Consider the following 115343-nt stretch of genomic DNA (forward strand, 5'->3'; position numbering starts at 1 on the left):
TAACGAGGATTTGCGTCGAACTGTCCCGCATGTGTTTCGAACGATCGTTTAAATTCTTCTAAGCTCGTTCTTCTCGCGCGCAAAGTTCCGCCGCGCGACGCTTACGCTCAGGGTTTGTCCCGGGCAGGAAAAACCCGCTGGAGGCTGACCCGAACGAGGGTTCCGGCGAGTTTCGGGCTTTCCTGATACACGTGATCCTCGATGGCGAGCGCACCGCCATGCATCGTCGCGATCTCCTTGACGATCGCGAGGCCGAGTCCGCTGCCGTCGCCCTCGCGGCCGAGTATGCGATAGAAGCGCTCGACCACGCGCTCGCGCTCCGCAGCCGGAATGCCGAGGCCCGTGTCTTCCACTTCGAGATGCACGAGATCGAGATCGTGGGCGTCGGTCCGCACGCGCACCGTGATGCGCCCGCCGGCCGGCGTGTAGCGGATCGCGTTGTCGATCAGGTTCGACAGCATCTCCCGCAACATCACGACGTTGCCTTCCACTTCGACCGGAAACGGCGGCTCTTCATAGCCGAGGTCCATACGCTTCGCGAGCGCGGCCTGCACCCAGTCGCGCACGGCGAGACGCGCGAGATCCGTAAGCACGATGGGCGTGAATATCTGTCCCGTCGCACGATTCTCGGCGCGCGCGAGCGCGAGCAGTTGTGTCACGAGGCGCGCCGCGTGCTCGGAACTCATCGCGATCTGTTCGAGCGAGCGCTGCACTTCCGTCGACACGTCCTGGCGCATCGCGAGTTCCGCCTGCATGCGCAGGCCCGCGAGCGGCGTCTTCATCTGATGCGCGGCATCGGCAATGAAGCGTTTCTGAAACTCCATGTTCTGTTCGAGGCGCGTGAGCAGATCGTTGAACGACGCGACGAGCGGTGCGATCTCCGGCGGCGCGCTGCCCGCCTGGAGCGGTGAGAGGTCGTCGGGGCGGCGCGCGCGGATGTTCGACTGCAGCGCATGCAGCGGAGCGAGCCCGCGCGAGAGCCCGAACCATACGAGGATGATCGCGAGCGGCAGGATCACGAACTGCGGAAGGATCACGCCCTTGATGATGTCGTTGGCGAGCTGGCTGCGCTTGTCGAGCGTCTCGGCCACTTGCACGAGCACCGGCTGCGTGCTGTCAGGATCGCGTCCGGGCGCGAGGCCGGGCAGATCGACGGTCGTATAGGCGACGCGGATGTCGTTGCCGCGCAGAACATCGTCGCGAAACTCGACGATGCCCGGCTGCGGACGATCGTCGTCGTGCGGCAAGGGCATGTCGCGGTCGCCGCCGACCAGCTCGCCGCGCGTGCCGAGCACCTGGAAAAACACACTGTCGACGTTATCGGCGCGCAGGAAATCGCGCGTCGCGTCGGGCAGGCGCAATTCGGCGACGCCATTGACCGGCTGAATCTGGCGCGCGAGCACGTAGGCGTCGGCTTCGAGCGCGCGGTCGAACGGCCCGTTCGCGATCGATTTCGCGACGAGATACGTCACCGCGATGCTCATCGGCCAGAGCAGCAGAAGCGGCGCGAGCATCCAGTCGAGAATTTCGCCGAAGAGCGAGCGCGGATGCGTCTCGTTGTCGGGCTCGAGCTCGTCGGGCGGCGCGAAGGGATTGGCGTAGCGCGCGTCGCGCAGGGCGTCGGAATCGTCGGCGGACGCCGTGGCGTGGTCTTTCGATTCGGGCGATTCGGTGGAAGCGGACGACGCCATGCAGCTTACTTATAGTGATGACTGGCGGCTTCGCCCGACGATTGCGGGCTCCCGCCGTTCGCGCCGTTTGCGCCGTTTGCGCCGTTCGCGCCATTCGTCGCGCCGCCCGCTTTCTCCAGCGTGTAGCCGAGGCCGCGCACCGTGATGATCTTCGCGCCGCTCGGCTCGATCTTTTTCCGCAACCGATGCACGTAGACCTCGATCGCGTTGTTGCTGACTTCCTCGCCCCATTCGCACAGGTGATTGACGAGCTGTTCCTTCGACACGAGCCGGCCGGTTCTTTGCAATAGCACTTCGAGCACGCCGAGTTCGCGCGCGGAAAGATCGATGACCTGGTCGCCGATCGTCGCAATCCGTCCGACCTGATCGAAGGAAAGCGAGCCGTGCTTGACGACCGTCGGGCCGCCGCCTGCGCCGCGTCGCGTGAGCGCACGCACGCGCGCTTCGAGCTCGTTCAGGGCGAACGGTTTGGCCATGTAGTCGTCCGCGCCGAGATCGAGGCCTTTGACGCGTTCATCGACGCTGTCGGCGGCGGTCAGGATCAGCACCGGCATCTGCGAGTTGCGCGCGCGCAGGCGTCGCAGGACTTCGAGGCCGGGCATGAGCGGCAGGCCGAGATCGAGTATCAGCAGGTCGAACGGCTGCAGGGAAAGGGCGGTGTCCGCCTCGACGCCATGCTTCACATGGTCGACGGCGTATCCCGATTGGCGGAGTGATCGGACGAGGCCGTCCGCGAGTATGCTGTCGTCTTCGGCAATGAGGATTCGCATCGTCGTGTGCGCCTTTTATTGCCGGCACCGTATGTCGCCCGGCGCGGCGGTCTCCAGGTGTTTCGTAGTTTTTGCGGGTCTCGCGCGGCGTGGAAAAAAAGCTGCGCCACGGCGATCCGTGCTTGCAAAAACTACTGTTTTTTTATACAGTGTCTGCGTGAGTGGTAAGCGTGGTTTCGTATGCTCGATCGAGCAGCGGGAAAGCCCGTGAACACTGCCTCAGACGCCGTTCATCATAGCAAAGGACGATTCATGGAAGAAAGCAAGAAAGGCCCGGCTGGGATGACTGCGGAAAAGAGCAAGGCCCTGGCCGCCGCGCTCTCGCAGATCGAAAAGCAATTCGGCAAAGGGTCGATCATGCGGCTCGGCGCAGGTGAGGCGGTCGAAGACATTCAGGTGGTTTCCACCGGTTCGCTCGGACTGGACATCGCGCTCGGCGTGGGCGGCTTGCCGCGCGGCCGCGTCGTGGAAATCTACGGTCCGGAGTCGTCGGGTAAGACCACGCTCACGCTGCAAGTAATCGCGGAGATGCAGAAGCTCGGCGGCACGGCGGCGTTCATCGACGCGGAACACGCGCTCGACGTGCAATACGCGCAAAAGCTCGGCGTGAATGCGCAGGATCTGCTGATCTCGCAGCCGGACACGGGCGAGCAGGCGCTGGAAATCGCGGATGCCCTGGTGCGCTCCGGCTCCATCGACATGATCGTCATCGACTCGGTCGCGGCGCTCGTGCCGAAAGCGGAAATCGAAGGCGAAATGGGCGATTCGCTCCCGGGTCTGCAAGCGCGTCTGATGTCGCAGGCGCTGCGCAAGCTCACCGGCACGATCAAGCGCACGAACTGCCTCGTGATCTTCATCAACCAGATCCGCATGAAGATCGGCGTGATGTTCGGCAATCCGGAAACCACCACGGGCGGTAACGCGCTCAAGTTCTATTCGTCGGTGCGTCTGGATATCCGCCGTATCGGATCGATCAAGAAGAACGACGAAGTCATCGGTAACGAGACGCGCGTGAAGGTCGTGAAGAACAAGGTGTCGCCGCCGTTCCGCGAAGCCATCTTCGACATCCTGTACGGCGAAGGCATTTCGCGTCAGGGCGAAATCATCGATCTCGGCGTGCAGGCGAAGTTGGTCGACAAGGCCGGCGCCTGGTACAGCTACAACGGCGATCGTATCGGTCAGGGCAAGGACAACGCGCGTGAATTCCTGCGCGAGAATCCGGACATCGCACGCGAGATCGAGAACAAGATCCGCGAATCGCTGGGTGTCGCCGCGCTGGGCGAGGCTGTCGTCGCAGGCGCCGCAACGGCCGACGACGAGTAAGCATCGGGCGTGAAGGACGATGCAGAAACGCCGGTTCGGATCGAAGGCTGACACGGCGGATGAGGCAACCGGCAACGGTTCCGAGTCTGCCGATCGCTACGAACGAAGCAGCGAGCGGCGCGGTGCATCGTCGAAGTCCGGCGGCTTCAAACGAAGTGACAAGCAGCGCGCCGACGCGAAGTCATTCGCGTCGGCGCGTCGCGTTTTTGAGCCCGCTAAAAACAATGAAAGTGGCGTAGATGCAAACGATCGCGCCGGGCGTCTGGAGCAAGCGCGCGCTTTACTGAAGCAGGCCGCCGAGCAGCCGAGGACGCGTCCCGCTGATCGCGTGCCACAGCATGCGACGCCTGAAAGCAAGCCTTCCGAACCCGAGCCGATTCCCTTCACGGATTCCTTCGAAGACGCCGATCCTTTCGAGCCCTTCGAACAGTGCGCGCCTTCCGAACAGCCACTCGTCGAATCGGGCGAACCGGTCTACAGCCGCTCCAGTCAGCGCACTCGAAAGACTTCGGCAAGTGAAGTCAACAATCCCAAACGCCCGCAACGCTCGCTGAAAGGGCGCGCGCTCGCGTTTCTCTCGCGGCGCGAATACAGCCGCGCGGAGTTGTTGCGCAAGCTGCGTCCGTACGTCGACGAAGCCGATACGCTCGAATCCTTGCTAGACGACCTCGAGCGCGATGGCTGGCTGTCGAACGAGCGCTTCGTCGAGAGCGTCGTGCATCGGCGGGCGTCGCGCATGGGCGGCAGCAGGATCATCAACGAGTTGAAGCGGCATGCCGTCGGTGAGTCGCTCATCAGCGAAACCGCCGACAAACTCGCGCGGTCCGAAGCCGCGCGCGCCCAGGCCGTGTGGGAGAAGAAGTACGGCGTGGCGCCCGAGACGCCCGCCGAACGGGCGAAGCAGGCGCGCTTTCTCGCCGCGCGCGGTTTTTCGAGCGGCACGATCGGCAAGATCCTGAAGGGCGGCGACGAGGACTGGAGCGAAGAGATCGTCGACGACTGAGCGTCCTCCATTTGCGGCGAACCGCACGCGCGTTTCATTCGCGACCCGTATGCCCGGCTCCAAATACCCAATATGCTAAAATTCCACGGTTTTCCCCGTACCGGCTCACTTCCAGCATGCCTCTCTCGCCTCCCGCTCCCCGACAATTGCGCCACCGTCGCGCGATTCGGCTGGAAGCGTTCGAGCGTGACGATGGCCTGTGGGATATCGAAGCCTGTCTAACCGATGAGAAGCCGCGCGACTTTCGCCTCGCGACGGGCGTCCGGCCACACGGCCTGCCGATCCATGAACTCTGGCTGCGCATCACCATCGACCGCAAGCTCACCATCGTCGACGTCGAAGCATCGTCGGACCGGTCGCCCTATGGCGGTCTGTGCGCCGAGTCCAATCCGGTTTATCGCAAGCTCATCGGGCTCAATCTGCTCCAAAGTTTTCGCCGCGAAGCCAACAAGCTGCTGCGCGGCGCGGCCGGCTGTACGCATCTCACCGAGTTGTGCGGCGTCTTGCCGACCGCGGCCATCCAGGCATTCGCGGGCGACGTCTGGAAGATCGAGGACGGCAACCCGTTCAATCCGTCCGACGCCGCCAATCCCTCCACGACCGCACCGCAAGACGAGCCGCCGTTCCAGCTCGGGCGATGCCACGCGCTGCGTTTCGACGGTCCCGCGGTCAAGGAGTATTACCCGCGCTGGTTCGGCTACGCACCCGCCGGGCAAACGGATGCCGGCGCAACGGCGCAGGACAGGGCGGAGAAAAAGTCCGCCTCGTAGCGCGCAGGCAGCGCTTGCGCGTACGCACGGAAGTCAAACGAGAATCGAAAAAATCAGCGGTTCAACCACATAGAAGTTCACTCCAACTCTCAGACTGAAGGAATCACGCATGAAGATTCACGAGTACCAGGGTAAGGAAATCCTGCGGAAATTCGGCGTCGCGGTCCCGCGCGGCAAACCCGTGTTCTCGGTGGATGATGCGGTCAAGGCCGCGGAAGAGCTGGGCGGCCCGGTTTGGGTCGTCAAGGCGCAGATTCACGCCGGCGGCCGCGGTAAGGGCGGCGGCGTGAAGGTCGCGAAGTCGATCGAGCAGGTCCGCGAATACGCGAACCAGATCCTCGGCATGCAGCTCGTCACGCACCAGACCGGTCCCGAAGGCCAGAAGGTGAATCGCCTGCTGATCGAAGAAGGCGCGGACATCAAGAAGGAACTGTACGTCGGCCTCGTGCTCGATCGCGTTTCGCAGAAGATCGTCGTGATGGCGTCGAGCGAAGGCGGCATGGACATCGAAGAAGTCGCGGAAAAGACGCCCGAGCTGCTGCACAAGTTCGCCGTCGAGCCGTCGACGGGTCTGCAAGACGCAGACGCCGACGACCTCGCACGCAAGATCGGCATCCCCGATGCTTCGATTCCGCAAGCGCGTGCGATCCTGCAAGGTCTGTACAAGGCGTTCTACGAAACCGACGCATCGCTCGCGGAAATCAACCCGCTGATCGTGACCGGCGACGGCAAGGTCATCGCGCTCGACGCCAAGTTCAACTTCGATTCGAACGCGCTCTTCCGTCATCCGGAAATCGTCGCGTACCGCGATCTGGACGAAGAAGATCCGGCTGAAGTCGAAGCGTCGAAGTTCGACCTCGCGTACATCTCGCTCGACGGCAACATCGGCTGTCTCGTGAACGGCGCGGGCCTGGCGATGGCGACGATGGACACCATCAAGCTCTTCGGCGGAGAGCCGGCCAACTTCCTCGACGTCGGCGGCGGCGCGACGACCGAGAAGGTGACCGAAGCGTTCAAGCTGATGCTGAAGAACCCGAACCTCAAGGCCATTCTCGTGAACATCTTCGGCGGCATCATGCGCTGCGACGTGATCGCGGAAGGCGTGATCGCGGCATCGAAGGCAGTGCATCTGCAAGTGCCGCTCGTCGTGCGCATGAAGGGCACGAACGAAGACCTCGGCAAGAAGATGCTGGCTGACTCGGGCTTGCCGATCATCTCGGCGGACAGCATGGAAGAAGCCGCGCAGAAGGTCGTCGCGGCAGCCGAAGGCAAGTAAGCGCGTTTCGCTTACTGAGCCTAAGAGAGCGTTCCACCAGATACGAATGGCGGCGCAGGGCGCGAGCTCGAGCGACGCCAAACGAACAGAGGTCACTACATGTCGATTCTGATCAACAAAGACACGAAGGTCATCACGCAGGGCATCACCGGCAAGACCGGCCAGTTCCACACGCGCGCGTGCCGCGAATACGCGAACGGCCGTGAGGCCTACGTCGCGGGCGTGAACCCGAAGAAAGCCGGCGAAGACTTCGAAGGCATTCCCATCTATGCGTCCGTCAAGGAAGCGAAGGCCGAAACCGGCGCGACCGTTTCGGTGATCTACGTGCCGCCCGCGGGCGCGGCCGCCGCGATCTGGGAAGCCGTCGAGGCCGATCTCGATCTCGCGATCTGCATCACGGAAGGCATTCCGGTTCGCGACATGCTCGAAATCAAGGACCGCATGCGCCGCGAGAACCGCAAGACGCTGCTGCTCGGACCGAACTGCCCCGGCACGATCACGCCGGACGAGCTGAAGATCGGCATCATGCCGGGTCACATCCACAAGAAAGGCCGCATCGGCGTGGTGTCGCGCTCGGGCACGCTGACGTATGAAGCGGTCGGCCAGTTGACGGCGCTGGGCCTCGGCCAGTCGTCGGCGGTGGGCATCGGTGGCGATCCGATCAATGGTCTCAAGCACATCGACGTGATGAAGATGTTCAACGACGATCCGGAAACGGACGCCGTCATCATGATCGGCGAGATCGGTGGTCCGGACGAAGCGAACGCTGCTCACTGGATCAAGGACAACATGAAGAAGCCGGTCGTCGGCTTCATCGCGGGGGTGACGGCGCCTCCGGGCAAGCGCATGGGCCATGCCGGCGCGCTGATCTCGGGCGGCGCGGACACGGCTGACGCGAAGCTGGAAATCATGGACGCGTGCGGCATCAAGGTCACGAAGAATCCGTCCGAGATGGCGCGTCTGCTGAAGTCGGTTCTCTGACATCGCGCGGGCAGAATACGCGAGGGTTTGGTACTCTTACTGATTCCTTTCGTATAAGCAAAAAAGCGAGGGAGCGTTGCTTCCTCGCTTTTTTTATTTTTGCCTCATGTTCGAATTCTTCTCGACGCTTCACTGGGGCGCGGTCGTCCAGATCATCGTGATCGACATCCTGCTCGGCGGCGACAACGCCGTCGTGATCGCGCTCGCGTGCCGCAATTTGCCCGATCAACAGCGCACGCGCGGCATCGTGCTCGGTACGCTCGGCGCGATCATTCTGCGCGTCGTGCTGATCGCGTTCGCGGTGATGTTGCTCGACGTCCCGTTCCTCAAGTTTCTGGGCGGCACGCTGCTCTTGTGGATCGGCGTGAAGCTGATGCAGCCGGATCACGACGAGCATCAGATCACCGCATCTGACCGGCTTTGGGCGGCGGTGAAGACGATCATCATCGCGGATGCCGTGATGAGCCTCGACAACGTGATCGCGATCGCCGGCGCGGCCGAAGCCGCCGATCCGCATCATCGGCTCGCACTGGTCATTTTCGGGCTGATCGTGAGCATTCCGCTCATCGTGTGGGGCAGCACGCTGGTGCTGAAGCTGCTCGACCGTTTCCCGGTCGTCGTGCTGTTGGGCGCGGGGCTGCTCGGATGGATCGCGGGCGGACTGATCATCGACGATCCGTTCATCGACCGGTGGCCCGCGCTCAATACCGAGCTCGCCGGCTATGCGGCACGCGTCGCCGGCGCGCTGTTCGTTCTCGGGCTGGGCTGGCTGCTCAAGCGCCGCGCGCTCGCCGAGGGCAATCGCGCGGCTGGCTGAGCGCGCGTCCGCGAAGTCTCCTAGGCCGTTCGGCCGACTGTTGCCCGTTGCGCTCCTTCAATACGATCGAAGCGTCCTGACCGCATTGCGCGGCAGGGCGCTTTTTTGATTTCTTGGAGCAGCAATGACGACGATGGCTTGTGGTTCAAACGCGCCGTGCGAACGGCGTGCAGGGTGGTTCGGGAAGCGCGCGCACGAAGTTCTGACGCGCGGCTTCACGCTGATCGAATTGATGATCGTGCTTGCGATCGTCGGCGTGGTCGCGGCGTATGCGATCCCCGCCTATCAGGATTATCTGGCGCGAAGCCGCGTGGGCGAGGGCATCACGCTCGCGGCGGCGGCGCGGCTCGCGGTGGCTGAGAACGCGTCGAGCGGGGCGGATCTCGCGGGCGGCTTCGCATCGCCGCCGGGCACGCGCAACGTCGAGTCCATTCGCGTCGACAGCGACACCGGGCAGATCACGATCGCCTACACGACGCGCGTCGCGCCCGCGGGCTCGAACACGCTGGTGCTCGTCCCGTCGACGCCCGATAACGCCGATACCCCGACCGCGCGCGTCGCGCTCAGCCGTGGCGTCGTCCAGGCGGGCTCCGTGACATGGGAATGCTTCGCGGCCGCGAAGACGGATTCGTCACTGCCCGCGCCGGGCGCCGGCCCGTTGCCCGTGCAGGCAGCGACGCTCCGGGCGAACCTTGCTCCGCCGGAGTGCCGCGCGTAAGCGGTGCGAAAGATCGGGACGAGAGGTAGGCGCGGCCGCGGATCCAAGGCGCCGCCGCGTCGTTTTTGCGCGAAAAGCAGCGATTTCGTAGCAATTCCGGCCGTTCGACGGACAGCGCGGGCAAAGTTTTGTATAGTGCGCCGGTTGCCGACGTTCCCTGTCCCTCATGCCTTCCCAATACGCACGCTTTCTCTGCTTCGCCGTCCTGTGTCTTGCGTTGACGATTCCTTTCGCGGTCGTCAACCACACGTATCCGATTCCGACTTTCTACGCCGAATACAGTGCCCTTGCGCTCTACCTGGCGCTCGGGGCGACGGTCGCGCTGCTGGTGCGCGTGTCCGAGCCCAAGGTGCCGTTCGCGTCGCCGGTCGTCGCCCTGATGCCGCTCGCGTTCGGCTTGCTGCTCGTCGCGCAGACGCTGCTGTTGCCGGTCGCGCAGCCATCGATGAACTGGCTCGGCGGCGCGTATCTGCTCGCTTCGTTCGTCGCGGTGCATACGGGCTTCGGACTCGTGCGGGCGGGGCTCGCGGAGAAGACGCTGCGAATCGGCGCGGCGGCGCTGATGGTCGGCGGACTGTTCGCGGTCTTCTGCCAGATCGTGCAGTTGCTGCATCTCGAAGTGAAGTTCACGCCGTTCGTGGTTGCGTACAACGTGATGGTCGAAAGGCGTCCTTTCGGCAATATGGCGCAGGCGAATCACCTCGCGACCGTGATTTCCTTTGCGCTGGCGGCGGCGCTGTATTTCGTGCAGGCGCGGCGGCTGCCGATCGGGTTGTGGCTGATTCTGTCGGCGGTGTATTCGCTCGGGCTCGCGCTCACGGTGTCGCGCGGACCGTGGCTGCAAACGGCGGTGATCGTCGTTGGCGGATTCTGGATGGCGTTCGTTATCGGGCGTCCGGTTGCATCGGAAGGGTTCGACGGGCCGGGCCGCCGCGACGTGCGTGCGTGGATCGTCCCGATTCTGCTTGCAATCGTCTTCTTCGCCGTGAACGCGGCGGTGCGCTGGGCGAATGTGCGCTACGACTTCGGGCTTGCGCAATCGGCCGCGGAGCGCATGCAGGAAGCCAGCCAGATCGCGCCGCGCCTCGCGCTCTGGAAATACGGCTGGACGATGTTCAAGACGCATCCGCTATTGGGCGTCGGCTGGGGCGAGTTTCCGCGTTATCAGTTCGATCTCGTCCGCGATCTCGGCGGCGTGGAGATTGCGAATAATGCGCACGATATCTTCATCGACTTGCTCGCGAAAACGGGTGCGCTCGGCATGGCGATTCTCGTCGCGGGCATCGTGTTCTGGCTGATTCGCGTGGTGCGTGCGCCGCAGACGCCAGCGCGCATTTTCGGGCTGTCGCTGCTCGGCGTGCTCATGATGCACGCGCTCGTCGAGTATCCGCAGCAGTACATGTTCTTTCTGATGCCGGCGATGCTCGTCATCGGGCTGCTGGAGACGCGTCCGCTGCGGCTCGTCGCGCGTCCACTGTCGTATGGCGTGTACGTCGTGCTCGTGCTCGGCGGGCTCGCGGCGCTTTATCCGACGATGCGCGACTACAACCGCGCCGAAGTGCTCTATTACGGATCGCGGCCGGCGGAGCAGTATCGCGACAATCCGTCGTTCCTGTTCACGGCGTGGGGCGAATACGGTGCGGCGACGCTGTTGCCGATCAACGCGCAGAACGTCGAGGAGAAGCTGGCCGCGCATCGGAAGGCGATCGCGTTATTGCCGGGTGAAACGGTTTTGCGCCGATACGCGGTGCTGCAGGCGCTTGCGGGACAACGCGCCGAAGCGCTCGATACGATGGCGCGGCTGAAGATCTTCGCGACGCAGCTGCACGACTGGCCGAAGCAGCTTTCCGCCGTCTACGATCTGATCGATGAGGCGGGCGCGCCGCTGGCTTCCTTCAAGGCGGACCTGGTGAAACTGTATGGGGTGCCGGCGCGGAGTCAGGAGCCGTCGGCGGACGATGACGAGGAGTGAGCGAGATCAGAGTGTCGGCGATGCGTCGTCCGCGACCCAATCCCCGGATTTGCCGCCATGCTTCTCCATCACCCTCACATTCGTGATCGTCATCCCGCGATCCACCGCCTTGCACATGTCATAAACGGTGAGCAACCCCACCTGCACGGCAGTCAGCGCTTCCATCTCCACCCCCGTGCGCCCGACCGTCTCCACGCGCACCTCGCAATGCACGCCGGGCAGCGCTTCATCGATCGTGAAATCCACCGCGACGCGCGTCAGCGCCAGCGGATGACACAGCGGGATCAAATCCGCCGTGCGCTTCGCCCCCTGAATCGCGGCGATGCGCGCGACGCCGAGCACGTCGCCTTTTTTCGCGCGGCCTTCGCGGATCAGCGCGAGCGTGCCGTCGAGCATCGCGATCGAGCCGCGCGCCACGGCAACGCGCCGCGTCTCGTTCTTTGCGCCGACATCGACCATGTGCGCCTCGCCGGCGGCATCGAAATGAGTGAGTCCGGACATAGCGTCTCCTTCGAGTGGGCGCCTATCATACCAGCGTGATTTCGCGCGGTTTTCGCGAAACGTCACGGTCCGGCGCGACGCCCCGCGCGCAACACTTGATACGATAAGCTCGTTTTTGTTTTCGAGCCGACCATCGGCGCTTCGACCGTTTCGCGCCATGCATCCGATACGTCCGAGCCGCGTGCTCATCGCCCAGCTGTGTATCGCTCTCGCCATGCCGCACGCGGCGCTGGCGCAGTCGGGCTCGCCTTCTGCCAGTTCGACCGGCACGCTCGCCGCGTCGCAACTGCGCTCATCGCAAGAAAACAGCGAAGTGCCCGCCAACGTCGCAGAAGGCGTGTTCGGCGTCTACGGCGGCGCCGAAAGCCGTTTCGCGAATCGCCCCGGCACGATGTCCGGCCTGCGCGCGCCGCTCTCGTCGGTGCAGCTTCCGGATCTCGGCGATGGCTCCGGCGGTTCGCTGACCCCGCAAGCCGAGCGCAAGGTCGGCGAACGGATGATGCGCGAAGTGCGCGCCGATCCCGACTATCTCGACGACTGGCTGCTGCGCGATTACCTCGATTCGATTTCGTCGAAGCTCTCCGCCGCCGCGGCCGTGCAGTATCTCGGCGGCTATCGGCCCGATTTCGACCTCTTCGCCGTGCGCGATCCGCAGATCAACGCGTTTTCGATGCCGGGCGGCTTCATCGGCGTGAATACCGGCCTGATCGCCGCGACGCAGACCGAGTCGGAACTGGCGTCGGTGATCGGCCATGAAATGGGGCACGTGCTTCAGCGCCACATCGCGCGCATGCTCGGCACGCAGGAAAAGAGCACCTACGCCGCGCTCGCCGCGATGGTCGCCGGCATGCTCGCGGGGCTGCTCGCGCATAGCGGCGACCTGGGCATGGGCATCGCGATGGGCGGGCAGGCGTTCGCCGTCGACAATCAATTGCGCTTCTCGCGCGCGGCCGAGCACGAAGCGGATCGCGTCGGCTTCCAGATGCTCACCGCCGCCGGCTACGATCCGTACGCGATGGCCGCGTTCTTCGAGCGCCTCGACCGCGCGTCGATGGCCGATAACGGCGTGCCGCCCTACGTCCGCACGCATCCGCTCACGACCGACCGCATCGCCGACATGGAAGGCCGCGCGCGGCGCGTGCCGTACCGGCAGCCGCGTCAATCCGCCGAATATGCGTTCGTGCGCGCCCGCGCGCGCGTGTTGCAGGTGAATTACGCGAGCGACTATCGCGAGGTCGCGAGCCGGCTCAAATCGGAGATCGAGGATCAGACGGCGCTCAATCCGGCGTCGAACTGGTATGGGATCGCGCTTGCGCAATCGTTGATGGGCAATTATGACGCCGCCAACGACGCACTCGCCAAGGCGCGCAAGCTGTTCGAGGGCGAGGAGGCGAGCGCGGCGGCGGCATCGGCGCAGGTCCAGCAGGAGGATCGCGTGCGTGCGTCGCAGGAAACGGCCGTGAATGCACCGCCCGTGACTGCGCGCAAGGGCGGCGAGCCATCGCTGCGCAACGCGGATCCGTCGATGATCGCGACGCCGCTCAACAACGCACGCGCGGCGCTGAATCTCGGCCACGCGCCGCAGCCGCAGCCGGAGTCGACGCCGCCGGCGAAGCCTCCTCGCGCGAGCAGCGACATCGCGCTTGCGCCGGTTCACGTGGAAGCCCGATCGGCTCCCGCGCCGAAACCTCAGAGCGCGCCGCAAGCGCCACGCAGCACGCCGAGCCTCGACGTGCTCGCCGCCGACATCGCGCGGCGCGCGGGCCGCAACGACGACGCGATCCGCCTCGCGGACATCGCGCAGAAACGCTGGCCGGAATCGCACGCGGCCGTCGACGTGCATCTGCAGGCGCTGCTTTCGGCGCGCCGTTTTGCCGACGCGCAGACGCTCGCGCGCCGCGAAACGCGCGCCGAGCCGACGCGCCCCGACTGGTGGTTCTATCTCGCGCAGGCGAGCGCGGGTCTGAACGATCCGCTGCAACAGCATCAGGCGATGGCCGAGAAGTTCGCGCTGGACGGCGCGTGGCCGTCCGCGATCCGGCAACTGAAGGAAGCGCGCGATGTGAAGACCGCGAGCTTCTACGATCTATCGACGATTTCCGCGCGGCTGCGCGATTTCGAAACGCGCTACAAGGAAGAGCGCGAGCTGGAGAAGAACAGCTAGATCAGTCGTCTTTCGCGGCGGCGGCGCGGGCGGCGGGACTCGCGATGAAGCCGAAGCGCGTCGCGACATCGGCGCGGGCGATCGGCTGCACGGGCAGATCGGCGCCATCGCGCCAGTGGAAAACGCCGCCCGTGCCCGCATCGTCGAGCGAAGCGTGATTCGCGAACAGTTCGAGATCGTGATCGTGCACGGCGGCCACGCGCGCGGGCGACGCGTCAGCGGAAAAGAGGATGCCGCCTTCATCGTCGATGAACGCGTGCGCTGGCTCGAACGCCGTGCCGGCCTGATCGGTCAGGCGCAATGCGCCGTCTGCCGCGTGCAGGCGGACGATCCACGGTGTATAGGCCAGCTCCACGTACACGCGCTGCGGTCCGTTCTGGAAGAACCACTGGCCGTCGGCGTCGCTTTCGTAGTTGCGGTTGATGAAGCCCAGCAGCGCCTCATGCCGGATCGGCGTGCCGAGTTCGCCGGCGGCCTGCGCGGCGTCGTCGCGCATGCGCCACTGGCCGCGCCGGTCGAGCAGCAGCCAGCCCGTGCAATGGGGAACGTTGGGCCATTTGGCGAGCGCCTGCTTGACGATTTCATCCATGATCGTTCACGATACGAAATTCTCCAGATAACCGAACACGCGCAGCGACAGCCAGTCGATCCGGCCTGGAAACGGCCCTGTCATGAAGCCGACGTGCCCGCCGTGGTTCGGCTGGTCGAGCGTGACGCGCTCGGATACTTCAGCAAGCGACGGCAGCGCGAACTCGGGCAGAAACGGATCGTTGCGCGCATTCAGAAGCAGCGCGGGCACTTCGATGTGCTTCAGATGCGCGCGGATGGTCGCGGTCGACCAATAGTGATCGGTGTCGCGAAAGCCGTGCAGCGGCGCGGTGACGACGTTGTCGAACTCGTACAGCGTGCGCGCGGCGAGCACGGCGTCGCGATCGTAGAGACCGGGATACTGGCCGAGCTTCGCGAGCGCCTTCTTTTTCAGCGACTTCAGGAAGCTGCGCGTATAGACCATGCCGAAGCCCTGCGAGATCGCGAGGCCGCCCGCGTGGACGTCGAGCGGCGCGGAGATGGCCGCGGCCGCGCTGACGATCGACGCATCCTTGCCGCTCTGACACAGCCAGTGCAAGAGCACGTTGCCGCCGAGCGATACGCCCGCCGCGACGATCGGCCCGGGATGCGATTGTGCAAGCCGGCGCAGAATCCAGTCGACTTCGGCGCTGTCCGCGAGATGGTAAAAGCGCGGCAAGAGGTTGAGCGGGCCGCTGCAACTGCGAAAGTGCGGCACGACGCCGTGCCAGCCGCGCGCGCGGGCGGCGGCCATTATCGTGCGGGCGTAGTGCGAGTCGGAATTGCCTTCGAGGCCGTGAAAGAGCACGAAGAGCGGGGCGTTCGCGGCGGGATGATCGTTCGGATCGGCGCAATCGTGCGTGAGGAAGTCGAGATCGATGAAATCGCCATCGGGCGTGTTCCAGCGCTCGCGCCGATAACGCACATCGGGTTTTCGGCCGAACAGCGCAGGGACGATGGTCTGCGCGTGACTCGTCGGCAGCCAGCGCGGCGCGTTGTACAGCCAGTCCGCGCCCGGCAGCGCCGGCGCGCGCGCGGTTGCCTTCAATGCTACGGCAGGCGCTTTGTCCACGAATGACGAATCGTGTTTCATCAACGGATCGCGCTTCATGGCCCCTCCCCGACATTCAAATCTTTAATGCAGCGGTCCCTGACCATGCCGCAGTTTGGCCGCGAACTGGCCGGCCGTTTCCAGCGGCATCTCGCTCGCGTGAATATGCGCGATGCGCCACTCGCCGCGCTCGTGAACCATCACGTAAGTCGTGTAGATCATGCGCGGTACACTCGCGGGCGCGGCCGGCTGATGCGCCTCGGCGATCGCATACACGACCGTGCCCAGGCTGTCGTACACGCGGATATCGAGCGGCTCGATGGTCACCGCCTGCGTTTCGAATTGCTTGCCGAGACCCGCGCGGATGCTTTCCAGCCCGTGCAGATGCGTGCCGTCCGCGCAGACGCACGTGGCGAACTCCTCGTCGATCCACAACGACATCACACTGTCGATGCTGTTGTCCGCGACTGCCTGATAGTAAGCGTTGAGAGTATCGGCGGCGGCTTCGAAGAGGCGGGCGAAACGTGGCATGGCTCGTGGGTCTCTGGCATTCGGTGCTCGGCGCCGCGTGAAGCCGCTGATGGCGGCAGGCGACAAAACGGCGCGCTGCATCGGTCATTGGTCAAAGCATGCCCCCGTTCGGAGACATTCGCGTGTCCGCACCCGCACACACGGCTGGAAACCGTCGAGTGGACACGCGTTTTCGACGCGTGCCCGCAACATCAACGATGTGCGAGCAGCATGCCGCGCAAATCGCCGAAGACCTGTTCGGCAGAGAGTTCGCGAAGGCAGTTCAGATGGCCGAGCGGACACTCGCGGGCAAAGCACGGACTGCATTCAAGATGCAGCCATTGTACCTTTGCGAGATCGGACAAGGGCGGCGTATGGCGCGGATCGGTCGAGCCGTAGACCGCGACGAGCGGCCGGCGCGACGCGGCCGCGACGTGCATCAGCCCCGAATCGTTGGTGACGACCGCGCTCGCCCGCGAAATGAGCGCGCATGCTTCGCCCAGCGAGGTCTGGCCGCACAGGTTGCGCACCATCGGCGCGCGCTCCGCGATGGCCTGCGCGATCGGCGCATCCTTCTTCGAGCCGAGCGCGATGATGCGCGCATACGGAAACGACTGCGCGATGAAATGCGCAAGCGACGCGAAATGCTCCGGCGGCCAGCGCTTGGCCGGGCCGTACTCCGCGCCGGGACAGAACACGACGAGCGGCGCTCGCGTGTCGAGATTGAAGCGCGTCGAGACGCGCGCGGCTTCGTTCGGATCGAATTCGAGACGCGGCACGGGAAGCGTCTGCGCCTCGGGCTCCGCGGCCGCATCGGGCTGGGCGAATCTGTCGATGAACGGCAGCTTCGCGCCCGGCGCATAGGCGAGCGCGGCGTAATGCGCGGTCATCGGCGGACGCTCGGTCTTCGGCGGGTTCGCGTGCCGCACGTTCAAGAGCCCGTAGCGGCTCTCGCCCGTATAACCGATGCGCAAATTGATGCCCGCCATCCACGGAACCAGCGCGGATTTGACGGAGTTGGGCAGCACGTAGGCGGCGTCGTAGCCGACATCGCGCAAATCGCTCGCGAGCTGCCAGCGGCGCAGCAGTTGCAGCTTGCCGTGGGCGAGATCCGTCGCGTAGACGTCGCGGATCTCGGGCATGCGTTCGAGCACGGGCGCGACCCAGCCCGGCGCGACGGCATCGATCGCGATGCGCGGATGCAGCTTGCGCAAGAGCGTAAAGAGCGGCTGCGCCATCAATGCGTCACCGATCCAGTTCGGTGCTATAACCAGCGCACGGCGCATCTGTCGTTATCCGATCTCAAAATGAACGCGGCCCGCCGCCTTGGGGCGGGTCGTCGATTGTCGTGGGTATGACGTGCGCCTTTTGCTACGGCGCGGAAACAGGGGCGGGGCCCCGGCGGTTCCTAGTGACCGCCCTTGAGCACTTCGCCGTCTTTCAGCTTGTAGCGCGTGCCGCAGTACGGGCAGCGCGCTTCGCCGTGCGTCACGTCGATGAACACGCGCGGATGCGTGCTCCAGCGCTGCATTTTCGGGTTCGGGCAGAAGGCGGGCAGATCTTTCGCCGACAATTCCACCAGCGGCATTTCCTTCAGGTCGCTCATTGCTATCTCTTGTCAGATGTCCAGCGCGCGGCGAGCGTTCGGGCCGCCGCGTCGCATGAGGTCGGTTAAACCTTCGCGAGCCAGCTCGCGTACTTCTCGTTCTTGCCGCCGACGACGTCGAAGAACGCGCTTTGCAGCATCGAAGTGATCGGCCCGCGCTTGCCGGAACCGATGGTGCGGTTGTCGAGTTCGCGGATCGGCGTGACTTCGGCGGCGGTACCGGTGAAGAACGCTTCGTCGCAGGTGTAGACCTCGTCGCGAGTGATGCGCTTTTCGATGACCGGGATGCCGAAGTCGCGCGCGAGCGTAATGACCGTGTCGCGCGTGATGCCGTCGAGGCACGAGGCCAGGTCCGGCGTGTAGATCTTGCCGTTGTTCACGAGGAAGAAGTTCTCGCCGGAGCCTTCGGACACGTAACCGTCCACGTCCAGCAGCAGGGCTTCGTCGTAGCCGTCGGCGACGGCTTCCTGATTCGCGAGAATCGAGTTCACGTACCAGCCGGACGCTTTCGCGCGCACCATCGACACGTTCACGTGATGGCGCGTGAACGACGAGGTCTTCACGCGGATGCCCTTCGCGAGCCCGTCTTCGCCGAGATATGCGCCCCACGGCCACGCGGCGATGGCCACGTGGATCGTGTTGCCCTTGGCCGACACGCCGAGCTTTTCCGAGCCGACCCAGATGATCGGGCGGATATAGCAGCTTTCCAGATTGTTCGCCTTGACCACTTCGAGTTGCGCGGCTTCGAGCGTGGCGGCGTCGAAGGGGACGTCCATCTGGAAGATCTTCGCCGAGTTCAGCAGGCGCTTCGTGTGTTCCTTCAGGCGGAAGATGGCCGTGCCCTGCGCGGTCTTGTACGCGCGCACGCCTTCGAAAACGCCCATGCCGTAATGCAACGTGTGGGTCAGAACGTGGATCTTGGCATCACGCCAGTCGATCAGCTTGCCATCCATCCAGATCTTGCCGTCGCGGTCGGCCATTGACATACGGTTCTCCTAGCTGTCTCGGTTCAAGTGAATTCGGCTGGCCGCCCACTTTCCGAAGGGGCGGCGGCGCCCGGCGCGCTTTCTTGCTCGGGTTCCGTTGGCAAGACGCGCGTCGAGGACGCCAAAGGCGTGAAAGACCGTCATTTTAGCGTCTTTTGGTGACGAAACCGATCTTGGAGCGCCTTTCACGACGCTATAATTTGCCTTTCGCCGTCCGCTGAAAAAAGCGGAATGAAACGGCGAAGCTCACCATTTTCCGATTTTCCCGGTTTTTCCCGATCCGTCGCGCAATCGATCGAGGCCGCGCAATGGCATCACGGGTTGTCTTATTCGCCTCGCATCCGCCTCGCATTCGCTCATGCTCGACCGGCTGTCCGACACGAATCGCCGCGCGTTTTTCGAGGGCGTGCGCACCTTCTCTCCCGCCGTCCTGGCGACGTTCTCCTGGGGTCTCGTCACCGGCGTCGCGATGACGAAGTCCGTGCTCACCGTGCCGCAGGCGCTCGGCATGTCGTTCGCGGTGTACGCGGGCTCGTCGCAGCTTGCGGTGCTGCCGCTCTTCGCCGCGAAGCTGCCGCTCTGGACGATTCTCCTGACCGCCGCGATGGTGAACCTGCGCTTCGTCATCTTCAGCGCGGGGCTCGCGCCGCATTTCTCCTATCTGCCAATGAAGCGCCGCCTGCTGCTCGGCTATTTCAACGGCGACATCATCTACCTGATGTTCTCGAAACGGAATTTTCCGGTCGGCTGGCAACCCGGCAAGGAAGCGTTCTTCTGGGGACTGGCAGTGTCGAGCTGGCTGTCCTGGCAGAGTTCGTCGGTGATCGGGATTCTGCTCGCGAGCCTGATCCCCGATGACTGGGGCCTCGAACTCGCGGGCACGCTCGCGCTGATTCCGCTCATCGTTTCCGCGATCGCCACGCGCTCGACGCTCGCGGCTGTGGCCGTCGCCAGCGTGGTCGCGCTGCTGGCGTTCGATTTGCCGTATCGCTTCGGCTTACCGCTCGCGGTGTTCGCGGCGCTGTGCGCGGGCACGCTCGCCGACGTGATCGCCGAGCGCACCAGTCCCAAGCAGGCCGCCGAAAAGAAAGCAGACAGGCCCGCCGCCACGGGGCCCCTCCGATGAGCGCCCTGCATGTCTGGCTCGCAATTCTCGGCATGGGCCTCGTCACCGCGATCACGCGCGCGCTCTTTCTGATCGGCGGGGAACGCATGGTGCTGCCGCCGCGCGTGCAGCGCGTGCTGCGCTACGCGCCGGCCGCGGCGCTCGCGGGCGTCGTCGTGCCGGACTTGCTGGAGACGTCGGCGGGCTTTTCGCTCGCGTTGTCGAACCATGCGCTGTGGGCGTCGGCGGCCGGGCTCGCGTACTACCTGTGGCGGCGCGGGATGATGGGCACGATCGCCGTCGGCATGATCGTGTTCACGCTGCTGCGGCTTGCGGTCTGAGGGCGCTACGCACGTGCCGCATGCGTCGCCGCCAAATACGCGTCATCAACGATTGCCCGCTAAAAGCGGACAGGGCGATCGGTTAAAATGATGGTCTTTCCCGAGTGAGCGAGGTCGAAAGTGTCTCCGGCAGTCACCGCGCCAGGGTGGTCCAACTCGTTTCCCAATCCGCCGCTCCCGGCTGCGCGCACGCATCTGCGCACGCGCCCGGGCGCGCCCGGCGCGCCGCTCAGGATTCATCTGTCCGATCCCTTTCTCCCGCTTCCTGCACGCGCGTTCGGCTTCACCGCGCGGCCTTCGCCTCCAGCTTGATCCGCGCGCGAGCCGTCCTGCCCGACGGCTTCCGCGCGGCGACTCCACGAACCGGCCGCCCCGACGGCCGTCTCCGCCCGAACCGCTTCCTTATTTACGTTGACTCCCATGACGAAAGTACTGCGTTTCACCGATCTGATCGCCGAAGGCAAAGTCTCCGGCAAGCGTGTGTTCATCCGCGCGGATCTCAACGTGCCGCAAGACGATGACGGCAACATCACCGAAGACACGCGCGTGCGCGCCTCGGTCCCGGCGATCAAGGCCGCCCTCGACGCGGGCGCGGCCGTGATGGTCACGTCCCATCTAGGCCGCCCGACCGAAGGCCAGTTCAAGCCGGAAGACTCGCTCGCGCCGGTCGCGAAGCGTCTGTCGGAACTGCTCGGCCGCGACGTGCCGCTCGTCACCGACTGGGTCGATGGCGTCCAGGTCGAGCCGGGCAACGTCGTGCTGCTGGAAAACTGCCGCTGCAACAAGGGCGAGAAGAAGAACGACGACGGCCTCGCGCAGAAAATGGCGAAGCTCTGCGACGTCTACGTGAACGACGCGTTCGGTACCGCGCACCGCGCCGAAGCCACGACGCACGGCATCGCGAAGTACGCGAGCGTCGCGTGCGCAGGCCCGCTGCTCGCCGCCGAACTCGACGCGCTCGGCAAGGCGCTCGGCAACCCGAAGCGTCCGCTCGTCGCGATCGTCGCGGGCTCGAAGGTATCGACCAAGCTCACCATTCTGAAGTCGCTCGCCGAGAAGGTCGACCAGCTGATCGTCGGCGGCGGCATTGCGAATACGTTCATGCTGGCGTCGGGTCTCAAGATCGGCAAGTCGCTCGCTGAAGCCGATCTCGTCGACGAAGCGAAGGAAATCATCGAGCAGGCGCGCACGCGCGGCGCATCCGTGCCGATTCCGAGCGATGTCGTGACGGCCAAGGAATTCGCGCCGACCGCAAAGGCGGAGATCAAGCCCGTCGCGGATGTCGCCGACGACGACCTGATCCTCGACATCGGCCCGGATACGGCCAAGGCGCTCGCGGCGCAGCTCGAAACGGCCGGCACGATCGTGTGGAACGGTCCGGTCGGCGTGTTCGAATTCGACCAGTTCGGCAACGGCACGAAGACGCTCGCGCAGGCAATCGCCAATTCGTCGGCGTTCTCGATCGCGGGCGGCGGCGACACGCTCGCGGCCATCGCGAAGTACGGCATCCACGACAAGGTGAGCTACATCTCGACCGGCGGCGGCGCGTTCCTGGAGTTTCTGGAAGGCAAGAAGCTGCCCGCGGTTGAAGTGCTCGAGTCGCGGGCTTAAGACGTTGGCGGCCCGAGGCAATCCGGCGAAAGCAGGGAAGAAGGGCGCGCAAGCAGCCGGCGGCGCGCAAGACGAGGAAATCGAAAATGGCGGCCAGCTCGACGCCACGGCTCAAGCCGCTTTGGCAATCGCGGAAGCGGCGCAACCAGATCCGGCAGCACCCGAAGGCGAACCCGCAATGCGGCAAACGCCTCCGGTCATCATCGGCGGCATGCCCGCCCATGCCCTGAAGGACATCGACAAAGCGACGCCGGCACGAACCGGCGCGCGCGCGCAGCCGGTGAGCAACACCTCACCCCAAGCGCAACGTGCTCGCAGCGTAGTTACGGGCGATCCTACTGAGACGAGGAATTCCATGCATCGCGCTACAAAGATTGTTGCCACCATCGGCCCGGCTTCCACGAGCCCGGACATCCTGCTGCAAATGCTGCAGGCGGGCCTCGACGTCGTACGTTTCAACTTCTCGCACGGCACCGCCGACGACCATCGCCAGCGCGCCGAAATAGTCCGCGACGCGGCGCGTCAGGTCGGCCGCGAAGTCGCGATCATGGCGGACCTGCAAGGCCCGAAGATCCGCGTCGGCAAGTTCGAGAACAACAAGACGATGCTCGTCGCGGGCAATCCGTTCATCCTCGACGCCAATTGCACGCTCGGCAACAACGAGCGCGTCGGCCTCGACTACAAGGATCTGCCGCGCGACCTGCGCGCGGGCGACGTGCTGCTTCTCAACGACGGCCTCATCGTGCTCGACGTGACGCGCGTGATCGGCGAGGAAATCCACACGACGGTGAAGGTCGGCGGCGAGCTCTCGAACAACAAGGGCATCAACCGCCAGGGCGGCGGCCTCACCGCCCCCGCACTGACCGAGAAGGACATGGAGGACATCAAGACGGCGATGTCGCTCGGCGCGGATTTCGTCGCCGTGTCGTTCCCGAAAAACGCGACGGACATGGAAATGGCGCGCCAGCTCGCAAACATCGCGGGCGCGCCGTACGGCATCAAGCCGAAGATGATCGCGAAGATCGAGCGCGCCGAAGCGATTCCGGCGTTGCAGGGCATTCTCGACGCATCGGACGGCATCATGGTCGCGCGCGGCGATCTCGCGGTGGAAGTGGGCAACGCGGCGGTGCCGGCGCTGCAAAAGCGCATGATCCGCATGGCGCGCGAGTCGAACAAGCTCGTGATCACCGCCACGCAGATGATGGAATCGATGATTCACGCACCCGTGCCGACGCGCGCCGAAGTGTCGGACGTGGCGAACGCCGTGCTCGACGGCACCGACGCCGTGATGCTCTCCGCCGAAACCGCGGCGGGCAAGTATCCGGTGACGACCATCGAGACGATGGCCGCCATCTGCGTCGAAGCGGAGAAGTCGGAAGAGTCGCAGCTCGATCGCGATTTCCTCGACCGCACGTTCACGCGCATCGACCAGTCCATCGCGATGGGCGCGCTCTTCACCGCGTTTCACCTGGGCGCGAAGGCCGTGGTCGCGTTGACCGAATCCGGCTCGACCGCGCTGTGGATGTCGCGTCACTGGACGCACGTGCCGATCTTCGCGCTGACGCCGCGCGTGTCGAGCGAGCGCACGATGTCGCTGTACCGCAACGTGACGCCGCTGCACCTCGACACGAACATGGATCGCGACACCGCGCTGAATCAGGCGCTCGAAGTGGTCGTGTCGAAGGGCTACGCGGCGCGCGGCGACATGGTCGTGCTGACGGTCGGCGAGCCGATGGGTCAGGCGGGCGGTACGAACACGCTGAAAATCGTGCGTGTGGGCGATCATTTCTAAGCGTTTTTGAGAAAGCTGCGCGGTCAAGCGCCGCGCTATTCGTCGCAAGTCCGGAGCGCCCGCTGTCCAGCAGCGGCGGGCGCTCGATCAAGCGCGCGAGACGACGCGGAAGAATGCGTCAGTCGAAGCAACCATCAAGCCGAAAACCGCCCGAGAGCGGAATCGAGCGCGCAAAGGCCTGTTTGCCTATGGAACGATCATGCGTTGCCCTTTACAGGGCAACCCCGTGGGAACGCCGGAAATCAGCCGCATGGCGGCGTCGTGCGTCGCTTGTTTGGCGCACAAACGGCGCTCCTTACTTCTTGCCCTGCGGCTGATTTCAGACGTTCGCAAGACCGTTCCATAGGCAAACAGGCCTCGCATTCGTTTCACATCAAGGAGTTTCACCACAATGCCTCTCGTATCAATGCGTCAACTGCTGGATCACGCGGCCGAACACGGCTACGGCCTTCCGGCATTCAACGTCAACAATCTGGAACAGGTGCAGGCAATCATGTCGGCCGCGAACGAGGTGAACGCGCCCGTCATCATGCAGGCGTCCGCCGGCGCGCGTAAGTACGCGGGCGAAGCGTTCCTGCGCCATCTGATCGAAGCGGCCGTCGAGTCGTATCCGCATATTCCGGTCGTGATGCATCAGGATCACGGCCAGTCGCCGGCCGTGTGCATGGCCGCGATCCGCTCCGGCTTCACGAGCGTGATGATGGACGGTTCGCTCGAAGCCGACGGCAAGACCGTCGCGTCGTACGACTACAACGTCGCGGTGTCGAAGCAGGTCGTGGAGTTCTCGCATTCGATCGGCGTCACCGTCGAAGCGGAGCTGGGCGTGCTCGGCTCGCTCGAAACCATGAAGGGCGACAAGGAAGACGGCCACGGCGCCGAAGGCACGATGACGCGCGAGCAGCTTCTGACCGACGTCGAGCAGGCGGCCGACTTCGTGAAGCAGACGCAGTGCGATGCCCTGGCGATCGCCATCGGCACGTCGCACGGCGCGTACAAGTTCTCGAAGAAGCCGACGGGCGATATCCTCGCCATCGACCGCATCCGCGAAATCCACCAGCGCATTCCGAATACGCACCTCGTGATGCACGGTTCGTCGTCGGTGCCGCAGGAATTATTGGCCGAGATCCGCGAATTCGGCGGCGACATGAAGGAAACCTACGGCGTGCCGGTCGAAGAGATTCAGGAAGGCATCAAGCACGGCGTGCGCAAGGTGAACATCGATACCGACCTGCGCCTCGCGATCACCGGGGCGATTCGCCGCTATCTGTTCGAAAATCCGTCGAAGTTCGATCCGCGCGACTACCTGAAGCCCGCGCGCGAAGCGGCGAAGGAAATCTGCCGTCAGCGCTATATGCAGTTCGGCTGCGAGGGCATGGCGGGCAAGATCAAGCCGGTTTCGCTCGACAAGATCGCCGAGAAGTACAAGTCGGGCGCACTCGCGCAGATCGTGAAATAAAACGCGGTCGATTTGTAAAGTAAAATCAACGGGTTCCGGGTTCGGAGCCCGTTCGCTTTTTTCTCTCGCCGCGCTGTTTCAAAAGCGCGGCGTTAACCTTTTCAGCACCCTTCCGGTACATGACGATGTTCACGCTATACGAATCCACGATCAAATCGCTGCCGCTGCTCGGCCGCGGCAAGGTCCGCGACAACTACGCAGTCGGTCAGGACAAGCTCCTGATCGTCACGACCGACCGCCTTTCCGCATTCGATGTCGTCATGGGCGAGCCGATTCCGAACAAGGGCCGCGTGCTGAACACGATGGCCGATTTCTGGTTCGAGAAGCTCGGTCATATCGTGCCGAACCACAACACCGGCATCGATCCTTCGACTGTCGTCGCGCCCGACGAAGTCGAGCAGGTGAAGGGCCGTGCGGTCGTCGTGAAGCGCCTGGAGCCGATCCTCGTCGAAGCGGTCGTGCGCGGTTATCTCGCGGGCAGCGGCTGGAAGGACTATCAGGCGACGGGCGCGGTATGCGGCGTCGAACTGCCGCCGGGCCTGCAAAACGCGCAGAAACTGCCGGAGCCGATTTTCACGCCCGCGGCGAAGGCCGAAATGGGTCATCACGACGAAAACATCACCTACGATGAGATGGAGCGCCGCGTCGGCACCGAGCTGTCGGCGACAATCAAGCGCATCTCCATCCAGTTGTACAAGGAAGCGGCGGAGTACGCGGCGACGCGCGGCATCATCATCGCGGATACGAAATTCGAGTTCGGTCTCGACAACAAGGGCGAGCTGTATCTGATGGACGAAGTGCTGACCGCCGATTCGTCGCGCTTCTGGCCCGCCGATGGCTATCAGGTCGGCACGAATCCGCCGTCGTTCGACAAGCAGTTCGTGCGCGACTGGCTCGAAACGCAGCCGTGGAAGAAAGAGCCGCCCGCGCCGAAGCTGCCGGACGACGTGATCGCGAAGACGTCGGAAAAGTATCAGGAAGCGTTGCAGCGTCTCACTGGCAAGACTTTGTCGTAATTCGATACGTGCCGCTTCCGGGAAGCGGTACGCGCATTTCAAGGGAAAAAGGAATGAGCGAAGGACAGACCACGGAGCTGGCGGAAGGGCGCACGCACGAGCACACGCACGAAGCGCCGCTCGTCGGCGTGTTGATGGGCTCCAGCTCCGACTGGGACGTGATGAAGCACGCCGTCGCAATGCTTCAGGAATTCGGCGTGCCGTACGAGGCGAAAGTCGTGTCGGCGCATCGTATGCCGGACGAGATGTTCGCCTACGCCGAAAGCGCGCGTGAGCGCGGCGTGCGCGCGATCATCGCTGGCGCGGGCGGCGCGGCGCATCTGCCGGGCATGCTGGCCGCTAAAACCACCGTGCCGGTGCTCGGCGTGCCGGTGGCGAGCAAGTATCTGAAGGGCGTCGATTCGCTGCATTCGATCGTGCAGATGCCCAAGGGCGTGCCGGTCGCGACGTTCGCCATCGGCGAGGCGGGCGCGGCGAACGCGGCGCTGTTCGCGCTGTCGATGCTGGGCGTCACCGATCCCGACATTGCCGACGCACTGGCCGCTTTCCGTGTGAAGCAGAATCAGGCGGCGCGGGACATGGCGCTGCCGCCGCTTTGATGACCCCGCGCGCGGACCGCGCGTCGCGCAATCGCCGATGTCCACAGCCAGCCACCCAAGCCCCACGATGAACCCACACAACTCCCCGATCTCTCCCATCCTGCCGGGCGCATGGCTCGGCATGGTAGGCGGTGGCCAGCTCGGCCGCATGTTCTGCTTCGCCGCGCAATCGATGGGCTATCGCGTCGCCGTCCTCGATCCGGACGAGACGAGCCCTGCGGGCGCCGTCGCGGATCGCCACATCCGCGCCGCCTACGACGACCGCGCCGCGCTCACCGAGCTCGGCCGCCTGTGCGCGGCGGTATCGACGGAATTCGAGAACGTGCCGTCCGCGAGCCTCGAATTTCTCGCGTCGTGCACGTTCGTCAGTCCGGCGGCGAGCTGCGTGGCGATCGCACAGGACCGCGTCGCGGAGAAGCGTTTCATCGCGGCGGCGGGCGTGCCTGTCGCGCCGCATGTCGTGATCGAATCGCCGCAAGCGCTTGCCGCGCTGCCCGACGAGACGATCGCGGCGGTGCTGCCGGGCATCCTCAAGACCGCGCGTCTCGGCTACGACGGCAAGGGCCAGGTCAGCGTGCGCAACGTCGCGGACGTGCGCAACGCGTATGCGTCGCTGTCGGGCGTGGCGTGCGTGCTCGAAAAGCGCATGCCGCTCAAGTACGAAGTGTCCGTGCTGATCGCGCGCGGCGGCGACGGCAAGTCGGCCGTGTTTCCGCTCGCGCAGAACGTGCACGTGAACGGCATTCTCGCGAAGACGGTCGTGCCCGCGCCCGACGCTGCGGATTCGCTCGTCGCGCAGGCGCAGGACGCCGCGTTGACCATCGCCGCGAAGCTCGGTTATGTCGGCGTGCTGTGCGTCGAATTCTTCGTGCTGGAAGACGGCACGCTCATCGCCAACGAAATGGCGCCGCGTCCGCACAATTCCGGTCACTACACGGTCGATGCCTGCGCGACCAGCCAGTTCGAGCAACAGGTCCGCGCGATGACCGGCATGCCGCTCGGCGACACGCGCCAGCATTCGCCCGCCGCGATGCTGAACCTGCTTGGCGATATCTGGTTCGATGGCGACAAGGCGCGAGCGCCCGCATGGACCGAAGTCGCGGCGATGCCGGCCGCGCGGCTGCATCTGTACGGCAAGGAAGAGGCGCGCCGGGGCCGCAAGATGGGCCATATCAACTTCACGGCGGCGACGCTTGAAGAAGCGCGCACGGCGGCGCGTGACTGCGCGCGCATGCTGCATATCCCGCTCGATTGAGTTTTTTGTCGTAGAAGCAATGACCATCATCTATCCGAGCGTCGCGCAGATCGACGAAGCCGCGGCCTTGCTCGATGCCGGCGAACTCGTCGCGTTTCCGACCGAGACGGTCTACGGGCTCGGCGGCGACGCGGAGAATCCGGACGCCATCGCGCGTATTTATGCGGCGAAGGGCCGTCCGGCGAATCATCCGGTAATCGTACATCTCGCGCCCGAAGCCGATCCGGGCTACTGGGTGCGCGAGCTGCCCGCCGATGCGCAGAAGCTCATCGATACTTTCTGGCCCGGACCCTTGACGTTGATCCTCAAGCGCGCGGCGCATATTCCCGCGGCGGTCAGCGGCGGGCAGGATTCGGTGGGCGTGCGGTGTCCGTCGCATCCGGTGGCGCAGCAGTTGTTGTCGGCGTTTCATGCGCGGCGGGTCGGCACCGGCAAGCAGGGCGGCGTCGCGGGGCCATCGGCTAACCGCTTCGGTCATGTCAGTCCGACGACCGCACAGCACGTGCGCGACGAGTTCGGCAGCGCGGTGCACGTGCTCGATGGCGGGGCGGCGGATGTCGGCATCGAATCGACGATTCTGGATCTGTCGCGCGGGTTTCCGGCGCTGCTGCGGCCGGGGCATGTGAGTCCGCAGCAGATCGCGGATGTGATCGGTACGGCGCCGAAGTTGCCGGATGGGTCGGATGCCACGGCGCCGCGCGCATCGGGGACGTTGAAGGCGCATTACGCGCCGCGTACGCCGCTCGCGTTGCTTCCGTTTTCGTCGATCGAGCCGTTGATCGCGGCGTTCGATCGAGCGAGCGGCGGAAGAGTCGCGTTGGTGGCTCGGCCGTCGAGCGCGGGCGAGTGGGCGCACGCGGGGCATGTGCATTTCGTCGCCGCGCCGGAAGATCCGCAGAGTTATGCGCGCGATTTGTATGGTTTGTTGAGGGCGCTGGATCGGGCGGATGTCGAGCGGATTCTGATCGAGAAACTGCCGGAGACAGTGGAGTGGATCGCGGTAAACGATCGGCTTGGGAGGGCGGCGGCGGCGTTCGAGGACGACGCGTGACGCATCGCTGATCGTTCGCTGAAAGCCCCAAAACAGAACCGCCCGGCGATTCCTCGCCGGGCGGTTTTTCCATTCACGACCGAAAGAACCCGCTTACTTCCCCAGCCCCGACTTCGCAATCGTCTGCTCCGCCGTCTGCGCATAAAGCGCATGCAGATGCGTCGTCGGGTGCACGGTATCCGCGTACATGTACGTCTGGTCCGCGCCCGCGACGGTAAGCGTCTGCGGCGAGCAGAACAGCGAGGTCGCGAAAGCCTGCGGATTCGGTTCGCCGAACTTCTGCGCCGCCGCGGCCATCGCCTGCAGATTGCACCCCGTTCCCGTATTCGACACGGTGAACCCGAACTGCGCGAAATTCGCCGTGATATTGGCGAGCGGCGGAACGATGTCGAGGTAAATCACCTTCGACATCAGCCCGCTTTGCGTCAGCGCAGCCGCAAGCGCCTGATTGAAGCCGAGGGACGCTTGCGTGAGCAGACCGCGCGTCTGCGCGTTGCTCATCATGCCTTGCGGCGTCGCGCCGATATCGGGCACATTCGACACCAGCACGTGCGTCGCGCCGCTCTGCACGACCTTGCCGATCACGCCCGCCAGATCGATCGCCGCCTGGCCGATCGCGGCGGTGGCCGCCGCGGGCGTCATCTGGCCGCTCTGACCCGCCGTGAGGTTGAACAGGATGTCGTTCGCGCCGCCGTTGATGATGACGAGCTGGTTCGAATTGAAGCTGCCATGCGCGGACAGATAGTTCGAAACCTGCGTGACGACCGGAACCGTCAGTGCCTGCGTGTAGTTGGCCGGATCGGTCGTCGCATGTCCGATGCCGATCGGATTGGTCACGCGCGAGCCGCCCTGCGCGTAGCCGAGACCCGCTTGCGTGGCAGGCGGCGTGCCGAAGCCGCCGGTCATCGCCGGGGTCAGCGTGTCGCCGTAATACTGCGCGACGTTCTGCACCCAGACCTGGCCCGGATTCGTCGTGAACCGGCCGCCGCCGAAGTTCGCCGCCGCGACCGGCGCATAGGTGCCGACGTCGGAAAGACTGTCGCCGAACGACACCACTTGCAGTTTCACGCCGCCCGGTGGCGTGGAATTGTTGTCGTCGCCGCCACCGCCGCACGCGGCGAGCAGGGCAAAGGCCGCGCTGGCCGTCGCGACTTGGGCAAAGCGCACCAGTGCGGCGCGCGTCGAGCGTTGCTTCTTCATGGACCTCGTCTCCCTTCTTCGGTGTTTTCTAGTTCGATTGCGGCGGCTGACCCGATGCGATCCGCATGCCGCGTACCTGCGAGTTTAAGCGATGCCGCACGCCCGTCCGATGCGCACCTGCACCGGTCCAGCGGCGTGCCCGACAGCGTACACGGCGCGCGTGCCTTCCCGGGCGTCACTTCGTAGAAGAAATCTTCGGTCCCTTCGGGCGTCCGTGCCTGCCAGCGCCGTTCATTCCGCCGCGCCGGGCCGGCGCGCACCCTCGTAAACCCATTCGAGCAGCGCATCGTGCGCTGCGCGGGCGGCTTCGGCGCGCGGATCGTTGATGAAGCTCACGACGACATAGCTCTCGCCGTTCGCCGCGCCGACATAGCCCGCGATTGCCCGCACGTCGCGCAGCGTGCCGGTCTTTATGTGCGCATTGCCGAGCGCGCCCGCGTTGGTGAGGCGGTTGCGCATCGTGCCGTCGACGCCCGCGACGGGCAGCGATTCGACGAAAACCTGCGCGACCGGACTCGCGTTCGCCGCCATCAGCAGGTCGGCGAGCGAGGACGCGGAGATGTGCTCGTCGCGCGAAAGACCCGAGCCGTTGTCGAGCGTGAGCCCGTTCATCGGCAAGGCGCTGCGCTTGAGGAACGCCTGGATCGCCGCGGCCGATTTCACGGTCGTCGCGGGCGGCTTCGATTGCGCCGCGCCGATTGTGAGGAACAGGTTGCGCGCCATCACGTTGTTGCTGAACTTGTTGATGTCGCGCACGACATCCGACAGCACCGGGCTGCGATGCGTGCCAACGAGCCGCGCATTCGACGGCGTCGGGCCTTCGCGCGTCGTGCCCTGGAATGTGCCGCCGGCCTGCTTCCAGAGCGCGAGGAAGCCGCCTGCGAAGAACGTCGAGTGATCGAGCGCGGCGACGTTGACCGTGCGCGAGCCGCAACGCAGCGGATAGTCGCCGATGAACGATGCCTGCACGAAGCCGCCCTGCGTCTGCGCGACGCTCGGCGACGCTGCCTGGAGCGAGCCGGTGCAGGCGCCGTGCGTGACGCGCAGTTCGTTGTCGATCTGCAACTGCGCGAGTTGCGGCAGCACGTCGATGGAGACTTGTCCGTCCGGGCTCGGCGTCAGCGTGAAGGACAGCGACTTGAATGCGTACAGCAGCGGGTCCGGGCCGACGTTGTAGGGCGCGGAGTCGTCGTTGTCGAAGGCGGGCAGATCGCGCGTGGAGGCGTCGAAGTAGCGCTTGTCGAGCACGAGCGCGCCATCGATGCCCGTGATGCCGTTCTTGCGCACCTGTTCGACGAGATCGATCAATTCTTCCGGCACGAGCTTCGGATCGCCGGTGCCCTGGATGTACAGGTTGCCGTGCAGAACGCCCTGGGCATCGACTTCGCCATCGGCATGCGCGGTCGTCTTCCAGCGATAGTCCGGACCGAGCATCGAGAGACCGGCGTAGGTGGTGACGAGCTTCATCGTCGAGGCGGGCAGCATCGGCTCGTTCGCGTTGACGGAGACGAGCGGCACCGGCGCGCCGACGCGTTGCACGACAACGCTTATCGACGAAACCGGTACGTGTGCGCGCGCGAGCGCCGTCATCACCGACGCGGGCAGCGGTCCGGCGGGCACGCTCACCTTCGCGGCGCGCTCGGCTTTCGTAACGCCGTCGGCCTTCGCGCGCTTCGTTTCGTTTTTCGCGGCGTGCTTCGACCTGCTTGCGCCGATAGCCGCGCGCTCCGGCGATTGCGCCTGCGAATCGGCCTTCGATCCGCCGCGCGCTCGAGCGTCGGACATGTGGCCGAGCGCCGCGCAGGCGAAGGTTGCGGCGAGCGCGATGGACGAGAGACGGCGGGGTATTGAACGAAAAGCAGGCGGCATGGACGAGCGTTTTTTTGGGGCTAACGAAGGGCGGCGACGCGCGGGAAGCGGCTATTGTAGACAAGCTGCCTTGCGGAAATCGTACGGGCGAAAAATCGTCGTCGCCCGCGGCGCGCCGTTGTCTTCCGAAAGCCGACGATCCGCGCGGTTAAGTCCCGCTTAAGCCTGTGGCAAGCCCGCGCGGCTACAATGGGTCGCGGCTTTCGAGCCTGCTCATGTAACCACGAACAGACATGTGCCATGCGAATCCTGCTTGTCGAAGATGACCGGATGATTGCCGAAGGCGTGCGCAAGGCGCTGCGCGCGGACGGCTTCGCAGTCGACTGGGTGCAGGACGGCGAGGCTGCGCTTACCGCGGTCGCGGGCGAGTCCTACGACTTGATGCTGCTCGACCTCGGCCTGCCCAAACGCGACGGGCTCGACGTGCTGAGGACACTGCGCGCGCGCGCCAACGCGTTGCCGGTGCTGATCGTCACGGCGCGCGACGCCATCGCCGATCGCGTGAAAGGGCTCGACGCCGGCGCCGACGATTACCTCGTCAAGCCCTTCGATCTCGACGAACTCGGCGCGCGCATGCGTGCGCTCATCCGCCGGCACGTGGGGCGGGGCGAATCGCTCGTGCGGCACGGCGAACTGACGCTCGATCCGGTCGGGCATCAGGTGACGCTCGCGGGCGCGCCCGTCTCGCTGTCGGCGCGTGAGTTCGCACTGCTCGAAGCGCTGATGGCGCGGCCCGGCGCGGTGTTGTCGAAGAGCCAGCTCGAAGAGAAGATCTACGGCTGGGGCGAGGAAATCGGCAGCAATACCGTCGAGGTGTATATCCATTCGCTGAGAAAGAAGCTCGGCGCCGACCTCATCCGCAATGTGCGTGGTCTCGGCTACATGGTCGCGAAGGACGCCTGATGCGGTCGATCCGCCGGCAATTGCTGATCTGGCTGCTCGCGCTCGTGATCGTCGGCGTGGGCTTTGCAGGATGGCTCATCTATCGGCAGGCGCTCGCGGAAGCCAACGAACTCTTCGATTACCAGTTGCAGCAGATCGCGGCCGCGCTGCCGTCGGAGCCGTTTTCGTCGGTGCTCAGTTCGCGCAGCGAGAGCGACGAGGGCGTCGTCATCCAGATCTGGAATCGCAACGGCGTGCTGATGTACTACTCGCATCCGCGCGTGCCGCTCGCGCCTCACGCGGAGCTGGGTTTTTCCACCGAAATGACGCCGCGCGGCGAATGGCGCGTGTATAGCGCGATCGTCGGCGACAACGTCGTGCAGCTCGCGCAGCCGCTGTCGATCCGCAATCGCGTCGCGGCGGGCGTCGCGTGGCGCACGCTGTGGCCGCTCGTGCTGTTGCTGCCGCTGCTCGGGCTCGCGATCTGGGTGATCGTCGGCCTCGGCCTCGCGCCCTTGCAGCGCGTGACGCGCGCGCTCGATACACGTCATCCCGAAGCGCTCGATCCGCTCTCCGATCAACGTCTGCCGCAGGAAGTGCGGCCGGTCGTGCGCGCATTGAATGCGCTGCTGTCGCGGCTCTCGGCTGCGCTCGATACGCAAAAAGCCTTCGTCGCCGATGCCGCGCATGAACTGCGCACGCCGCTCGCGGCGGTGCAAATTCAGGCGCAGCTCGTCGCGCGCGCGCAGGACGATGAAACGCGCCGCGAGGCGCTCGGGGATCTTCAGGAAGGCATCGCGCGCGCGACGCGGCTCGCGGAGCAATTGCTCGCGCTCGCGCGATCGGAGCCGGACGGCAAGGGCGTCGAGACGCAAGTCGATTTGCGGGAAGTGCTGGAAGGCTGCGTGCGCGGTTATGTGCTGGTCGCGCAGGAGCGCGGCGTCGATCTCGGCATCGAGGCGAGCGAGCCGGCGATCGTGAAAGGCGATGCGGATTCGCTGCGCGTGATGTTCAACAATCTCATCGACAACGCGACGAAGTACACGCCCAAAGGCGGCCGCGTGGACGTCGGCCTGAAGATGCGGGAGGGGCGTCCGGTCGTCGAAATCTGCGATACCGGGCCGGGGATTCCGGAAGAAGAACGGGAGCGCGTGTTCGACCGGTTCTATCGCGTCGGAGAGGGTGTGAATCGCGCGCGCACGGATGTCGCGGGCAGCGGACTCGGGCTCGCGATCGTGCGGCGCATCGCGGTTCAGCATGGCGCGGCGGTCTCGCTCGGAGAATCGGAAGCGGGCGGGCTCAAGGTCACCGTGACGTTCTGATGCCGCGTTCGCGTCGTCTCTCTTCGCGGCGAATCTTTCGGATTTACCTCCGTCGATTGAGAGTTCTGGAAGCAGCAAGCAGTGGTCGTCGTGTACGCAGTAAAGAAGTCGAAGAAGTCGAAGAAGTCGAAGTGGTGAAGTTGCAGTAGCAGCAATGCAGTTCGAAGTAATGCGGTGAGTTCTACGTAGTGCAGCAGTACCGAGGGCGTCGGTTCACAGGAACAGACGCCCTTTTGCGTTTTTTAAGAAAGGTTTAAGCGACGCCCCGTAATCTTCCTTCATCGATATAGCGCGCTCTTTAGGAGCGCATCCCTCGTCAGGAGCACACGATGAAAGCGAAGATCCTCACCCGCAGCGCCGTTGCGGCAGCCGTTGCCATTGCCTTGTCGGCGGGCTACGTGGCCGGACACAACAACGTGCCGGCGCCGCAGGTCATCTCGCCCGCCGCAGCGGCGCTGATGCCCGCCGAAGCCGCGGCAAAAACAGGCATTCCCGATTTCTCCGGTCTCGTCGAGACCTACGGTCCGGCCGTGGTGAACATCAGCGCGAAGCACGTCGTGAAGCAGACGTCCAATCGCCGCGGCCAGAACCAGGTGCCGATGGACCCGGACGATCCCCTCTACCAGTTCTTCAAGCGCTTCGGCGGCATGCCCGGCTTCGGAGGCGGCGACGGCGGCCCCGGCGCGGATCGTCCGAGCGAAGGTCTCGGTTCGGGCTTCATCGTGAGCAGCGACGGCTACATCCTGACGAACGCGCATGTCGTCGACAACGCGAACATCGTCACCGTGAAGCTCACCGACAAGCGCGAATATCGCGCGAAAGTCATCGGCGCTGACAAGCAGTCGGACGTCGCCGTGCTGAAGATCGACGCGAAGAACCTGCCGGTGGTGAAGATCGGCGATCCGAACGGCAGCAAGGTCGGCCAGTGGGTGGTCGCGATCGGCTCGCCGTACGGCTTCGACAACACCGTGACCTCGGGCATCATCAGCGCCAAGTCGCGCGCGTTGCCCAATGAAAACTACACGCCGTTCATCCAGACCGACGTGCCGGTGAACCCGGGCAACTCGGGCGGCCCGCTTTTCAACCTGCAGGGCGAAGTGATCGGCATCAACTCGATGATCTATTCGCAGACGGGCGGCTTCCAGGGCCTTTCGTTCGCCATCCCGATCAATGAGGCGATCAAGGTCAAGGACGCGCTCATCAAGACCGGTCACGTCGATCGCGGCCGTCTCGGCGTGACGGTGCAGGGCATGAACCAGACGCTCGCGAATTCGTTCGGCATGAAGTCGCCGCAAGGCGCGCTCGTGAGCTCGGTCGAGCCGGGCGGACCGGCCGCGAAGGGCGGATTGCAGCCGGGCGACGTGATCACCGCGCTGAACGGCGTGCCGGTGACCGATTCGACTTCGCTGCCGTCGCAGGTCGCGGGCCTCGCGCCGGGCACGTCGGCGAAAGTGACGGTGTGGCGCGACAAGAGCGCGAAGGATCTCTCCGTGACGATCGGCGCGCTGAAGGATGCGAAGACCGCGAGCGCGCACACGGGCGGCGACGATGGCGCATCGGCGCAGGACGCGCGCCTGGGCGTCGCGGTGCGCCCGCTCACGCCGGAAGAGAAGCAGAACGATTCGCTCTCGCGCGGTCTGCTCGTGCAGCAGTCGAACGGCGCGGCGGCAAACGCGGGCATTCAGCCGGGCGACGTGATTCTCGCCGTGAACGGCCAGCCGGTGACGTCGGTGCAGCAGTTGAAGTCGATGGTCCAGCATGCGGGCGACAGCATCGCGCTCCTGATCCAGCGTGACGATGCGCAGATCTTCGTTCCGGTCGATCTCGGCTGACGCGGGCGCGCCGGCACACGCAGCGCGGGCACGAACCATGCTATACGGTTCCCTGGTGCCCCATCGCGTGAGATCGACGCATCGGGCGTGACGCCGCCGGCTCGCGGGCGCGGCGGCATCGGACAAAGGAGCAAAAACATGACGAGCAAGACCACGGGCAAGCTGGCGGCCGCAGTCCTCATCGCGGCGATGAGCGCCGGCACGGCAAGCGTCGCCTGGGCGCAGCAGGCGGGCGGAACGACGGGCGGCACGACGAGCGATACCTCCAGCGCCGGCAACACCAACGGCGGCGGCCTGCCACAGATTCAGCAGCAAGGCGATGTCTCCTATACGTCGGGCGGCGTGGGACTCGACGAATCGCACGCATTGTTGCGCGAACAGGCGCACTGGCCGTTGTCGCTGCGCTTCACGGGGCCGACCGCCGATTACCTTTCGGGCGTGCACGTACGTGTCGTCGACGGCAAGGGCGGCGAGGCGCTGTCCGCCGAATCGATGGGACCGTACATGCTCGTCAAGCTGCCGCCGGGCAGCTATACCGTCTACGCGAAGTACAAGGATCAGGAGAAAAAGCAGGCAGTGACCGTTGCCGGACCCGGCAAGGCCAAGGCCGCATTCCACTGGAACATTCAGTAAGCGGGAGCGTCGAAAGGGGATAGCCCCGAGGCATCGAAAGCGCTCACGCAGCATCGGAAGTTTGTCTCATAATCAAGCCACGGGTGTCTCGATGACTCGTGGCTTTTTCTTTGGGATGTCGGTTCTCACGCGGGAGGGGCAGCACGATGGGCACGGAACTGAACGACGCGCACCAGACGGCGCATCACATCGAGATCACGCTCAATGGCCGGCGTTGCCGCGTGATTCATCAGGGCGTGACCTACGCCGATACACACGCGTCCCTCACGCTCATCGAGCCGGGGACGGAGAAAGTGCATTATTTCCCGCGCGTCGACGTGAACATGGCGCGTCTCGAACGCTCCATCCACACCACGCATTGCCCGATCAAGGGCCAGGCGACGCACTATCACCTGCTGACCGAGGACGGTCCGGTGGAGAACGCCGCGTGGAGCTACGAAGCGCCGCTCGACGCCGCCGTGCAGATCAAGGGCTATCTCGCGTTTTACGGTTCGCGAATCGATCGCATAGACGAAACCTCTTAGGCGCGCATCCGAACAGACACCCCGCGCCCGCTCGGCGATAACGAACGCATGCGATCCTTTCCCCGGAGGCGCGAATGGAAGTCACCGATGCCCTGTGCGTTCCGCTCGACCCGGCGCATGTCCGGGAGGCGCTCTCCGATCTCGCGTTGCTGCGCGCGAGCCTCGACAATTGCGAATCGTTCACGCGCACGCCCGCCGGCGAATATGTCCTCACGCTGATCGTGCCGCTCGGCGCGCTGCGGGCGCGCTACGAGATCCGCGCGCATGCCGCGGGGCGCACCCGTCAGGCGGTGCGCTCAGAAGGCGACATCACCGAATCCGACGATGCCATATACGCCCGCACCTTGAGCTTCAAGGCGCGCGGCGAAGGCGTCGGCTCCTTGCGCGGGCAGATCGCGGTCGCGCTGAATCCGGACGACGACGGCGCTGCGACCTGGATCGAATACACCGTCTGGGCGACGGTATCGGGACCGCTCGCCGGCTTGCCCGCGCGCCAGATCGAGAACGCGCTGCGCGAAGGCGCCGACGATTTCTTCGCCGAGTTCTGCGAAGTCGTGCGCGCGAAACACGCGTTGCCGTCGATGCGCGCGGCGGGCGAGCGCACCGAGCGCCGGCACGTGTTCCTGCGGCCGAGCGCGATGTCGGCGGCGTTCTCGCGTCGCTCGGGCGCGATGCGCGCGCCGTCCGCCGATGCTTCCGCGAGCGGCGTGCTGCGGCATCGGCTGCACGGGCATGGCTTTGCGCATCACGAACGCGATCATTCCCACGATCCGCATCCGCTCGGCTTGCCGATATGGGCGTGGGCGGCGATGCTCGTGTGCGTCGCGCTCTTCGCGTATTTCGCGCAGCACATCGGGCTGCAATGACGGTTACGCGCCGCGAAACGCCCGTCGATACGCCGACGGCGACGTCTTCAGCGTCCCTGCGAACTGCTGGCGCAGCGTCGCGCCGGTGCGAAAGCCGCTCTGTTCCGCAATGCGATCGATCGGCAGATCCGTGTCTTCGAGCAAGCGCTGCGCGAGCGCGACGCGTTGCCCGACGAGCCACGCGTCCACCGTCGCGCCCGTCGTTTCCCGAAAGCGCCGCGTAAAGTTTCGGCGGCTCATCGCCATGCGTGCGGCGAGCGTATCGAGCGAATGATCCGTTTGCAGATTGGCGCGCAACCAGTCGAGCAGTGCTGCGAGCTTTTCGCTTTTCGGACGTTCGGGAACCGGCTCGTCGATGAACTGCGCCTGCGAGCCCTGCCGATGCGGCGGCACGACGAGCCGACGCGCGACCTGATTCGCCGCCTGCGAGCCCGCCAGCTTGCGCAGCACGTGCAGGCAGCAATCGAGTCCGGCCGCGGTGCCGGCGGACGTCGTGATGTTTTCATCTTCGATATAGAGCACGTTCGGATCGAGTCGCACGCGCGGATAGCGGCGCGCGAAATCGTCGGCCCACGCCCAGTGCGTCGTGGCCGCGCGGCCGTCGAGCAGGCCCGCCGCCGCGAGCACGTATGAGCCGAGGCACAGTCCGACGACCTGCGCGCCGCGTGCATGCGCGGCGCGAAGCGCGTCGAGGAGCGCTTCGGATGGCGTCTCGTCCGGATCGCGCCATGACGGCACGACGATCACGTCGGCGCTGGCGAGGGCGTCGAACGAATGCTGTGCCGCGATCGTGAACCCGGCGGACGTCGCGAGCGCGTGCGGTTCGGCGGCGCAGACGCGAAAGTCGAACGACGGCACGCCGATCCCGCCGCGCTCTTCGCCGAACACGATGCACGGCACGGCAAGATGAAACGGGCTGATGCGGTCGAACGCGACGACGGCGATCGAATGGCGGGTCATGGCGCGGCTCCGGTAAAACGTTAAACGCGTGCATTTTGGCCCGAATACGACGAAAGTTGGCAATCGGGCCACTTCTGGCTATCGCGCGGGCGCGGCGACAATGCTTCGACCATCCACAAAGGAGCTGACCATGCCGCGCCGCGCCTTGATCGTCATCGATGTGCAGAACGAGTACGTCGAAGGCAACCTGTTGATCGAATATCCCGATGTGGAGGTGTCGCTCGCGAATATCGCGCGCGCGATGGACGCCGCCGAAAAGCACGGCGTGCCGGTCGTCGTGGTGCAGAATTTCGCGCCGGCGAGCGCGCCGATCTTCGCGCGCGGCTCCGCGATGGCCGAGCTGCACGAAACGGTCGCGTCGCGGCCGCGCGCGCATTACGTGGAGAAATCGCTGCCGAGCGCGTTCGCCGGCACCGATCTCGCCGACTGGCTGACGGCGCACGACATCGACACGATCGTGATTGCGGGCTACATGACGCACAACTGCGACGATTCGACCGCCAAGCACGCGGTGCACGCCGGCCTCGCGGTGGAATTTCTCGCGGATGCGACGGGCGCCGTGCCCTACGAAAACAGCGCGGGCCGTGCGAGTGCGGAAGAGATTCACCGCGTGTTCACGGTGGTGATGCAGTCGCGCTTCGCCGCCGTACTCGCCACGGACGACTGGATCCGTGCGCTGGAAAGCGGCGAGACGCCCGCGCGCGACAACATCTACGCGTCGAACCAGCGGGCGCGCGCCGCGACTTCAGGCGCTGGCCGGTAAGAGCAGGGCAGGGCTGCAACGCAAGGCGTCGAAGCACGCGTCGATAAGGGCTTCGGCGTCGCGCGCCGGATGCACGATGTCCGGCAGCATCAGCGAATCGTGCAGGATGCCGGTGAAGAGACTGTGGAGCATGGTCGTCGCGCGGTTCGTGTCGAGCGTCGCGGGGAGCTGCTTCTTTTCGACGGCGTTGCGCAGCGCGCGCTCGATGCGCTCCATGCCGTCGCGCATGTTGTTCTGATGGCGCTCGCGCACCGGTCCCATTTCCTCGACGAACTCGCATTTCATGAAGAGGATGTCGAAGACGCGCCGGCGCTGCTCGTCGGCCGTGATGTTGCGCATGCACCAGACGAACAGCTCGCGAAGGCGCGTGAGCGGGTCTTCTTCCTTGCCGTCGAGCGTGCTTTCCACGAGTTCGTCGAGCGGCAACAGGCTGCGCTCGAACATCGCGTTGAAGAGATCGCCCTTGTTGGCGAAGTGCCAGTAAATCGCGCCGCGCGTTACGCCCGCCGCCTGCGCAATGTCCGCCAGCGTCGTGCGCGACACGCCTTTTTCATAGAAGACGCGCTCGGCCGCGTCGAGCACCCGGTTTCGCGTCGCCTGTGCTTCTTCCTTGGTTCGTCTGACCATATCGTGCGGCCTTTCGGGCCGTCTGCTCCTGCTCTTGCTGCCGTTGAACGGCGCCTTCATGCGCCCTTGTCGAAGATCCGTCGACCGTAATCGATTCCCCCGAGCGATTCTTTCTCGCCGCCAATGGGGATAAACACGTACCGTTTTATACATTCATCCACGAATGTATATACAATACCACCCGTTCGCCAATATTCACAAATTGCAGCCGACGAGCAGTTTCCGATTAAGCTTTCGTTTCCATTGCCCGTTCGGCCGTCCTTGGGCCACTGGCGGCGCTTCGAGCGTCGCGCACGGGCATGAAACGCCGGCGCTGGCCGGCGGCACCGCTCAATCGTCGGACAAGTTTTGTTTATTGGCAGCGTCCTGAAGGACGCTCGTGCGCGGCATTGCCCGGGGAAGGCCGCCGCGCACCTACTTCACTCTCAGTCTTAGACAGAGGTCGCTCCATGCGCGTCGAACGGGTTCCACTCCGCTTATTCACCGCCGCGACGGCTGCCGTGTTCCTGGCAGCGTGCGGACAAAAACAATCAGCGCCGCCGCCGCAAACGCCCGAAGTGGGCGTCGTCACCGTGCAGCCGACTAGCGTGCCGGTCGTCGTCGATTTGCCGGGCCGCACCAACGCCTATCTCGTCGCGCAAGTGCGCGCCCGGGTAGATGGCATCGTGCTGCGCCGTGAATTCACGGAAGGCTCCGAGGTCAAGGCCGGTCAGCGGCTCTACAAGATCGATCCGGCGCCGTACATCGCCGCGTTGAACAACGCGAAGGCGTCATTGGCGAAGGCGCAGGCGAACGTCGCATCGCAGAACGCGCTCGTGTCGCGCTACAAGATCCTCGTCGCGGCCAATGCCGTGTCGAAGCAGGACTACGACAACGCCGTGGCCGCGCAAGGCCAGGCCGTCGCGGATGTCGCGGCGGGCAAGGCATCGGTCGATACCGCGCAGATCAACCTCGGCTACACCGACGTCGTCTCGCCGATCACCGGCCGCACCGGCTTGTCGCAGGTCACGCCGGGCGCGTATGTGCAGGCGAGCGCCGCGACGCTGCTCACGACCGTGCAGCAGCTCGATCCGATCTACGTCGATCTGACGCAATCGAGCGTCGAGGGCCTCCAGTTGCGCAGGCAGATTCAGGAAGGCCGCCTGCAGACCGAAGGCATCCACGCCGCGAAGGTCACGCTCGTGCTCGAAGACGGCCGCACCTATACCGAGCAGGGCAAGCTGCAGTTCTCCGACGTGAGCGTCGACCAGAGCACCGGTTCGGTGACCGTGCGCGCGATCTTCCAGAACAAGGACCGCGTGCTGCTGCCGGGCATGTTCGTGCGGGCGCGCATCCAGGAAGGGATGAACGACCACGCGCTCGTGGTGCCGCAGATCGGTGTCACGCATGACCAGAAGGGCACGCCGACCGCGCTCGTCGTCAACAAGGACGACAAGGTCGAACTGCGTCAGCTCGTCACGAGCGCGACGTTCGGCAACAACTGGGTGGTCGACAGCGGCCTGAACGCGGGCGATCGGGTGATCGTGAACGGCGTGGAGAAGGCGAAGCCCGGCATGCAAGTGAAGCCGGTCGACGCGAAATTCCCCTACCCGGTAGCCGCCTCGGACGGGCAAGCGGCATCCGCGCCGGGCGCCGCCGCTCCTGCGAACGCAAGCGGCGCGAGCGGTGCGCAGGCCGCATCGGCCGCTTCGGGCGCGTAACAACAGGGAGCCTGTTACATGGCAAAGTTTTTTATCGATCGACCGATCTTCGCGTGGGTGATCGCGATCATCCTGATGCTGGCGGGGATGGCGTCGATCTTCACGCTACCGGTCGCCCAGTATCCGACGATCGCGCCGCCTGCGATCCAGATCAGCGCGACGTATCCGGGCGCATCCGCGAGCACCGTCGAAAACACGGTGACGCAGGTGATCGAGCAGCAGATGACCGGTCTCGACCACTTGCTGTATCTGTCGTCCACATCCGATGACTCGGGCACGGCCACCGTCACGCTGACGTTCGCGGCGGGCACGAACCCGGACATCGCGCAGGTGCAGGTGCAGAACAAGCTGCAGCTCGCCACGCCGCTCCTGCCGCAGGTCGTGCAGCAGCTCGGCACGAAGGTCACGAAGTCGAGTTCGAGCTTCCTGCTCGTGCTCGCGTTCGTGTCCGAAGACGGCAGCATGAGCAAGTACGACCTCGCGAACTACGTGGCGTCGAACGTGGCGGATCCGCTCTCGCGTATCGACGGCGTGGGTACAACGACGCTGTTCGGCTCGCAGTACGCAATGCGCGTCTGGCTCGATGCGACCAAGCTCACGAACTACTCGCTCACGCCTGTCGACGTGAAGAACGCCATCACCAATCAGAACGTGCAGGTGGCGGCGGGCGGTCTCGGCGGCACGCCGGCGGTTGCGGGGCAGATGCTCCAGGCGACGATCACGGAAGCGACGCTGCTGCGCACGCCCGAGCAGTTCGGCAACATCCTGCTGAAGGTCAATCAGGACGGCTCGCAAGTGCGCCTGAAGGATGTCTCGAAGATCGAGCTCGGCGGCGAAAACTACAACTTCGACACGAAGTACAACGGGCAGCCGACAGCCGGCTTCGGTATCCAGCTCGCGACGGGCGCGAACGCGCTGCAGACCGCGAAGCTCGTGCGCCAGAAGATCGACGATCTGTCGAAGTACTTCCCGCACGGGCTGGTCGTGAAGTATCCGTACGACACGACGCCGTTCGTGCGCCTGTCGATCGAGGAAGTGGTCAAGACGCTGATCGAAGGTATCGTGCTCGTGTTCCTCGTGATGTATCTGTTCCTGCAGAACCTGCGGGCGACGATCATCCCGACGATCGCGGTGCCGGTCGTTCTGCTCGGCACGTTCGCGATCATGTCGGCGGTTGGCTTCTCGATCAACGTGCTGTCGATGTTCGGCCTCGTGCTGGCAATCGGCCTGCTGGTCGACGATGCGATCGTGGTCGTGGAAAACGTCGAGCGGGTGATGTCCGAGGAGCACTTGTCGCCACGCGACGCGACCCGCAAGGCGATGGGCCAGATCACCGGCGCGCTGATCGGCGTGGCGCTCGTGCTGTCGGCTGTGTTCGTGCCGGTGGCGTTCTCGGGCGGCTCGGTCGGCGCGATCTACCGGCAGTTCTCGCTGACGATCGTCGCGGCGATGGTGCTGTCCGTGATGGTCGCGCTGATTCTCACGCCGGCGCTGTGCGCGACGATCCTGAAGCCGCATCCGGAAGGGCATCAGCCCGAGAAGAAGGGCTTCTTCGGCTGGTTCAACCGCACCTTCAACAAGAGCCAGGAGAAGTACCACAGCGGCGTGCAGCATGTGATCCGGCGCTCGGGGCGCTGGCTTATCATCTATATCGTCGTGATCGTCGCGGTGGGCATGCTGTTCCTGCGTCTGCCAAAGTCGTTCCTGCCCGATGAAGACCAGGGAACGATGTTCGTGCTCGTGCAGGCGCCGGCCGGCTCCACGCAGGAATACACGGCGCATGTGCTGAAGGACGTGCAGGACTATCTGCTGAAGGACGAGAAGCCGATCGTCGAATCGGTGTTCACGGTGAACGGCTTCTCGTTCGCGGGACGCGGCCAGAATTCCGGTCTCGTGTTCGTGCGGATGAAGGAATACGCGGACCGCCAGCACAGCGACCAGAAGGTGCAGGCGCTCGTCGGGCGAATGTTCATGCACTTCGCGCCCTACAAGGACGCGATGATCTTCCCGGTCAATCCGCCTTCGATTCCCGAACTCGGCACGGCGGCGGGCTTCGACTTCGAGCTGCAGGACCGCGGAGGCCTCGGTCACGCAAAGCTGATGGAAGCGCGCAACATGCTGCTCGGCATGGCGTCGAAGGACGCGACGCTCGCGCAGGTGCGCCCGAACGGCCTGAACGACACGCCGCAGTTCAAGGTGAACATCGACCGCGAGAAAGCCAACGCGCTCGGCGTCGCGATCTCGGACATCGACCAGACGTTCTCGATCGCGTGGGCGTCGCAATACATCAACAACTTCCTCGACGTCGATAACCGGATCAAGAAGGTCTACGTGCAGGGCGACGGTCCGTTCCGCATGAATCCGGACGACATGAACAAGTGGTACGTGCGCAATGGCTCCGGGACGATGGTGCCGTTCGGCGCGTTCGCGACCGGCAACTGGACCTACGGTTCGCCGAAACTCGAGCGCTACAACGGTATCTCGGCGGTGGAAATCCAGGGCGCGGCCGCGCCGGGCAAGTCGACCGGTCAGGCAATGACGGCAATGGAAGCGATCGCCGCGAAGCTGCCGGCGGGTATCGGCTACGAGTGGACGGGGCTGTCGTATCAGGAACGTCAGTCGGGTTCGCAGGCGCCGATCCTGTACGGCATCTCGATCCTCGTCGTGTTCCTCTGTCTCGCGGCGCTGTACGAAAGCTGGTCGATTCCGTTCTCGGTCATCATGGTCGTGCCGCTCGGCGTGCTCGGCGCGCTGCTCGCCGCGACGCTGCGTGGTCTGGAAAACGACGTGTTCTTTCAGGTCGGCCTATTGACGACGGTGGGTCTGTCGGCGAAGAACGCGATTCTGATCGTGGAGTTCGCGCGCGAACTGCGCATGCAGGGCATGTCGACGGTGGAAGCTGCGATGGAAGCGGCGCGCTTGCGGTTGCGCCCGATTCTGATGACGTCGCTCGCGTTCATTCTCGGCGTGATGCCGCTCGCGATCAGTAACGGCGCGGGTTCGGCGAGCCAGCACGCAATCGGCACCGGCGTGATCGGCGGCATGTTGACCGCGACCTTCCTCGCGATTTTCATGATCCCGATGTTCTTCGTCGTGATCTCGAAATTCAGCAAGAGCAAGGACGTGCCGTCGCCGGGTACATCGGGTGATTTCGAAGGTCCGCATGGCTCGCAGAATGGCTCCGATAAGGAAGGACATTGAAATGCTTAAACATTCCTTGATCGCGGCCGCCGTGGCGGTATTCGCCGCGGGCTGCACGCTCCAGCCGAAATACGAGCAGCCCGCCGCGCCCGTCGCGCAGACGTTTCCCGAAGGCGGCGTGTACGCGAACCAGCCGGACGCGTCGTCGTCGGCGAGCAACGGCCGCACCGCGAACGGGCAGAGCGCGCCCGAGATCGGCTGGCGCGATTTCTTCGCCGATGCACGTTTGCAGCGGATCGTCGAGCTCGCGCTGAAGAACAATCGCGACTTGCGCGTCTCGGTGCTCAACGTCGAGGCGGCGCGCGCGCAGTATCAGATCACGCGCGCCGGCCTCTTTCCGACGCTCGAAGGCGCCGCGTCGCAGAGCAAGCAGCGCACGCCGCGGAATCTGTCGTTCTTCGACCGGACGATTTCCAACACGTATTCGGTCGGCCTGAACGCGTCGTGGGAAATCGACTTCTTCGGGCGCATCCGGAGCCTGAAGGACCAGGCGCTCGCGCAATATCTGTCGACTGCGGAATCCCGCAAGGCGGCGGAGATCGCGCTGGTGTCGTCGGTGGCGGATCAGTATCTGACGATGCTCGCCTACGACGATCAGCTCACCGTCACGCAGAACACGCTGAAGACGGCGCAGGAGTCGTTCCGCATCACGAAGCTGCAGTACGACAACGGCACGGGCACCGAGCTGGACTTGCGTCAGTCGGAAGGCGTCGTCGAAGAGGCGCAGGCGAATCTGCAGACGCAATCGCGTTTGCGCGCGCAGGCGGAAAACGCGCTGGTGCTGCTCGTGGGCGAACCCTTGCCCGCGGATCTGCCGGCCGGCATGCCGCTCGACACGCAGAACCTGCTCTCGGACATTCCGGCGGGCCTGCCGTCCGATCTTCTGACGCGCCGTCCCGACATCGCGGCGGCGGAGCAGTCGCTGCTCGCGGCCAACGCGAACATCGGCGCGGCGCGCGCAGCGTTCTTCCCGCGCGTGTCGCTGACGGGCAGCTTCGGCACGCTGTCGCCGACGCTCGGCGGGCTCTTCAAGCCCGGTTCGGCTGCATGGTCGTTCGCGCCGCAGATCACGGTGCCGATCTTCGAGGGCGGTCAGAACAGGGCCAACCTCGATCTGGCGAACGTGCAGAAGCGCATCGAGATCGCCAACTACGAGAAGGCGATCCAGACCGCGTTCCGCGAAGTCGCGGACGGGCTCGCCGCGCGCGGCACGTTCGACGAGCAGATCAAGTCGCTCGAGCGTTTCGTGAACTCTCAGAGCCGGCGTCTGGAGTTGTCGGATCTGCGCTATCGCAACGGCGTGGACAGCTATCTTTCCGTGCTGACCGCGCAGACGGCGCTATACGACGCGCAGCAGTTGCTGATCACGGCGCGGCTGAATCGCCTGACCAACCTCGTCGACCTGTATCAGTTCATGGGCGGCGGATGGATCGAGCGTTCCGGCGAAGCGCCGCGCCCGGCGGATGCGCCCGTCGATTACGGCTCCGAGAGCGCGCCGCCGCAACCGGCCTCGGCCCCCGCGGCGAGCTGAACTGCCCCGACGTGATGCACACGAAGCCCGGCCGAGCGCCGGGCTTTTTCTTGTGTCCTTTCGGCGATCGTGACTAATTAGTTAACCAAAAAAAACGCCGCAGCTTTCACCACGGCGCCCAACGCAAACACCCAACAAGCACTTCCAGGATTACGACATCTTCAGTGCGCATCCCCTGCATGGGCCGCGCCTTCGAACTCATGCGCAGCTTCACGCGCATCCCGCCGCGCATCGCGTTCCTTGCGCACGCCGTTGAACACGATGTTCAACACGACCGCCGACACCGACGCCAGCAAAATCCCGCTATGGAGAATCGGCTCCAGTGCGTGCGGCAGTTGCGTGAAGAACTTCGGCGCGACGACCGGCACCATGCCCATCCCGACGCTCACCGCGACGATGAACAGGTTGTGCTGGTTCTTCGAGAAGTCCACGCGCGCCAGCGTCTTGATGCCGTTCGCCGCGACCATGCCGAACATCACGATGCCCGCGCCGCCGAGCACGAACGGCGGCACCGACGCCACGACCTGCGCCATCTTCGGAAAGAGACCGAGGACGACGAGAATCACGCCGCCCGTCGCGCAGACGAAGCGGCTCTTCACGCCCGTCACGCCGATCAGGCCGACGTTCTGCGAAAACGACGTATGCGGGAACGAGTTGAAGATGCCGCCGATCAGCGTGCCGAGTCCATCGACACGCAGGCCGCGCACGAGCGCCTTCTGATCGACCGGACGCTCGACGAGATCGCCGACCGCGAGGAACATGCCCGTCGATTCGATGAAGGTGACGAACATGACGATGACCATCGTCGCGACGGAGAGCGCATCGAAATGCGGCATGCCGAAGTGGAACGGCAGCACGATGCCGACCCACGGTGCGTGCGCGACGCCATCCATGTTCACACGGCCGAGCAGCGCGGCGATGACGAAGCCCGCGACGATCCCGAGCAGCACCGAAATATTCGCGATGAAGCCGCGCGCGAACTTGTTGATGAGCAGGATCAGCGAGAGCACGACGAGCGACAGCAGCAGAAACACCGGATTGCCGTATTCGGGATTGCCGACGCCGCCCGCCGCCCAGTTGATGCCGACGCCCATCAGCGAGAGACCGATCACCGCGATCACGGTGCCGACCACGACCGGCGGAAAGAAGCGCAACAGCTTGCCGATCATCGGCGCGAGGAAGATGCCGATCACGCCCGCCGCGATGGTCGCGCCGAACACGTCGAGAATGCCGAGCGAGGGATCGGTGCCGATCGCGACCATTGGGCCGACCGCCGCGAACGTGCAGCCCATGATGACCGGCAGGCGAATGCCGAAGATCCACAGCCCGAGCGTCTGAATCAAGGTGGCGACGCCGCACGAGAACAAATCGGCGCTGATGAGGAACGCGACCTGGTCTTTCGGCAGTCCCATCGCCGCGCCGAGAATGAGGGGCACCGCGACCGCGCCCGCGTACATCACGAGAACGTGCTGTATGCCGAGGGTCAGCAACTGACCGGCGGGCAGCCGTTCGTCGCACGGGTGCACGGACGGATTCACCGAACTTGAAGCCATGTCTCTCTCCTATGTACCTTCCATTTGAATGGCCTCCAAGGTAAGTGCATCGGAACGCGCGAACAAGACCACCCGGCGCTATACATCGCGTTTGCGCGTCGATATGGGTTTCGCGCGCCACCGATGGCGCGAACATGCGCAAGCCCTTGTCGCAAGGGGTTTGGCGCACATCGCGGGAAATTCGTCGCGTGACGAAAGGTCGCTTTCTTCGACCGCTCGTTATGATGTTCATCAGACGGCGCGTATAGTCCGTTTTTCGTGTTCATCGCGTGATCGCGGGGTATACCCGCGTTTTGCGCGTTTTCCCTGACGTGTTTTCAGACTCGGAATCCCATGCGTTTCTTAGGCATCGATCTCGGTACGGGCTCCTTGAAACTCGCCATCGTCGACGAAGACGGGCGCGAAACCGCAACGTCGAGCGCGGCCTATCCGGTGACGAGCGCGCAGCCCGGCTGGGCCGAAACCACCGTCGATGCGTGGTACTCCGCGCTCGTCGGCGCTGCTTCACGCCTACCCGCGAACGAGCGTGAAGCGGTGAGCGCAATCGGCTTTTCCGGGCAGATGCACGGCGTCGTGCCGACCGCCGCCGATGGCCACGCGCTGCGCGCCGCGATGCTCTGGCCCGACACGCGCGCCCGCGATCTGCTCGACGCATGGCGCGAGCCGCAGCCGAATCCGGTCGCGCCCGGCATGGCGGGGCCGCTGCTGCGTTGGTTGGCATCTCACGAACCGAAGATTGCGGACGCCACGCGCTGGGCGCTGCAGCCGAAGGACTGGTTGCGCGTGAAGCTCGGCGGAACCGCTCCTGCCCACTTCGTCACCGATGCATCCGATGCCTGCGCGACCGCGCTCGCGGCGCCATCGGGCGAATGGGACGATGCGCTCATCGACGCGCTCGGTTTGCCGCGCCGATGGTTCGCGCCGCTGGCGGCATCGCATGAAACGAGCGGCGTGTTGTCGGCGCAAGCGGCGGACGCGCTCGGCTTGCGCGCGGGCATTCCGATGGCCGTCGGCGCGGGCGATACGCCGTGCGCCGCGCTCGGCAGCGGGCTGTCGGCCGACGGCGACGCGCTGCTCACCACCGGCACCGGCGGCCAGATTGTCGTGATGTGCGCCGATGCGCCCGCGCCCGTGCACGGCCTGCACACGTATCGCGCGGCCACGGGCGCGTGGTATCGCATGGCGGCGATGCAGAATGTCGGCGTCGCGCTGGAAGCGGTGCGCGGCTGGCTCGGCTACGCGTCGTGGCCACAGGCCTACAACGATGCCTTCGCCGCGAACGCCAGCGCATCCGTGAGCTTCCTGCCGTACTTGAGCGGTGAGCGTTCTCCGTGGATGAACCCCGACGCGCGCGGCGGCTGGCTCGGACTCGGCCTCGACGACACACGCGGCACGATGATGCGCGCCGCGTTCGAAGGCGTGGCATTCGCATTGCGTGCCGGACTGGACGCGATTCGCGCGAACGGCGCGCCGCTCGATTCGATGCTGCTAGCGGGCGGCGGCTCCGTCGATGCGCGCTGGCGGCAGTTGCTCGCCGACGCGTTGCGCGTCGAGCTGCACGCCGTCGATTGCCCGAACGCGGCGACGCGAGGCGCGGCGATTCTCGGCGGCATCGCGGCGGGCCATTGGCGCATCGGCGATCTCGCATCGCTCGCACCCACGGCGACGCTCGTCGCGACGCCGCGTGCGAACGCATCGCTCGACGCACGGCTCGCGCGTTTCATCGATCTGTACAAGCGCGCCGAAGACTGGTTCACGATCGGGCGCGAGTCCGCTTAAACTTTCGTAGCTTCGACCCCGATGTCATTCGCGTCGGGGATCATGAAGCGTCGCTTCATATGAGCGGTAACCGAAGCGCGCTTCGTCAAGACAACGTCAAACTCAGCCATGTCCGCACCTTCGCCGTCACATCCCGATTTCCGCGCGCGCGCGTTTCTGCTCGATCACGCGTTGCGCACGATGACCTTCTATCACCCGCACTGCATGGACCCGGCGGGCGGCTTCTTCCACTACTACAAGAACGACGGCACGATCTACGACCGCGCCTCGCGACATCTCGTGTCGAGCACGCGCTTCGTCTTCAACTACGCGATGGCGTACAAGCACTTCGGTCTCGATGAATATCGAGGCGGCGTCGCGCATGGCATCGAATACTTGCGCGAGTTCCATCGCAATCCGCAGACGGGCGGCTATGCGTGGACGCTCAACGGACGCGACGTCACCGATGCGACCAACCATTGCTACGGCCTCGCGTTCGTCGTGCTCGCGTATGCGAAGGCGGTCGAAGCGGGATTCGACGAGGCGCGCGCGTGGCTCGACGAAACCTGGAATCTGATGGAGACGCGCTTCTGGGATGCAGAGCACGGTCTCTACAAGGACGAAGCGACCGCCGACTGGCAGGTGTCGGACTATCGCGGCCAGAACGCGAACATGCACGCCTGCGAGGCGCTGCTCGCCGCGTTCGAAGCGACGGGCGAAGCGCGCTATCTCGACCGCGCGGCCTTGCTCGCCGATAACATGGTGAACCGTCAGGCCGCGCTCGCGGGCGGCCTCGTCTGGGAACACTACAAGCCGGACTGGTCGATCGACTGGGATTACAACAAGGGCGACCGCAGCAACATCTTCAGGCCGTGGGGCTTTCAGCCGGGGCATCAGACCGAATGGGCGAAGCTGCTGCTGATCCTCGACCGTCATCGCCCTGAAACGTGGCACGTCACGCGTGCGCGCGAGTTGTTCGACCGCGCGCTGGAACTCTCGTGGGACCACGAGCACGGCGGGATGGTGTACGGCTTCGATCCCGACGGCAAGTTCTACGACGAGGACAAATATTTCTGGGTTCAGGCGGAATCGCTCGCGGCTGCCGCGCTGCTCGCGGACCACGCACAACGCGACGGCGACGCCGCGCTCGCCGCGCGTTACTGGAGCGATTACGACCGCCTGTGGACTTATAGCTGGGAGCATTTCGTCGATCACAAGTGGGGCGCGTGGTATCGCATCCTCACGCGCGACAACCGCCAGTACAGCGACGAAAAGAGCCCGGCCGGAAAGGTCGACTATCACACGATGGGCGCATGCTACGAAGTCCTGAACGTCGTGCGCTGAACGAGAATCCGCATCATTGAGACCCAAGGAGCCGAACGATGAAAACGAAAGCAGCAATCGCATGGGAAGCCGGCAAGCCGTTGACGATCGAGGAAGTCGATCTCGAAGGCCCGCGCGCGGGTGAAGTCCTGATCGAAGTCAAGGCGACGGGCATCTGTCACACCGATTACTACACGCTCTCGGGCGCGGATCCGGAAGGCATCTTTCCGGCGATTCTCGGCCATGAAGGCGCGGGCGTGATCGTCGATGTCGGGCCGGGCGTCGGCACGTTGAGAAAGGGCGATCACGTCATTCCGCTGTATACGCCGGAATGCCGCCAGTGCAAGTTCTGCCTGTCGCGCAAGACGAATCTCTGTCAGGCGATTCGCGCGACGCAAGGCAAAGGTCTGATGCCCGATGCGACTTCGCGTTTCTCGCTCGATGGCAAGCCGTTGTTCCATTACATGGGCACGTCGACGTTTTCGAATTACATCGTCGTGCCTGAGATCGCGGTCGCGAAAGTGCGTGAAGACGCGCCGTTCGACAAGATCTGCTACATCGGCTGCGGTGTGACGACAGGCGTCGGTGCGGTCGTGTATTCGGCGAAAGTCGAGGCGGGCGCGAATGTCGTCGTGTTCGGTCTCGGCGGCATCGGGCTGAACGTGATTCAGGGCGCGAAGATGGTGGGCGCGGACAAGATCATCGGCGTCGATATCAATCCGGGCCGCGTCGAACTCGCGAAGAAGTTCGGCATGACCCACTTCATCAACCCGAAGGAAGTCGAGAACGTCGTCGACCATATCGTGCAGCTCACCGATGGCGGCGCGGATTATTCCTTCGAGTGCGTCGGCAATGTGAAGCTCATGCGTCAGGCGCTCGAATGCACGCACAAGGGCTGGGGGCAGTCGTTCATCATCGGCGTGGCGGCGGCGGGCGAGGAGATCAGCACGCGCCCGTTCCAGCTCGTCACTGGCCGCGAATGGAAAGGCTCGGCGTTCGGCGGCGCGCGCGGGCGCACGGACGTGCCGAAGATCGTCGACTGGTATATGGAAGGCAAGATCAATATCGACGATCTGATCACGCATCATCTCAAGCTGGAGCAGATCAACGACGGCTTCGACCTGATGAAGAAAGGCGAGTCGATTCGTTCCGTCGTTATCTATTGAGCGAGGAAAACGCCATGCTGGAACTCGTGGAAGAACATCGTTGCTTCGACGGCGTGCAGCGCATCTATCGGCACGAATCGCAGACGATCGGCTTGCCGATGCGGTTCTCCGTGTTTCTACCTGCGCGGGCGTCGTCCGGCAAGGTGCCTGCGCTGTTTTATCTCGCCGGCCTCACCTGCACCGAAGAGACGTTCCCGATCAAGGCGGGCGCGCAGCGTTACGCGGCGGAACACGGCATTGCGCTGATCGCGCCGGATACGAGTCCGCGCGGCGCGGATATTCCCGGCGAGACGGACGCATGGGATTTCGGCGTCGGCGCGGGTTTTTATGTCGATGCGACGCGCGAGCCCTGGGCGGTGCGTTATCGCATGTATTCGTATGTGACGCAGGAATTACGTGAAACGGTGGTTTCGGCGTTGCCGGTGCGGGAGGATCGTATCGGCATCTTCGGGCATTCTATGGGCGGTCATGGGGCGCTCGTGCTTGCGTTGCGCAATCCTGAGTTGTACAGGTCGGTGTCGGCGTTCGCGCCGATCGCGGTGCCGTCGCAATGTCCCTGGGGCGTGAAGGCGTTTTCGGGCTATCTCGGGGATGATCGCGACACGTGGAAGCAGTACGATGCGAGCGAACTCATCAAGGGGGATGCCGCCAGGCGGTTCGAAGGCGGCATTCTCGTCGATCAAGGGTTGGCGGATCAGTTTCTTGCCGAGCAGTTGCATCCCGATGTGTTTGAGCGCAACGCGCGGGAGGCGGGGCATGAGGTGACTGTGCGTCGGCATGAAGGGTATGACCATGGCTATTTCTTCATTTCGACGTTCGTCGGGGAGCATGTGGCGCATCATGCGCGGGTTTTGTGCCTTTGACTGTTTTGCTGGATCCAGGTTTGTTTTTGATTTATTAGCACTGCCCCGCACAGGGGCAGTGCTAATAAACGGACACGAAAACGGGATCCGGCGACCTCAGAACCACGAACCCTTCAATGCCCGCGCCGCCCAAGCAAACTAACGCCATAGACGATTGCGGCGAGCATGGTAATCCAGAAGCTCGTCGGCCAATCGGTATAGAACGCGAGAGCAAGCCCAACCCACGCTTGCCCGAGCGCAAACAAGGCCGCTAAAACCAATCCCGACGATAACCGCGTCGTCACATTCTGCGCCGCGGCCGCAGGCCCGACCATCAACGCAAACACCAAAAGCACCCCAACGATCTGCGTACACGCAGCAACCGCGAGCGCAGTGATCGCGAGAAACAGCACAGAAACGAGCCGCAACGACACACCTTTGGCTTCCGCAAGCTCCGGCTGCAACGACGCGAACAGCAAAGGCCGCATGATGAAGCCGAGGGCCCCTAAACTCACGACGGCAAGCCCCGCCAGCACGACGAGCGTCTCATGACTCACACCGAGCACGTTACCGAAGAGCAGCGCCGTAGCCTGCGTCGCATACGCGGTGAAGAAATGCAGAAACAACAAGCCGAAGCCGAGCGATAGCGAAAGGATCACGCCGATCGCCACATCGCGGCCCGACAGGCGTTCGCCGAGCGCGCCCATCCCGACTCCGGCCGCGAGCGTGAAGCCCACCATTCCCCATAGCGGCGACATGCCGAGCAGCACCGCACCCGTCGCGCCGGTGAAGCCGACGTGCGACAGCGCGTGACCCGCGAAAGTCTGCCCGCGCAGCACGAGAAAATACCCGACGATCCCCGATAGCACCGCGACGATCCCCGACGCCGCGAACGCATTCACCATGAAGTCATATTCGAACATTGTGCTTTCTATTTGGCGTGGCTATGGCTATGGCTGTGACCGTGCGCATGGTCATGCTCGTGTTCATGCTCATGCTCCTCGCCTTCTTCGTGCGCGTGATCGAGCTTGTCGATCTCGACATCGCCAGACATCACGAAGATGCGGCCGTTCACGCGCATCACGTCGATAGGCGATCCGTACAGCCGCGACAGCACCGGCCTGGAGATGACTTCATCGACAGTGCCGAGCGCGGCGCGCCCGCTGCCGAGATAGAGCACGCGGTCGAGCGAATTCAACAGCGGATTGAGTTCGTGCGCTGAAAACAGCACGGTGATGTTCAGTTCGCGCTGCACCCGCCGCACGAGTTCGACGACGCCCGTCTGATGACGCGGATCGAGACTGATGAGCGGTTCGTCGAGCAAGAGGAGGCGAGGATTGCCGAGCAGACATTGCGCGAGCAACAGACGCTGGCGCTCGCCGCCCGACAGTTCCGACAACGGACGCGAAGCCAGCTGATGCGCGCCGACGAGTTCGAGCACGCGCTCGACATCGGCGCGGATGCGCGCGTTGCGATGCGGCAGGCCCCAATGATGCCCGTCGGCGGCCATCGCGACGAAATCGCGGCCCAGCACGCGCCGGTTGGCGAGTCCGGTGCGAATCTGCGGCATATAACCGATCGACGCATTGCCGCGCACGACCGCTTCGCCGTTCACGCGGATCGTCCCGCTTTTGAGCGGCACGAGGCCGAGCAGCGCGCGCATCAGCGTGGTCTTGCCCGCGCCGTTCGGACCGAGCACGCCGATGAACTCGCCGTTGCGCACCGTGAAGCTCGTGTCGTTGAGTATCTCGCGCCCGCCGAGCGCGAGCGTCACGCGATCGACTTCGAGCGCCGCTTGCGTCGTTGCGGCAGCAGTCATCGTTGCCATCCTTGCAGCGCGCCCGACAGCGTGTCGAGTTGCGACTGCATCCATTGCTGATACGTCTGTTTCGCGGGCAGCGTCTCCGTCACGCTGATGCTCGGCACATGCCCGTCCTTCGCGATGTTGAGCAGGCGCTTCGTCAGCGCGCCCGTCGCCTGGCTGTTGTAGATGAGCACGTGCACGCGACGCTCGCGTAAATCTTTTTCGAACGCGGCGATATCGGCGGGGCTCGGCTCGGTCTCGTTCATCGATGCCATCTGGAAGCGCAGGTTGCGCATCTCGAAGCCGATGGCATCGGCCATGTAGCCGAACACCGGCTCGGTCGCCGTGACGGGCACGCCCTTGTAGCGCGACTTCAGTTGCGCGACGGTCGCGTCGATCGGCTTCATCGAATCGAGGAAGGCAGCGAGGCGCGCGTCGTAATCGCTCTTGTGCGACGGGTCGGCGCTCGAGAGATACGCACTCACCGCCTTTGCGACGACGGGCATCGTCGCCGGGTCGTACCAGAGATGCGGATTGTCGCCCGCCTTCTTGCCGACGAGCTTCGCCACGACGATCACGGTGCGCTTGTCGTTGTTCTTCGATGCGGCGAGCAGCTTGTCCATCCACGGATCGTAATCCGCGCCGTTATAGACGACGAGCGCCGCGTGCTGCAACGCGCGCGCGGTTTTCGGGCTCGCTTCGAAGAGATGCGGGTCTTCGTCCGGATTGCTGAGGATGCTCGTCACCTGCACGTGATCGCCGCCGAGCTGGCGGATGACGTCGCCGTAGAAGTTTTCCGCCGCGACGACCGGCACGCGCGCGGTCTGTGCCGATGCCGTGTTGCACAAGCCGAGCGCGATGGCGAAGCAGGTCAGGACGTGCGCGAATTTCATCGGTTTCCTTTGTGGATGAGTTGTTCTCGACGTGAAGCGATTCAGACGCCGCGATGTTTTCGCTGGCAATCGGCGCATAAGCCGCTCAGCTCGACGACCTGGTGATGCACCTTAAAGCCGTGCGCCGGCGGACTCGCGGACAGCGACGAAGCGAGCTCGCGGCCCTGGATTTCGAGCGTTTCGCCGCAATCGTCGCAGATGAGGAACTGGCTCTCGTGCGGCTTGCCGGCGTCGCAACACGCGATGAACGCGTTCTTCGATTCGATGCGATGCACGAAGCCGTTCTCGACGAGAAAATCCAGCGCGCGATACACGGTGGTCGGCGGCACGCGCGCGCCGCGCTGCGGCTCCATCGCGTCGATGAGGTCGTAGGCGCCGATCGGCTTGTGCGCCTTTAGCACGAGTTCGTAGACCTGGCGGCGCAGCGGTGTGAGCGCGACGCCGCGCTCGACGGCGAGCGCTTCGGCGCGGGCAAGCATGGTTTCGACTGATGCGGTCATGGTTGTGTCGGGCGCCGGAGCGCGGCGTGTCTGAGGGCAGGTGTGCCCGAGATACGCACGATGGCGAAATTGGCAGAATTGGGACCGATACAATATATCATATCAAGCATCCTGCCGCTCGTCGAGTTCGACCCCCGATCGAAATTAGAGGTAAGGTCGATAGCTTTAGCGTTAGCTGATATTGTTTTCGCCAGTCACCGAACTATGGTGAAGAGTGACCGCGAGATTTGGTAGAGTTTCGGTGAGCCGCGCGAGGGACGTACACCGCCAAGCCGCGACGAAAGTGGCGGAAATCGCAGGGTAAAGCGAGACGAAACTCTCTGTAGGAGACGCGGCTATGCGCTTACCGTCGATCCGCTTCCAAACTCCGGACCAGGATTAGCGAAAGCCCGAAGCCTGCGCTGTGAAAATCGACAGAGCCGTCAGTGAAATTGAAGTAATAGAAAGTGCCGGGAATGGCTGCTGTCGAGGTCCAGAAATTTGCGCCTTCGCCGAAGTCGGACAGTGCGATATCGGGAAACGCTCTGGTATCGATCTTGGGACCCTCGCATGTATGCATGCGAATTGTGTCCAATTCACGGCCTGTAGGAACACGCCATCCGGGACCTGCCCGTTGCGCCGCCTGCCGTGCTTCGCTCTGACTCAATCCTGTTGGCCGGCCGGTGCATCGTTGTCCTTGTTTGCTCCATACCCTGCCCACGGCACATCGTTTCCAAATCAGGCCGACTTTTCGGTTGATAGCGAGATCGCCTTGCAGCGCGAGGTCTTTATCGAAGCCGTGAATGCAAGCAGCCATGCTCGCGGAGCACGGCACAAATGACAAAAGGAATGCCAAGGACAACGACGATCTCAATCTCGCGGTTTTCATCGTGCTCGTTTCATTTCGAATGTGGGAGCAGCCGGCCGGCGAGCGCGTCACGCATGATCGCGTAGATAAGCGGGTCGTTCGTGACGCGAATGCGGCCAGTGTGTATGAGCTTATGTCCGATCAAGGTCTCGCCACGAACGAATTGGCAGTTGTCGAAACAACTCAACGTTCCGCTGCTCGCGCCATCCTGAAATCGGACGATCGGTTCCCTGTCCTTGTTCGTGCCCACGTACCAGACCAACACCAAGTCTTGCACTTCGACGTCATCCCCTGGCACTTTCGCATACTCGAACGCATCGCCCTTCCGGCCGACGTAATAATGATCGGATGTCGACGATGTCGACGCGCGCTCGGCAGACGGTCCTTCGATTGCCGGGTTCCCAAGTGCCGGATGCGCAACGAAAAGCGCTGGAAGCAGCACCAGCCGTAGCGTTAGAACGCGAAGAAGCAGGCTCATGCCATGACACATCATATGCGAGCTTGCTGTTGACGTGGATTGCCCGCGAGGCTCCTGGCCTCGAGGTCGATATGCTGAGCCCGGACAAATTCCTCCATGGTTCGCCATTTCACGACCTCGTTCGGTAGTCCGTAGGCGAGTTCGTTGTCTTTCGGCTCATCATAGGTATCGGGCGTGCTCGAGAAGTGTGTCTTTCGCCATGCCAATGCGACGAGTTGTTTTCCTCCGCCCGGCTGCACTTTGAATACGCGCATCCATACGGGATGCTCGTCGAGCGCGGACACTTCGGAGTTGCCGTCATCGTGCATGGCGGAGGCTCGCGTCCAGCCGACGACGATAATCTTCACCGTCCTCCCGGTTCGATCAAGCTGCTCCTGCCGGCGGACCTGTTTGCCCAGCAGTTCGAAGCGGGACACGGGTACATGCGAGCCGGCCAGAAAGTATTCCGCGACGACCCAGTCCCCGCCCGAGGAAACGATAGGCACGTCCCGGCGCCGGTCATAAGCGTAAATTTCGGTCAGGTGCGACAGAAGCGTCTGCGGAACGTGAGAGCCGGGGAAAGAGTAGCGGGCCGGTTTGAAGTCGCCAGTTTCAGAAGCAATCGAGTTGGCGGCGTTCATATCGAGCTTCAACTCCTGCGGCTGCAAACTGATTGAGACCAGCCGCCCATTTGTGACACGCGCGACGTAGGACGGATGCGACGATTGAACCGTCTTGGTCGATTGCGTAGTCGACGTCGAAGGTGCAGCGCCAGCATGTTTCGATAGGGCGACGAACGCAACGGCGAGCAACAGTGTCCTGAGCCAGAATTTCATTGTTCGGAATCCTCAGCCGGTGGAAGGTGATCGAAATCTCGTTTGGTGGCGGAAGAGCAGCGATTTCCCATCGCGTACTTGACTTCCTCGATGCCGCTGTTGCCTGCTTGACACAACCATTTGATGGCCTCGCGGCAATTCACGGGAGTGCCGCTTCCGTTCGCATACAGGTAAGCGACGATCATTGAGGCTTCCACGTCGCCATGTTCGGCGGCGCTCAGGAACCAGGCGAACGCTTTCGTCGAATCTTTCTCGGTGCGCTTGCCGGTCAGGTAGGCCGCCCCGTTATCGAATCGCACTTCGTTCAACATCGCCTGGTTGTCGTGCGAAGCAGCGTGGCCGTCGCTGGGAGGATTTTTCGGCATTCTCTCGCTGGAGCGAAAAGCGATCACGTTTTCGATGTCCGCCCAGGTCACGATGCTTCGCGGCACCCGACTTTCGGACGTGCACGACGCCGATCGAGACAAGGCTTCCTGGCGCACGTTCAGAAGCATCAAGCAGAGCGCGGCTTGCCGCAACGTGCGCAAGGTTGACGTCAGGCCTGACGTGGATGAGCGGATCATTTCAAGCCCGCGGCAAACAACTCCCGATACATTTGCCGGGCCGCTGGGAGACATGACTTCAGTTCTTCGATCATGTTGCGCGCGACGATGCTCTTCGTGTGTGCAAACGCCTGCGGCGAATAGCCGGCGAGCCGCTGCGCCCAGTGCAGCGCGGTGGACGTCAGATCTTGGTCACGCACTGCCGAAGTGATCAGGTTGTACTGCATGGCGGAAATCGCGCCGATCTCCCGGCAACCGTAGATCATCTCCGTGGCCACGCCGTACGAGACGAAGTGTCGAAGGATAGTCGCGCCTACCGCGCACCCCACGCCCTGTGTGAGTTCCGGCTCGCCGAATTGCGCGCCGTATGCGGCGACTCGAACGTCGCAGAGCAACGCAAGTTGCAGGCCTTGTCCTTTGACGTCGCCTTGAGTGGCGGCGACGATAGGTTTTGGACAATTCAGCAGCGCAAGGTAAAGCGCGATGACGCTGTCCAGCCAGGCGTCGACATCGGCTTCGCAGCGGATTCTGCAAACATCGCGGATGTCTCCGCCTCCGCAGAACGATGCGCCGGGAGGACCCGATAGGATCAGTGACGCAATAGCGGGGTCGCGGCTCGCTGCCTCGATTGCGCGGACGGTTTTGAGACGTGCATTCATATCCAGATAGTTGGCCGGGGTCGAGCCATCGAGCGTCAATTGAACGACCTTCGAGGAAGGATGTTCGACGTGAACGAGATTCTCCGTGAAGCTGATTGTTTCCACAGTCTCCTCCAGACTGACGAGCCTCCGCGCGGACGTAGCCTATCAGGCAACATACACTGGATTGTCGAATGCAAGCTAAAAATATACTTCGGGTGACAAAATAATGCAGCGTTGCATCCGGACTGGATGAAACGCTGCTGGGGGATTAAATGCTGAATGCGTCGGACCGGTCTAACCCTTAACCGAGAGCGACGTCGCGAACCGGACCGCCTGTGGCCGTCTCCGCCGTTTGTCCGCGCCACAGGACGCGTTCAATGGCAGGATCGTTGAACTCCTCGCGTTCGTGAATGCTTCGGCGGTTGTCGGCGATCAGCAGATCACCTTCTTTCCAGTAGTGCGTGTAGGTATAACGCGGATTCTTGAAGAACTTCGACAAGTCGCTAAAGAACTTGTGCGTTTCATACGCCGAGAAGCCGACGATGCGTGGTTCCCAGCTCGCCGGTTGGCCCTCGTCGAAGGGGAAGTAAAGCAGCATCTTCCTCACCCATCCAAGGTCGGTAAAGACGGGTACCTTGAACCACCCATCCGGCGAAACGTCTACGTAGTAACCCCGCTCGGTGACGCGCACTTCGAACGTCTCGTTTTCGAGTACGTCGCGCAGGTGAGTCGGCATCTCCTCGACGGCGAGAACGTGATCCGTCACGAGTGTCGCGCCGCGGAATTTCATATTCTTGATGCGCGCGCCATAGAGAAAAACAAGATCGACCTGACTCAGCAGAAGGCCGCCGTCGGCATGGTAAGGCAACTGACCGCGTCCGGTGACGATCTTCTTCTTGTCGCCATCGAGCTCGAGGGTATCCCGATAGCCGTAGCCGACCTTTTCGCGCTCGTTTACGTACGCGACGATATTGCCGTAAGCCGAATACAGCTTCAGGAAATCTTGTTTTTGAAGGTCGAGCCCCCTGACCAGCGCAAATCCCTTTTCTTTAAGGATCTCCTTGATGTTCTCGGGATCTGCAGCCAGAAAGGCGTCCCGGTTCATCAAGGCACCGAATCCCGAAGGCAACAGGGACTCTTTTTCGTAAAGACGTACACGTGTATCCATTTGCTTCTCCTTCTTGAGGTGAAAAAGTATTTGCGAAAGATTTCCGTACACCACGGCGCTGTGCCGCCGCGGTCGCGGATGGCCAACCGCAACTACGTGGTGTAGTGGCTGTTCAACTCGACATATGCGGGCGACAGATCGCATCCCAGCACCTCGGCCCGACTGCTACCGACCGCGAGGTCCACATGGATGTCCAGGTGGCGCGAGGCCTGCATCGCGGCGCGTACCGCCTGAACGCTCTCTTCGCCCGACGACGGGTAGACACTGATGCCGCAGATCGAAATGCGCGTGCGCTCGGAATCGATGAGATACGTGCGATCGCATTTGCCGATGGCCATCGCGACTCTGCCCCAGTTGGGATCGTTGCCATGAATGGCTGTTTTGACCAGCGGAGAGTTAGCGATCGACTTAGCCACCGCCTTGGCGACGGTATCCGATTCCCCATGCTCGACGATGACTTTGAAGATCTTTGTCACGCCCTCACCGTCGCCCATTACCATCATCGCGAGATGCGATGCCGCATCGAGCAGCGCGTCAGCGAAAGCATCTGGGTCGACCGGACCAGCCAGTCCGTTCGCAAAGATCGCGCAACTGTCGCTCGTCGACGTATCCGAATCGACCGTGATGCAGTTGAACGTCTTGTCCATGACCGAGACAAGAGTCGACTGCAACGCGGGTTGAGCAATTTCGGCGTCGGTAAAGAAGTACACGAGCAGGGTCGCCATGTCCGGCTCGATCATGCCGACGCCCTTAGCAACTCCGATGAGCACGCTGTTCCCGACCAGAATGCAGACCGTCTTTGCGGTCGTGTCGGTGGTCATGATCGTTTCGGCAAAGGCGCGAAAGTCCGCCGGCTCTGTCATCTGATCCCGATCGGACGGCAGCACCTGGGCAATCCTGTCGACAGGCAATCGCCTTCCGATGACGCCGGTCGCCGCGCATTGCACTTCGTCGGGCGCAACACCGAGTTGTTCGGATAATCGCCCAATGAGCGCGTCCAGGTCTGCCGCGCCCTGTGGGCCAGTCGCGACGTTGGCGTTCTTGGAAACGACGAGCAACGCGCGCGCCGAGCCATGAATCAGTTGCTTGCGCGACGCTCGCACCGCCGGACTCGCAAAGTGATTCCTTGTATAGACGCCGGCCACGGTGCACGGGACGTCGCAGAACATGACGGCGACGTCGCGCGACGCATCCTTGATACCGGCGGAGGCGACGAACGTTCTGAAACCGCGCGGCATCCGCGAGGCACCGCTCAACGGCAGCGAAACGAAATCACGATCTTTCATCGGGCACCCACGCTCACGTCGCTTTCACCGAGCACGCGCGCGAAATGCGCATGAGGGCTACGGGCCGAGAAGGCGGCCTTATGAACGCGCTTTGAGGCGGCGGCGGACTGCAGCAGCACGTCGCGCATGCTTTGTACGATGGTCTGTTTGGTCGCTCGGTAGGGCACTTGCGGGTAGGCTGCCAACTCTTCTGCCCGGGCGATGGCGTCGCGCAGCAAGTGCTCCGGTGTCGATAGCCGGTTGACGATGCCAAACGTCATGGCTTTTTCCGCATCGATTGGTTCGCAGGCGAAGACGATTTCCTGCATACCCACGTAGCCGATGGCGTGTCGCAGGATCGCCGCGCCCACCGAGCAGCCGATACCGTGCCGCAACTCCGGCATGCGGAACTCCGCCGAGGTGGCGGCTTGCCGCCAGTCGAACATCAACGCGAACTGAAATCCCATGCCGATGGCGTAACCATCGATTGCCGCGACGGTGGGCTTATCGACGAGCAGCACACTTGAATACAAGTCGGTGATCCTGTCGATCCAGCGATCGACCTCCTCGCCGCCCTTCATGAGTTTGACTTCGTTGAAATCACCGCCCGCACTAAAGGACCGGTCCGGACCGCCTGTCACGACGACGGCGCTGACTGACGGGTCCGCGTTCGCTGGCGCGAGCGCGCTCTTGATGCTGTTTTCGAGCTCCGCGCTGAAGGGATTCATTCGGCTTGCGTGATTCAGCGTCACGACGCGGACTGCTCGAACGTCGGTTTCTACGACCAGCGACATCGACCTTCTCCTGTTGAAATGCCGTTAATGCGTGTGCGAATCTGCGTTGGGCAGCGATTCTTCGCCGGACAGATAAGCTCGGTACTTTCGATACGTGTATTTCGTCTTGGCGGCGTAGTCGGTGGTGTCGACGCCAATGTGGGCCGCGAAGATGCTGTTTACGGAAGAGCCTTCATGAATCCCGATCTTGCGCCGCCAGACGATCTCGTCAGGGAGCAACGCGTTCTCGGCGGCGCATTCGCGCAGCATGACCTTGACTTCGTCGTCCGAGACCTTCATTTCGGGCGCGAGATTGAGCGCGAATGTCATGAGACGCGTCGTCCAGAATGGGTGATGCACCTCGAGCCCGTATCGATTGGCGCCGAATTGGGAAAATTCACCCGTCCAGCGCGTTCGATAGATCTGCCGCCATAGTTCGGCATTTGCGTCATTGGGCGCGCTTCCGGTCTTAAGTACGCCGCCGAACAGCAGATCCGAGCCGTAGCCCGTGACGACCCGCCCGCCCGTGCTTTCCAGCGACCGGTACAGGCACAGGAGACTGGCCTGGATCTCGGCCGACAAGCCGTCGAATATCTCGTTGTAGTAGATCGCTTCGTGAGCGCCCCGGAGAATCGCATCGTCTGCGAAGGTCAACTCACGATGGGTGGTGCCGACATGACGCGCGACCGTCTGCGCAAACGGAAATTCGTTGCTCGTCCCGCTTCCGATCGCGAACGTGCTGATTCCTGGTCGATGGCGTGCAGCGATGGCCGTCACCATGCTCGAGTCCAGGCCGCCCGAAAGGGGAATCGAAACCGGACCGCTGGCACTCGTCACGCGCCTTACCGAACCGGAAAGCAGTGAATAGGTCAGTTGTCGCGCGTGCTCGCGTCTAATGCGCTGGGGTGTAGCGAGCCTTAGCGTCAGATACTGACGTGCGTTGATCATCGAATGACCACGTCCGTCGAAACCGAATGAGCAGACGGACCCTGGCCGGATACGCTCCGCGTTTCGAATCGGCAGAAACGTATCTGCCCGGTCGTCGTGCGCGATGACTTCGTTCTCGGAGAGGAAGTCGAATTCGCCAGGCCCGCACAGACCGACATTCTTGAGTTCGGATGTCACCCACAATGCGCGGCCGCGCACGACGTGAACAGGTTGCAGGCCGAGTGCGTCCGTGGCGACCGTCAGCTTGCCCCGTGGCCCGAAGGTCAGAAGGGTGAAGGGTCCCTCGACCAGCGAAAGAATTGCGTCACCATAGGCTTCGAGAAGGATTACAAGCACCTGAACGACGTTCGCCGATAGCGCTTCTGCGGTCACTAGGTTCGCAAGCGAGCGCAGCTCATCCGAGTTGGTCGGGCGTCCGATCAGTACGTGAGTCTGATTATTTTCGACATACATAATCTCCGATTGGTGAGTGCCGCTCCATTGCTTTAGCCAGAATTGCCAGCCTGAAATCTCGAGCAGATCTCCTTGGCGACGTAAATCCGCGAGGGATGCGGTTAGGGGTCGGGCCGCATTTGGAGTGGCGACGAATGAGAATGTCATGGGTGATATTCGTTGGTTGAGCGCTTGCGCGCAGATTAATTACGGCGAAGCACGGTGAATGACTATAAATGTGTGAACTAATTCGAACATTAATCGGATTGAATCATCTGTCGAACAGAATACGCCGCAAGTTCGACAGTAAAAACCTGCCAGCGAGCCTACTCGCGGGCAAAGAACGCCGTAAAGAGCACGATGGGAATGACGTAGAGCTGGTATACGCTCCAAATCCAGGCGTTGCCGATTCCTCTATTGACCGAGCAGCCTCGGAGCGGATATATCGGGAAACGTTTCTTTGCTGCGGTGCGAACTCCTGTGCGCCCTATGGGGACGGCTGACGTGAATCAGCATTTACTGTCTCATTTTGTCTCTCTAGCGCTCCAATAAGGCCATTCTTTAATGGCATAACGATGAAGGGTGTCACATCGCTATGCATTCGACGCAGTTTATTAAAGCACAACTCTTTGCGTCGTAAAATAGATCTGATTTGCAAAATTTTGTATTTAAGCAGGTGCCGACGCGATTTTTGCAGAATTGATTAATTCTGAGATGATACCGTTGCTAATAGGCTTATTTCCAAAGTACTTTTTAAGCGCATCTGATAGATATTTAGCTCGGACGATAATGTGAGAGCAAATCGGCGGATGATAAATGTCCAATTAAAAACGTTAGTCGCTCCGCCGAAAGCGGTATGCCACTTGCTCCGGCATTCCCCACCAGCCGGGTTTTCCCGACGTTTCGCGGGTTTGCGCGTCGCAACATCGAAACCTGTGCCGATGCCTTGACACGATCACGCGCAACGCCGATCATTCGATCAAAGAGAGAGCAATTGTTCATTCGAAGAGCGTTCGCTCACGCGAAGGGCGATGCGAAGAATCGGAGACACCGGTGAGACTGAAAGACAAGGTCGCGATCATCACAGGCGCCGCGAGCGGCATCGGCGAGGCGGTCGCGCGGCGCTATCTGGAGGAAGGGGCGCAGGTCGTCGTCGTCGACTTGAAAGACGAGCGCGACATGGCGCAGCGCTTCGCGGACGTCTCCGCGCGCGTGCTCGCGCTCAAGGCGGACGTCACAAAGCGCGAAGACATCCAACGCATCGTGGCGCGCACCGTCGAGCGTTTCGGCGGTATCGACATTCTCTTCAACAACGCGGCGCTCTTCGACATGCGCCCGATCCTCGACGAATCCTGGGACGTGTACGACCGCCTCTACGCAGTCAACGTCAAAGGCATGTTCTTTCTGATGCAGGCGGCCGCGAAACGCATGGTCGAGCAGGGCCGCGGCGGCAAGATCATCAATATGTCATCGCAAGCCGGCCGGCGCGGCGAAGCGCTCGTGTCGCATTACTGCGCGACCAAGGCGGCGGTGATCAGCTATACGCAGTCGGCGGCGCTCGCGCTCGCGAAGGAGCGCATCAACGTGAACGGCATCGCGCCGGGCGTCGTCGATACCCCGATGTGGAAGGAAGTCGACGCTCTCTTCGCGCGCTACGAGAATCGTCCGCTCGGCGAGAAGAAGCGGCTCGTCGGCGAGGAAGTGCCGCTCGGGCGCATGGGCGTGCCCGCGGACCTCACGGGCGCGGCGCTCTTTCTGGCGTCATCGGACTCGGATTACATCACCGCGCAGACGATCAACGTCGACGGCGGCAACTGGATGAGTTGACGCTTGCCCCCGCGCAGCATGCGGCTTGAAGCGCGGGAAGCACCGTCTATAGTGAAACGGCGTCGAGTCGAAGGCGCCAGGGCAACGAAGGCAGGCGCGGCAAAGCATAACCCGGCAACACGCGATCCCCGATCGCGCACCCTCAAAAGCAGGCAGCGGCATACACGGCGCTTGCGGTCACGCATCGACTATCCGCGGTGCCCGTGCCAACAAAAAGGAGACGAACCCATATGAAACGCACTCAACGCATCGTTCGAGCACAACCGCGCGCGCGTCGCGCCCCGTTCGCGAGCGGGGCGCTGTCGGTCGCGCTGGCCGCAGCCGCGCTCGTGCCGCTGTCGGCGCATGCCGCGACGACCATTACCATCGCGACGTTGAACAACCCGGACATGATCGAGCTGAAGAAGCTCGCGCCGGCCTTCGAGAAGGCCAATCCGGACATTCAGCTAAAATGGGTGATTCTCGAAGAGAACGTGCTGCGCCAGCGCGCGACCACCGACATCACCACCAACAGCGGCCAGTTCGACGTGATCACCATCGGCACGTATGAGGCGCCGCAATGGGGCAAGCGCGGCTGGCTCTCGCCGATGACCGGCCTGCCCGCCAACTACGATCTCGACGATGTCGTGAAGACCGCGCGCGACGGGCTCTCGTCCGGCGGCGTGCTCTATGCGCTGCCGTTCTACGTCGAAAGTTCGATGACGTACTACCGCAAGGACCTGTTCCAGGCGGCCGGCCTCAAGATGCCAGACCAGCCGACCTACGACCAGATCAAGCAGTTCGCCGACAAGCTCACCGACAAGTCCAAAGGCCAGTATGGCATCTGTCTGCGCGGCAAGGCGGGCTGGGGCGAGAACATGGCGTTCGTGTCGACGGTCGTGAACACCTTCGGCGGCGAGTGGTTCAACGAGAAGTGGCAGGCGCAGCTCGATACGCCCGAGTGGAAGAAGGCGGTCGGCTTCTATGCGGACCTTTTGAAGAGCGACGGCCCCCCGGGAGCGAGCTCGAACGGCTTCAACGAGAACCTCACGCTGATGTCCTCCGGCAAGTGCGCGATGTGGATCGACGCGACGGTCGCCGCCGGCATGCTCTACAACAAGTCGCAGTCGCAGGTGTCGGACAAGATCGGCTTCGCGGCCGCGCCGGTTGCCGTCACGCCGAAGGGCTCGCACTGGCTGTGGTCGTGGTCGCTCGCGATCCCGAAGACGTCGAAGCAGCAGGACGCTGCGAAGAAGTTCGCCGCGTGGGCGACGTCGAAGGAATACATCGAGATGGTCGGCAAGGACGAAGGCTGGGCGTCGGTGCCGCCGGGGACGCGCAAGTCGACCTACGCGCGCCCCGAGTACAAGCAGGCCGCGCCGTTCGGCGACTTCGTGCTGAAGGCGATCGAAACCGCGGATCCGAACGACGCGACGCTGCACAAGGTGCCGTATAGCGGCATCCAGTTCGTCGGCATTCCGGAGTTCCAGTCGTTCGGCACGGTGGTCGGCCAGTCGATCGCGGGCGTCGTCGCGGGTCAGACGAGCGTCGACAACGCGCTGAAGGCGGCCAACGCCGCCGCGGATCGCGCCGTGAAGCAGGCGGGCTATCAGAAGTAAATCTTGCGCAGCACACGGGCCGCGTCGCCTGATGCGGCCCGCCAGCATCATCATCGAGAGGTGACACGATGAGTCAACTGAATCCCCCCATCACCGATCATCATCTGGAGGAGTCCGCCGCCGAACGCGACAAGCGCCGCGCGAAGTCGGTGCGGTGGCTGATCGCGCCATCGACCGGACTGCTCTTCCTGTGGATGGCCATTCCGCTCGCGATGACGATCTGGTTTTCGTTCTCGCGGTATAACCTGCTGAATCCCGATGTCAAAGGCTTCGCGGGCTTCGACAACTTCGAGTTCCTCGTCACCGATCCGGCGTTCGGCCCGTCCATCGGCCATACGCTGACGCTGATCATTTCGGTGCTCGTCATCACGGTCGTGGGCGGCGTGCTGCTCGCCGTGCTGTTCGACCGCAAGTTCTTCGGGCAGGGTATTGCGCGTTTGCTCGTGATCGCGCCGTTCTTCGTGATGCCGACGGTCTCCGCGCTCATCTGGAAGAACATGATCCTGCATCCGGTGTACGGCCTCATCGCCAGCCTGATGCGCTCGATGGGCATGCAGCCGATCGACTGGTTCGCCGACTATCCGCTGTTCGCGGTGATCGTGATCGTCGCGTGGCAATGGCTGCCGTTCGCGTTCCTGATTCTCTTCACGGCGATCCAGTCGCTCGATCAGGAACAGAAGGAAGCGGCGCGCATCGACGGGGCGGGTCCGTTCGCGATGTTCTTCTTCATCACGCTGCCGCATTTGAAGCGCGCGGTCGCCGTGGTGGTGATGATGGAAACCATCTTTCTGCTGTCGATCTTCGCGGAAATCTACACGACGACGGGCGGCGGCCCGGGCACCGCGACGACCAACCTGTCGTACCTGATCTACGCGCTGGGTCTCCAGCAGTTCGACGTCGGTCTCGCATCGGCGGGCGGCATTCTCGCGGTCATTCTCGCCAACATCGTCGCGTTCTTCCTCGTGAGAATGCTCGCGAAGAATCTCAAAGGGGAGTACGAGTCATGAGCACTCAAACGGTTACAGGCGCGCCGCGGACCACGGCGCTCGGCCACGCGAAGAACATCGTGCCCGGCATCGTCGCGTGGATCGTATCCATCCTGCTGTTCTTCCCGATCTTCTGGATGACGATCACCGCGTTCAAGACCGAGCAGCAGGCGTATTCGTCGTCGCTGTTCTTCACGCCGACGCTGGATAGCTTCCGTGAAGTGTTCGCGCGCAGCAATTACTTCGGCTTCGCGTGGAATTCGGTGCTGATTTCGGTGGGCGTCACGGTGCTCTGCCTGATCCTCGCCGTGCCGTGCGCTTACGCGATGGCCTTCTTCCCGACCCGGAAAACGCAATCGGTGCTGCTGTGGATGCTGTCCACGAAGATGATGCCGTCGGTCGGCGTGCTCGTGCCCATCTACCTCTTGTGGAAGAACACGGGCCTGCTCGATACCGTGTCCGGGCTCGTCGTCGTGTACACGCTGATCAACTTGCCGATCGCCGTGTGGATGGCGTACACGTACTTCAACGAAGTGCCGAAGGACATTCTTGAAGCCGGCCGCATCGACGGCGCGACGACGTGGCAGGAAATCGTCTATCTGCTGATGCCGATGGCGCTGCCCGGTCTCGCATCGACGGGTCTCTTGCTCATCATCCTGTCGTGGAACGAGGCGTTCTGGAGCATCAACCTGTCGAGCTCGAACGCGGCGCCGCTGACGGTGTTCATCGCGTCATACTCGAGTCCGGAGGGTTTGTTCTGGGCGAAGCTTTCGGCCGCTTCGCTGCTCGCGGTCGCGCCGATCCTGATCGTCGGCTGGGTCTCGCAGAAGCAGCTCGTGCGCGGTCTCACCTTCGGCGCGGTGAAGTGAGGATGCAAGCGTGAATCTCACTCCATCCCACGAGGCCAACCTCGAAGACCGCTTGCTGATCTGCGATTGCGACGGCGTGCTGATCGACAGCGAAGCGGTGGCGGCGCGCATGCTCGTCAGCGAATTGCAGGCGCTGTGGCCGGGCGTCGATGTCGAGCCGGTCGTCATGCCCTTGCTCGGCCTGCGCATCGAGGCGGTGCTCGCGAGCGCCGCCGACACGGTGAACCGGACGCTCACGCACGATCAGGTCGTGGCGATCCGGCGCGCCGTAGAAGTGGCCGCGATCGAGGCGCCGACAGTGCCGGGCATCGCCGAAGCGCTCGCGGCCGTGCCGTTCACGAAGGCGTGCGCGAGCAACAGCTTTTCCACCTACGTCGATGCCGTGCTGAAACGCACGGGCCTCCTGCGCTTCTTCGGCGAGCGGCGTTTTTGCGCGGACATGGTCGCTAATCCGAAGCCCGCGCCCGACGTCTATCTCGCGGCGGCGCGCGCAATGCGCATCGATCCGCTGCGCTGCCTCGTCGTCGAAGACAGCGTGACCGGCGTGACGGCGGCGAAGGCGGCGGGCATGCCGGTGCTCGGCTTCATCGGCGGCGGACACGCGACCGAAGGACAGGTCGGCGCGCTCGAAAGAGCGGGCGCGCACAAGGTATTCGACGACATGACGCGCTTGCCTGCGCTCGTCGAGCAATGGCTGCAGAACGCGACGTTCGAAATCAGATAGCGACAAACGCGCGACGCATCGCTAATGAAGACTGGAGACACATCATGGCTAGCCTGACACTGCGCAACATCAGCAAGCGTTACGAAGAAACCGAGGTGATGCGCAACATCAACCTCGATATCAACGACGGCGAGTTCGTCGTGTTCGTCGGCCCGTCGGGCTGCGGCAAGTCGACGTTGATGCGCATGATCGCGGGTCTGGAGGACATCAGCGGCGGCGACCTGATGATCGACAACGCGCGCGTGAACGAGCTCGCGCCCGCGAAACGCGGCATCGCGATGGTGTTTCAGTCGTATGCGCTTTATCCGCACATGACGCTGTACGACAACATGGCGTTCGGCCTCAAGCTCGCGGGTGAGAAGAAGCCCGCGATCGACGCCGCCGTGAAGAACGCCGCGAAGATCCTGCATATCGACCATCTGCTCGATCGCAAGCCGAAGCAGTTGTCGGGCGGCCAGCGTCAGCGCGTGGCGATCGGGCGCGCGATCACGCGCAAACCGAAGGTGTTTCTCTTCGATGAGCCGCTCTCGAATCTCGACGCCGCGCTGCGCGTGAAGATGCGGCTCGAGTTCGCGCGCCTGCACGACGACCTCAAGACGACGATGATCTACGTGACGCACGATCAGGTCGAGGCGATGACGCTCGCGGACAAGATCGTCGTGCTGTCGGCGGGGAACATCGAGCAGGTCGGCACGCCGAACACGCTGTATCACGCGCCGGCGAATCGCTTCGTCGCGGGATTCATCGGCTCGCCGAAGATGAACTTCTTGTCGGGCACGGTCGCGCAGATTCAGAACGACGGCGTGCTCGTGAAATACGCGACGGGCGAAACGCAACTCGTCGGGGTGCTGCCGGGCAATGCGAAGCCGGGCGACGCGGTGACGGTCGGTGTTCGTCCCGAGCACTTGCAGCCGAACGCGCCCGACTCGGGCGACTACGGCGTCTCCGCGTCGGCGATGACGGTCGAAACGCTCGGCGACGCGGCGTATCTCTATGCCGAAACGGACGTCGCGCCAGACGGACTGATCTCGCGGATTCCGCCGCTCGAAAAGCACGCGCGCGGCGAGAAGCTGAAGCTAGGCACGGCGCCGGAACACTGCCATCTGTTCAACGCGGAAGGGCAGGCGTTCACGCGCATGGTCGTGGATGCGTGGCTGCGCGAGCACGCGACGGCGGCCTGAGCTTAGGTCGATATTCGGCCGGTCTGATCGCATGAGCGGCGCCGTTTGGAAGAGCGGCGCCGTTGTTTTTTTCAAGACCCGCACACGCGCGATAATCTCCATATCGACCAGCCACGCCCGATGGCCGGCGCCGATCCCACGATACCGCCATGCCCATCCTGAACGAACTCTTCGTCTATCCGATCAAGTCCTGCGCCGGCATTTCGCTGCGCCGCGCGACGCTCCTCGACACGGGCCTCGAATACGACCGTCACTGGATGGTGACCGATCCGGCGGGCGCGATGTTCACGCAACGTTCGCATCCGCGCATGGCGCTGATCAAGACCGCGTTCGATGGCGACGATCTCGTCATCGATGCGCCCGGCATGCCGCCGCTTCGCACCCCGCTGCATGCCGATGCGCTCGCCGATGCGCAACCGTTACGCGCGACCGTCTGGCGCCATACCGTCGATGCACTCGATACCGGTGAGCACGCCGCGCAGTGGTTCAGCGAAGTCATGGGCACGCCCGCGCGTCTCGTGCGTTTCGCGCCGTCCGCGCGCCGCGACGTAAGCGACGAATGGACCGCGCCGCACAGCGTTCAAACGCATTTCGCGGATGGGTTTCCGTTGCTGGTGGTGAGCCAGGCATCGCTCGACGATCTCAACGCGCGTCTGTCGGCGAAGGGCGCGCCGGGCATCGCGGCCAATCGCTTCCGGCCGAATCTCGTGATCGGCGGGCTCGATGCGTACGAAGAGGATTTCGTCGGCGACATGCAGATTCGCGTGCCGGGGCGCGACGTGCAACTGCGGCTCGTGAAGCTCTGCACGCGCTGCCCGATGCCATCGATCGATCAGGAAACCGGGGCGCACGACCCGTCGTGGCCGCACGAGCCGCTCGACACGATGAGCGCGTATCGCGGCAGCGATCAGTTCGACGGCGCGCTCACCTTCGGCAAGAACGCGATCATCGTGGAAGGCGAGGGCGTCGCGCTGGAAGTCGGGCAGGATGTGGAAGCGGAAATCGACTTCTGACGATTCACGCGTCGAGCGCGGCTTTCGCGCACAACTCGTCCGTCACGAGCCCCGACAGCCATTTTCCCTTCAACGCGGCAACGAGCGCGTCGCGCTTGCGCTCGCCGCCTGCGAAGCCGATCGTCGGGCGTTTGGGCGGTGCATCGAGCTTGAGGCTCGTCACGCGCGCGCCGGTTTTCGAGGTGACGCGCTTGCCGTTTGCATCGATCGGCAGGCCGAGCCATTCGGCCACGGCGCCTGCGGACATCATTTCGTCGACTTCCGCGCGCGTAATGAAGCCGTCCTGATGCAGCGGACAGTTCACGCCCACGTTGCCGATGCCGACGAACGCCACATCCGCCTGTTGCGCGAGCTCGCTGACGATGCGATACAGCCGGTGGTTGACCCACTGCGCGCGCTCGGTCTCGCTGTCGGCCATGAGCGGCGCGGGCAACATGAAGTGCTTGCCGCCGGTCTTCTCCGACAACTGCTGCGCGACGTCGTAACGATTCGACGAGCCGTCCTGCGCGATTGCGCCGACCATCGATACGAAACGATGCTGCGGCCGGTCGATCTGCCCGATCTGAGCGACGCAGGCTTTCAATGTGCGGCCGCTGCCGATCGATACGACGAGCGGCTTCTCTTCGAGCAGATAGCGCTCCATCACCTGCGCACCCGCGACGGCGAGCTTGCGGTCGACCTGCTCGGGCGCGTCGCCGTCGATGGGCACGACTTCGCACATCGCGAGACCGTAGCGGTCGCTGAGCGCTTTGGCGAGCGACAGACAATCGGCGATGCGATGATCCACGCGCACGCGGATCAGGTTCTTCTCGACCGCGAACGCGACGAGCCGCTGCGCCACCGGACGCGAGATCTGCAGCTTTTCCGCGATCTCGTTCTGAGTGTTGCCGGCGACGTAGTAGAGCCACGCTGCGCGCGTTGCGAGATCGAGTTTTTCGGTGGATTTGGGCACTGGTGGGTTTGGTTTTTTTTAGAGGTTGTTCGCCGGATCCCGGTTTGTCTTTGGTTTCTTAGAACTGCCCCTCCCCGGGGCAGAGCAAATCATCACCTCGACCACAAGTTCCATAGAAGCCCAAGCGACCCACGAAATCAAGCGAGTCGAGGCCGCGCTGAATCAAACAACGGCCTCACATGCTGATACAACTCCCGAAACCCCTTCAACCGCTGCCGCAGCAACTCATGCCGCCCCGTATCGGGCATGAACTCCTGCTTGATCTCGGGTTTGGCGAGCACCGTCGCCGGATCGCCCCCCGCCGCAAGCCAGCCAAGACGCGCCGCGCCGAGCGCGGCTCCGGTCTCGCCACCGCCGTGCGTGCGCGTGGGCGTATCGAAGGCATCGGCGAACATCTGCGCCCAGTACGCGCTGCGCGCACCGCCGCCGAGCATCGACAACGCCCGCGCCTGCGTACCCGCCGATTCCAGCGCGTCGAGGCCATCGGTCAGCGAGAGCGTCACGCCTTCGAGCACGGAATAGCCGAGCAGTGCGCGATCGGTCGCGTGCGTCATGCCGAAAAACACGCCCTGCGCGTACGGATCGTTGTGCGGCGTGCGCTCGCCGCTCAGATACGGCAAGAACAAGGGCGCGGAAGGCAGCACATCGGCGGGTAGGGCTTCGATTTCCGCAAGCAAGGTCGGCTCATCAGTGGAGGTCAGCTTGCACACCCAGCGCAGACAGCTCGCCGCCGACAAGACCACGCTCATCTGATGCCAGCGATCCGGAATCGCGTGGCAGAACGCATGCACCGCCGACGCGGGATTCGGCCGGAAGCGATCGCCGATCACGCACAGCACGCCCGACGTGCCGAGCGACAGAAAGCCATCGCCCGGATCGGTCGCGCCGATGCCCACCGCGCTCGCGGCATTGTCGCCGCCGCCCGCCGCGACGACCACGCCGTCGCCCAGGCCGAATTCACGCGCGAGCTCCCGCCGCAACGTGCCCGACGGCTCGCTGCCCTCGGCCAGCGACGGCATCTGCTGGCGCGACATGCCGCAGGCGGCGAGCAACTCGTCGGACCAGTCGCGGCGCGCCACATCGAGCCACAGCGTGCCCGCCGCATCCGACGGATCGGACACCTTCGTGCCCGTCAGATGCATGCGCAGATAATCCTTCGGCAAGAGTACGCACGCGGTCTGCTTGAAAATCTCGGGTTCGTTGTGCGCGACCCAGAGCAGCTTCGGCGCGGTAAAGCCGGGCATCGCCAGATTCCCGGCGATTTCATGCAGGTTCGGCGCGCGCTCGTAGAGTTCGGCGCACTCCTTGTCGCTGCGCATGTCGTTCCACAGGATCGCGGGGCGCAGCACGTTGTCGTGCGAATCGAGCAGCACCGCGCCGTGCATCTGGCCCGACAGGCCGATGCCGCGCACCTGCGCGAATTCATCGGGAAACTTCTCGCGCAGCTTGAAGAGCGCGGCGCGCGTGCCTTCCCACCAGTCGAGCGGATTCTGCTCCGACCAGCGCGGCTTCGGACGCGATACGGTGAACGGCGTGCCCGCCGTGCCGATGACGCTGCCGTCGCTCGCGAGCAGCAGAACTTTCACTTCGGAGGTGCCGAGGTCGATGCCTAAGTACATGAACGGGCCCTTTGTCGTTGCCGGGATCGAACCCGGCCAAAAACAGGCGTGACGCCAATGCAGCGGGAGGCGCTAATTTAACGCCACGCGGCGCACCGCGCCATGGGCACATTACCCGAGCGGCGCGGCGCTGGTTTGAACTCGCTTTTAGGACGGCGATAACACCGCGCTTATGGCCGATTCTGTAGCCACGCATCGACCTTGGAGATCGCCTTGCGCATCACGCGTTCGAGGCCTTCGGTCTGCGCCATGCTGCCCCACAGCAGCTTGTCCGCCGTGAACGCCATGACCGGATCGGGCGCCGCGAAGAAGTCATGCGCGACCGATGGGTCCATCACGCCGTCCTGATACGTATAAGGCAGCTTGCCTTCGTGCCAGCGTTCGAGGAAGCGGAAGAAGAGCGCGGGCAGGATGGCGGTCGAATCGGGGTCGACGCTGCGCGCGAAGCATTCGGAGAGCGTCGGCGCGATGAAGCCCGGCAGCTTGGAAAAGCCGTCGGCCGCGACGCGCTGATTCGTGTCCTTGATGTACGGATTGCTGAAGCGATCGAGCACGACATCGCGATACTTCGCGAGGTCGATCGGGCTGGGCGTGAGGCAGGGAATTACGTCGTCGGTGATGTAGGCATCCGCGAGTGCGCGAATTTCGAGGTCCTGCGTGCCTTCGTGGATGTATTGCAGCCCGACCAGCGTGCCCGCCCACGCGATGCAGCTATGGCTCGCATTGAGGATGCGGATCTTCGCCTCCTCGTACGGATGCACCGATTCGACCATCTCGGCGCCGACTTTCTCCCACGCGGGCCGCCCGGCGATGAAGTTGTCCTCGATCACCCACTGGATGAACTTCTCGCCCATCACCGGCGCCTTGTCGTCGAAGCCGGTCGCCGCCTTCACGCGCTCGGCGACATCGGGCGTCGGACGCGGCGTGATGCGATCGACCATCGCGTTCGGACACGACGTATTCGCGATCATCCAGTCGCGCAGCGCGGTTTCGCCGCGCCGCTCCAGAAATTCGAGCATGCCCGCCTTGAAGCGGTCGCCGTTGCTGCGCAGGTTGTCGCAGTTCTGCAGCGACACCTTGCCCGCGCCGTTTTTCATGCGCGCATCGAGGATGGCGGCGAGCGCGCCGTAGATGGTCGTCTTCGCGCCTTTCAGGTCGGCGGCGAGATCGGCGTTGGCGGTGTCGAGCTTGTCGTGCTCGTCGAGGTAATAGCCGCCTTCCGTGACGGTAAACGACACGATCTTGCAGGCCGGATCGGCGCCCGTCGCGATCAGTTCGTTCAGATCGGCGGACCACGGCACGACCTTTTTGATCGCGCGGATGGTCTCGTATTCGCGCTCGCCCTTCGGCGTGACGGTCTCGAGCGTGTACTCGCCATGCTGCGCGGCGAGCGCATCGAGCACGGCGTTCATGTCGCCGCGAATATTGCCGACGGCGAGCGACCAGCTCGTATCGGCCGACTCGTTCAGTCGATGCAGATACCACGCCTGATGCGCACGATGAAAAGACCCGGCGCCGATGTGCAGGATCACGTTGGCTTCGCTAGTCATGTTGTCTCTTCCTTTGATGGGCTGCGCGCCCGTTCTTCGCGGACGGCGGATCGCGATGGCGCACGTAGACGCTCAACGCGGGTGAAGCGAGCATTTGCTCTGTCGATGATCGAATGATCGTATTCGCCCGATCGAAAGTCAAGGCGTGACGCTTTCCGCGACGCGGCGCAAATTGCAGGCGTCTCGAACGGGAGCGTGCTGTCTGTGCATGCATCGGGCAGCGCTGCGGTGCACAAATTTTGTCGAGGAGAGCGGATCGGGAATAACCCGCACAGGCGCGCGTGACCTGGTTGCCTTTAACGATAGGCGCGAACCCGGAACGCGGGAAATGAGAGCGGCGCGGACTACTTACCGCCCATGCACCGGATGCGAATCGAACACCGGCCCCTGAACGAAGTGCACGTCGAACTGCTGCAACGCGTTGAACTGCGCCTCGTCGCTCACATTGGAAAAGATGAGCGGAATCTTCAGCCGGTGCGCATACGCCACCAGATGCTTCACCACGGAATCGCGAAGAGCCTGCCCCGCATCCATCTTGATGAAGTCAAGCCGCGCCATATCCGACACCGCCATGATCTGGCCGGCATTGGGCAGATTGCCCGCGACCTTGAACCCGTAATGCTGATAACTCTTGGTGAGATAACCAAGAAACGTTTTGTGCGCGACCGCGGCCGCCGGCAATTCGATCACCACGCGCGACGGGTTCAAGCCGAACTGCATCAGCACGGAAGAGAAGTGCCGACCGTGGTCGTACTTCACGCTCTTCAAGAGCCGCTCGTGCACGCGCAGAAACAAAAGCCCCGGCCGATGCGGCCCGAAGAAATTGAACGCGTGCACCGCGCGCGAGAGCCGGTCGAGCGCGACCAGCTCGCGATCGTCTTCCAGTTGGCCGAACGGATCGCGCGGCGCATCGCCCTGAATCAGCGTCAATGCCTGCACGCCGAGTTCATCGCCGAAACGTTCCGCGCTTTCCGGCGACGCGCTCAATGTCTGCGGGAAGCTGTGCGTGCCGACATCGAAGATCGGCTCATAGGCGCTCGAAATGCACAGATCGCGATAACGCGCGATGGCTTGCCCGGCGTGCTCGTTCTCGCCGAGCGCGACATGCGCGCCGAGAAACGGATGTTCCGCGGCGCGGGCGACGAGTTCAGGCAAGGACGGGGCGATCATAAATGGCGCATTCGGTTGTGAGGCGTGCCGTACCGGGCGATTGTCGTTGGAAGGGTCGATGGTATCAGCGCCCAACACCGCGTCCAGCACCAAATTCACATATTGATATGCCGGAGTAAGGCCGTCGATTAAGGGTTTACGAGAAATTTCACTAATCGTAATTGGTTTTACCATGCGTAAAACGTCGCGACACCACTTCTTCGTCGAGGATTTCGACCATGCCAACGTTCGAGACGCACACGGACGCGAACCAGCACTATCAATCCGGCTTCGCCAACGACTTCGCCACCGAGGCGTTGCCGGGCGCGCTGCCCATCGGCCGCAATTCGCCGCAGCGCGTGGCCTATGGCCTCTATGCCGAACAGCTTTCGGGCACGGCGTTCACCGCACCGCGCGCCCACAATCGCCGCTCGTGGCTCTATCGCATCCGGCCGGGCGCGGTGCACAAGCCGTTCACCCGCATTCCCGCCGATATGCTGCGCGCGAAGCTGGTCGGCAATTTCGGTGCAGGTTCGGCCGATGTGCCGCCGACGCCGCCCAATCAGCTGCGCTGGGATCCGCTGCCGATGCCCGCCGCGCCGACCGATTTCATCGACGGTTGGGTCACGATGGCGGGCAACGGCGCGGCCGAAGCGATGAGCGGCTGCGCGATCCATCTCTACGCCGCGAACCGGTCGATGCAGGACCGCTTCTTCTACAACAGCGACGGCGAACTGCTGATCGTGCCGCAGCAAGGGCGTCTCGCGATTTCGACGGAACTCGGCAAGCTGGATGTCGAGCCGTACGAGATCGCGGTGATTCCGCGCGGCGTGCGTTTCTCGGTCGCGTTGCCCGATGGCGAAGCGCGCGGCTATATCTGCGAGAACTTCGGCGCGCTCTTGCAGTTGCCGGACCTCGGTCCGATCGGCTCGAACGGGCTCGCGAATCCGCGCGACTTCCTCACGCCGCAGGCCGCCTATGAAGACCGCGAGGGCAAGTTCGAGCTCGTCACGAAGATGAACGGCGTGCTGTGGCGTGCGGATATCGGTCATTCGCCGCTCGATGTCGTCGCGTGGCACGGCAACTACGCGCCGTACAAGTACGACTTGCGTCACTTCAACACGATCGGCTCGATCAGCTACGACCATCCGGATCCGTCGATCTTCCTCGTGTTGCAATCGCCGAGCGACACGCCGGGCGTCGACACGATCGACTTCGTGATCTTCCCGCCGCGCTGGCTCGCGGCAGAGGATACGTTCCGTCCGCCCTGGTTCCATCGCAATGTCGCGAGCGAGTTCATGGGCCTCGTGCAAGGCGTCTACGACGCGAAGGCCGAAGGCTTCGTGCCGGGCGGCGCGAGCCTGCACAACTGCATGTCGGGACACGGGCCGGATGCCGGAACGTTCGAGAAGGCGTCGAAGAGCGATACGTCGAAGCCCGCGAAGGTCGACGCCACGATGGCCTTCATGTTCGAGACGCGCACCCTCATCAAGCCGACGCAGTTCGCGCTCGACACCGCGCAACTGCAGGCGAACTACTACGAGTGCTGGCAAGGCCTCACGAAACACTTCGACCCGGAGCAACGATGAACGACGCGCTGAAGGCCACACTCGCGCCCGCCTTGAAGAGCTGGATCGAATCCGCGAACGATCCTGCGAGCGATTTCCCGATCCAGAACCTGCCGTTCGGCATTTTCAGCGACGCGGTGAGTCCGCAGCCGCGCGCGGGCGTCGCGATCGGCGAGTGGATCGTCGATCTGGCCGCGCTCGAACGGGCGCGTCTCATCGATGCGCAAGGCACGTTCGACAAGCCGCGCCTGAACGACTTCATCGCGCTCGGACGCAAGACGTGGCGCGACGTGCGCATCGCGCTCTCCGCCTTGCTCGCGCACGGCAACGCGACATTGCGCGACGACGAAGCGCTGCGCCGTCACGCGCTCGTGCCGCGCTTCGGCGCGACGCAGCATCTGCCGGTGGAGATTCCCGGCTACACGGATTTCTATTCGTCGAAGGAGCACGCGACCAACGTCGGCTCGATGTTTCGCGATCCGAAGAACGCACTGCTGCCGAACTGGTCGGAGATGCCGATCGGCTATAACGGGCGCGCGTCGTCGGTGGTCGTGAGCGGCACGCCGGTGCGCAGGCCGAACGGACAGATCAAGCTGCCGAATGAAGATCGGCCGATCTATGGCGCGTGCCGCAAGCTGGATATCGAGCTGGAGACGGGCTTCATCATCGGTCGCGGCAATGCGCTCGGCGAGCCGATCGCGTGTGAGGACGCGGAAGCGCATATCTTCGGCATGGTGCTGCTGAACGACTGGAGCGCGCGCGACATCCAGCAATGGGAATACGTGCCCCTCGGCCCGTTCAATTCGAAGGGTTTCGCGACGACCATCTCGCCGTGGATCGTCACGCTCGATGCGCTCGAGCCGTTTCGCACCGCGACGCCGCCGCAGGAGCCGGAACCGCTCGCCTATCTGCGTCATAAAGGCGATCACGCGTTCGACATCGAACTGGAAGTCACGTTGAGCGCCGAAGGCGGCCGCAGGCCGACGACGCTTTCGCGAACCAACTTCAAGCTGATGTACTGGTCGATGGCGCAGCAGCTCGCGCATCACACGGTCGGCGGCTGCAATACGCGCGTCGGCGATTTGATGGGTTCCGGCACGATTAGTGGACCGACGCCCGAGTCGTGCGGCAGCCTGCTTGAAAGCACGTGGAACGGACAGCGGCCCGTGAAGCTGGAAGAGGGCGGCGAGCGCGTGTTTCTTCAGGACGGCGATGAAGTCACCTTGCGGGGATGGTGTCAGGGAGAGGGATATCGGGTTGGATTCGGGACCTGCGTCGGGCGAGTTGTGGCGGCGCGTAGCTGACGAGCAGGCGGCCGGGGGTCGCGGGTGACTTCCCTCGTGCCGCAGCCTTTCGCGCTCAACAGGCAGCGCGCCGCGCTTATCCCCGCGCATGCTCGTAGAACTCTCGCTCCAGTTGACGATACTTGAATACCACCTCCGCGGGAATCCCGGCGAACAACAGCAGCGCGCCCAAGCCCAAGACGCTGCACGTCCAGATGGCCCCGGCGTCCGCCAAGAACATCGCGATCTCTATTAGGGGCAAGAGACATCCGCAGTGGCCGAAGTCGGTGCGCTTCCTATTTCCAGAAATTAAGGTTAATGCTGTCCTTCGCCAGCTCAAGTCTTTCAAAGTAATCGTCTCTGCGATTCAACTATTCCTCCTTCATGGCTAAAGCGCGTAGCCAACTTAAAAGAACCCGCCGTAGCGGGTCGAAAGCAATGCTCGACTTCAGGAAGCGAATTGATCCGTGCGCATGGAACTGCGCACGGGCTCGAAATTCCGGGCTCGAAATTACCGTTGCTAAACGATTGGGCCCGAGTGCCTGATGTAAGCGGTCGAAAATGGAAGCGGGTGAGAAATACGTTCGTACCAGAATGCCCGAGCAACCGCTATGCAGACTCCCGTTAATTCGCCGCTAGCCGAGAAATCTTGACGAGGAAAGAACGACTGGGAACACCTTCATTGCTGTGGAAAACTCGCTGCGCCGGAAGGTGCCGCTTATTGTCGGGCTCGGCTGTTCCAGGCCACAGTTGATTTGGACACCGTACAGTCGATATGCGCTAGCTCGCGAATCCTCTGCGCGTGCGCGGAGAAAGGCTTGCATAAGAAAGCGCCCTGCGCCGCGCGAAGGATGAAGCAGAGCAAGCAGCCCGACTCGCCGAAGCGGCCGCCCGTCGATCGACATGTACAACGCTTATCCCGATACCCGCACGGCCGACACCCGCCGCTCCCACCAAACAGCCACCAAAAACGCACACCCCGCCACCGTCAACACGCCAATCAGCGCATCCGCTCCGACGCGCTGCATCAGCGTGCCCGCGATCATCGGACCGCCGAAGCTCGCCACGCTCCACGATGCGCCGACGATCGCCGTCGCCGATACGAGCATCGGCCCGCGGAAGCGCTCGCCGCACGCGACGATCGACAGCGTGTAGATGCTCCCCGCCGCCGCGCCGGTCACGAAGAGTAGCGGCCAGCAGATCCACGGATGCGCCATAGACCACGGCAGCATCGGCAACAGCAGCACCACGACGACGCCCGCGCCCGCATGCACCTTCGCGCGCCCGATGCGATCTGCGAGCCAGCCGATGGGAAACTGCATCGTCGTGTCACCGAGCAGGATCGCCGATGCGAACAGCACGCCGACATCCTCGCCGATGCCGTGCGACATCGCGAAGAGCGGCATCAGCGAGAGCGCAAGCGTGTCGAAGAGCGCGAAAAGCCCGTGCCGATCACGAGCGCCGGCATGTTCGGCAGCACTTGCCGCCAGTCGCCGTGTTCGCCTTCCCTTTCACCTTCGCCGGAAGCGAGCGACTGCGGCGCGCCGCGTATCGACGCGAGCGCGGGCAACGCCAGCAGAAAGATCGCGCCGCAGATCGCGAAGCGCATCGACTGCAAGGCTCCGATCGCGCTGACGAGCACCGGGCCCGTCATCTGGAAGAGCGTGAAGTTGGTCGCGTAAATCGCGACGACGCGCCCGCGCGTCGAGTCGTCGGCGAGCTGCGTGACCCATGCCTCGCCGATCGTGAAGAGCAGCATCAACGCGGCGCCGCACAGAAAGCGCAGCACGGCCCACAGCCAGAGATCGACGGTGAATTGCATCGCGATGGTGGAAAGCGCCGCGACGATCACCGTGCCGACTATCGTCTCGCGCGCGCCGCAACGCGCGGCGACGCGGCTCGCGAAGGGCGCGACGGCGAGTCCGCCGCCCGCCTGCATCGCCGTCATCAGGCCGACGATGCCGGTGCCGTAGCCCGCCTGCATGAGCGCGAGCGCGGTCAGCGGCAGCGTCGCGCCCAGGCCGAGGCCGACGACCGCGACGCTCAGGATCAGCGCGAGAAAGTCACGCGAGAGGATGTCCTTCATGCAACGTGCCGCGCGCCGGCAATCAGGCGGCCTGTCCGATCGAAAGACGGCGCGCGCGCTTGTCGAGCGTCGCCGACAGCAGCGTGAGACCGAACGCGCTTACCGCCATCAGAATGCCGACCCACGGCAGCGACGTGAGCGGCGCGCCCGCGCCGATCACGCAGCCGCCGAGCCACGCGCCCGTCGCGTTGCCGAGGTTGAACGCGCCCTGATTCAGCGTCGATGCGAGATTGGGCGCATCGCTCGCGCGATTCACGATCAGTATTTGCAGCGGCGGGACGATCGCGAAGGCGAGCACGCCCCACAAGAAGATGGTGATCATCGCCGGGATGGGCTCGTGCATCGTGCTCGCGAAGATCGTCAGGATCACGACGATCGACAACAGGAACGTGAGCAGCGAGCGCAGCAGCTTCCAGTCCGCGAGCTTGCCGCCGAGCGTGCTGCCGACCGTGAGACCAAGGCCGAAGAGCAGCAGCACGTAAGTGACCGCGTGCGGCGAAAGGCCCGTTACGTCTTCGAGGATCGGCGTGATATATGTGAACACCGAGAAAAGGCTGGCCGACGCGAGCACGCTGATGCCGAGCACCATCAGCACTTGCGGGTTCTTGAGCACGTCGAATTCGCGCAGGATGCTGGTGTCGCGCATCTCGATGTGCTTCGGCAGGCACACGGCGAGCGCGCCCGCCGCCGCGACGCCGATCAGCGTGACGATCCAGAACGTCGAGCGCCAGCCGGCCGCCTGGCCGAGCGCGGTGCCGAGCGGCACGCCGAGCACGTTGGCGAGCGTGAGTCCGGTGAACATCAGCGCGATGGCCTGGGCGCGGCGGTTCGGCGCGACGAGATCCGCGGCGACCACCGAGCCGATGCCGAAGAACGCGCCGTGGCAGAACGCGGTGACGATGCGCGCGCCCATCAGCACCCAGTAGTTCGGCGCGAGCGCGCACAGCAGATTGCCGACGATGAACACGCCGATCAGGCTCATCAGCGCCTTCTTGCGCGGCATCTTCGCGGTGACGACCGCCAGAATCGGCGCGCCGATCGTGACGCCGAGCGCGTAGCCGGACACGAGCATGCCCGCCGCCGGGATCGTCACTGCAAGATCGCGCGCGACGTTGGGCAACAGGCCCATGATGACGAATTCGGTCGTGCCGATGCCGAACGCGGCAATGGCGAGAGCGAAAAGAGGCAGAGGCATGGTGGAGGCGGGCGAGGTGTCACGTCTGGGCGCATCGTCGGATTGAGCGATGCAGGCGCCGAGGCGGAGTTGAAGGCTCGAATTGTACCGAAAGGTAATTTTCGATGCTGGTATAAACCCTGATGCCGATCGCCCCGAACCAGGCCCCGTCTGGACGGATATTCTTCTGGAAGCGCGAGCGGCGCACGGGTCTTGCCGATGCAACGCCCGCATGCGTCAGATGTTTCCGGTAACGCCTTGAGCGCCGCGCATTCCTTGCGTGTCGCAGACGCCGGAGAGTGTTGGAAAAACGCAGCAACTATCGAATGAAAATGTCACTGTCAAAAGTCCTTATCCGCTTCGCACTCGCATCCACGATGCTGCTCGGCGCGCTCGCGCACGCCCAGAGCGACGCCTCCGGGCCCATCGCCACGAAGGCGGGCGCGCTGCATTTCCTGCGCGACGAATCCGGCATGGCCGCGCTCATCGACACACAGGTTTTCGATCGCTTCGATGCCAAGCGCATCGCGCATTTCGATGAAACGTCCGGCGCGGGCGACACCGTCACGCGCATGCTCGTGCAGTCCGACACCGGCCCGCTGCTCTACGATTTCCGCCGCAATCCGCCGCTCGTGCAGCGCGTGAATCAGCGCATGACGGTCCGGCGCGTGTTCTGGCAGGGCGAGGAAGTCGTGATGCAGTCGAATCTCGGCTGGTTCGGCTTCCAGCGCGGCAAGCTCACGAAGCTGCAGTCGTCGACGACGACTTATCACTGAGCGGAAACACGCGCTCGCCGGCGATCACGTAGAGCGCTTCGGCGCGCACTTCGCCGTTCACCTCGAAGCCGCCCGTGAACGCACCGAACGCGGGCAGCACGCCCGCGCGCGGACCGAAGCGAAAGCAGGGCAGGCGCACGCTGTCCACGCGCGTCGCGAGCCGGTAGACCGGATGCTCGTGTCCGGCGAGCGCGTACGCGCCATCCACCGTCTGAGGGTGATGACAAAGCGCCCACGGCCCGAGCACGTACGGTTCCTTCACGACATCGACGCCGAACATGGCGGGCAGCGCGCCCGCGTGTTTGTCGTGATTGCCTTCGACGAGCACGAGTTCCAGCGCGCGATGCTTCGCGCGCCATGCGGCGAGCGCGTCGAGGGTCTCGTCGGCGTGGGATTCGCGCGCGTGCAGCAGATCGCCGAGAAAGACGATCGATTCCGGCCGATGCGCCGCGACGAGCGCATCGAGCCGCGCGAGGCTCTCGCCGGTCGTGCCCACGGGCACCGGAATGCCGCGCGCGCGAAAGACGGCGTCCTTGCCGAAATGCGCATCCGCGATGAACAGCGTGTTCAGAAGCGGATCGAAGGCCGCGCGGTTCGCGGAGAGCAGGAGCGCGTGGCCGTTGATGTCGATGGTCAGAGCTTCGACTGCCATTGAATTGAGCGTGGGTTGATGTTCAGGCGCCGGCATCGATGTGCAGGACCGGCGCGGCGCGAAGCGCTTCCCCGAGCACCTTGCCCATCGATGCGCCGCATTCCTGCGCGCGAGCCGTCGATGAGAAACAGGCGTCGCCTTCGGCCCGAATCTCATAGGCAGGTTCGGCGTCGAAGCGCGTGCCGGAGGGACGGCCGTTCACGGCGGCGAATCGCGTGACCGCCATGTCGTCTAATTCAAGCCGCCAAGTGTACTTGACCGGAATACGTTCACGGACGAACTCGCCGCCGGCAGAAGCTGGACGATATGGCTCGGCCGGAAATTCAACGCGGGTTCGCCCAGCGGATTGCTCGACCTGCTACTCAACGTGATGTCGATGAGCTGTGTCGGAATGGGCTTGAGCGCGCTTTGCACCGCCGCGCTCATTGCACTCTTGTACGCCTCGATTTCCGCGTTCACGCGCGGATCGATCACGGCTTTGCTATCGATCACGATAAGCACTTTCGTCGCCGGACTCGTGGAAGAACCTGCGAGTGCCCGTTGATCCAGCACGCGCGGATCGTTTGCACACGATGCGGAGGCGAAAGCGATGAGCGCAAGCGCGAAGATGCGAATTTGTTTCATGTCGGTTGGTCTGTTCGTTGTCGGAGCCGGTGCTCTTGGAACCTGCGGGAACCCGCGGGTCGCGAGGCGCGGCGCAGGGTAGCGCGCGGACCATGTCGAAGTCTCTCGACGAAGTTCGAATTCGCAGCATCGCCGACAAAAAAGCATCAGGGATTCAGCGCCGCCTTCTCGAGATCCGCGAGCATGCGCTCGACGCGATCCGACAGCTTCTCCGTGCTCACCTTTTCCCGCAGACGCGCGACGATCAGCGGAAACGCGAAAGGCGTCGGCTTCTTCGGACGCGTGAGCACGAGGCGGCTATCGCTCATGCGCTGCAACGCCGCGCGGATGCGGCCCAGTTCCAGCTCCTGCAGCATCACTTCCTGATCGGCCTGCGCGAGCAGCAGATTGGCGCTGTCGTGCTTGCGGAAGACCTCGTAGAACAGTCCGCTCGACGCTTGCAACTGGCGCGCGCTTTTCTGCTGCCCCGGATGGCCCTGATAAATCAGCCCCGACACGCGCGCGATCTCGCGAAAACGCCGCGCCGACAGTTCGGATGCGTTGAGACTCGCGAGAATGTCGTGCTCCAGATTCTCCGGCGAAAAAAGTCCTTCCGCGATGAGCGTCTCCCAGTCGAACGGCCGCGCCGACAGCAACTCGAAGCCGTAGTCGTTCATCGAAATGGAGAACGTGCCCGGTTGATCGCGTGACGCCCGCCATCCGAAGAGCGACCCCAAACCGATATGCGCCATGCGCCCCGCGAACGGATAGCAGAAGAAGTGATGACCTTCGCGCGAGCGCACCAGTTCGACGACGAGCACGCCCGGCCCCGGCAGCGCGGACCACTTCGCCTGCAAGTCGAGCAGCGGCCTGACGGCGCGCATTTCGGGCTCGTCGAAGATGCCGTCGCTGGCACGCGCGAGCATCACGAGCGCGGCGTCCGCGAGTTCGGACGAAAGCGGCATCTTGCTGCCGGCCCATTGCGGCATCGCACCGCGCGATGAAGTAGCGCGCTTCACGTAGGCGGTCATGTCGCGCACGCGCACGAGTTCGAGCGCGCGGCCGCCGAAGGTGAAGACGTCGCCGGGCTTCAGACGCGAGATGAACGATTCCTCCATCGCGCCGATGCGCCCGCCCGTCATATACGCCACGTTGATGGTTGCGTTCGCAACGATCGTCCCGACGTTGTTGCGATGCCGGCGCACGAGATCCTCGCGTGGCACGCGATAGACGCCGTCATCTCCCTTCACGACGCGATGAAAGTCCGGATACGCCTTGAGCGACGTACCGCCGCGCTCGACGAACGCGAGCGCCCAGTCGAACTCGTGCGCCTTCAGATCGCGATACGCATACGCGGTGCGGACTTCGTCGAGCATGTCGGCGGGCATGAAGCCGCCGCCGATCGCCACCGTCACGAGATGCTGCACGAGCACGTCGAGCGGCTTCAGCGGCATGTCGCGGCCTTCGATGCGATGCTCCTGGATAGCCCAGCGCGCCGCCGCCGCTTCGACGAGTTCGAGCGCGTGCGTCGGCACAATCGTCACCCGCGACACGCGGCCCGGCGCGTGGCCGGAGCGTCCCGCGCGCTGCATGAGGCGCGCGACGCCCTTCGGCGAGCCGATCTGGAACACACGATCGACCGGCAGAAAATCGACGCCCAGATCGAGACTCGACGTGCAGACGACCGCCTTCAGTTGCCCGTTCTTCAGGCCGAGTTCGACCCAGTCGCGCACTTCCTTGTCGAGCGAGCCGTGATGCAGCGCGAGCAGGCCCGCCCACTCCGGCCGCAATTCGAGCAGCGCGCGATACCAGATTTCCGATTGCGAGCGCGTGTTGGTGAAGACGAGCGAACTTTGCGCATGCTCGATTTCATCGGCGACCGGGCCGACTTGGCGCACGCCGAGATGCCCGCCCCACGGAAAGCGCTCGATGGTCTCGGGAATCAGCGTATCGACGACGAGCGTCTTCGGCTGCGCGCCGCGCACGACGACGCGGGGCGTTTTCACGGGATGCAGCAGCGCATCGTGCGCGAGGGCGAGATTGCCGAGCGTCGCGGACAGGCCCCAGATCTGCAAATCCGGCCGCCAGCGCGCGAGCCGCGCGATCGCCAGTTGCGTCTGCGTGCCGCGTTTGTTGCCGAGCAACTCGTGCCATTCATCGACGACGATCATGCGCAGATGCTTCAGTTCTTCCCGCGCATTGGCGCGCGTGAGCATCAGCGTGAGGCTTTCGGGCGTCGTCACGAGCGCGGACGGCATGCGGCGATTTTGCCGCGCGCGTTCGGTCGACGATGTATCGCCAGTGCGCATCCCGACCGTCCACGGCACCGAGAGCGCGCTCACCGCGCCTTGCAGCGCGCGGGCGCTGTCGGCGGCGAGCGCGCGCATCGGCGTGATCCAGAGGACGGTCAGCGGCGCGGCCAGCGCGTTCGGTTTTGGCGGGGCGCCCGCGTACGCCGCGAGCGCGCCGAGCCACACGGCCCAAGTCTTGCCCGCACCGGTCGTCGCGTGCAGCAGGCCGCTCGCGCCGCGTGCGATCTCGCGCCACGCTTCGCGCTGAAACTCGAACGGCTGCCAGCCGCGTTCGTCGAACCAATGCGCGATGCGCTCATCGATCGGCGTCGCGGCTCGGGTTTCGTCGAAGGCCAAAGGCGCGGGCGTGAACAGCTCGGCTGCCGCATCGATCTTCGCCTGCGCCGCACGCGTGCGCGGCACGCGGCGGGGACGCGGCGCGCGTCGCTTGTCCTTGTCCTCGTCCGATGACTCCGGCGCGCTCATGCCGTCGCCTCGTTCAGAAAGCCCTTGAGCATGTCGAGCGTATCGGCGTCTTCGATCTTCTTGTCGGTGCGCCAGCGCAACATGCGCGGAAAGCGCACCGCGATGCCCGACTTGTGCCGCGGGCTCGCCTGAATCCCTTCGAAGCCGATCTCGAAGACGAGCGTCGGCGTGACGCTGCGCACGGGCCCGAACTTTTCGATGGTCGTCTTGCGCACGATCGCATCGACCTGGCGCATTTCTTCGTCGGTCAGACCGGAATAGGCCTTTGCGAAGGGGACGAGCGTGCGCGCGCCATCCGCTTCGTCCCACACGGCGAAGGTGAAATCCGTGTAGAGGCTCGCGCGCCGTCCGTGGCCGCGCTGCGCGTAGAGCAGCACGGCGTCGATCGCATACGGATCGATCTTCCACTTCCACCACGTGCCCGACGCCTTCGTGCGCCCGACGCCGTACATCGACGCGCGCTCCTTCAGCATCAATCCTTCGACGCCGCGCGCGCGGCTTTCGTCGCGCAACGCGGCGAGCGCTTCCCAGCCGGATGCGACGACGGTCGGCGAAACGCGCAGCACGTCGACCGCAAGCGACGACGCGAGCGCATCCAGCCGGGCGCGCCGTTCATGCAGCGGCGCCATGCGCAGATCGCGGCCATCGGCTTCGAGCAGATCGTAGGCAAGCAGCGCGGCGGGCGAATCGGCGAGCACTTTTTTCGTGAGCGACTTGCGCGTGATGCGCGGCTGCAGGCGCGCAAACGGCAGCGGCGCGTTCGCGCCCGGCTCCCACGCGAGAATCTCGCCGTCGATCACGGTGCCGTCGGGCAGCGCTTCGCCAAGCGACGCCAGTTCGGGAAAGCGCTCCGTGAGGAGATCCTCGCCGCGCGACCAGATCCACACGCGGCCCGCGCGCTTCACGAGCTGCGCGCGTATGCCGTCCCATTTCCATTCGACGATCCAGTCATCGGGCGAACCGAGCGTCGCCGGGTCGATCTGCAAGGGATGCGCGAGGAAGAACGGATAGGGCAGGCCGATATCGCTTTCGTGCGGCGTGTCGACGTCATCGCCTTCGGCCGCCGGCGCGATCAGCCGCAGATAACGCGCCGCGCTCGGCGCCTGCCGCGAATCGGTCCAGCCGACCATGCGCTGCGCGATGCGCTTGTGATCGACGCCCGCGACTTGTGCCAACGCCCGCACGACGAGCTGCCGTGCGACGCCCACGCGAAAGCCGCCGCCGATCAGCTTCGTCAGCAGAAAGCGCTCGCTCCAGTTCAGTTCGTCCCAGTAGCCGAGAAGCCGTTCGCGCAACTCGATCGGGTTCGCGCCGCGCAATGTCAGCACGCGTTCCTCGATCCACTGCGCGAGCCCGAGCGACGATTCGCCCGACGCGCTCGGCAGCACGTGCGCGATGGTCTCGGCGAGATCGCCGACCGCCTGATAGGACTCCTCGAAAAGCCACTCCGGCAAGCCCGCGCGCTCGCGGGCGAATTCGGTGAGCAGGCGCGTCGGCACCGACTGGCGCGGCTTGCCGCCCGCGAGAAAGTACGACGCCCACGCTGCGTCTTCAGGCGCCGCGCCGGAGAAATACACGATCAGCGCTTCGAGCTTTTCGTTGGTCGATGTCGTCGCGTCGAGCGCGGCGTAGAGCGTCGCGAAGCGCTTCATGACGCCTCGGCCGTATCGGCTTCGACGACATCGTCGCCGTATTCGGTCTTGAACGCGCCCGCATCCAGTCCTTGTTCGCAGAGCCAACGCACCATCGGCTCGATCTGGCCATGCGTGACGATCACGCGTTGGGCGCCCGTCGCACCGATCGCGAGTTGCAGGCCGGGCCAGTCAGCGTGATCCGACAGCACGAAGCCGCGATCGACGCCCTTGCGCCGCCGCGTGCCGCGCAGGCGCATCCAGCCGGACGCGAAGGCGTCGCTGTAATCGCCGAAGCGGCGCATCCAGGTGCTGCCTTGCGCGGACGGCGGCGCGACGATCAGCGCGCCCTTGAAGGCGGCCTTGTCCTTGGCGGCGATTTCGCTGACGAGGCGCGTCGGCGGCAGCGCGACGCCCGCCTGCACGTACGCGCGATTGAGCGGTTCGACCGCGCCGTGGCAGAAGATCGGACCGATGGCCGCATCGACGCCCGCGAGCACCCGCTGCGCCTTGCCGAACGAATAGCAGAAAAGCACCGACGCGCGGCCTTGCGCCGCGTTGTGCCGCCACCATGAATCGATGCCGTCGAAAATTTCGTGCGGGCTGTCCCATCGATAGATCGGCAAGCCGAACGTCGATTCGGTGATGAACGTATCGCAGCGCACGGGCTCGAAAGGCGCGCAGGTCGGATCGGGCTCGACCTTGTAATCGCCGGACGCGACCCACACGCGCCCTTTGTACTCGACGCGCACCTGCGCCGAGCCGAGCACGTGCCCCGCCGGATGCAGCGACACGCGCACGCCGTTCACGTCGATCGCTTCGCCATAGGGGAGCCCTTGCACGTCGATGCCCGGCAGCCTCGATAACAACACGCCCACGCCCGGTTCAGCGGCCAGATAGCGCGCGTGGCCGAAGCGCGCGTGATCCGCGTGCGCATGCGTGATGACCGCGCGTTCGACGGGCCGCCAAGGGTCGATATGGAAGTTGCCCGGCACACAGAAGAGACCTTCGGGCCGCGCGACGATGAGATCGGATGAAGTGTCCACTGATTGTTGATCGCGTGTGATGACAGCCGCTTGCAGCGCGCGTTGTCAGGCTACGTGGATGTGTTCGATTCTGGCAACAAAAGCACGCCACGTGCCCGTCACGGCGCTTTCATGAATCGCGTCTAGGGTGTAAAAGTTTGTTTGTCCCTGCGCTTTGTTCAACGAATCGCGTACGGGCCGTAGTTCAGCGAAACACGCGCGCACGGGGCGCGCGCGCCGCGGTCTTTTTCATATGCCGAACATGGACACGATGGTTGCGCCGACCGCCGCAGAAGCGGTCTGGATCGTCAGGCTCCAGAGCCATCCGCAGTATGACTTCGTGCGCCTGAAGCGGGTTTTCAACGACCACGGCTCGCGTCATCAGGTCGTGCTCGTCGATGTCCGCAAGTTGCTCGCGTGCGCCAATCGCGACGACACCGATTACGTGCTCAAAGCGGTCGACGACTGGCACGCGGGCAAGGTGCGCGGCATCCGCGAGTTCCTCGACCCGGACAATCCGCGCGTGCCCGAAATGCCGTACGTGACGATCAGCGTGCGGCGCTCGCCGGGGCTGCTCGGCCTTTTGGGCGTGCATCGGGAAGGGGTCGTCGCGTTTCGCAACGGGCAGCATCGCGCGCGCTATATGGCGCACGCCGGCGCGTTGTGCATGCCGGTCGAAGTGCACGAACGCGAGGCGGACTTGCTGCGCGAGATGTGCGCGGCGCCGGATGCGTCGAGTGCGGAATACGGGGAGGGTTGAGCGCCGCGCGAGCCGCGGGCAGGGGCGTCCGGGGCGCGGCGTGGACGTGCCGGACGGCTCATGGGCCGCCCGGCCTTGCTGGTTGTTGTCAGTTCGCGGTCGCCGAGACACCGCGTATCGATTGCAACGGCATGACGGACGGCATGGGCGGCCGCATGGCCTCGTCGGGCCGGATGCTTTTGGCGGCGAATTCCCTGCTCAGATAGTCCAGCGCATAGTCGATGAAAAAGCGCGTCTTCGCGGGCAGATACTGCCGTCCCGGATAGACGATCGACACTTTCATGTCGGGGTCGTCGATCGAATAGCCGTCCAGCAGGCGAACGAGCGTGCCGTCCTCGAGATCGGCGCGCACGATGCCTTCGGGAACGATCGAGAAACCCATGCTCTTCAGCGTGGCAAGACGCACCATCAATCCGTTGTTGACCGTGTACACGGGCGCGAGCGTGACCTGATCTGCGTCGCCCAGACGATGCCGGAAGTGCCAGGTCTGGCTGCGCATCTCGTTCGGCAGTCCGACGGAAGGCAGCGATTGCAGATCGGTGGGCGAATTGGGCATGCCGTGCTCGGCGACGAACGCAGGCGTCGCGACAGGCACGAGCGAGTTGGTGCCGACCGGCCGCTCGATAAGCGCCGTGCTGGACACCATGAAAGCCGTGACGATGCCGACGTCATAGCCGTCCTCGACGAGGTCGACGTGTCGCTCTGCGAGGGTCAGGCGCACGTTGACTTTGGGATAGACTTTTCGAAATCCGTCGATGAGTGGAGTGAGCGTGAGCAGAGACAGCGCGCTCGACGCGACGACGCGCAGCGTGCCGCTAGGCTCGCCCTCGGTGTGCGTGACGGTCGATTCGAGATGATCCAGTTCTTCGAGGAGTGCGCGGCAGCCTTCGAGATAACGCGTGCCGGCTTCGGTGAGGGAAAGATTGCGGGTAGTGCGGTTGATGAGGCGGGTCCTCAAATGCGCTTCGAGCATTGCGATTGCCCTTGTAACCAGCGCATTCGAGACATCGAGTTGTTGTGCTGCGCGGCGGAAGCTCTCGGTGTCCGCCACTCGCACGAAAACCCGCATTGCATGAATCTGGTTCATCTTGGTGCCCTCTCGGTTGTGCCACTGGAATAAGGAGCTACGCACCTACCGCATGCGTGTGTCCGGTTATTGACCAAACCATGAAGCTAATAATATTGACAGGATCGGGAGATTGCAATATTTAAATCATGAAGTTTTGGGCGGAAATGGTTCTTTTTTATCGAGCGGCCGGAGTTAATTTTGGGGCGTGGTAGCGGCACAAAAGCGCGACTTCTGTTTTAGCGCGCCCGCTGAGCCTTTAGATATAAGGCTTCCCGCTAATCGATATCATTTCGCTGAAACTTCCTTGTTATATGTCGTGGCCGCTTAAAACATCGAATTTCGTACGGTGGCACGACGGATCCAGATGCTGAAATATCAGAAAGCACAAATGAAAGGTTTTATTTATTGATTAAGAGCTTTCGATAAATCCTGTTGCTGTAAATTCAGCCGTCAGGCTGTCCGATTCATTAATGATTAGCGCGCCGATTTGGCGAACAGATAAACAGAAAGTCGACGCCATGATATGGAACCTGCTTGCCGCCCAGCCTGAAATCGCATTGTTTTGCAGTCTCGCGATCGGCTATCTCATCGGCTCCGTGAAGCTCGGTCCCATTCAACTCGGCGGCGTGTGCGGTACGCTTATCGTCGCGCTGATTCTCGGGCAAAGCGGCGCGCGTATATCGCCAGATCTCAAGAACATCGCATTCGCGCTATTCATTTTCGCGCTGGGTTTCACCGGCGGTCCGCAGTTTTTCGCGAACATCGGGCGCGGCTGGCGCTACGGCGCGCTGTCGATCGTAGAGATTGTCGTCGTGGTCGCGCTCGTGCTGTGCGCCGTCGTCGTCCTGAAGCTCGATGCCGGCACCGCCGCAGGCCTGCTCGCGGGCGGCGCGACCGAATCCGCCGTGATCGGCACGGCCTCCGAGGCGATCAACCGGCTCGGCCTCTCCGCCGCCGATACCGCGCGGCTGCAGGCGAACATCGTCACCGCATACAGCGTCAGCTACCTGTTCGGCCTCGTCACGATCGTGCTTTTCACGAGCCAGTTCGCGCCGCTCATCCTGCGGGTGAATCTGCGCGACGAAGCGCAGCGCGTGTGGCGCGAGCTCGGCGGGAACGGCGCGCTCGGCGCGGGGCAGACGCCCGCCGCGCCGCCGCTCGCCGGCCGCGAGCTCAAAGTGACGGCGGCGGCCGGTTTGACCGTCGGCGAGCTGGAGAAGCGCTTTCACGACAACATCAGCGTGCAGCGCGTGCAGCGCGACCGCGCGGTCATCAAGCCGCAGCCGGCCGTCGTGCTGAGGGCGGGCGATCTCGTCGTGGTCGGCGGGCGGCGTGAGGCGCTCGTCGAGGCGATCGGCGCGATCGGCGAGGAAGTGTTCGGCAACGCCGTCTCCGATGTCTACGTCGAGCGCGTCGACGTGATGCTCACGCGCCGGGATTTGCACGATCTCACGCTCGCGCAGGTGCGCGCCCGCGCCGCGCCCGCCGATGCGCACGGCGTCTTCGTCGAGGCCGTGACGCGCCTCGACAGCACGATTCCCGCCCTGTCCGGTACGCGGCTGCATCGCGGCGACGTGCTGACGCTCGTCGGCAACAAGGAGGATGTCGCGCGCGGCGCGGCCAAGCTCGGCTACGTGATTCGCGAGACGCAGAAGACCGACTTCGTGTTTCTCGGGCTGGGCGTGCTGCTCGGCATCGGGATCGGGCGTCTGTCGGCGCATGTCGGCGGCATCGACCTGACGCTCGGCACGGGCGGCGGCTGCCTGCTCGCGGGGCTGCTGTTCGGCTGGATCCGCTCGCGCTATCCGCTGATCGGCTCGCTGCCCTCGGCGGCGGCGCAGATTCTGAAGGACTTCGGTCTCTGCACGTTCATCGCGGCGGTCGGGCTGTCGGCGGGGGCGGACGCGCTCAGGCTCGTGCGCGAGTACGGCGTCGCGCTGCCGCTCGCGGGCATCGTCGTCACGCTCGGGCCCGCGCTCGCGTCGCTCTTCATTGGACGATGGCTCCTCAAGCTCGACGTGCCGATGCTGCTCGGCGCGATCGCCGGCCAGCAATGCAGCACGCCCGCGATCAGCGCGCTCGTCGGCGTGACGGGGAACGCCACGCCCGTCATCGGCTACACGATCACGTATGCGCTCTCCAACGTGCTGTTGCCGCTGCTCGGGCCCGTGATCGTCGGGCTGGCGAGCAAACTGGGCTGACCTCATGGAATGGCTCCACGGCATCTTTCAGGCATCGCCGGTGACGGCGCTCTTTCTGTCGCTCGCGGCGGGCTATCTGATCGGGCAGATCAACTTCGGCAAGTTTCAGCTCGGCGGGGTGGGCGGCTCGCTGATCGCGGCGGTGATCGTGAGCCAGGTGGGCGTGCAGATCGATAACGGCGTGAAATCCGTGATGTTCGCCGTGTTCATCTACGCGGTCGGCTACGACTCCGGGCCGCAGTTCTTCAGTTCGATCAATCGCAGGACGCCGCGCGAAATCGCGATGGCCGTCTTTCTCGCGGCGACGGCGCTCGCGAGCGTGCTCGTCTGCGCGAAGCTCTTCGGGCTGAACAAGGGGCTCGCGGCGGGGCTGGCGGGCGGGGCGCTCACGCAATCGGCGATCATCGGCACGGCGGGCGATGCGATCGCGCGCCTCGGCCTGCCCGCCGCGCAAACGAAGGCGCTGCAGGCCGACGTCGCGATCGCGTACGCGGTGACCTACGTGTTCGGCTCGCTCGGCGCGATCATCGTGTGCGTGAACATCCTGCCGAAGTTCATGGGGCAGAGCCTCAAGGACGCGTCGGCCGAAGCGGAGAAGGCGCTCGCGGGCGGCGATGCCGGTCCCGGGCCGGGGCAGATTTCGGCATTGCCCGCGCTGGTCGGGCGCTCGTATCGCGTGACGCGCGACGGCGCGGCGAAGCGCTCGGTCGCGCATATCGAAACGGACGATCGGGACATGATCACCATCGAGCGCATCCGGCGCGCGGGCCACGTGCTCGAACCGGCGCCGGACGTCGTGCTGGAAGCGGACGACGTCGTGCTCGTGGTCGGCCGCCGCGAGGTGATGGTGGGCGCGGCGGCGCACATAGGCGAGGAAGTCGCGGATACCGACGGCAGCAGCGTCGTCATGCAGAAGCGCCAGGGCGTGTTCACGAAGCGCGGCATGAATCACGTGAGCATCGGCGAACTGCGCGCCACGGTCGATCACGACATGCGTCACGGCGTCTATATTCAGGCGATCACGCGCGCCGGGCATCCGCTGCCGGTGCTGCCGGAGACGAAGCTGAATCATGGCGATGTCATCACGTTATACGGCTCGCCGCGCGACACGAAGCGCGCGGTGGATGCGGCCGGCTACGAGCTGCCGTATTCCGACAAGACCGATTTCATCTACATGGGCGTGGGCATCGTGCTCGGGTTGCTGATCGGGCTGATCGTCGTCGATGTCGGCGGCGTGCCGCTCACGCTCGGCTCCGGCGGCGGCTGTCTGCTCACGGGCTTGCTGTTCGGCTGGATGCGCGGCAAGCATCCGATGTACGGCGTGATGCCGCCCGCCGCGTCGCAGTTGCTGAAGGACTTCGGGCTGGCGGCGTTCGTCGCGGTGGTCGGCCTCAATTCGGGCTTGCAGGCGGTCGTGACGGTGAAGCAAAGCGGACTGACGATCTTCCTGCTCGGCGTGTTCGTCACGCTTTTTCCACTCGTGCTGACGATGCTCTTCGGCCGCTACGTCCTGCGCTACGACAACGCTGCGCTGCTCGCGGGCGCGCTGACCGGCTCGCGCAGCGCGAATCCGGCTTTCGGCGGCGTGCTCGACAAGGCCGAAAGCACGGTGCCGACCGTCCCGTTCGCGATCACGTATGCGCTCGCGAACGTGCTGCTGACGCTGCTCGGGCCGCTGGTCGTCGGCCTCGTGTGACATGACGGGCGTGCTCCTTGCGCCATAATCGGCGGACACACAAGGAGGCTCCGTTCATGGCTCAAACGAATCCGTCGACAGTCACGCTGCCAAGCGGCGAAGCGATCCCGAAGCTCGGCCAGGGCACGTGGGAAATGGGCGAGCGCGCGAACGCGCGCAAGAGCGGGATCGCCGCGCTGCGCGAAGGCGTCGAACTCGGCATGACGCTCATCGATACCGCCGAAATGTACGGCGACGGCGAAAGCGAGAAGCTCATCGCGGAGGCGCTCGGCGATAGGCGCGACGAGCTGTTCATCGTCAGCAAGGTGTATCCGCATAACGGCAGCGAGCGCGGCGTGCAGGCCGCGTGCGAGCGCAGCCTGAAGCGTCTTAAGACCGATCGCATCGATCTGTATCTGCTGCACTGGCGCGGCGGCGAGAATCTGGAAGGCGTGGTCGCGGGCTTCGAGAAACTGAAGGGCGACGGCAAGATTCGCCATTGGGGCGTGAGCAACTTCGACACCGACGACCTCGAAGAGCTCTTTTCACTCGATGGCGGCGACGCCTGCGCCACCGATCAGATTCTCTACAACGTCGCGCGGCGCGGGCCGGAATTCGATCTGCTGCCGTGGCTGCGCGAGCGCCGCATGCCCGCGATGGCATACAGTCCTGTCGACCATGCGCGCCTGCCTCGTGGCGGCGCGCTCGAAAAGATCGCGGCGGCGCGCGGTGTGTCGGCGTTTCAGGTCGCGCTCGCGTGGGTGCTGCAACAGCCGCAGGTGTTTGCGATTCCAAAGGCGGCGGACGTCGCGCACGTGCGCGAGAATCGCGCGGCGCTCGATTTGCACTTGTCCGCCGATGAACTGGCGGACATCGATCAGCAGTTCAAGCCGCCGAAGTCGAAGCGCTCGCTGGAAATGCTCTGACGCCGCGCCCGATCGGGTTCAGGTGCACGCGTGATGCGCGTGCACCGAGCCGAGCACGGCGACTTCGGCGGGCGTGCGCCGGAGATCCGCTTCGTTGACCTGCTTCGCGTCGGCGATGAAGTCGTCTACGATCGACGAAACCGTCGTATCCGTCAGGCACAGCGATATGCGCTGCGTTTCGCTGACCGGCAGCGAAGCGCGCTGCGACAGGAACAGCACGCCATATTGATAACCGCGCACGATGCCGCGCACGGCGCCCACGCATTGGCCTTGCGCCGTGTTGTCGGACTTCGCGGCGCATTGCTGCGCGAGCGCGTAAGCAGAGAAGCTCGGATCGGCGGCGCCGGGCGTCGGCGCTTGCGGCGCGGTCTGCGCCTGCGCGGCCATCGCGACGCCGAAGGTGAGTGCACAGAGCGCGGCGGAAAGGGCGGGTTTCATCGGTTGAATCCTCGTTGTCGTTGAACTTCGAACCGATGAGAGACGCGCGGAGCCGCTTTGGTTCCGACGAATGGCCGCTTTGCCGCGCGCGCTCATCGCTCTTGACGCTGCAAGATTCGCAATTCGTCGACGGGAATGTGGCAATGGATCAGGTGCCCCTCTTTTGCATCGCGGCACGGCGGCGTTTCGGTCTCGCAGATCGCGCCGATCTTGCGCGGGCAGCGGGTATGGAACACGCAGCCCGAAGGCGGATTCGCCGCGCTCGGCAATTCGCCCGACAAGCGGATGCGCTTCGCATGCGTTCCGTCGATCGACGGCACCGACGACAACAACGCTTCGGTGTACGGATGCTGCGGTCCGTCGAAGACTGCGGCGGCGCGCCCGATCTCCATGATGCGACCGAGATACAGCACCGCGATGCGATCCGACAGATACCGCACGACATGCAGATCGTGCGAGATGAACACGTAGCTCACGCGCCGTTCGCGCTGTAAGTCCGCGAGCAGATTGAGGATCGCGGCCTGCACGGAGACGTCGAGCGCGGAGGTCGGCTCGTCGCAGACCACGACGCGCGGATCGCCCGCGAACGCGCGCGCGATCGCGACGCGCTGCTTCAGCCCCCCCGACAACTGCCGCGTGCGCGAGCCGAGATAGCGCGCCGGCAGACGCACGGCTTCCGTCAGCGTATGGAGCCGTTTTTCCTTCGCCTCGCCGTGGAGCGACGCGAGCTTCGACAGCGAACGCGCGATCAGTTGCCGCACCGAATGCGCGCGATTCAGCGCGGAATCCGGGTTCTGGAAGACGATCTGCAGCGACTTCACCTGCTCGTCGCTGCGCTTGGTCACGCGTTCGGGCAACGTCGCGCCGTCGAGTTCGAGCGACGCGCCTTTATCCGGCGATACGAGTCCGAGCAGGAGCTTCGCGAGCGTCGTCTTGCCGCTGCCCGATTCACCGACGAGCCCGAGCGTTTCGCCTTGCACGAGATCGAGCGAGACGTCGTGCACGGCGCGCACTTCTTCATCGCCGACACGGAAGGTCTTCGAGAGATGGCGTGCGGACAGCGCAAGCGGCTGATCCTCGCCATTCGCGACGTACACCGGCGTCTCTTCGGTCGAGCGCGGCAGCGACTGCGCGCGTTCGTGATAGTGGCATCGCGCCATCTGATCGCCGTGCGCCGACGCGACGCGATAGGGCGGCGGCGCGTCCTTGAGACAGCGCTCGTCGGCGAGCTTGCAGCGCGGCGCGAAGATGCAGCCCTGCGCGATCGATCCCGGCAGCGGCAGCGAGCCGGGAATCGTGTCGAGCCGTCCGCTTTCCTTGCCCAGCGCTTCGCGCGGCAGGCAGCGCAACAACCCGACGGTGTACGGATGCCGGGGCTGCGCAAACACATCGGCGGTCGTGCCTTCCTCGACGAGTTTGCCCGCGTACAACACGCCAACGCGATCGCACATGCGCCCGATCACCGCGAGGTTGTGGCTGATGAAGAGCACGGCCGTGCCGAGTTCCGCGCGCAACTGCGCGATGAGATCGAGCACTTCGGCTTCGACGGTGGCGTCGAGGCCGGTGGTCGGCTCGTCGAGAATCAGCAGCTCGGGGTTGCATGCGAGCGCCATCGCGATGACCACGCGCTGCTGCATTCCGCCCGACAACTGATGCGGATAACTCTCCATCACGCGCTCGGGCGAGGCGATGCGCACGCGCCTCAACATCTCGGCGGTGCGGGACAGCGCTTCGTCGGCGGATGCGCCCGTGACTTCGAACGCCTCGGAGACTTGCCGCGCGATCGTGAGCGACGGATTCAGCGCGCGCCCGGGATCCTGATAGACCATCGACACCGCATTGGCGCGCATGCCGCGCAGCGCGTCGGCGTTCAGCGACGCGACGTCATGCCCGGCGATCGAAATGCGGCCCGCCTTCACGCGCCCGTTGCGCGGCAGATAGCGCAGCACCGCGAGCGCGGCGGTCGACTTGCCGCAGCCCGATTCGCCGACGAGCCCATACGCTTCGCCGCGCTTCACGCGCAACGTCACGTCCTGCAACACCTCGCGCTCGCGTCCGCGCGAGCGGTACGCAACCGTCAGGCCGACGATCGTGAGCGCGTCGGCCTGATCGCCTTTCGCGGCGCCGAAGGTGGGAAATGCCGATGGCGGCGGCCCGTTCATCGGTCGAGCACTCCTTGCACGGCATCGGCGACGAGATTCACCGCGACGACCAGCGACGCGATCGCGGCGGCATCGAAAACGACGGTCCACCACGCGCCGCCCGCCATCAGCGTATAGCTTTCGGACAGCGCGAGGCCCCAGTCGGCCGAAGGCGGCTGGATGCCGAAGCCCAGGAACGAGAGCGTCGCGACGGCGAAGATCGCATAGCCGAGACGCACGGTCGCCTCGACGATGATCGGCGGCAGCACGTTCGGCAGGATCTCCGCGAACATGATGTAAAGCGCGTTTTCGCCGCGCAGTTGCGCCGCCAGCACGTAGTCCAGATGGCGCTCGCTCAGCACGGCGGCGCGCACGGTGCGCGCGGTGATCGGTGCGAACGTGAGGCCGATGACGAGGATCACCGTCGTGTTGCTCGCGCCGACGGCGGCCAGCGCGAGCAGCGCGACGATCACGAGCGGCAGCGCCAGCAGCGCATCGATCACGCGGCCAATGACGGCATCGACCCAGCCGTCGAAATAGCCGACGACGAGGCCGATCGCCGTGCCCGCCGCCGTGCCGAGCAACGTCGCCAGCGGCGCGATGGTCAGAATGTCGCGCGAGCCGACGATCACGCGCGCGAACACGTCGCGGCCGAGTTGATCGGTGCCGAACCAGTGATCGCCGGAAGGCGCGGCGAGCGAGTTGAGCGGATCGGATGCGTACGGATCGTGCGGCACGAGCCAGTGTCCGAAGAGCGCGCACAGCACCCAGAAAAGCAGGATCAGCACGCCGAGATCGAACGTGACCGAGCGCATCAGCACGCCGAGCGCTTCGAAGCGGCGCGGCTTGACGGGCGTTTGAGGCGCAACGGTCGTGCTCATCGCGCGTCTCCGTTCGAATCGGCGTTGCGCAGACGCGGATTGAGCACGACGTAAAGCGCGTCCGCGATCAGATTCGCCGCCGTATAGATCACGCCGATGCTCAGCACGCCCGCTTCGAGCATCGGAAAGTCCTTGCCTTGCGCGGCGGTGTAGATCAGCGAGCCGATGCCCTGATAGTGGAACAGCGTCTCCACGACGACGAGCCCGCCGATCATGTAGCCGAGTTGCGTCGCGGCGACGGTCACGGTCGGCAGGAGCGCATTGCGCAGCACGTGGCGCAGGATCACGACGCGCTGCGGCAAGCCTTTGAGAATCGCGGTGCGCGTGTAATCGGCGTCGAGCGCTTCGACGGTGCCCGCGCGCGCCATCCGCGCGATATAGCCGAAGAACACGAACACGAGCGGCAGCACGGGCAGCACCAGATGCTCCAGTTGCGTGAAAAAGCCCGCGCCGGCGGGCGCGGTCGCTTCGATCGGAAGCCATTGCAGCCACACGCCGAAGATCAGGATCAGCACGATCGACGAGACGAACTCCGGCACGACCGTCGCCGTCAATCCGCCGATGCTGATGACTCTGTCGATCCAGCGCCCCGCGTGCAACGCCGCGTAGACGCCGCCCGCGATGCCGAGCGGCACCACGACGACGAACGCGAGCGCGCCGAGCTTCGCCGAACTCCACAGCGCGTTGCCGATGAACGGCGCGACCGGCGCGCGAAACGCGTAGGACTCGCCCATGTCGCCGCGCAGGAAATGGCTGATCCAGCTCGAATATTGCGTGAGAAGCGGCCGGTCGACGCCCAGTTGATGATTGAGCGCTGCGACGGCGCGCGCATCGGCGAGCGGGCCGAGGATCGCGCGGCCGACGTCGCCCGGAAGGAGCTGGCCGCCCGCGAAGACGATCATCGACAGAAGCCATAGCGTGACGAGCGCGAGCAGCAGCCGCACGCCGATGAAGCGCACGATGCGCTTGAATTTGGCGAAGTCGGCTACGTGCGCCGTCGGCGTGATCGTGCTCATTTACGCCCCATTCATGCCGATACCGTCGCGCGGTCGAACCACATCTGCGAGATCGCGTTGAAGCGCACGCCCGAGACGTTGGCGCGCGTGACGATCAACTGGTCGTAGAAGTAGGGGATCACGACCGGCGTTTCGTCGAGCAACAGGCGCTGAATCTCGCCGGACAGTTTCTTCTGCGACGCGACATCGAGCGCCGCGACGAACTGCGTGACGAGCTTGTCGTACTGCGGATTCCTGAAGTGCGCGGCGTTCCAGGTGCCGCCGCTCGTCAACGGCGCGTTAAGGAACACGTTCGGCACGCCGCGATGCCCGTAATCCGTGATGCCGAGCGGCGAATCCAGCCAGTCCGACTTGCCGAACGTGCCCGAGCCGTAATACAGGTCCTGGCTTTCCACCTTCAACTGGATGCGAATGCCGATCGCCTTCGCCGCGTTCTGCACGACGACCGCGAGATCGGGAATCTCCATGTACTTCTCGGTCGTGAGCGTGACGTCGAAGCCGTTCGCGACGCCGGCATCGCTCATCAACTTCTTCGCTTGAGCGATGTCGATCTTGCGTTGCGGCACCGTCAGATCGCTCGACGGAAAGACCGGTGCGAACGGGTTGTCGTTGCCGACGGTCGCGCGGCCGCGGAACAGTCCCTTCACGATGACTTCGCGATCGATCGCGAGCGCGAGCGCCTGACGCACGCGCTTGTCCTTGAACGGCGACATGTCGCAGCGCATGTGAATCTGCCGATGCGAGCTCGACTTCGTGCCGAGCACCTTGAACTGCGGATTCGTGAGTATCGAGACGCCGCCCTGCACGGTGAAGTCGCCCATTACGTCGGCCTGGCGGCCTTGCATCGCGAGGAGTTGCGCCTGCTGATCGGCGTAGAAGGAAAAGGTCACGCGATCGGGCAGCGACTTCTCGCCCCAGTAGTCGGGATTGCGCACGAACGACGCGCCGACCTTCGGCGTGTATTTCTCGAGCTTCAGCGCGCCCGTGCCCATGAACGTCTTTTCATAGGGCCCGGTGAAATTGGCCGGCAGGATCACCGCGTTATACGTATCCGAGGAAACGTAATACGGGAAATTGCCGTTGGGCGCATCGAGATGGAATTCGACGGTGTGATCGTCGACGGCCTTCGCCGAATCCTTCGACAGCACGCCCTTCAGCACCGACAGCGCCGCCGAGCCCGCGCCGGGATCGGACAATCGATTGAACGTGGCGACGACATCTTTCGCGGTCATCGGCTGGCCGTCGTGGAACTTCACGTTCGGGCGCAGCTTGAAGGTCCACACGTCGCCTTTCGCATTCGACGACCACGACAGCGCGAGCGCGGGCTTGAGCGTCAGATGTTCGCTGTCGTCGTCGATCAGGAATTCGCCCGTCTGATTGATGAGCGCGAGACCGGCGGCGTCGGTCACGGTGAGCGGATCGACGGCGCCCGCGGGCATCAGATGCGCGACGCGGATCGTGCCGCCGGGCTTGCCCGTGCCTTGCGCGCGTGCGCCCGGCATGCCGAAGAGACCGCCCGCGGACAGCGCGACGCCGAGCATGCTTGCATGACGCAGCAGTTCGCGGCGCGTGAGGCGCCCGGCCATGAACTCGTCGATCGCGTGATTGCCCAGTTCGCCCGCATGCGGGCGGGCGAGGTCGAGAAGATGCGCGTCGGTCGAAGGTTTTTTCATCGTATGCGGATGTTGTAGTTGTCGCGCTCGGTTGGGCTCGCGCCGCGCAAGCGATCGGGTCGGCGGCGCCTGAAAGCGCCTCCGCGTCTTCGCGGGGTAGCAAGCCGCGCGCCGAGTCTGCATCGCGCGCGTCTCTCGTCCGCTTCAGTGATCGTGTGGATGCTTGTGAATCGGATCGACCCAATAGACTTCCTCGGGCTTCTCCACGGCATCGATGTTGAGATTCACCACCACCGCTTCATTGTCGCTGCGCACGAGCACGCATTCGAGGGGATCGTCGGTGCTGGCGTTGATTTCCTGATGCGGCACGTAAGGCGGCACGAATATGAAATCGCCGGGACCGGCCTCGGCGGTGAATTCCAGATGTTCGCCCCAGCGCATGCGCGCCTGGCCGCGCACGACATAGATGACGCTTTCGAGCGCGCCGTGATGATGGGCGCCCGTCTTCGCATTCGGATGGATCGTGACCGTGCCGGCCCAGATCTTCTGCGCGCCGACGCGCGCCGCGTTGATGGCGGCCGCGCGGTTCATGCCCGGCGTCTGCGCCGTGTTGGTGTCGAGCTGATCGCCCTTGATGACCTTGACGCCGTGCTCGCGCCAATCGATGTGCTGATGTGCGTCGCTCATGTCGGTACGGTTTATCGTCTGCGGATAAGGGAAGTCCGTTGCCGCTACCAACAGAGCGAGCAACGGACTTCCGATACTACACGGTTCGATCGCGATTATTTCGATTTCGAGTTGATGATCGCCTCGGACACGTTCGTCGGCGTCTCCGCGTAGTGCTTGAACTCCATCGTGTACGTCGCTCGGCCTTGCGTCAGCGAACGCAGCGACGTCGAGTAGCCGAACATCTCGGCGAGCGGCACTTCCGCGCGCACGAGCTTGCCCCCGCCGCCCGCGATGTCCTCCATGCCCTGCACCATGCCGCGGCGGCCGGACAGATCGCCCATCACGTTGCCCATGAACTCCTCGGGCGTTTCCACTTCGACGGCCATCATCGGTTCGAGCAGCACGGGCCGGGCACGGCGCATCGCTTCCTTGAACGCGATCGAGCCGGCCATGCGGAACGCGTTTTCGTTCGAATCGACGTCGTGGTACGAGCCGAAAGTCAGCCGCACCTTCACGTCGACGACCGGATAGCCCGCGAGCACGCCGGCCTTGAGCGTTTCCTGAATGCCCTTGTCGACCGCCGGAATGAACTCGCGCGGAATCACGCCGCCCTTGATCTGGTCGACGAACTCGTAGCCCTTGCCCGGATCCGGCTCCAGCGCGATCACCGCGTGACCGTACTGGCCGCGTCCGCCCGACTGCTTGACGAACTTGCCTTCGACGTCCTCGACCTTGTTGCGCACCGTCTCGCGATACGCGACCTGCGGCTTGCCGACGGTCGCCTCGACGCCGAATTCACGCTTCATCCGGTCGACGAGAATTTCGAGGTGCAGCTCACCCATGCCGGAGATGATCGTCTGGCCAGATTCCTCGTCGGACGTGACGCGGAACGACGGATCTTCCTGCGCGAGACGATTCAGCGCGATGCCCATCTTCTCCTGGTCGACCTTGGTCTTCGGCTCGACGGCCTGCGAGATCACCGGTTCCGGGAAGATCATTCGTTCCAGGATGATGATGTGGTTCGGATCGCAGAGCGTATCGCCGGTCGTCGCTTCCTTGAGACCGACCGCCGCGGCGATGTCGCCCGCGCGCACTTCCTTGATTTCCTTGCGCTCGTTCGCGTGCATCTGCAGGATGCGGCCGAGGCGCTCCTTCTTTTCCTTCACCGGGTTGTAGACCGTGTCGCCCGAATTCACGACGCCCGAGTAGGTGCGGAAGAAGATCAGCTGGCCGACGAACGGGTCCGTCATGATCTTGAACGCGAGCGCGGAGAACGGCTCGTCGTCGCTCGGATGACGTTCCGCTTCCTTGTCGTCTTCCGTGTGGCCGAGAATCGCGGGCACGTCGACGGGTGAGGGCAGATAGTCGATCACCGCGTCGAGCATCGCCTGCACGCCCTTGTTCTTGAACGCGCTGCCGCACAGCATCGGCACGATCTCGTTGGCTATGGTGCGCTTGCGTAGCGCCGTCTTGATCTCTTCTTCGGTCAGGCTCTCGTGATCGTCGAGATATTTTTCGAGCAGTTCCTCGCTCGATTCGGCGGCCGCCTCGACCATCTTCGAGCGCCATTCGTGCGCGAGTTCCTTGAGGTTGTCGGGAATTTCTTCGTAGTTGAACTTGATGCCCTGGCTGTCGTCGTCCCAGACGATCGCCTTCATCTTCACCAGATCGACGACGCCCTGAAAGTGCTCTTCCGCGCCGATCGGAATCTGGATCGGCACCGCGACGCCCTTGAGCCGCTCGCCGATCTGCCGCTGCACGCGGAAGAAGTCCGCGCCGACGCGGTCCATCTTGTTGACGAACGCGATGCGCGGCACCTTGTACTTGTTCGCCTGACGCCACACGGTTTCCGACTGCGGCTGCACGCCGCCGACCGAGTCGTAGACCATGCACGCGCCGTCGAGCACGCGCATCGAGCGCTCGACTTCAATCGTGAAATCCACGTGTCCCGGCGTATCGATGATGTTGATCCGGTGTTCCGGATAGTTGCCGGCCATGCCTTTCCAGAAGGCCGTCGTCGCCGCGGAGGTGATCGTGATGCCGCGTTCCTGCTCCTGTTCCATCCAGTCCATCGTGGCCGCGCCGTCGTGAACCTCGCCGATCTTGTGGGTCACGCCGGTGTAGAAAAGGATGCGCTCGGTAGTCGTCGTCTTGCCGGCATCGATGTGAGCGCTAATGCCTATATTCCGATAGCGCTCGATGGGAGTCTTGCGGGGCACGTGAACCTCCTGTGGATGTGTCGACCCGGGTCGCCGTGCGGCGGCCAATCGGCGCGACCTGAATGGTGAGATGCGTCGCGCTGAATCTTTTTAGGATAGCGCGTCGGCAAGCTCTTTGCAGGAATCCTGCCAGCTCGGTCGAAGGCATTTTTCGGGCGCAAAAAAACCGGCGTGTCTTGCGACGACGACGGTTTTCGGATCGGGCGAAAAGACCTTACTGCATGCGCGGCAAGCCCTTGAGCTGCATGCCGGGCTTGATGCCCTTCGCCGCGAACCAGCCTTTGGACATTTCGAGCGCAAACACGCCGTTATTGCGCGGGCAGTGATTGTTCTCCGTCTCGGCCTGCATTTCGTCGATGTCGGTGATCGTGCCGTCCGCGCGAATGAACGCGATCGACAGCGGGATCAGCGTGTTCTTCATCCAGAAGCAATGCACGGCGTTTTCATTGAAGACGAAGAGCATGCCTTCGTTCGGCGCGAGTTGCGTGCGATACATGAGGCCTTGCTCTCGATCGGCATCGCTCGCGGCGACGGCGGCATCGATGACGTACATGCCCGCGGTGAGTTTCGCGCGCGGAAAATCGGACGGCTGCTTGGCGCCAGGGGGCATGGTCTGGGCTTGCGCGAGCGGCGCGGCTGCGAATGGCAGCATCAGCGCGATCACACATGCGCGAATCGTGGCGGCGATGCGCGAGCGCCGGGCCGAAGCCGTCGAACTGAATGGTGACACCAAGGCACGCAGCAACAGATTCACGACGATGCTCCTCCATAGACAAACGTTGTGCCGGAAAGCCGGCGGCCCCGCGCATGTTACTCGATGCGCAGGCACAAAACAAAAGGGCAGACGCCTCGCGGCCATCTGCCCTTCAACGCCGTAAAGACGGCGGTAATGCTCGTTCTTGACTTCGCTATACCGCCGTTTACAACGAACTTACTGAGCTGCCGAAGCGGCTTCCGGAGCCGAAGCGGCTGCCTTCTTGTGCGACTTGTGCGACGACTTGTGCGACTTCTTGTGCGCCGACGACTTGTGAGCCGACGAAGCAGCTGCCGGAGCAGCAGCGGCCGGAGCCGAAGCTTCTTGTGCGAAAGCAGCGGTTGCGAACAGGCCAGCGACGAGAGCAGCGATCAGTTTGTTCATCTGTGAATCCTCAGCTTGAGTAAATTAACCAAACGACCCGGTCATTGAGTCATGTCGGTAAACGAGCCACCTACCTTTCGGTTGACAGTCGAATCGACAAATTAATCTCGATACGACTGTGAACGCTTGAACCTTTCAAACTCCCTGGAGCACACAGGTTATTTGTAATCAGTTTTCGCTCATGCCGGATAGCTTTCTGCGGCATCTGAGGCCCTTAACGCATCGCTCGAGGAGTCGGTTGACGCGATTTACAGAGAATTGCGCAGCAGGCGAAAAATATATTCGTCTCGCGATTCGCGGTACTCGATCTTCGTGACACCGCGTTTAAGCGCATTGCAATAAAACGTGCAAAGACGCTTATTTTCGAGATAGTTGAATGCGATTCAACGAACGCGTTGCCACGGCGCGTCCGGGGCAACGTCCGCGGTTTCGCCGGGCGCGATGCCTAGCGCGAAGATATCGAGCGCACCGATCGCAACGCGCACGAGCCGCAAGGTCGGGTAACCGACGGCCGCCGTCATGCGTCTGACTTGCCGGTTCTTGCCTTCGGTAATGGCGAGCTCGATCCACGTCGTCGGGATGGCGGCGCGGTAGCGGATCGGCGGCGTGCGCGGCCAAAGCGCGTCGCTGTCCTGTTCGTCGACGAACGCGGTGCGGCACGGACGCGTCACGTAGTCGCCGAGATCGACGCCTTTCGCGAGACGCGCGAGCGCGGCATCGCTGGGTGCGCCTTCGACTTGCGCCCAATAGCGCTTCACGAGCTTGTGACGCGGCTCCGCGATGCGCGCCTGCAATGCACCGTCATCGGTGAGCAGGAGCAGGCCTTCGCTGTCCGCATCGAGCCTGCCCGCGGGATACACGCCCGGCGTCTTGACCCAGTCGCCGAGCGACGCGCGCGTGTCGTGCGCGGAAAACTGGCAGATGGTGCCGAAGGGCTTGTTTAGGGCGATGAGTGACATGCAAGGCGGCGCGCGGCGTGATTGGGTGCGGATGCGGATGCGGATGCGGATGCGGCATCTTAATGCATGCGCATGGCCGCGTCGGGCGCGCCGGGGCAGGCGAGCATGGTTAGAATGATGTCGTGACGACATCGGGGCTGCATCGTCGCCTCGCATGCCGCATCGCTCTCTATCCAGTTTGTTTGCTTCCATTCAAGTCCGGCCTTATTTGGAGTCGACCATGCCGTATCAGCACATCAAAGTTCCGGCGGACGGTGACAAGATCACCGTCAACGCGGATTTTTCGCTCAACGTTTCCGATCAGCCGATCATCCCGTACATCGAAGGCGACGGCACGGGCGTCGACATCACGCCGGTGATGATCAAGGTCGTCGATGCGGCGGTGGAAAAGGCCTACGGCGGCAAGCGCAAGATTCAATGGATGGAAATCTTCGCGGGCGAAAAGGCGACGCGCGTGTACGGCCCGGACGTGTGGCTGCCCGACGAGACGCTCGAAGCGGTGAAGGACTACATCGTGTCGATCAAGGGGCCGCTCACGACGCCAGTCGGCGGCGGCATCCGGTCGCTGAACGTGGCGCTTCGTCAGCAGCTCGACCTGTATGTGTGCCTGCGGCCGGTGCGCTACTTCAAGGGCGTGCCGTCGCCGGTGCGCGAGCCCGAGAAGATCGACATGGTGATCTTCCGCGAGAACTCCGAAGACATCTACGCGGGCGTCGAATGGCCGGCGGAATCGGCGGAGGCGAAGAAGGTCATCAAGTTCCTGCGTGAAGAAATGGGCGTGACGAAGATCCGTTTCCCGGATTCGTCGGGGCTCGGCATCAAGCCGGTGTCGCGCGAGGGCACGGAGCGGCTCGTGCGCAAGGCGATTCAATACGCGATCGACAACGACCGTCGCTCGGTGACGCTCGTGCACAAGGGCAACATCATGAAGTTCACCGAAGGCGCGTTCCGCGACTACGGTTACGCGCTCGCGCAGAAGGAGTTCAACGCGGAACTGATCGACGGCGGTCCGTGGATGAAGGTGAAGAATCCGAAGTCGGGCAACGACATCGTCGTGAAGGACGTGATCGCCGATGCGTTCCTGCAGCAAATCCTGCTGCGTCCGGCCGAATACGACGTGATCGCGACACTCAACCTGAACGGCGACTACATCTCGGACGCGCTCGCGGCGCAGGTGGGCGGCATCGGCATCGCGCCGGGCGCGAACATGTCGGATTCCGTCGCGATGTTCGAAGCGACGCACGGCACGGCGCCGAAGTACGCGGGCAAGGACTATGTGAATCCGGGCTCGGAAATCCTCTCGGCCGAAATGATGCTGCGCCATCTCGGCTGGTTCGAGGCCGCGGACCGCATCATTTCGTCGATGGAGCAATCGATTCTTTCGAAGCGCGTCACGTACGACTTCGCACGCCTGATGGAAGGCGCGACGCAGGTATCGTGTTCGGGCTTCGGAGAGGTGATGATCGAGAATATGTGAGGACTCACCTCAATTCGATGTGTTAAATAAAAACCCCGAAAGGCCTGGCCCTTTCGGGGTTTTTAACTGGCGCCGCAGCTCTATATATGTGAGACGCGCCGGGCGAAAAAAAACCCGGCGCGAGGGCCGGGTTTCATGAGGCAAAGTTCGATCGAACGGTCAGGCAGCGTCCTGGATGTTCGAAGCCTGCTTGCCCTTCGGTCCTTGGACGATCTCGAAGCTGACCTTCTGGCCTTCCTTGAGTGTCTTGAAACCGTTCATTTGAATCGCCGAGAAATGTGCAAACAGATCCTCGCCGCCTTCATCGGGCGTGATGAATCCGTAGCCTTTCGCGTCGTTGAACCACTTGACCGTACCAGTAGACATTCGTACTTCCCCTCTAACTCTCTTGTCGCACCCAGAGCACGCTCGAAAAGCTCGACGGCCACCCCACATTGTGAACCGCCCCCTCCTCACAAGCTCACCTCGGCCTCTTTTTTCGTCCGTGGTTGGCCCCCGGAAAAAAGTGCCAGTTTGATTGTTAAATCTCTTAAATCGGGTGTCAAGGAATTTTTGGGATGGCCGTTAAGCTCGTTGCAAACAGTGCATTCGTAGGGTAATTCCTGCATTGCGTGTGCGCTGCCGTCCAAGCACGCCATCTTGAAAAGTCGCATAATCGTCTCACTTGTGTGGTACTGGCGGCCCGCGGCGTTTGGTGCTCCGTTTGTTTTTTTTGAAGCTGTGCGATACTCGATTCGACGAGGTGCAAGCGGGCCGCGCCGAAGCGTTGGGCAGCGGCAGGATTGGATGGACGATAGCTGTGCGAATGCAGTTTTCAGCGTTGCATTCCGACCAGGCGGTCGGTGCTGGAGCGGCAATTGCAAGGACGTCCGTGTTGTTTAGAATGGGTGTATGGCGATCAATCCCAACAAGCAGGATGGCACGGTACTGGAGCGGCAGGAGCAGAAGCTCAAGAAGCCGGCCATGTACAAGGTGGTGCTGCTGAATGACGACTTCACGCCGATGGAATTCGTCGTGATGGTCGTGCAGGAATACTTCAATAAAGATCGTGAGACTGCGACGCAGATCATGCTGAAGGTTCATCGCGAGGGCAGGGGAGTTTGTGGGGTCTACACGCGGGATATCGCGTCGACCAAAGTTGAGCAAGTCGTTAGCCATGCAAGGCAAGCGGGACATCCGCTGCAGTGCGTGATGGAGGAAGCATGATTGCCCAGGAACTGGAAGTCAGTCTGCACATGGCGTTTATGGAAGCACGTCAGGCGCGGCACGAGTTCATAACGGTCGAGCATCTGCTGCTCGCCCTGTTGGACAATCCGACCGCGGCTGAAGTGTTGCGCGCCTGCGCAGCCAACATTGAAGATTTGCGTCAGAACCTGCGCAATTTCATTCATGACAACACGCCGACCGTGCCGGGCACGGACGACGTCGATACTCAGCCGACGCTTGGTTTCCAGCGCGTGATCCAGCGCGCGATCATGCACGTGCAATCGACCTCGAACGGCAAGAAGGAAGTGACCGGCGCGAATGTGCTGGTGGCGATCTTCGGCGAGAAGGACTCGCATGCGGTGTACTACCTGCAGCAGCAGGGCGTCACGCGTCTGGATGTCGTGAATTTCATTTCGCACGGCATCGCGAAGACGAACAGTGGCGACGCAGCGAAGACGAACAGCGAAGTTAATCCGGAATCGGAAGACGCCGCCGCGCAGAAGGAAACGCCGCTTGCGCAGTTCACGCAGAATCTCAATCAGCTCGCGAAGGACGGCAAGATCGATCCGCTGATCGGCCGCGAGCTGGAAGTCGAGCGCGTGGTGCAGGTGCTGTGCCGCCGTCGCAAGAACAATCCGCTGCTCGTCGGTGAAGCCGGTGTCGGCAAAACCGCGATCGCCGAAGGCCTCGCTTGGCGCATCACGCGCGGCGAAGTGCCGGACATTCTCGCCGACGCGCAGGTGTACTCGCTCGATATGGGCGCGCTGCTTGCGGGCACGAAGTATCGCGGCGATTTCGAGCAACGTTTGAAGACGGTGCTCAAGGAACTGAAGGAGCGTCCGCACGCCATTCTGTTCATCGACGAGATTCATACGCTGATCGGCGCGGGTGCGGCTTCGGGCGGAACGCTCGACGCATCGAACCTGCTGAAGCCGGCGTTGTCGTCGGGGCAGTTGAAGTGCATCGGCGCGACCACGTTCACGGAATATCGCGGCATTTTCGAGAAGGACGCGGCGCTGTCGCGTCGTTTCCAGAAAGTCGATGTCACCGAGCCGACCGTCGAGCAGACCGTCGCGATCCTGCGCGGCCTCAAGACGCGCTTCGAGGAGCATCACGGCGTGAAGTATTCGTCGGGCGCGTTGTCGGCGGCGGCGGAACTGTCGGCGCGCTTCATCACGGATCGTCATTTGCCGGACAAGGCCATCGACGTGATCGACGAAGCGGGCGCGGCACAACGCATCCTGCCGAAGTCGAAGCAGAAGAAGACCATCGGCAAGAGCGAGATCGAAGAGATCATTTCGAAGATCGCGCGCGTGCCGGCGCAGAGCGTGTCGCAGGACGATCGCAGCAAGCTCCAGACGCTAGACCGCGATCTGAAGGCCGTCGTATTCGGCCAGGATCCGGCCATCGATGCGCTGTCGGCGTCGATCAAGATGGCGCGCGCGGGCCTCGGCAAGACGGACAAGCCCATCGGCGCGTTCCTGTTTTCCGGCCCGACGGGCGTCGGCAAGACCGAGGTCGCGAAGCAGCTGGCGTTCACGCTCGGCATCGAACTCCTGCGCTTCGACATGTCGGAATACATGGAGCGTCATGCGGTCAGCCGTCTGATCGGCGCGCCGCCGGGCTATGTCGGTTTCGATCAGGGCGGTCTGTTGACCGAAGCCGTCACGAAGAAGCCGCACTGCGTGCTGCTGCTCGACGAAATCGAGAAGGCGCATCCGGACATCTACAACGTGCTCTTGCAGGTGATGGACCACGGTACGCTGACGGACAACAACGGCCGCAAGGCGGATTTCCGCAACGTCATCATCATCATGACGACGAACGCGGGCGCCGAAACGATGGGCAAGTCGGTGATCGGTTTCACGTCGCGCCGCGAGTCGGGCGACGAAATGGCCGACATCAAGCGCATGTTCACGCCGGAGTTCCGTAACCGTCTGGACTCGATCATCAGCTTCCGCTCGCTGGACGAGGAAATCATCCTGCGCGTGGTCGACAAGTTCCTCATGCAACTGGAAGATCAGTTGCACGAGAAGAAGGTCGATGCGGTCTTCACCGATGCGCTGCGCAAGCACCTCGCGAAGCACGGTTTCGATCCGCTGATGGGCGCGCGCCCGATGCAGCGTCTGATCCAGGACACGATCCGTCGTGCGCTGGCCGACGAACTGCTATTCGGCAAGCTGCTCAACGGCGGCCGCGTGACCGTGGATGTCGATGCGGAAGACAAGGTGCAGCTTACGTTCGACGAGAACTCGGCGCCGCCGCGCAATCCGAATCCGGAAGCGATCGAAGTAGATTAATAGAAGGGGTCTTTGGAAGTGCAAACGGCGCGGTTTCGACCGCGCCGTTTTTTTTCGCCCCGGGCAAGCTCAGTGCTTGCCCGTGCTGCCGAAACCGCCCGCGCCGCGCTCGCTCGTTTCGAAGTCCCCGACGATATTGAACGCCGCCTGCACGACGGGCACGATCACCATTTGCGCGAGACGCTCCATCGGGTTGAGCGTGAACGCGGTGTCGCCGCGATTCCATGTCGAGACCATCAGTTGGCCTTGATAATCCGAATCGATCAGCCCGACGAGATTGCCGAGCACGATGCCATGCTTGTGGCCGAGGCCCGAGCGCGGCAGGATCATCGCAGCGTAGCCGGGATCGGCGAGGTGGATGGCGAGGCCGGTCGGCACGAGCACGGTCTGGTGCGGCTCGATGACGAGCGGCGCATCGAGACACGCGCGCAGATCGAGGCCCGCGCTGCCGGGCGTCGCGTAGGCGGGCATGAAGTCGCGCATGCGCGCATCGAGAATCTTGACGTCGAGTTTCATGGATCGAGCTTTCAGCGGCCGAGCTCGAAGGCGTCGGCCAAAAGTTGATAGGACCGCGTGCGTGCGGCGTAGCTGCCGGAGACCGTTATCACGATCAGTTCGTCGGCGTTGAACTGTTCCTGCAGCGCGCGCATTTTCTCCGTCACGCGTTCCGGCGTGCCGATGATGCTGCGCGCCTTCTCATGCGCGATCACCGCGAGTTCGCGCTCGCCGTAGACCTGCGAGATGCCTTGCGCAATCGACGGAATCGGCTGATTGAGCCCGTACGCCATCTGTACGCGGCGCAGGTCGACCGCGCGTTCGAGCGCTTCGGCTTCGCGATCGGTATCGGCGCAAATCACGAACACCGCGGCGGCGAGATACGGCTTCTCCTCATGACCGGGCGTGAAGCGCTCGCGATACGCCTCCGCCACGCGATGCCCATATTGCGCATTGATGAAATGCGCGAACGCGAAACGAATGCCGAGTTGCGCGGCGAGCAGGCCGCCGAACTCGCTCGAGCCGAG

The 115343-nt window shown here is 63.9% G+C and carries 101 protein-coding genes and 1 pseudogene (1 of these 102 only partly in view); 50 read left to right on the forward strand and 52 right to left on the reverse strand.

Annotated features, from left to right (window positions below; translation table 11 throughout):
* Nucleotides 1-107 precede the first annotated feature (107 nt).
* Both NCS28_RS02175 and NCS28_RS02180 read right to left on the reverse strand, forming a co-directional pair.
* Nucleotides 108-1691 (reverse strand): sensor histidine kinase, encoded by a 1584-nt coding sequence (locus NCS28_RS02175; RefSeq protein ID WP_250512245.1) that lies wholly within the window; start codon nucleotides 1689-1691, stop codon nucleotides 108-110.
* Between the two features lie 5 nt (nucleotides 1692-1696).
* Complete coding sequence (locus tag NCS28_RS02180) at nucleotides 1697-2461, reverse strand: response regulator transcription factor (protein ID WP_250512246.1); 765 nt, start codon at nucleotides 2459-2461, stop codon at nucleotides 1697-1699.
* Between the two features lie 252 nt (nucleotides 2462-2713).
* Between NCS28_RS02180 and recA the strand changes: the two genes are divergently transcribed.
* From recA to NCS28_RS02220, 8 genes are all read left to right on the forward strand, one after another.
* A complete protein-coding gene (gene recA / locus NCS28_RS02185) occupies nucleotides 2714-3784 on the forward strand; it encodes a recombinase RecA (protein WP_061117714.1) in 1071 nt (356 codons plus the stop codon).
* Nucleotides 3785-3803: 19 nt separating this feature from the next.
* Entirely contained in the window at nucleotides 3804-4787 is a 984-nt protein-coding gene (gene recX / locus NCS28_RS02190) for a recombination regulator RecX (RefSeq protein WP_250512247.1), read from the forward strand.
* Nucleotides 4788-4903: 116 nt separating this feature from the next.
* Nucleotides 4904-5557: a DUF2889 domain-containing protein gene (locus NCS28_RS02195; RefSeq protein ID WP_250512248.1), complete on the forward strand. Its 654-nt coding sequence runs from the start codon at nucleotides 4904-4906 to the stop codon at nucleotides 5555-5557.
* Between the two features lie 94 nt (nucleotides 5558-5651).
* Nucleotides 5652-6833: an ADP-forming succinate--CoA ligase subunit beta gene (gene sucC, locus NCS28_RS02200; RefSeq protein ID WP_350029771.1), complete on the forward strand. Its 1182-nt coding sequence runs from the start codon at nucleotides 5652-5654 to the stop codon at nucleotides 6831-6833.
* A gap of 99 nt (nucleotides 6834-6932) precedes the next feature.
* Nucleotides 6933-7814, forward strand: coding sequence for a succinate--CoA ligase subunit alpha (sucD, locus tag NCS28_RS02205; protein WP_087125795.1), 882 nt, complete (start codon nucleotides 6933-6935; stop codon nucleotides 7812-7814).
* Between the two features lie 106 nt (nucleotides 7815-7920).
* The gene (locus tag NCS28_RS02210) at nucleotides 7921-8631 is read left to right on the forward strand and encodes a TerC family protein (RefSeq protein ID WP_250512250.1); all 711 of its coding nucleotides are present in this window, start codon (nucleotides 7921-7923) and stop codon (nucleotides 8629-8631) included.
* 124 nt (nucleotides 8632-8755) lie between these two features.
* Entirely contained in the window at nucleotides 8756-9349 is a 594-nt protein-coding gene (locus NCS28_RS02215; protein WP_284504734.1) for a pilin, read from the forward strand.
* Between the two features lie 166 nt (nucleotides 9350-9515).
* A complete protein-coding gene (locus tag NCS28_RS02220) occupies nucleotides 9516-11321 on the forward strand; it encodes a PglL family O-oligosaccharyltransferase (protein ID WP_250512251.1) in 1806 nt (601 codons plus the stop codon).
* 6 nt (nucleotides 11322-11327) lie between these two features.
* Here the strand turns inward: NCS28_RS02220 and moaC are convergent, their stop codons facing one another.
* Entirely contained in the window at nucleotides 11328-11822 is a 495-nt protein-coding gene (moaC, locus tag NCS28_RS02225) for a cyclic pyranopterin monophosphate synthase MoaC (protein WP_250512252.1), read from the reverse strand.
* Nucleotides 11823-11988: 166 nt separating this feature from the next.
* Between moaC and NCS28_RS02230 the strand changes: the two genes are divergently transcribed.
* On the forward strand, nucleotides 11989-13986 hold the full coding sequence (locus NCS28_RS02230; RefSeq protein ID WP_502801150.1) for a M48 family metalloprotease: 1998 nt from the start codon (nucleotides 11989-11991) through the stop codon (nucleotides 13984-13986).
* A gap of 1 nt (nucleotide 13987) precedes the next feature.
* Here the strand turns inward: NCS28_RS02230 and NCS28_RS02235 are convergent, their stop codons facing one another.
* The 6 genes from NCS28_RS02235 to NCS28_RS02260 form a co-directional block, all read right to left on the reverse strand.
* Complete coding sequence (locus tag NCS28_RS02235) at nucleotides 13988-14575, reverse strand: DUF2946 family protein (protein WP_250512254.1); 588 nt, start codon at nucleotides 14573-14575, stop codon at nucleotides 13988-13990.
* Nucleotides 14576-14581: 6 nt separating this feature from the next.
* A complete protein-coding gene (locus NCS28_RS02240) occupies nucleotides 14582-15664 on the reverse strand; it encodes a YheT family hydrolase (RefSeq protein WP_250512255.1) in 1083 nt (360 codons plus the stop codon).
* Between the two features lie 24 nt (nucleotides 15665-15688).
* Nucleotides 15689-16135 carry a nuclear transport factor 2 family protein gene (locus NCS28_RS02245; protein ID WP_250512256.1) on the reverse strand — a complete coding sequence of 149 codons (447 nt, stop codon included), beginning with the start codon at nucleotides 16133-16135 and terminating at the stop codon, nucleotides 15689-15691.
* A gap of 191 nt (nucleotides 16136-16326) precedes the next feature.
* Nucleotides 16327-17400 (reverse strand): lipopolysaccharide heptosyltransferase II, encoded by a 1074-nt coding sequence (gene waaF, locus NCS28_RS02250; RefSeq protein WP_250512257.1) that lies wholly within the window; start codon nucleotides 17398-17400, stop codon nucleotides 16327-16329.
* Nucleotides 17401-17522: 122 nt separating this feature from the next.
* The gene (locus NCS28_RS02255) at nucleotides 17523-17720 is read right to left on the reverse strand and encodes a zinc-finger domain-containing protein (RefSeq protein ID WP_008351333.1); all 198 of its coding nucleotides are present in this window, start codon (nucleotides 17718-17720) and stop codon (nucleotides 17523-17525) included.
* A gap of 65 nt (nucleotides 17721-17785) precedes the next feature.
* Nucleotides 17786-18706: a branched-chain amino acid transaminase gene (locus tag NCS28_RS02260; protein WP_250512258.1), complete on the reverse strand. Its 921-nt coding sequence runs from the start codon at nucleotides 18704-18706 to the stop codon at nucleotides 17786-17788.
* 358 nt (nucleotides 18707-19064) lie between these two features.
* Between NCS28_RS02260 and NCS28_RS02265 the strand changes: the two genes are divergently transcribed.
* From NCS28_RS02265 to NCS28_RS02305, 9 genes are all read left to right on the forward strand, one after another.
* Nucleotides 19065-19832 carry an AzlC family ABC transporter permease gene (locus NCS28_RS02265; protein WP_250512259.1) on the forward strand — a complete coding sequence of 256 codons (768 nt, stop codon included), beginning with the start codon at nucleotides 19065-19067 and terminating at the stop codon, nucleotides 19830-19832.
* Nucleotides 19829-20152: an AzlD domain-containing protein gene (locus NCS28_RS02270; protein ID WP_250512260.1), complete on the forward strand. Its 324-nt coding sequence runs from the start codon at nucleotides 19829-19831 to the stop codon at nucleotides 20150-20152. Before NCS28_RS02265 ends, NCS28_RS02270 begins: the two co-directional genes overlap by 4 nt.
* A 420-nt stretch (nucleotides 20153-20572) precedes the next feature.
* On the forward strand, nucleotides 20573-21763 hold the full coding sequence (locus NCS28_RS02275; RefSeq protein WP_250512261.1) for a phosphoglycerate kinase: 1191 nt from the start codon (nucleotides 20573-20575) through the stop codon (nucleotides 21761-21763).
* Between the two features lie 355 nt (nucleotides 21764-22118).
* Entirely contained in the window at nucleotides 22119-23555 is a 1437-nt protein-coding gene (gene pyk / locus NCS28_RS02280) for a pyruvate kinase (RefSeq protein ID WP_250512262.1), read from the forward strand.
* 391 nt (nucleotides 23556-23946) lie between these two features.
* A complete protein-coding gene (gene fba, locus NCS28_RS02285) occupies nucleotides 23947-25011 on the forward strand; it encodes a class II fructose-bisphosphate aldolase (RefSeq protein WP_250512263.1) in 1065 nt (354 codons plus the stop codon).
* Nucleotides 25012-25136: 125 nt separating this feature from the next.
* Nucleotides 25137-26027 carry a phosphoribosylaminoimidazolesuccinocarboxamide synthase gene (locus tag NCS28_RS02290; RefSeq protein ID WP_250512264.1) on the forward strand — a complete coding sequence of 297 codons (891 nt, stop codon included), beginning with the start codon at nucleotides 25137-25139 and terminating at the stop codon, nucleotides 26025-26027.
* Between the two features lie 53 nt (nucleotides 26028-26080).
* Complete coding sequence (purE, locus tag NCS28_RS02295; protein WP_250512265.1) at nucleotides 26081-26626, forward strand: 5-(carboxyamino)imidazole ribonucleotide mutase; 546 nt, start codon at nucleotides 26081-26083, stop codon at nucleotides 26624-26626.
* Nucleotides 26627-26693: 67 nt separating this feature from the next.
* Complete coding sequence (locus NCS28_RS02300; RefSeq protein WP_250512266.1) at nucleotides 26694-27881, forward strand: 5-(carboxyamino)imidazole ribonucleotide synthase; 1188 nt, start codon at nucleotides 26694-26696, stop codon at nucleotides 27879-27881.
* A gap of 19 nt (nucleotides 27882-27900) precedes the next feature.
* Nucleotides 27901-28932 carry an L-threonylcarbamoyladenylate synthase gene (locus NCS28_RS02305; protein ID WP_250512267.1) on the forward strand — a complete coding sequence of 344 codons (1032 nt, stop codon included), beginning with the start codon at nucleotides 27901-27903 and terminating at the stop codon, nucleotides 28930-28932.
* Nucleotides 28933-29025: 93 nt separating this feature from the next.
* Here NCS28_RS02305 and NCS28_RS02310 read toward each other — a convergent pair whose 3' ends face one another.
* Nucleotides 29026-30132 carry an SGNH/GDSL hydrolase family protein gene (locus NCS28_RS02310; protein ID WP_250512268.1) on the reverse strand — a complete coding sequence of 369 codons (1107 nt, stop codon included), beginning with the start codon at nucleotides 30130-30132 and terminating at the stop codon, nucleotides 29026-29028.
* A gap of 231 nt (nucleotides 30133-30363) precedes the next feature.
* Nucleotides 30364-32001, reverse strand: coding sequence for a D-alanyl-D-alanine carboxypeptidase/D-alanyl-D-alanine endopeptidase (gene dacB, locus NCS28_RS02315; protein ID WP_250512269.1), 1638 nt, complete (start codon nucleotides 31999-32001; stop codon nucleotides 30364-30366).
* A 240-nt stretch (nucleotides 32002-32241) separates the two neighbouring features.
* On the opposite strand from dacB, the gene NCS28_RS02320 reads away from it, so the two are divergent.
* The 6 genes from NCS28_RS02320 (at nucleotide 32242) to NCS28_RS02345 (ending at nucleotide 38060) form a co-directional block, all read left to right on the forward strand.
* Nucleotides 32242-32904 carry a response regulator gene (locus NCS28_RS02320; protein ID WP_250512270.1) on the forward strand — a complete coding sequence of 221 codons (663 nt, stop codon included), beginning with the start codon at nucleotides 32242-32244 and terminating at the stop codon, nucleotides 32902-32904.
* A complete protein-coding gene (locus NCS28_RS02325; protein ID WP_250512271.1) occupies nucleotides 32904-34205 on the forward strand; it encodes an ATP-binding protein in 1302 nt (433 codons plus the stop codon). The genes NCS28_RS02320 and NCS28_RS02325 overlap by 1 nt, the downstream gene beginning before the upstream one ends.
* A 329-nt stretch (nucleotides 34206-34534) precedes the next feature.
* On the forward strand, nucleotides 34535-36037 hold the full coding sequence (locus NCS28_RS02330) for a DegQ family serine endoprotease (RefSeq protein WP_250512272.1): 1503 nt from the start codon (nucleotides 34535-34537) through the stop codon (nucleotides 36035-36037).
* Nucleotides 36038-36175: 138 nt separating this feature from the next.
* Nucleotides 36176-36670: a carboxypeptidase regulatory-like domain-containing protein gene (locus tag NCS28_RS02335; protein WP_250512273.1), complete on the forward strand. Its 495-nt coding sequence runs from the start codon at nucleotides 36176-36178 to the stop codon at nucleotides 36668-36670.
* 146 nt (nucleotides 36671-36816) lie between these two features.
* The gene (locus NCS28_RS02340; protein ID WP_250512274.1) at nucleotides 36817-37194 is read left to right on the forward strand and encodes a DUF427 domain-containing protein; all 378 of its coding nucleotides are present in this window, start codon (nucleotides 36817-36819) and stop codon (nucleotides 37192-37194) included.
* Nucleotides 37195-37268: 74 nt separating this feature from the next.
* On the forward strand, nucleotides 37269-38060 hold the full coding sequence (locus tag NCS28_RS02345) for an SRPBCC family protein (RefSeq protein ID WP_250512275.1): 792 nt from the start codon (nucleotides 37269-37271) through the stop codon (nucleotides 38058-38060).
* A gap of 3 nt (nucleotides 38061-38063) precedes the next feature.
* Here the strand turns inward: NCS28_RS02345 and NCS28_RS02350 are convergent, their stop codons facing one another.
* Entirely contained in the window at nucleotides 38064-39020 is a 957-nt protein-coding gene (locus NCS28_RS02350) for a helix-turn-helix domain-containing protein (protein WP_250512276.1), read from the reverse strand.
* Nucleotides 39021-39144: 124 nt separating this feature from the next.
* On the opposite strand from NCS28_RS02350, the gene NCS28_RS02355 reads away from it, so the two are divergent.
* Nucleotides 39145-39783 (forward strand): cysteine hydrolase family protein, encoded by a 639-nt coding sequence (locus NCS28_RS02355; protein WP_250513036.1) that lies wholly within the window; start codon nucleotides 39145-39147, stop codon nucleotides 39781-39783.
* On the opposite strand, the gene NCS28_RS02360 is transcribed toward NCS28_RS02355, so the two are convergent.
* Nucleotides 39766-40410, reverse strand: a complete 645-nt coding sequence (locus NCS28_RS02360) for a TetR family transcriptional regulator (protein ID WP_250512277.1) — start codon at nucleotides 40408-40410, stop codon at nucleotides 39766-39768. The genes NCS28_RS02355 and NCS28_RS02360 overlap by 18 nt on opposite strands.
* Before the next feature lie 449 nt (nucleotides 40411-40859).
* Here NCS28_RS02360 and NCS28_RS02365 point away from each other — a divergent pair, with 449 nt between their 5' ends.
* From NCS28_RS02365 to NCS28_RS02375, 3 genes are read left to right on the forward strand one after another with little or no spacing between them, the layout of a single operon-like run.
* Entirely contained in the window at nucleotides 40860-42110 is a 1251-nt protein-coding gene (locus NCS28_RS02365) for an efflux RND transporter periplasmic adaptor subunit (protein ID WP_250512278.1), read from the forward strand.
* 18 nt (nucleotides 42111-42128) lie between these two features.
* Nucleotides 42129-45311 carry an efflux RND transporter permease subunit gene (locus NCS28_RS02370; RefSeq protein WP_250512279.1) on the forward strand — a complete coding sequence of 1061 codons (3183 nt, stop codon included), beginning with the start codon at nucleotides 42129-42131 and terminating at the stop codon, nucleotides 45309-45311.
* A 1-nt stretch (nucleotide 45312) separates the two neighbouring features.
* A complete protein-coding gene (locus NCS28_RS02375; protein WP_250512280.1) occupies nucleotides 45313-46842 on the forward strand; it encodes an efflux transporter outer membrane subunit in 1530 nt (509 codons plus the stop codon).
* 161 nt (nucleotides 46843-47003) lie between these two features.
* Here NCS28_RS02375 and NCS28_RS02380 read toward each other — a convergent pair whose 3' ends face one another.
* Nucleotides 47004-48395: a nucleobase:cation symporter-2 family protein gene (locus tag NCS28_RS02380; RefSeq protein ID WP_250512281.1), complete on the reverse strand. Its 1392-nt coding sequence runs from the start codon at nucleotides 48393-48395 to the stop codon at nucleotides 47004-47006.
* Nucleotides 48396-48728: 333 nt separating this feature from the next.
* On the opposite strand from NCS28_RS02380, the gene NCS28_RS02385 reads away from it, so the two are divergent.
* From NCS28_RS02385 to fghA, 4 genes are all read left to right on the forward strand, one after another.
* Complete coding sequence (locus NCS28_RS02385) at nucleotides 48729-50174, forward strand: xylulokinase (protein ID WP_250512282.1); 1446 nt, start codon at nucleotides 48729-48731, stop codon at nucleotides 50172-50174.
* Between the two features lie 108 nt (nucleotides 50175-50282).
* Complete coding sequence (locus NCS28_RS02390; RefSeq protein ID WP_250512283.1) at nucleotides 50283-51497, forward strand: AGE family epimerase/isomerase; 1215 nt, start codon at nucleotides 50283-50285, stop codon at nucleotides 51495-51497.
* A gap of 38 nt (nucleotides 51498-51535) precedes the next feature.
* A complete protein-coding gene (locus tag NCS28_RS02395; protein WP_106854644.1) occupies nucleotides 51536-52642 on the forward strand; it encodes an S-(hydroxymethyl)glutathione dehydrogenase/class III alcohol dehydrogenase in 1107 nt (368 codons plus the stop codon).
* 14 nt (nucleotides 52643-52656) lie between these two features.
* Nucleotides 52657-53505 (forward strand): S-formylglutathione hydrolase, encoded by an 849-nt coding sequence (fghA, locus tag NCS28_RS02400; RefSeq protein ID WP_250512284.1) that lies wholly within the window; start codon nucleotides 52657-52659, stop codon nucleotides 53503-53505.
* 113 nt (nucleotides 53506-53618) lie between these two features.
* On the opposite strand, the gene NCS28_RS02405 is transcribed toward fghA, so the two are convergent.
* The 5 genes from NCS28_RS02405 to NCS28_RS02425 all read right to left on the reverse strand — a co-directional run bounded on the left by NCS28_RS02405 (nucleotide 53619) and on the right by NCS28_RS02425 (nucleotide 57477).
* The gene (locus NCS28_RS02405; RefSeq protein ID WP_250512285.1) at nucleotides 53619-54407 is read right to left on the reverse strand and encodes a metal ABC transporter permease; all 789 of its coding nucleotides are present in this window, start codon (nucleotides 54405-54407) and stop codon (nucleotides 53619-53621) included.
* 8 nt (nucleotides 54408-54415) lie between these two features.
* Entirely contained in the window at nucleotides 54416-55303 is an 888-nt protein-coding gene (locus NCS28_RS02410) for an ATP-binding cassette domain-containing protein (protein ID WP_502801138.1), read from the reverse strand.
* Complete coding sequence (locus NCS28_RS02415) at nucleotides 55300-56181, reverse strand: metal ABC transporter solute-binding protein (protein ID WP_250512287.1); 882 nt, start codon at nucleotides 56179-56181, stop codon at nucleotides 55300-55302. The genes NCS28_RS02410 and NCS28_RS02415 overlap by 4 nt, the downstream gene beginning before the upstream one ends.
* A gap of 41 nt (nucleotides 56182-56222) precedes the next feature.
* Nucleotides 56223-56681, reverse strand: coding sequence for a Fur family transcriptional regulator (locus NCS28_RS02420; protein WP_250512288.1), 459 nt, complete (start codon nucleotides 56679-56681; stop codon nucleotides 56223-56225).
* A gap of 343 nt (nucleotides 56682-57024) precedes the next feature.
* Entirely contained in the window at nucleotides 57025-57477 is a 453-nt protein-coding gene (locus NCS28_RS02425; RefSeq protein WP_250512289.1) for an Lcl C-terminal domain-containing protein, read from the reverse strand.
* On the opposite strand from NCS28_RS02425, the gene NCS28_RS02430 reads away from it, so the two are divergent.
* Nucleotides 57464-57979, forward strand: a complete 516-nt coding sequence (locus NCS28_RS02430; protein WP_250512290.1) for a hypothetical protein — start codon at nucleotides 57464-57466, stop codon at nucleotides 57977-57979. The genes NCS28_RS02425 and NCS28_RS02430 overlap by 14 nt on opposite strands.
* 38 nt (nucleotides 57980-58017) lie before the next feature.
* Here NCS28_RS02430 and NCS28_RS02435 read toward each other — a convergent pair whose 3' ends face one another.
* The 7 genes from NCS28_RS02435 to NCS28_RS02465 form a co-directional block, all read right to left on the reverse strand.
* Complete coding sequence (locus NCS28_RS02435) at nucleotides 58018-58821, reverse strand: hypothetical protein (RefSeq protein ID WP_250512291.1); 804 nt, start codon at nucleotides 58819-58821, stop codon at nucleotides 58018-58020.
* On the reverse strand, nucleotides 58818-59315 hold the full coding sequence (locus NCS28_RS02440; protein WP_250512292.1) for a tetratricopeptide repeat protein: 498 nt from the start codon (nucleotides 59313-59315) through the stop codon (nucleotides 58818-58820). The genes NCS28_RS02435 and NCS28_RS02440 overlap by 4 nt, the downstream gene beginning before the upstream one ends.
* 65 nt (nucleotides 59316-59380) lie before the next feature.
* Nucleotides 59381-60127, reverse strand: a complete 747-nt coding sequence (locus tag NCS28_RS02445; protein WP_250512293.1) for an enoyl-CoA hydratase/isomerase family protein — start codon at nucleotides 60125-60127, stop codon at nucleotides 59381-59383.
* 178 nt (nucleotides 60128-60305) lie between these two features.
* A complete protein-coding gene (locus NCS28_RS02450; protein WP_250512294.1) occupies nucleotides 60306-61172 on the reverse strand; it encodes a TauD/TfdA dioxygenase family protein in 867 nt (288 codons plus the stop codon).
* 92 nt (nucleotides 61173-61264) lie between these two features.
* On the reverse strand, nucleotides 61265-62458 hold the full coding sequence (argJ, locus tag NCS28_RS02455; protein WP_250512295.1) for a bifunctional glutamate N-acetyltransferase/amino-acid acetyltransferase ArgJ: 1194 nt from the start codon (nucleotides 62456-62458) through the stop codon (nucleotides 61265-61267).
* Nucleotides 62455-63231, reverse strand: coding sequence for an enoyl-CoA hydratase/isomerase family protein (locus NCS28_RS02460; protein ID WP_250512296.1), 777 nt, complete (start codon nucleotides 63229-63231; stop codon nucleotides 62455-62457). The genes argJ and NCS28_RS02460 overlap by 4 nt, the downstream gene beginning before the upstream one ends.
* Before the next feature lie 24 nt (nucleotides 63232-63255).
* Nucleotides 63256-64758 carry a carbapenam-3-carboxylate synthase domain-containing protein gene (locus NCS28_RS02465; RefSeq protein ID WP_250512297.1) on the reverse strand — a complete coding sequence of 501 codons (1503 nt, stop codon included), beginning with the start codon at nucleotides 64756-64758 and terminating at the stop codon, nucleotides 63256-63258.
* Nucleotides 64759-65643: 885 nt separating this feature from the next.
* On the opposite strand from NCS28_RS02465, the gene NCS28_RS02470 reads away from it, so the two are divergent.
* From NCS28_RS02470 to NCS28_RS02500, 7 genes are all read left to right on the forward strand, one after another.
* Nucleotides 65644-66417 (forward strand): L-iditol 2-dehydrogenase, encoded by a 774-nt coding sequence (locus tag NCS28_RS02470; protein WP_250512298.1) that lies wholly within the window; start codon nucleotides 65644-65646, stop codon nucleotides 66415-66417.
* A 230-nt stretch (nucleotides 66418-66647) separates the two neighbouring features.
* The gene (locus NCS28_RS02475; RefSeq protein WP_250512299.1) at nucleotides 66648-68015 is read left to right on the forward strand and encodes an ABC transporter substrate-binding protein; all 1368 of its coding nucleotides are present in this window, start codon (nucleotides 66648-66650) and stop codon (nucleotides 68013-68015) included.
* Between the two features lie 68 nt (nucleotides 68016-68083).
* Nucleotides 68084-69022 carry a carbohydrate ABC transporter permease gene (locus NCS28_RS02480; protein ID WP_061117673.1) on the forward strand — a complete coding sequence of 313 codons (939 nt, stop codon included), beginning with the start codon at nucleotides 68084-68086 and terminating at the stop codon, nucleotides 69020-69022.
* Nucleotides 69019-69870 carry a carbohydrate ABC transporter permease gene (locus NCS28_RS02485; protein WP_250512300.1) on the forward strand — a complete coding sequence of 284 codons (852 nt, stop codon included), beginning with the start codon at nucleotides 69019-69021 and terminating at the stop codon, nucleotides 69868-69870. Before NCS28_RS02480 ends, NCS28_RS02485 begins: the two co-directional genes overlap by 4 nt.
* A 10-nt stretch (nucleotides 69871-69880) precedes the next feature.
* On the forward strand, nucleotides 69881-70594 hold the full coding sequence (locus NCS28_RS02490) for an HAD family hydrolase (RefSeq protein WP_250512301.1): 714 nt from the start codon (nucleotides 69881-69883) through the stop codon (nucleotides 70592-70594).
* A 44-nt stretch (nucleotides 70595-70638) separates the two neighbouring features.
* Nucleotides 70639-71775 carry an ABC transporter ATP-binding protein gene (locus tag NCS28_RS02495; RefSeq protein WP_250512302.1) on the forward strand — a complete coding sequence of 379 codons (1137 nt, stop codon included), beginning with the start codon at nucleotides 70639-70641 and terminating at the stop codon, nucleotides 71773-71775.
* Between the two features lie 149 nt (nucleotides 71776-71924).
* Nucleotides 71925-72788 (forward strand): MOSC domain-containing protein, encoded by an 864-nt coding sequence (locus tag NCS28_RS02500; RefSeq protein WP_250512303.1) that lies wholly within the window; start codon nucleotides 71925-71927, stop codon nucleotides 72786-72788.
* A 4-nt stretch (nucleotides 72789-72792) separates the two neighbouring features.
* Here NCS28_RS02500 and NCS28_RS02505 read toward each other — a convergent pair whose 3' ends face one another.
* The 4 genes from NCS28_RS02505 to NCS28_RS02520 form a co-directional block, all read right to left on the reverse strand.
* Nucleotides 72793-73740 carry a sugar-binding transcriptional regulator gene (locus tag NCS28_RS02505; protein WP_250512304.1) on the reverse strand — a complete coding sequence of 316 codons (948 nt, stop codon included), beginning with the start codon at nucleotides 73738-73740 and terminating at the stop codon, nucleotides 72793-72795.
* A gap of 137 nt (nucleotides 73741-73877) precedes the next feature.
* Nucleotides 73878-75359 (reverse strand): xylulokinase, encoded by a 1482-nt coding sequence (gene xylB / locus NCS28_RS02510; protein ID WP_250512305.1) that lies wholly within the window; start codon nucleotides 75357-75359, stop codon nucleotides 73878-73880.
* A gap of 170 nt (nucleotides 75360-75529) precedes the next feature.
* Nucleotides 75530-76909, reverse strand: coding sequence for a D-arabinitol 4-dehydrogenase (gene dalD / locus NCS28_RS02515; RefSeq protein WP_250512306.1), 1380 nt, complete (start codon nucleotides 76907-76909; stop codon nucleotides 75530-75532).
* A 348-nt stretch (nucleotides 76910-77257) separates the two neighbouring features.
* Nucleotides 77258-78079 (reverse strand): EAL domain-containing protein, encoded by an 822-nt coding sequence (locus tag NCS28_RS02520; RefSeq protein ID WP_250512307.1) that lies wholly within the window; start codon nucleotides 78077-78079, stop codon nucleotides 77258-77260.
* 218 nt (nucleotides 78080-78297) lie between these two features.
* Here NCS28_RS02520 and hmgA point away from each other — a divergent pair, with 218 nt between their 5' ends.
* Together hmgA and fahA are read left to right on the forward strand one after the other, a co-directional pair.
* Complete coding sequence (gene hmgA / locus NCS28_RS02525) at nucleotides 78298-79647, forward strand: homogentisate 1,2-dioxygenase (protein WP_250512308.1); 1350 nt, start codon at nucleotides 78298-78300, stop codon at nucleotides 79645-79647.
* Nucleotides 79644-80930: a fumarylacetoacetase gene (gene fahA, locus NCS28_RS02530; protein ID WP_250512309.1), complete on the forward strand. Its 1287-nt coding sequence runs from the start codon at nucleotides 79644-79646 to the stop codon at nucleotides 80928-80930. The genes hmgA and fahA overlap by 4 nt, the downstream gene beginning before the upstream one ends.
* Nucleotides 80931-81823: 893 nt before the next feature.
* Here the strand turns inward: fahA and NCS28_RS02535 are convergent.
* Nucleotides 81824-82995, reverse strand: a pseudogene (locus NCS28_RS02535) (MFS transporter).
* Nucleotides 82996-83017: 22 nt separating this feature from the next.
* Nucleotides 83018-84190 carry an MFS transporter gene (locus NCS28_RS02540; protein WP_250512310.1) on the reverse strand — a complete coding sequence of 391 codons (1173 nt, stop codon included), beginning with the start codon at nucleotides 84188-84190 and terminating at the stop codon, nucleotides 83018-83020.
* Between the two features lie 311 nt (nucleotides 84191-84501).
* On the opposite strand from NCS28_RS02540, the gene NCS28_RS02545 reads away from it, so the two are divergent.
* On the forward strand, nucleotides 84502-84945 hold the full coding sequence (locus NCS28_RS02545; RefSeq protein WP_250512311.1) for a hypothetical protein: 444 nt from the start codon (nucleotides 84502-84504) through the stop codon (nucleotides 84943-84945).
* Here the strand turns inward: NCS28_RS02545 and pdeM are convergent.
* The 6 genes from pdeM to NCS28_RS02575 all read right to left on the reverse strand — a co-directional run bounded on the left by pdeM (nucleotide 84908) and on the right by NCS28_RS02575 (nucleotide 91654).
* A complete protein-coding gene (gene pdeM, locus NCS28_RS02550; protein ID WP_250512312.1) occupies nucleotides 84908-85597 on the reverse strand; it encodes a ligase-associated DNA damage response endonuclease PdeM in 690 nt (229 codons plus the stop codon). The genes NCS28_RS02545 and pdeM overlap by 38 nt on opposite strands.
* 22 nt (nucleotides 85598-85619) lie before the next feature.
* The gene (locus NCS28_RS02555) at nucleotides 85620-85823 is read right to left on the reverse strand and encodes a hypothetical protein (RefSeq protein ID WP_250512313.1); all 204 of its coding nucleotides are present in this window, start codon (nucleotides 85821-85823) and stop codon (nucleotides 85620-85622) included.
* 5 nt (nucleotides 85824-85828) lie between these two features.
* Nucleotides 85829-86221, reverse strand: coding sequence for a hypothetical protein (locus NCS28_RS02560; RefSeq protein WP_250512314.1), 393 nt, complete (start codon nucleotides 86219-86221; stop codon nucleotides 85829-85831).
* A 146-nt stretch (nucleotides 86222-86367) separates the two neighbouring features.
* The gene (locus tag NCS28_RS02565; RefSeq protein WP_250512315.1) at nucleotides 86368-88977 is read right to left on the reverse strand and encodes a ligase-associated DNA damage response DEXH box helicase; all 2610 of its coding nucleotides are present in this window, start codon (nucleotides 88975-88977) and stop codon (nucleotides 86368-86370) included.
* Nucleotides 88974-90629 (reverse strand): ATP-dependent DNA ligase, encoded by a 1656-nt coding sequence (locus tag NCS28_RS02570; protein WP_250512316.1) that lies wholly within the window; start codon nucleotides 90627-90629, stop codon nucleotides 88974-88976. Before NCS28_RS02570 ends, NCS28_RS02565 begins: the two co-directional genes overlap by 4 nt.
* Nucleotides 90626-91654, reverse strand: a complete 1029-nt coding sequence (locus tag NCS28_RS02575) for a ligase-associated DNA damage response exonuclease (RefSeq protein WP_250512317.1) — start codon at nucleotides 91652-91654, stop codon at nucleotides 90626-90628. Before NCS28_RS02575 ends, NCS28_RS02570 begins: the two co-directional genes overlap by 4 nt.
* Nucleotides 91655-91886: 232 nt before the next feature.
* On the opposite strand from NCS28_RS02575, the gene NCS28_RS02580 reads away from it, so the two are divergent.
* On the forward strand, nucleotides 91887-92393 hold the full coding sequence (locus NCS28_RS02580; protein WP_250512318.1) for a plasmid fertility inhibition factor family protein: 507 nt from the start codon (nucleotides 91887-91889) through the stop codon (nucleotides 92391-92393).
* 88 nt (nucleotides 92394-92481) lie between these two features.
* On the opposite strand, the gene NCS28_RS02585 is transcribed toward NCS28_RS02580, so the two are convergent.
* Nucleotides 92482-93480 carry a LysR family transcriptional regulator gene (locus tag NCS28_RS02585; RefSeq protein WP_250512319.1) on the reverse strand — a complete coding sequence of 333 codons (999 nt, stop codon included), beginning with the start codon at nucleotides 93478-93480 and terminating at the stop codon, nucleotides 92482-92484.
* A gap of 500 nt (nucleotides 93481-93980) precedes the next feature.
* Between NCS28_RS02585 and aspT (NCS28_RS02590) the strand changes: the two genes are divergently transcribed.
* From aspT (NCS28_RS02590) to NCS28_RS02600, 3 genes are read left to right on the forward strand one after another with little or no spacing between them, the layout of a single operon-like run.
* Nucleotides 93981-95663 (forward strand): aspartate-alanine antiporter, encoded by a 1683-nt coding sequence (gene aspT, locus NCS28_RS02590; protein WP_250512320.1) that lies wholly within the window; start codon nucleotides 93981-93983, stop codon nucleotides 95661-95663.
* Between the two features lie 4 nt (nucleotides 95664-95667).
* Nucleotides 95668-97359 carry an aspartate-alanine antiporter gene (aspT, locus tag NCS28_RS02595; RefSeq protein ID WP_250512321.1) on the forward strand — a complete coding sequence of 564 codons (1692 nt, stop codon included), beginning with the start codon at nucleotides 95668-95670 and terminating at the stop codon, nucleotides 97357-97359.
* A gap of 56 nt (nucleotides 97360-97415) precedes the next feature.
* Nucleotides 97416-98264 (forward strand): aldo/keto reductase, encoded by an 849-nt coding sequence (locus tag NCS28_RS02600; protein WP_250512322.1) that lies wholly within the window; start codon nucleotides 97416-97418, stop codon nucleotides 98262-98264.
* A gap of 18 nt (nucleotides 98265-98282) precedes the next feature.
* Here the strand turns inward: NCS28_RS02600 and NCS28_RS02605 are convergent, their stop codons facing one another.
* The 10 genes from NCS28_RS02605 to NCS28_RS02650 all read right to left on the reverse strand — a co-directional run bounded on the left by NCS28_RS02605 (nucleotide 98283) and on the right by NCS28_RS02650 (nucleotide 109338).
* Entirely contained in the window at nucleotides 98283-98702 is a 420-nt protein-coding gene (locus tag NCS28_RS02605; RefSeq protein ID WP_250512323.1) for a hypothetical protein, read from the reverse strand.
* Nucleotides 98703-98794: 92 nt separating this feature from the next.
* A complete protein-coding gene (locus NCS28_RS02610; RefSeq protein WP_250512324.1) occupies nucleotides 98795-100864 on the reverse strand; it encodes an ABC transporter ATP-binding protein in 2070 nt (689 codons plus the stop codon).
* Nucleotides 100861-101724 carry an ABC transporter permease gene (locus tag NCS28_RS02615; protein ID WP_250512325.1) on the reverse strand — a complete coding sequence of 288 codons (864 nt, stop codon included), beginning with the start codon at nucleotides 101722-101724 and terminating at the stop codon, nucleotides 100861-100863. Before NCS28_RS02615 ends, NCS28_RS02610 begins: the two co-directional genes overlap by 4 nt.
* Complete coding sequence (locus NCS28_RS02620) at nucleotides 101721-102740, reverse strand: ABC transporter permease (protein ID WP_250512326.1); 1020 nt, start codon at nucleotides 102738-102740, stop codon at nucleotides 101721-101723. Before NCS28_RS02620 ends, NCS28_RS02615 begins: the two co-directional genes overlap by 4 nt.
* An 11-nt stretch (nucleotides 102741-102751) precedes the next feature.
* A complete protein-coding gene (locus NCS28_RS02625) occupies nucleotides 102752-104413 on the reverse strand; it encodes an ABC transporter substrate-binding protein (protein ID WP_250512327.1) in 1662 nt (553 codons plus the stop codon).
* Nucleotides 104414-104557: 144 nt separating this feature from the next.
* Nucleotides 104558-105040: a cupin domain-containing protein gene (locus NCS28_RS02630; protein ID WP_250512328.1), complete on the reverse strand. Its 483-nt coding sequence runs from the start codon at nucleotides 105038-105040 to the stop codon at nucleotides 104558-104560.
* A 95-nt stretch (nucleotides 105041-105135) separates the two neighbouring features.
* A complete protein-coding gene (fusA, locus tag NCS28_RS02635) occupies nucleotides 105136-107241 on the reverse strand; it encodes an elongation factor G (protein WP_250512329.1) in 2106 nt (701 codons plus the stop codon).
* Between the two features lie 214 nt (nucleotides 107242-107455).
* Nucleotides 107456-107893: a DUF192 domain-containing protein gene (locus tag NCS28_RS02640; RefSeq protein WP_250513037.1), complete on the reverse strand. Its 438-nt coding sequence runs from the start codon at nucleotides 107891-107893 to the stop codon at nucleotides 107456-107458.
* A 279-nt stretch (nucleotides 107894-108172) separates the two neighbouring features.
* Nucleotides 108173-108379, reverse strand: coding sequence for a hypothetical protein (locus tag NCS28_RS02645; protein WP_106857577.1), 207 nt, complete (start codon nucleotides 108377-108379; stop codon nucleotides 108173-108175).
* Nucleotides 108380-108762: 383 nt separating this feature from the next.
* Nucleotides 108763-109338, reverse strand: coding sequence for a pseudouridine synthase (locus NCS28_RS02650; RefSeq protein ID WP_250512330.1), 576 nt, complete (start codon nucleotides 109336-109338; stop codon nucleotides 108763-108765).
* 220 nt (nucleotides 109339-109558) lie between these two features.
* Between NCS28_RS02650 and icd the strand changes: the two genes are divergently transcribed.
* Nucleotides 109559-110815 carry an NADP-dependent isocitrate dehydrogenase gene (icd, locus tag NCS28_RS02655; RefSeq protein WP_250512331.1) on the forward strand — a complete coding sequence of 419 codons (1257 nt, stop codon included), beginning with the start codon at nucleotides 109559-109561 and terminating at the stop codon, nucleotides 110813-110815.
* Nucleotides 110816-110974: 159 nt separating this feature from the next.
* On the opposite strand, the gene cspD is transcribed toward icd, so the two are convergent.
* Complete coding sequence (gene cspD, locus NCS28_RS02660; protein ID WP_008351201.1) at nucleotides 110975-111181, reverse strand: cold shock domain-containing protein CspD; 207 nt, start codon at nucleotides 111179-111181, stop codon at nucleotides 110975-110977.
* A 525-nt stretch (nucleotides 111182-111706) separates the two neighbouring features.
* On the opposite strand from cspD, the gene clpS reads away from it, so the two are divergent.
* Both clpS and clpA read left to right on the forward strand, forming a co-directional pair.
* Nucleotides 111707-112021 (forward strand): ATP-dependent Clp protease adapter ClpS, encoded by a 315-nt coding sequence (gene clpS, locus NCS28_RS02665; RefSeq protein WP_014190611.1) that lies wholly within the window; start codon nucleotides 111707-111709, stop codon nucleotides 112019-112021.
* Nucleotides 112018-114321 (forward strand): ATP-dependent Clp protease ATP-binding subunit ClpA, encoded by a 2304-nt coding sequence (clpA, locus tag NCS28_RS02670; RefSeq protein ID WP_250512332.1) that lies wholly within the window; start codon nucleotides 112018-112020, stop codon nucleotides 114319-114321. Before clpS ends, clpA begins: the two co-directional genes overlap by 4 nt.
* A 69-nt stretch (nucleotides 114322-114390) precedes the next feature.
* On the opposite strand, the gene dut is transcribed toward clpA, so the two are convergent.
* Both dut and NCS28_RS02680 read right to left on the reverse strand, forming a co-directional pair.
* Nucleotides 114391-114837, reverse strand: coding sequence for a dUTP diphosphatase (gene dut, locus NCS28_RS02675; RefSeq protein ID WP_250512333.1), 447 nt, complete (start codon nucleotides 114835-114837; stop codon nucleotides 114391-114393).
* 11 nt (nucleotides 114838-114848) lie between these two features.
* Nucleotides 114849-115343: the 3' end of an LLM class flavin-dependent oxidoreductase gene (locus NCS28_RS02680; protein ID WP_250512334.1), read on the reverse strand. The gene runs 507 nt beyond the window's last position; only the last 495 of its 1002 coding nucleotides appear in the window; its start codon lies off the right edge, out of view — the gene reads right to left on this strand; its stop codon occupies nucleotides 114849-114851.

The organism is Caballeronia sp. INDeC2 (assembly GCF_023631325.1).
Lineage (GTDB): Bacteria > Pseudomonadota > Gammaproteobacteria > Burkholderiales > Burkholderiaceae > Caballeronia.

Bases quoted from the DNA above. Each gene is read 5' to 3' on its own strand.
- NCS28_RS02480 (WP_061117673.1), top strand. From the start codon at position 68,084: ATGAGTCAACTGAATCCCCCCATCACCGATCATCATCTGGAGGAGTCC.
- NCS28_RS02310 (WP_250512268.1), bottom strand. From the start codon at position 30,132: ATGAAGAAGCAACGCTCGACGCGCGCCGCACTGGTGCGCTTTGCCCAA.
- NCS28_RS02260 (WP_250512258.1), bottom strand. From the start codon at position 18,706: ATGTCAATGGCCGACCGCGACGGCAAGATCTGGATGGATGGCAAGCTG.
- NCS28_RS02330 (WP_250512272.1), top strand. From the start codon at position 34,535: ATGAAAGCGAAGATCCTCACCCGCAGCGCCGTTGCGGCAGCCGTTGCC.
- pyk (WP_250512262.1), top strand. From the start codon at position 22,119: ATGCATCGCGCTACAAAGATTGTTGCCACCATCGGCCCGGCTTCCACG.
- NCS28_RS02630 (WP_250512328.1), bottom strand. From the start codon at position 105,040: ATGAGCGACGCACATCAGCACATCGATTGGCGCGAGCACGGCGTCAAG.
- NCS28_RS02375 (WP_250512280.1), top strand. From the start codon at position 45,313: ATGCTTAAACATTCCTTGATCGCGGCCGCCGTGGCGGTATTCGCCGCG.
- NCS28_RS02370 (WP_250512279.1), top strand. From the start codon at position 42,129: ATGGCAAAGTTTTTTATCGATCGACCGATCTTCGCGTGGGTGATCGCG.
- recX (WP_250512247.1), top strand. From the start codon at position 3,804: ATGCAGAAACGCCGGTTCGGATCGAAGGCTGACACGGCGGATGAGGCA.
- NCS28_RS02305 (WP_250512267.1), top strand. From the start codon at position 27,901: ATGACCATCATCTATCCGAGCGTCGCGCAGATCGACGAAGCCGCGGCC.
- NCS28_RS02585 (WP_250512319.1), bottom strand. From the start codon at position 93,480: ATGAACCAGATTCATGCAATGCGGGTTTTCGTGCGAGTGGCGGACACC.
- NCS28_RS02240 (WP_250512255.1), bottom strand. From the start codon at position 15,664: ATGAAGCGCGATCCGTTGATGAAACACGATTCGTCATTCGTGGACAAA.
- NCS28_RS02210 (WP_250512250.1), top strand. From the start codon at position 7,921: ATGTTCGAATTCTTCTCGACGCTTCACTGGGGCGCGGTCGTCCAGATC.
- NCS28_RS02180 (WP_250512246.1), bottom strand. From the start codon at position 2,461: ATGCGAATCCTCATTGCCGAAGACGACAGCATACTCGCGGACGGCCTC.
- NCS28_RS02485 (WP_250512300.1), top strand. From the start codon at position 69,019: ATGAGCACTCAAACGGTTACAGGCGCGCCGCGGACCACGGCGCTCGGC.
- NCS28_RS02475 (WP_250512299.1), top strand. From the start codon at position 66,648: ATGAAACGCACTCAACGCATCGTTCGAGCACAACCGCGCGCGCGTCGC.
- NCS28_RS02320 (WP_250512270.1), top strand. From the start codon at position 32,242: ATGCGAATCCTGCTTGTCGAAGATGACCGGATGATTGCCGAAGGCGTG.
- NCS28_RS02290 (WP_250512264.1), top strand. From the start codon at position 25,137: ATGTTCACGCTATACGAATCCACGATCAAATCGCTGCCGCTGCTCGGC.
- NCS28_RS02495 (WP_250512302.1), top strand. From the start codon at position 70,639: ATGGCTAGCCTGACACTGCGCAACATCAGCAAGCGTTACGAAGAAACC.
- icd (WP_250512331.1), top strand. From the start codon at position 109,559: ATGCCGTATCAGCACATCAAAGTTCCGGCGGACGGTGACAAGATCACC.
- clpS (WP_014190611.1), top strand. From the start codon at position 111,707: ATGGCGATCAATCCCAACAAGCAGGATGGCACGGTACTGGAGCGGCAG.
- NCS28_RS02175 (WP_250512245.1), bottom strand. From the start codon at position 1,691: ATGGCGTCGTCCGCTTCCACCGAATCGCCCGAATCGAAAGACCACGCC.
- NCS28_RS02450 (WP_250512294.1), bottom strand. From the start codon at position 61,172: ATGGATACACGTGTACGTCTTTACGAAAAAGAGTCCCTGTTGCCTTCG.
- NCS28_RS02365 (WP_250512278.1), top strand. From the start codon at position 40,860: ATGCGCGTCGAACGGGTTCCACTCCGCTTATTCACCGCCGCGACGGCT.
- pdeM (WP_250512312.1), bottom strand. From the start codon at position 85,597: ATGGCAGTCGAAGCTCTGACCATCGACATCAACGGCCACGCGCTCCTG.
- fba (WP_250512263.1), top strand. From the start codon at position 23,947: ATGCCTCTCGTATCAATGCGTCAACTGCTGGATCACGCGGCCGAACAC.
- NCS28_RS02610 (WP_250512324.1), bottom strand. From the start codon at position 100,864: ATGAACGGGCCGCCGCCATCGGCATTTCCCACCTTCGGCGCCGCGAAA.
- NCS28_RS02640 (WP_250513037.1), bottom strand. From the start codon at position 107,893: ATGCTGCCATTCGCAGCCGCGCCGCTCGCGCAAGCCCAGACCATGCCC.
- argJ (WP_250512295.1), bottom strand. From the start codon at position 62,458: ATGAAAGATCGTGATTTCGTTTCGCTGCCGTTGAGCGGTGCCTCGCGG.
- NCS28_RS02520 (WP_250512307.1), bottom strand. From the start codon at position 78,079: ATGATCGCCCCGTCCTTGCCTGAACTCGTCGCCCGCGCCGCGGAACAT.
- NCS28_RS02410 (WP_502801138.1), bottom strand. From the start codon at position 55,303: ATGACTGCTGCCGCAACGACGCAAGCGGCGCTCGAAGTCGATCGCGTG.
- dut (WP_250512333.1), bottom strand. From the start codon at position 114,837: ATGAAACTCGACGTCAAGATTCTCGATGCGCGCATGCGCGACTTCATG.
- NCS28_RS02385 (WP_250512282.1), top strand. From the start codon at position 48,729: ATGCGTTTCTTAGGCATCGATCTCGGTACGGGCTCCTTGAAACTCGCC.
- NCS28_RS02600 (WP_250512322.1), top strand. From the start codon at position 97,416: ATGGCTCAAACGAATCCGTCGACAGTCACGCTGCCAAGCGGCGAAGCG.
- NCS28_RS02325 (WP_250512271.1), top strand. From the start codon at position 32,904: ATGCGGTCGATCCGCCGGCAATTGCTGATCTGGCTGCTCGCGCTCGTG.
- NCS28_RS02300 (WP_250512266.1), top strand. From the start codon at position 26,694: ATGAACCCACACAACTCCCCGATCTCTCCCATCCTGCCGGGCGCATGG.
- NCS28_RS02440 (WP_250512292.1), bottom strand. From the start codon at position 59,315: ATGCTTCTGAACGTGCGCCAGGAAGCCTTGTCTCGATCGGCGTCGTGC.
- xylB (WP_250512305.1), bottom strand. From the start codon at position 75,359: ATGTACTTAGGCATCGACCTCGGCACCTCCGAAGTGAAAGTTCTGCTG.
- fahA (WP_250512309.1), top strand. From the start codon at position 79,644: ATGAACGACGCGCTGAAGGCCACACTCGCGCCCGCCTTGAAGAGCTGG.
- NCS28_RS02220 (WP_250512251.1), top strand. From the start codon at position 9,516: ATGCCTTCCCAATACGCACGCTTTCTCTGCTTCGCCGTCCTGTGTCTT.
- NCS28_RS02580 (WP_250512318.1), top strand. From the start codon at position 91,887: ATGCCGAACATGGACACGATGGTTGCGCCGACCGCCGCAGAAGCGGTC.
- NCS28_RS02625 (WP_250512327.1), bottom strand. From the start codon at position 104,413: ATGAAAAAACCTTCGACCGACGCGCATCTTCTCGACCTCGCCCGCCCG.
- NCS28_RS02405 (WP_250512285.1), bottom strand. From the start codon at position 54,407: ATGTTCGAATATGACTTCATGGTGAATGCGTTCGCGGCGTCGGGGATC.
- NCS28_RS02465 (WP_250512297.1), bottom strand. From the start codon at position 64,758: ATGACATTCTCATTCGTCGCCACTCCAAATGCGGCCCGACCCCTAACC.
- NCS28_RS02605 (WP_250512323.1), bottom strand. From the start codon at position 98,702: ATGAAACCCGCCCTTTCCGCCGCGCTCTGTGCACTCACCTTCGGCGTC.
- NCS28_RS02235 (WP_250512254.1), bottom strand. From the start codon at position 14,575: ATGGATGAAATCGTCAAGCAGGCGCTCGCCAAATGGCCCAACGTTCCC.
- NCS28_RS02340 (WP_250512274.1), top strand. From the start codon at position 36,817: ATGGGCACGGAACTGAACGACGCGCACCAGACGGCGCATCACATCGAG.
- NCS28_RS02540 (WP_250512310.1), bottom strand. From the start codon at position 84,190: ATGCCTCTGCCTCTTTTCGCTCTCGCCATTGCCGCGTTCGGCATCGGC.
- sucD (WP_087125795.1), top strand. From the start codon at position 6,933: ATGTCGATTCTGATCAACAAAGACACGAAGGTCATCACGCAGGGCATC.
- NCS28_RS02395 (WP_106854644.1), top strand. From the start codon at position 51,536: ATGAAAACGAAAGCAGCAATCGCATGGGAAGCCGGCAAGCCGTTGACG.
- NCS28_RS02265 (WP_250512259.1), top strand. From the start codon at position 19,065: ATGCTCGACCGGCTGTCCGACACGAATCGCCGCGCGTTTTTCGAGGGC.
- NCS28_RS02560 (WP_250512314.1), bottom strand. From the start codon at position 86,221: ATGAAACAAATTCGCATCTTCGCGCTTGCGCTCATCGCTTTCGCCTCC.
- NCS28_RS02650 (WP_250512330.1), bottom strand. From the start codon at position 109,338: ATGTCACTCATCGCCCTAAACAAGCCCTTCGGCACCATCTGCCAGTTT.
- aspT (WP_250512321.1), top strand. From the start codon at position 95,668: ATGGAATGGCTCCACGGCATCTTTCAGGCATCGCCGGTGACGGCGCTC.
- NCS28_RS02350 (WP_250512276.1), bottom strand. From the start codon at position 39,020: ATGACCCGCCATTCGATCGCCGTCGTCGCGTTCGACCGCATCAGCCCG.
- waaF (WP_250512257.1), bottom strand. From the start codon at position 17,400: ATGCGCCGTGCGCTGGTTATAGCACCGAACTGGATCGGTGACGCATTG.
- dalD (WP_250512306.1), bottom strand. From the start codon at position 76,909: ATGACTAGCGAAGCCAACGTGATCCTGCACATCGGCGCCGGGTCTTTT.
- NCS28_RS02565 (WP_250512315.1), bottom strand. From the start codon at position 88,977: ATGAGCGCGCCGGAGTCATCGGACGAGGACAAGGACAAGCGACGCGCG.
- NCS28_RS02615 (WP_250512325.1), bottom strand. From the start codon at position 101,724: ATGAGCACGACCGTTGCGCCTCAAACGCCCGTCAAGCCGCGCCGCTTC.
- NCS28_RS02545 (WP_250512311.1), top strand. From the start codon at position 84,502: ATGTCACTGTCAAAAGTCCTTATCCGCTTCGCACTCGCATCCACGATG.
- NCS28_RS02255 (WP_008351333.1), bottom strand. From the start codon at position 17,720: ATGAGCGACCTGAAGGAAATGCCGCTGGTGGAATTGTCGGCGAAAGAT.
- NCS28_RS02420 (WP_250512288.1), bottom strand. From the start codon at position 56,681: ATGACCGCATCAGTCGAAACCATGCTTGCCCGCGCCGAAGCGCTCGCC.
- cspD (WP_008351201.1), bottom strand. From the start codon at position 111,181: ATGTCTACTGGTACGGTCAAGTGGTTCAACGACGCGAAAGGCTACGGA.
- recA (WP_061117714.1), top strand. From the start codon at position 2,714: ATGGAAGAAAGCAAGAAAGGCCCGGCTGGGATGACTGCGGAAAAGAGC.
- NCS28_RS02380 (WP_250512281.1), bottom strand. From the start codon at position 48,395: ATGGCTTCAAGTTCGGTGAATCCGTCCGTGCACCCGTGCGACGAACGG.
- NCS28_RS02195 (WP_250512248.1), top strand. From the start codon at position 4,904: ATGCCTCTCTCGCCTCCCGCTCCCCGACAATTGCGCCACCGTCGCGCG.
- NCS28_RS02460 (WP_250512296.1), bottom strand. From the start codon at position 63,231: ATGTCGCTGGTCGTAGAAACCGACGTTCGAGCAGTCCGCGTCGTGACG.
- NCS28_RS02215 (WP_284504734.1), top strand. From the start codon at position 8,756: ATGACGACGATGGCTTGTGGTTCAAACGCGCCGTGCGAACGGCGTGCA.
- NCS28_RS02390 (WP_250512283.1), top strand. From the start codon at position 50,283: ATGTCCGCACCTTCGCCGTCACATCCCGATTTCCGCGCGCGCGCGTTT.
- NCS28_RS02345 (WP_250512275.1), top strand. From the start codon at position 37,269: ATGGAAGTCACCGATGCCCTGTGCGTTCCGCTCGACCCGGCGCATGTC.
- fghA (WP_250512284.1), top strand. From the start codon at position 52,657: ATGCTGGAACTCGTGGAAGAACATCGTTGCTTCGACGGCGTGCAGCGC.
- aspT (WP_250512320.1), top strand. From the start codon at position 93,981: ATGATATGGAACCTGCTTGCCGCCCAGCCTGAAATCGCATTGTTTTGC.
- moaC (WP_250512252.1), bottom strand. From the start codon at position 11,822: ATGTCCGGACTCACTCATTTCGATGCCGCCGGCGAGGCGCACATGGTC.
- NCS28_RS02425 (WP_250512289.1), bottom strand. From the start codon at position 57,477: ATGGCTGCTTGCATTCACGGCTTCGATAAAGACCTCGCGCTGCAAGGC.
- NCS28_RS02270 (WP_250512260.1), top strand. From the start codon at position 19,829: ATGAGCGCCCTGCATGTCTGGCTCGCAATTCTCGGCATGGGCCTCGTC.
- NCS28_RS02570 (WP_250512316.1), bottom strand. From the start codon at position 90,629: ATGAAGCGCTTCGCGACGCTCTACGCCGCGCTCGACGCGACGACATCG.
- NCS28_RS02430 (WP_250512290.1), top strand. From the start codon at position 57,464: ATGCAAGCAGCCATGCTCGCGGAGCACGGCACAAATGACAAAAGGAAT.
- NCS28_RS02435 (WP_250512291.1), bottom strand. From the start codon at position 58,821: ATGAAATTCTGGCTCAGGACACTGTTGCTCGCCGTTGCGTTCGTCGCC.
- NCS28_RS02245 (WP_250512256.1), bottom strand. From the start codon at position 16,135: ATGCCACGTTTCGCCCGCCTCTTCGAAGCCGCCGCCGATACTCTCAAC.
- NCS28_RS02620 (WP_250512326.1), bottom strand. From the start codon at position 102,740: ATGAGCACGATCACGCCGACGGCGCACGTAGCCGACTTCGCCAAATTC.
- purE (WP_250512265.1), top strand. From the start codon at position 26,081: ATGAGCGAAGGACAGACCACGGAGCTGGCGGAAGGGCGCACGCACGAG.
- NCS28_RS02645 (WP_106857577.1), bottom strand. From the start codon at position 108,379: ATGAACAAACTGATCGCTGCTCTCGTCGCTGGCCTGTTCGCAACCGCT.
- NCS28_RS02555 (WP_250512313.1), bottom strand. From the start codon at position 85,823: ATGGCGGTCACGCGATTCGCCGCCGTGAACGGCCGTCCCTCCGGCACG.
- NCS28_RS02275 (WP_250512261.1), top strand. From the start codon at position 20,573: ATGACGAAAGTACTGCGTTTCACCGATCTGATCGCCGAAGGCAAAGTC.
- NCS28_RS02500 (WP_250512303.1), top strand. From the start codon at position 71,925: ATGCCCATCCTGAACGAACTCTTCGTCTATCCGATCAAGTCCTGCGCC.
- hmgA (WP_250512308.1), top strand. From the start codon at position 78,298: ATGCCAACGTTCGAGACGCACACGGACGCGAACCAGCACTATCAATCC.
- dacB (WP_250512269.1), bottom strand. From the start codon at position 32,001: ATGCCGCCTGCTTTTCGTTCAATACCCCGCCGTCTCTCGTCCATCGCG.
- clpA (WP_250512332.1), top strand. From the start codon at position 112,018: ATGATTGCCCAGGAACTGGAAGTCAGTCTGCACATGGCGTTTATGGAA.
- NCS28_RS02415 (WP_250512287.1), bottom strand. From the start codon at position 56,181: ATGAAATTCGCGCACGTCCTGACCTGCTTCGCCATCGCGCTCGGCTTG.
- NCS28_RS02335 (WP_250512273.1), top strand. From the start codon at position 36,176: ATGACGAGCAAGACCACGGGCAAGCTGGCGGCCGCAGTCCTCATCGCG.
- NCS28_RS02360 (WP_250512277.1), bottom strand. From the start codon at position 40,410: ATGGTCAGACGAACCAAGGAAGAAGCACAGGCGACGCGAAACCGGGTG.